This is a genomic window from Pseudaeromonas sharmana (genome assembly GCF_042649925.1).
GTDB classification, from domain to species: domain Bacteria; phylum Pseudomonadota; class Gammaproteobacteria; order Enterobacterales; family Aeromonadaceae; genus Pseudaeromonas; species Pseudaeromonas sharmana.
Window position 1 is genome coordinate 55,949 of sequence record NZ_JBHSAF010000007.1, and the last position, 114,240, is coordinate 170,188.

Annotated in this window: 108 protein-coding genes and 3 riboswitches (2 of these 111 only partly in view); of the genes, 49 read left to right on the top strand and 59 right to left on the bottom strand. The window is 59.8% G+C overall.

Features of this window, described 5'->3' with window-relative positions; all coding sequences use genetic code 11:
* A protein-coding gene (locus tag ACFOSS_RS07965) for a 1,4-dihydroxy-2-naphthoate polyprenyltransferase (RefSeq protein WP_377151710.1) crosses the window boundary here: on the bottom strand, window positions 1-544 show its 5' portion. 365 nt of this gene lie to the left of the window's left edge; only the first 544 of its 909 coding nucleotides appear in the window; the start codon lies at window positions 542-544; the stop codon falls past the left edge of the window.
* A gap of 160 nt (window positions 545-704) precedes the next feature.
* Between ACFOSS_RS07965 and ACFOSS_RS07970 the strand changes: the two genes are divergently transcribed.
* The 8 genes from ACFOSS_RS07970 (at window position 705) to ACFOSS_RS08005 (ending at window position 10,974) form a co-directional block, all read left to right on the top strand.
* Window positions 705-2,039 carry an isochorismate synthase gene (locus ACFOSS_RS07970; RefSeq protein WP_377151998.1) on the top strand — a complete coding sequence of 445 codons (1,335 nt, stop codon included), beginning with the start codon at window positions 705-707 and terminating at the stop codon, window positions 2,037-2,039.
* Entirely contained in the window at window positions 2,036-3,763 is a 1,728-nt protein-coding gene (gene menD, locus ACFOSS_RS07975; RefSeq protein WP_377151712.1) for a 2-succinyl-5-enolpyruvyl-6-hydroxy-3-cyclohexene-1-carboxylic-acid synthase, read from the top strand. Before ACFOSS_RS07970 ends, menD begins: the two co-directional genes overlap by 4 nt.
* Window positions 3,764-3,767: 4 nt before the next feature.
* The gene (gene menH, locus ACFOSS_RS07980) at window positions 3,768-4,613 is read left to right on the top strand and encodes a 2-succinyl-6-hydroxy-2,4-cyclohexadiene-1-carboxylate synthase (protein WP_377151714.1); all 846 of its coding nucleotides are present in this window, start codon (window positions 3,768-3,770) and stop codon (window positions 4,611-4,613) included.
* Window positions 4,610-5,476 (top strand): 1,4-dihydroxy-2-naphthoyl-CoA synthase, encoded by an 867-nt coding sequence (menB, locus tag ACFOSS_RS07985; RefSeq protein WP_377151716.1) that lies wholly within the window; start codon window positions 4,610-4,612, stop codon window positions 5,474-5,476. The genes menH and menB overlap by 4 nt, the downstream gene beginning before the upstream one ends.
* A 13-nt stretch (window positions 5,477-5,489) precedes the next feature.
* Window positions 5,490-6,419, top strand: coding sequence for an o-succinylbenzoate synthase (gene menC, locus ACFOSS_RS07990; RefSeq protein ID WP_377151999.1), 930 nt, complete (start codon window positions 5,490-5,492; stop codon window positions 6,417-6,419).
* A gap of 1 nt (window position 6,420) precedes the next feature.
* On the top strand, window positions 6,421-7,881 hold the full coding sequence (menE, locus tag ACFOSS_RS07995) for an o-succinylbenzoate--CoA ligase (protein WP_377151718.1): 1,461 nt from the start codon (window positions 6,421-6,423) through the stop codon (window positions 7,879-7,881).
* Window positions 7,882-7,955: 74 nt separating this feature from the next.
* Window positions 7,956-10,010: an exoribonuclease II gene (locus ACFOSS_RS08000; protein ID WP_377151720.1), complete on the top strand. Its 2,055-nt coding sequence runs from the start codon at window positions 7,956-7,958 to the stop codon at window positions 10,008-10,010.
* A gap of 385 nt (window positions 10,011-10,395) precedes the next feature.
* Window positions 10,396-10,974 (top strand): sugar O-acetyltransferase, encoded by a 579-nt coding sequence (locus ACFOSS_RS08005; RefSeq protein WP_377151722.1) that lies wholly within the window; start codon window positions 10,396-10,398, stop codon window positions 10,972-10,974.
* A 33-nt stretch (window positions 10,975-11,007) separates the two neighbouring features.
* Here ACFOSS_RS08005 and ACFOSS_RS08010 read toward each other — a convergent pair whose 3' ends face one another.
* The 3 genes from ACFOSS_RS08010 to ACFOSS_RS08020 form a co-directional block, all read right to left on the bottom strand.
* Window positions 11,008-11,526, bottom strand: coding sequence for a methylated-DNA--[protein]-cysteine S-methyltransferase (locus ACFOSS_RS08010; RefSeq protein ID WP_377151724.1), 519 nt, complete (start codon window positions 11,524-11,526; stop codon window positions 11,008-11,010).
* Complete coding sequence (locus ACFOSS_RS08015) at window positions 11,523-12,965, bottom strand: DNA-3-methyladenine glycosylase 2 family protein (RefSeq protein ID WP_377151725.1); 1,443 nt, start codon at window positions 12,963-12,965, stop codon at window positions 11,523-11,525. Before ACFOSS_RS08015 ends, ACFOSS_RS08010 begins: the two co-directional genes overlap by 4 nt.
* Window positions 12,966-13,088: 123 nt before the next feature.
* Window positions 13,089-14,303 carry an MFS transporter gene (locus tag ACFOSS_RS08020; protein ID WP_377151726.1) on the bottom strand — a complete coding sequence of 405 codons (1,215 nt, stop codon included), beginning with the start codon at window positions 14,301-14,303 and terminating at the stop codon, window positions 13,089-13,091.
* Window positions 14,304-14,428: 125 nt separating this feature from the next.
* Between ACFOSS_RS08020 and ACFOSS_RS08025 the strand changes: the two genes are divergently transcribed.
* Complete coding sequence (locus ACFOSS_RS08025; RefSeq protein WP_377151728.1) at window positions 14,429-15,406, top strand: LysR family transcriptional regulator; 978 nt, start codon at window positions 14,429-14,431, stop codon at window positions 15,404-15,406.
* A 12-nt stretch (window positions 15,407-15,418) separates the two neighbouring features.
* On the opposite strand, the gene ACFOSS_RS08030 is transcribed toward ACFOSS_RS08025, so the two are convergent.
* Window positions 15,419-16,342 (bottom strand): LysR family transcriptional regulator, encoded by a 924-nt coding sequence (locus ACFOSS_RS08030; RefSeq protein WP_377151729.1) that lies wholly within the window; start codon window positions 16,340-16,342, stop codon window positions 15,419-15,421.
* Between the two features lie 96 nt (window positions 16,343-16,438).
* On the opposite strand from ACFOSS_RS08030, the gene ACFOSS_RS08035 reads away from it, so the two are divergent.
* Both ACFOSS_RS08035 and ACFOSS_RS08040 read left to right on the top strand, forming a co-directional pair.
* Window positions 16,439-17,362: a carbon-nitrogen hydrolase family protein gene (locus ACFOSS_RS08035; protein ID WP_377151731.1), complete on the top strand. Its 924-nt coding sequence runs from the start codon at window positions 16,439-16,441 to the stop codon at window positions 17,360-17,362.
* A 68-nt stretch (window positions 17,363-17,430) separates the two neighbouring features.
* Window positions 17,431-17,901 carry a cupin domain-containing protein gene (locus tag ACFOSS_RS08040; RefSeq protein ID WP_377151733.1) on the top strand — a complete coding sequence of 157 codons (471 nt, stop codon included), beginning with the start codon at window positions 17,431-17,433 and terminating at the stop codon, window positions 17,899-17,901.
* Between the two features lie 13 nt (window positions 17,902-17,914).
* Here ACFOSS_RS08040 and ACFOSS_RS08045 read toward each other — a convergent pair whose 3' ends face one another.
* The 3 genes from ACFOSS_RS08045 to prlC form a co-directional block, all read right to left on the bottom strand.
* Window positions 17,915-19,147 (bottom strand): threonine ammonia-lyase, encoded by a 1,233-nt coding sequence (locus ACFOSS_RS08045; RefSeq protein WP_377151734.1) that lies wholly within the window; start codon window positions 19,145-19,147, stop codon window positions 17,915-17,917.
* 173 nt (window positions 19,148-19,320) lie between these two features.
* Window positions 19,321-19,968, bottom strand: a complete 648-nt coding sequence (nfsB, locus tag ACFOSS_RS08050) for an oxygen-insensitive NAD(P)H nitroreductase (protein ID WP_377151736.1) — start codon at window positions 19,966-19,968, stop codon at window positions 19,321-19,323.
* 182 nt (window positions 19,969-20,150) lie between these two features.
* Window positions 20,151-22,193: an oligopeptidase A gene (gene prlC / locus ACFOSS_RS08055; protein ID WP_377151737.1), complete on the bottom strand. Its 2,043-nt coding sequence runs from the start codon at window positions 22,191-22,193 to the stop codon at window positions 20,151-20,153.
* Between the two features lie 169 nt (window positions 22,194-22,362).
* On the opposite strand from prlC, the gene ACFOSS_RS08060 reads away from it, so the two are divergent.
* From ACFOSS_RS08060 to ACFOSS_RS08090, 7 genes are all read left to right on the top strand, one after another.
* Window positions 22,363-24,345 carry an ATP-binding protein gene (locus ACFOSS_RS08060; protein ID WP_377151739.1) on the top strand — a complete coding sequence of 661 codons (1,983 nt, stop codon included), beginning with the start codon at window positions 22,363-22,365 and terminating at the stop codon, window positions 24,343-24,345.
* Between the two features lie 69 nt (window positions 24,346-24,414).
* The gene (locus tag ACFOSS_RS08065) at window positions 24,415-25,056 is read left to right on the top strand and encodes a hypothetical protein (protein WP_377151741.1); all 642 of its coding nucleotides are present in this window, start codon (window positions 24,415-24,417) and stop codon (window positions 25,054-25,056) included.
* Complete coding sequence (locus tag ACFOSS_RS08070; protein ID WP_377151743.1) at window positions 25,053-25,949, top strand: DMT family transporter; 897 nt, start codon at window positions 25,053-25,055, stop codon at window positions 25,947-25,949. Before ACFOSS_RS08065 ends, ACFOSS_RS08070 begins: the two co-directional genes overlap by 4 nt.
* Window positions 25,950-26,347: 398 nt before the next feature.
* The gene (locus ACFOSS_RS08075) at window positions 26,348-28,144 is read left to right on the top strand and encodes an aminopeptidase P family protein (protein WP_377151744.1); all 1,797 of its coding nucleotides are present in this window, start codon (window positions 26,348-26,350) and stop codon (window positions 28,142-28,144) included.
* Window positions 28,145-28,328: 184 nt separating this feature from the next.
* Window positions 28,329-29,678 (top strand): CDP-diacylglycerol--serine O-phosphatidyltransferase, encoded by a 1,350-nt coding sequence (gene pssA / locus ACFOSS_RS08080; RefSeq protein WP_377151745.1) that lies wholly within the window; start codon window positions 28,329-28,331, stop codon window positions 29,676-29,678.
* An 86-nt stretch (window positions 29,679-29,764) separates the two neighbouring features.
* Window positions 29,765-31,834: an ATP-dependent DNA helicase RecG gene (gene recG / locus ACFOSS_RS08085; protein ID WP_377151747.1), complete on the top strand. Its 2,070-nt coding sequence runs from the start codon at window positions 29,765-29,767 to the stop codon at window positions 31,832-31,834.
* 68 nt (window positions 31,835-31,902) lie between these two features.
* On the top strand, window positions 31,903-33,930 hold the full coding sequence (locus tag ACFOSS_RS08090; protein WP_377151749.1) for an AsmA family protein: 2,028 nt from the start codon (window positions 31,903-31,905) through the stop codon (window positions 33,928-33,930).
* Between the two features lie 151 nt (window positions 33,931-34,081).
* On the opposite strand, the gene dtd is transcribed toward ACFOSS_RS08090, so the two are convergent.
* The 4 genes from dtd to typA form a co-directional block, all read right to left on the bottom strand.
* Window positions 34,082-34,519 (bottom strand): D-aminoacyl-tRNA deacylase, encoded by a 438-nt coding sequence (gene dtd, locus ACFOSS_RS08095; protein ID WP_377151751.1) that lies wholly within the window; start codon window positions 34,517-34,519, stop codon window positions 34,082-34,084.
* 116 nt (window positions 34,520-34,635) lie between these two features.
* Window positions 34,636-35,634, bottom strand: a complete 999-nt coding sequence (locus ACFOSS_RS08100) for a LacI family DNA-binding transcriptional regulator (RefSeq protein WP_377151753.1) — start codon at window positions 35,632-35,634, stop codon at window positions 34,636-34,638.
* 69 nt (window positions 35,635-35,703) lie between these two features.
* Window positions 35,704-36,561 (bottom strand): virulence factor BrkB family protein, encoded by an 858-nt coding sequence (locus ACFOSS_RS08105; protein ID WP_377151754.1) that lies wholly within the window; start codon window positions 36,559-36,561, stop codon window positions 35,704-35,706.
* Window positions 36,562-36,659: 98 nt separating this feature from the next.
* A complete protein-coding gene (gene typA / locus ACFOSS_RS08110; protein ID WP_377151756.1) occupies window positions 36,660-38,486 on the bottom strand; it encodes a translational GTPase TypA in 1,827 nt (608 codons plus the stop codon).
* A gap of 339 nt (window positions 38,487-38,825) precedes the next feature.
* Here typA and glnA point away from each other — a divergent pair, with 339 nt between their 5' ends.
* From glnA to add, 5 genes are all read left to right on the top strand, one after another.
* Window positions 38,826-40,235, top strand: a complete 1,410-nt coding sequence (glnA, locus tag ACFOSS_RS08115) for a glutamate--ammonia ligase (RefSeq protein ID WP_377151758.1) — start codon at window positions 38,826-38,828, stop codon at window positions 40,233-40,235.
* 93 nt (window positions 40,236-40,328) lie between these two features.
* Window positions 40,329-40,901, top strand: a complete 573-nt coding sequence (locus tag ACFOSS_RS08120) for a DUF4124 domain-containing protein (protein WP_377151759.1) — start codon at window positions 40,329-40,331, stop codon at window positions 40,899-40,901.
* A gap of 75 nt (window positions 40,902-40,976) precedes the next feature.
* On the top strand, window positions 40,977-42,029 hold the full coding sequence (gene glnL / locus ACFOSS_RS08125) for a nitrogen regulation protein NR(II) (RefSeq protein ID WP_377151761.1): 1,053 nt from the start codon (window positions 40,977-40,979) through the stop codon (window positions 42,027-42,029).
* A gap of 9 nt (window positions 42,030-42,038) precedes the next feature.
* The gene (gene glnG / locus ACFOSS_RS08130) at window positions 42,039-43,451 is read left to right on the top strand and encodes a nitrogen regulation protein NR(I) (protein ID WP_377151763.1); all 1,413 of its coding nucleotides are present in this window, start codon (window positions 42,039-42,041) and stop codon (window positions 43,449-43,451) included.
* A 109-nt stretch (window positions 43,452-43,560) separates the two neighbouring features.
* Window positions 43,561-44,565 (top strand): adenosine deaminase, encoded by a 1,005-nt coding sequence (add, locus tag ACFOSS_RS08135; RefSeq protein WP_377151765.1) that lies wholly within the window; start codon window positions 43,561-43,563, stop codon window positions 44,563-44,565.
* Between the two features lie 89 nt (window positions 44,566-44,654).
* Here add and ACFOSS_RS08140 read toward each other — a convergent pair whose 3' ends face one another.
* The 4 genes from ACFOSS_RS08140 to yihI form a co-directional block, all read right to left on the bottom strand.
* Window positions 44,655-45,122: an outer membrane lipoprotein gene (locus ACFOSS_RS08140; RefSeq protein WP_377151767.1), complete on the bottom strand. Its 468-nt coding sequence runs from the start codon at window positions 45,120-45,122 to the stop codon at window positions 44,655-44,657.
* 132 nt (window positions 45,123-45,254) lie between these two features.
* A complete protein-coding gene (gene ald / locus ACFOSS_RS08145) occupies window positions 45,255-46,367 on the bottom strand; it encodes an alanine dehydrogenase (protein ID WP_377151769.1) in 1,113 nt (370 codons plus the stop codon).
* Window positions 46,368-46,711: 344 nt separating this feature from the next.
* A complete protein-coding gene (gene hemN / locus ACFOSS_RS08150) occupies window positions 46,712-48,121 on the bottom strand; it encodes an oxygen-independent coproporphyrinogen III oxidase (RefSeq protein WP_377151770.1) in 1,410 nt (469 codons plus the stop codon).
* Window positions 48,122-48,124: 3 nt separating this feature from the next.
* The gene (gene yihI, locus ACFOSS_RS08155) at window positions 48,125-48,706 is read right to left on the bottom strand and encodes a Der GTPase-activating protein YihI (protein ID WP_377151772.1); all 582 of its coding nucleotides are present in this window, start codon (window positions 48,704-48,706) and stop codon (window positions 48,125-48,127) included.
* A 186-nt stretch (window positions 48,707-48,892) separates the two neighbouring features.
* On the opposite strand from yihI, the gene ACFOSS_RS08160 reads away from it, so the two are divergent.
* Both ACFOSS_RS08160 and ACFOSS_RS08165 read left to right on the top strand, forming a co-directional pair.
* Window positions 48,893-49,114 carry a hypothetical protein gene (locus ACFOSS_RS08160; RefSeq protein WP_377151774.1) on the top strand — a complete coding sequence of 74 codons (222 nt, stop codon included), beginning with the start codon at window positions 48,893-48,895 and terminating at the stop codon, window positions 49,112-49,114.
* 139 nt (window positions 49,115-49,253) lie between these two features.
* Window positions 49,254-49,955, top strand: coding sequence for a DUF3334 family protein (locus ACFOSS_RS08165; protein WP_377151775.1), 702 nt, complete (start codon window positions 49,254-49,256; stop codon window positions 49,953-49,955).
* Between the two features lie 84 nt (window positions 49,956-50,039).
* Here the strand turns inward: ACFOSS_RS08165 and ACFOSS_RS08170 are convergent, their stop codons facing one another.
* On the bottom strand, window positions 50,040-50,648 hold the full coding sequence (locus ACFOSS_RS08170; RefSeq protein WP_377151776.1) for a DNA-J related domain-containing protein: 609 nt from the start codon (window positions 50,646-50,648) through the stop codon (window positions 50,040-50,042).
* Between the two features lie 125 nt (window positions 50,649-50,773).
* Between ACFOSS_RS08170 and yihA the strand changes: the two genes are divergently transcribed.
* On the top strand, window positions 50,774-51,421 hold the full coding sequence (gene yihA, locus ACFOSS_RS08175; protein ID WP_377151777.1) for a ribosome biogenesis GTP-binding protein YihA/YsxC: 648 nt from the start codon (window positions 50,774-50,776) through the stop codon (window positions 51,419-51,421).
* Window positions 51,422-51,936: 515 nt separating this feature from the next.
* On the opposite strand, the gene polA is transcribed toward yihA, so the two are convergent.
* The 3 genes from polA to ACFOSS_RS08190 form a co-directional block, all read right to left on the bottom strand.
* Window positions 51,937-54,660: a DNA polymerase I gene (polA, locus tag ACFOSS_RS08180; RefSeq protein ID WP_377151778.1), complete on the bottom strand. Its 2,724-nt coding sequence runs from the start codon at window positions 54,658-54,660 to the stop codon at window positions 51,937-51,939.
* 397 nt (window positions 54,661-55,057) lie between these two features.
* Entirely contained in the window at window positions 55,058-55,723 is a 666-nt protein-coding gene (locus ACFOSS_RS08185) for a 7-cyano-7-deazaguanine/7-aminomethyl-7-deazaguanine transporter (protein ID WP_377151779.1), read from the bottom strand.
* Between the two features lie 154 nt (window positions 55,724-55,877).
* A complete protein-coding gene (locus tag ACFOSS_RS08190; RefSeq protein WP_377151780.1) occupies window positions 55,878-56,132 on the bottom strand; it encodes a hypothetical protein in 255 nt (84 codons plus the stop codon).
* 179 nt (window positions 56,133-56,311) lie between these two features.
* On the opposite strand from ACFOSS_RS08190, the gene ACFOSS_RS08195 reads away from it, so the two are divergent.
* A complete protein-coding gene (locus ACFOSS_RS08195; protein ID WP_377151781.1) occupies window positions 56,312-57,346 on the top strand; it encodes a transglycosylase SLT domain-containing protein in 1,035 nt (344 codons plus the stop codon).
* Here the strand turns inward: ACFOSS_RS08195 and ACFOSS_RS08200 are convergent.
* The 22 genes from ACFOSS_RS08200 to flgB all read right to left on the bottom strand — a co-directional run bounded on the left by ACFOSS_RS08200 (window position 57,343) and on the right by flgB (window position 75,400).
* Window positions 57,343-57,768 (bottom strand): hypothetical protein, encoded by a 426-nt coding sequence (locus ACFOSS_RS08200; RefSeq protein ID WP_377151782.1) that lies wholly within the window; start codon window positions 57,766-57,768, stop codon window positions 57,343-57,345. The two genes, ACFOSS_RS08195 and ACFOSS_RS08200, sit on opposite strands and share 4 nt — an antisense overlap.
* A gap of 23 nt (window positions 57,769-57,791) precedes the next feature.
* Complete coding sequence (locus ACFOSS_RS08205) at window positions 57,792-58,724, bottom strand: flagellar motor protein MotB (protein ID WP_377151783.1); 933 nt, start codon at window positions 58,722-58,724, stop codon at window positions 57,792-57,794.
* Between the two features lie 3 nt (window positions 58,725-58,727).
* The gene (lafT, locus tag ACFOSS_RS08210) at window positions 58,728-59,585 is read right to left on the bottom strand and encodes a lateral flagellar motor stator protein LafT (protein ID WP_377151784.1); all 858 of its coding nucleotides are present in this window, start codon (window positions 59,583-59,585) and stop codon (window positions 58,728-58,730) included.
* 9 nt (window positions 59,586-59,594) lie between these two features.
* Complete coding sequence (locus ACFOSS_RS08215) at window positions 59,595-60,269, bottom strand: RNA polymerase sigma factor FliA (RefSeq protein ID WP_377152001.1); 675 nt, start codon at window positions 60,267-60,269, stop codon at window positions 59,595-59,597.
* A gap of 59 nt (window positions 60,270-60,328) precedes the next feature.
* On the bottom strand, window positions 60,329-60,793 hold the full coding sequence (locus ACFOSS_RS08220; RefSeq protein ID WP_377151785.1) for a flagellar basal body-associated FliL family protein: 465 nt from the start codon (window positions 60,791-60,793) through the stop codon (window positions 60,329-60,331).
* 20 nt (window positions 60,794-60,813) lie between these two features.
* Entirely contained in the window at window positions 60,814-61,911 is a 1,098-nt protein-coding gene (locus tag ACFOSS_RS08225; RefSeq protein ID WP_377151786.1) for a flagellar hook-length control protein FliK, read from the bottom strand.
* Window positions 61,902-62,228 carry a hypothetical protein gene (locus ACFOSS_RS08230; RefSeq protein WP_377151787.1) on the bottom strand — a complete coding sequence of 109 codons (327 nt, stop codon included), beginning with the start codon at window positions 62,226-62,228 and terminating at the stop codon, window positions 61,902-61,904. Before ACFOSS_RS08230 ends, ACFOSS_RS08225 begins: the two co-directional genes overlap by 10 nt.
* Window positions 62,229-62,467: 239 nt before the next feature.
* Entirely contained in the window at window positions 62,468-62,863 is a 396-nt protein-coding gene (gene fliS, locus ACFOSS_RS08235) for a flagellar export chaperone FliS (RefSeq protein WP_377151788.1), read from the bottom strand.
* A gap of 11 nt (window positions 62,864-62,874) precedes the next feature.
* Window positions 62,875-64,185 (bottom strand): flagellar filament capping protein FliD, encoded by a 1,311-nt coding sequence (fliD, locus tag ACFOSS_RS08240; protein ID WP_377151789.1) that lies wholly within the window; start codon window positions 64,183-64,185, stop codon window positions 62,875-62,877.
* A 110-nt stretch (window positions 64,186-64,295) separates the two neighbouring features.
* Window positions 64,296-65,168 (bottom strand): lateral flagellin LafA, encoded by an 873-nt coding sequence (gene lafA, locus ACFOSS_RS08245; protein ID WP_377151790.1) that lies wholly within the window; start codon window positions 65,166-65,168, stop codon window positions 64,296-64,298.
* Window positions 65,169-65,502: 334 nt separating this feature from the next.
* Entirely contained in the window at window positions 65,503-66,507 is a 1,005-nt protein-coding gene (locus ACFOSS_RS08250; RefSeq protein ID WP_377151791.1) for a hypothetical protein, read from the bottom strand.
* A 10-nt stretch (window positions 66,508-66,517) separates the two neighbouring features.
* On the bottom strand, window positions 66,518-67,414 hold the full coding sequence (flgL, locus tag ACFOSS_RS08255) for a flagellar hook-associated protein FlgL (protein ID WP_377151792.1): 897 nt from the start codon (window positions 67,412-67,414) through the stop codon (window positions 66,518-66,520).
* Between the two features lie 11 nt (window positions 67,415-67,425).
* Entirely contained in the window at window positions 67,426-68,805 is a 1,380-nt protein-coding gene (gene flgK, locus ACFOSS_RS08260; protein ID WP_377151793.1) for a flagellar hook-associated protein FlgK, read from the bottom strand.
* Window positions 68,805-69,209 carry a rod-binding protein gene (locus ACFOSS_RS08265; RefSeq protein ID WP_377151794.1) on the bottom strand — a complete coding sequence of 135 codons (405 nt, stop codon included), beginning with the start codon at window positions 69,207-69,209 and terminating at the stop codon, window positions 68,805-68,807. Before ACFOSS_RS08265 ends, flgK begins: the two co-directional genes overlap by 1 nt.
* Window positions 69,210-69,218: 9 nt before the next feature.
* The gene (gene fgIL / locus ACFOSS_RS08270) at window positions 69,219-70,325 is read right to left on the bottom strand and encodes a lateral flagellar basal body P-ring FlgIL (protein WP_377151795.1); all 1,107 of its coding nucleotides are present in this window, start codon (window positions 70,323-70,325) and stop codon (window positions 69,219-69,221) included.
* 17 nt (window positions 70,326-70,342) lie between these two features.
* The gene (gene flgH / locus ACFOSS_RS08275; RefSeq protein ID WP_377151796.1) at window positions 70,343-71,005 is read right to left on the bottom strand and encodes a flagellar basal body L-ring protein FlgH; all 663 of its coding nucleotides are present in this window, start codon (window positions 71,003-71,005) and stop codon (window positions 70,343-70,345) included.
* Window positions 71,006-71,014: 9 nt separating this feature from the next.
* Complete coding sequence (lfgG, locus tag ACFOSS_RS08280; RefSeq protein WP_377151797.1) at window positions 71,015-71,800, bottom strand: lateral flagellar basal-body rod protein LfgG; 786 nt, start codon at window positions 71,798-71,800, stop codon at window positions 71,015-71,017.
* Between the two features lie 33 nt (window positions 71,801-71,833).
* Entirely contained in the window at window positions 71,834-72,568 is a 735-nt protein-coding gene (flgF, locus tag ACFOSS_RS08285; RefSeq protein ID WP_377151798.1) for a flagellar basal-body rod protein FlgF, read from the bottom strand.
* Window positions 72,569-72,595: 27 nt separating this feature from the next.
* Window positions 72,596-73,810, bottom strand: coding sequence for a flagellar hook protein FlgE (flgE, locus tag ACFOSS_RS08290; RefSeq protein WP_377151799.1), 1,215 nt, complete (start codon window positions 73,808-73,810; stop codon window positions 72,596-72,598).
* A 12-nt stretch (window positions 73,811-73,822) separates the two neighbouring features.
* Entirely contained in the window at window positions 73,823-74,557 is a 735-nt protein-coding gene (locus tag ACFOSS_RS08295) for a flagellar hook assembly protein FlgD (RefSeq protein ID WP_377151800.1), read from the bottom strand.
* A 31-nt stretch (window positions 74,558-74,588) separates the two neighbouring features.
* Window positions 74,589-75,011 (bottom strand): lateral flagellar basal body rod protein FlgCL, encoded by a 423-nt coding sequence (gene flgCL, locus ACFOSS_RS08300; protein ID WP_377151801.1) that lies wholly within the window; start codon window positions 75,009-75,011, stop codon window positions 74,589-74,591.
* Between the two features lie 2 nt (window positions 75,012-75,013).
* Window positions 75,014-75,400, bottom strand: a complete 387-nt coding sequence (gene flgB, locus ACFOSS_RS08305; protein ID WP_377151802.1) for a flagellar basal body rod protein FlgB — start codon at window positions 75,398-75,400, stop codon at window positions 75,014-75,016.
* A 91-nt stretch (window positions 75,401-75,491) separates the two neighbouring features.
* Here flgB and flgA point away from each other — a divergent pair, with 91 nt between their 5' ends.
* From flgA to ACFOSS_RS08320, 3 genes are all read left to right on the top strand, one after another.
* On the top strand, window positions 75,492-76,235 hold the full coding sequence (gene flgA / locus ACFOSS_RS08310; RefSeq protein ID WP_377151804.1) for a flagellar basal body P-ring formation chaperone FlgA: 744 nt from the start codon (window positions 75,492-75,494) through the stop codon (window positions 76,233-76,235).
* An 81-nt stretch (window positions 76,236-76,316) separates the two neighbouring features.
* Complete coding sequence (gene flgM / locus ACFOSS_RS08315) at window positions 76,317-76,592, top strand: flagellar biosynthesis anti-sigma factor FlgM (RefSeq protein WP_377151806.1); 276 nt, start codon at window positions 76,317-76,319, stop codon at window positions 76,590-76,592.
* A 4-nt stretch (window positions 76,593-76,596) separates the two neighbouring features.
* Window positions 76,597-77,037 carry a flagellar protein FlgN gene (locus ACFOSS_RS08320; protein ID WP_377151808.1) on the top strand — a complete coding sequence of 147 codons (441 nt, stop codon included), beginning with the start codon at window positions 76,597-76,599 and terminating at the stop codon, window positions 77,035-77,037.
* Window positions 77,038-77,283: 246 nt separating this feature from the next.
* On the opposite strand, the gene ACFOSS_RS08325 is transcribed toward ACFOSS_RS08320, so the two are convergent.
* From ACFOSS_RS08325 to ACFOSS_RS08395, 15 genes are all read right to left on the bottom strand, one after another.
* Window positions 77,284-77,688, bottom strand: coding sequence for a flagellar FliJ family protein (locus ACFOSS_RS08325; protein WP_377151810.1), 405 nt, complete (start codon window positions 77,686-77,688; stop codon window positions 77,284-77,286).
* A 15-nt stretch (window positions 77,689-77,703) separates the two neighbouring features.
* Window positions 77,704-79,035 carry a FliI/YscN family ATPase gene (locus ACFOSS_RS08330; protein ID WP_377151812.1) on the bottom strand — a complete coding sequence of 444 codons (1,332 nt, stop codon included), beginning with the start codon at window positions 79,033-79,035 and terminating at the stop codon, window positions 77,704-77,706.
* Window positions 79,028-79,711 carry a FliH/SctL family protein gene (locus tag ACFOSS_RS08335; RefSeq protein WP_377151814.1) on the bottom strand — a complete coding sequence of 228 codons (684 nt, stop codon included), beginning with the start codon at window positions 79,709-79,711 and terminating at the stop codon, window positions 79,028-79,030. Before ACFOSS_RS08335 ends, ACFOSS_RS08330 begins: the two co-directional genes overlap by 8 nt.
* Before the next feature lie 29 nt (window positions 79,712-79,740).
* On the bottom strand, window positions 79,741-80,769 hold the full coding sequence (locus ACFOSS_RS08340) for a FliG C-terminal domain-containing protein (RefSeq protein WP_377151816.1): 1,029 nt from the start codon (window positions 80,767-80,769) through the stop codon (window positions 79,741-79,743).
* Window positions 80,756-82,456: a flagellar basal-body MS-ring/collar protein FliF gene (gene fliF / locus ACFOSS_RS08345; RefSeq protein WP_377152002.1), complete on the bottom strand. Its 1,701-nt coding sequence runs from the start codon at window positions 82,454-82,456 to the stop codon at window positions 80,756-80,758. The genes ACFOSS_RS08340 and fliF overlap by 14 nt, the downstream gene beginning before the upstream one ends.
* 75 nt (window positions 82,457-82,531) lie before the next feature.
* Entirely contained in the window at window positions 82,532-82,861 is a 330-nt protein-coding gene (locus tag ACFOSS_RS08350) for a flagellar hook-basal body complex protein FliE (RefSeq protein ID WP_377151818.1), read from the bottom strand.
* Window positions 82,862-82,884: 23 nt separating this feature from the next.
* Window positions 82,885-84,264 (bottom strand): sigma-54-dependent transcriptional regulator, encoded by a 1,380-nt coding sequence (locus tag ACFOSS_RS08355; protein ID WP_377151820.1) that lies wholly within the window; start codon window positions 84,262-84,264, stop codon window positions 82,885-82,887.
* Between the two features lie 163 nt (window positions 84,265-84,427).
* A riboswitch (cyclic di-GMP riboswitch) is annotated at window positions 84,428-84,521 on the bottom strand.
* Window positions 84,522-84,653: 132 nt separating this feature from the next.
* A riboswitch (cyclic di-GMP riboswitch) is annotated at window positions 84,654-84,745 on the bottom strand.
* Between the two features lie 185 nt (window positions 84,746-84,930).
* Complete coding sequence (flhA, locus tag ACFOSS_RS08360) at window positions 84,931-87,003, bottom strand: flagellar biosynthesis protein FlhA (RefSeq protein WP_377151822.1); 2,073 nt, start codon at window positions 87,001-87,003, stop codon at window positions 84,931-84,933.
* A complete protein-coding gene (gene flhB, locus ACFOSS_RS08365; RefSeq protein ID WP_377151824.1) occupies window positions 87,000-88,142 on the bottom strand; it encodes a flagellar biosynthesis protein FlhB in 1,143 nt (380 codons plus the stop codon). Before flhB ends, flhA begins: the two co-directional genes overlap by 4 nt.
* Window positions 88,139-88,921, bottom strand: a complete 783-nt coding sequence (fliR, locus tag ACFOSS_RS08370; RefSeq protein ID WP_377151826.1) for a flagellar biosynthetic protein FliR — start codon at window positions 88,919-88,921, stop codon at window positions 88,139-88,141. Before fliR ends, flhB begins: the two co-directional genes overlap by 4 nt.
* The gene (gene fliQ, locus ACFOSS_RS08375; RefSeq protein ID WP_377151828.1) at window positions 88,918-89,187 is read right to left on the bottom strand and encodes a flagellar biosynthesis protein FliQ; all 270 of its coding nucleotides are present in this window, start codon (window positions 89,185-89,187) and stop codon (window positions 88,918-88,920) included. Before fliQ ends, fliR begins: the two co-directional genes overlap by 4 nt.
* A gap of 3 nt (window positions 89,188-89,190) precedes the next feature.
* On the bottom strand, window positions 89,191-89,931 hold the full coding sequence (gene fliP / locus ACFOSS_RS08380; protein WP_377151830.1) for a flagellar type III secretion system pore protein FliP: 741 nt from the start codon (window positions 89,929-89,931) through the stop codon (window positions 89,191-89,193).
* Window positions 89,932-89,935: 4 nt separating this feature from the next.
* Complete coding sequence (fliN, locus tag ACFOSS_RS08385) at window positions 89,936-90,307, bottom strand: flagellar motor switch protein FliN (protein ID WP_377151832.1); 372 nt, start codon at window positions 90,305-90,307, stop codon at window positions 89,936-89,938.
* Window positions 90,297-91,196 carry a FliM/FliN family flagellar motor switch protein gene (locus ACFOSS_RS08390; RefSeq protein WP_377151834.1) on the bottom strand — a complete coding sequence of 300 codons (900 nt, stop codon included), beginning with the start codon at window positions 91,194-91,196 and terminating at the stop codon, window positions 90,297-90,299. The genes fliN and ACFOSS_RS08390 overlap by 11 nt, the downstream gene beginning before the upstream one ends.
* A 134-nt stretch (window positions 91,197-91,330) precedes the next feature.
* Window positions 91,331-91,418, bottom strand: a riboswitch (cyclic di-GMP riboswitch).
* A 217-nt stretch (window positions 91,419-91,635) separates the two neighbouring features.
* Window positions 91,636-91,980, bottom strand: coding sequence for a hypothetical protein (locus ACFOSS_RS08395; protein ID WP_377151836.1), 345 nt, complete (start codon window positions 91,978-91,980; stop codon window positions 91,636-91,638).
* Between the two features lie 256 nt (window positions 91,981-92,236).
* On the opposite strand from ACFOSS_RS08395, the gene crcB reads away from it, so the two are divergent.
* From crcB to ACFOSS_RS08445, 10 genes are all read left to right on the top strand, one after another.
* Window positions 92,237-92,614: a fluoride efflux transporter CrcB gene (crcB, locus tag ACFOSS_RS08400; protein ID WP_377151838.1), complete on the top strand. Its 378-nt coding sequence runs from the start codon at window positions 92,237-92,239 to the stop codon at window positions 92,612-92,614.
* Between the two features lie 61 nt (window positions 92,615-92,675).
* Window positions 92,676-93,422 carry a bifunctional demethylmenaquinone methyltransferase/2-methoxy-6-polyprenyl-1,4-benzoquinol methylase UbiE gene (gene ubiE / locus ACFOSS_RS08405; protein WP_377151840.1) on the top strand — a complete coding sequence of 249 codons (747 nt, stop codon included), beginning with the start codon at window positions 92,676-92,678 and terminating at the stop codon, window positions 93,420-93,422.
* Between the two features lie 16 nt (window positions 93,423-93,438).
* Window positions 93,439-94,062 (top strand): ubiquinone biosynthesis accessory factor UbiJ, encoded by a 624-nt coding sequence (locus ACFOSS_RS08410; protein ID WP_377151842.1) that lies wholly within the window; start codon window positions 93,439-93,441, stop codon window positions 94,060-94,062.
* Window positions 94,059-95,702 (top strand): ubiquinone biosynthesis regulatory protein kinase UbiB, encoded by a 1,644-nt coding sequence (gene ubiB, locus ACFOSS_RS08415; RefSeq protein ID WP_377151844.1) that lies wholly within the window; start codon window positions 94,059-94,061, stop codon window positions 95,700-95,702. Before ACFOSS_RS08410 ends, ubiB begins: the two co-directional genes overlap by 4 nt.
* Before the next feature lie 21 nt (window positions 95,703-95,723).
* Entirely contained in the window at window positions 95,724-95,909 is a 186-nt protein-coding gene (tatA, locus tag ACFOSS_RS08420) for a twin-arginine translocase TatA/TatE family subunit (protein WP_377151846.1), read from the top strand.
* Window positions 95,910-95,912: 3 nt separating this feature from the next.
* Window positions 95,913-96,380 carry a Sec-independent protein translocase protein TatB gene (gene tatB, locus ACFOSS_RS08425; protein ID WP_377151848.1) on the top strand — a complete coding sequence of 156 codons (468 nt, stop codon included), beginning with the start codon at window positions 95,913-95,915 and terminating at the stop codon, window positions 96,378-96,380.
* A complete protein-coding gene (gene tatC / locus ACFOSS_RS08430; protein ID WP_377151850.1) occupies window positions 96,370-97,110 on the top strand; it encodes a twin-arginine translocase subunit TatC in 741 nt (246 codons plus the stop codon). The genes tatB and tatC overlap by 11 nt, the downstream gene beginning before the upstream one ends.
* A complete protein-coding gene (gene tatD / locus ACFOSS_RS08435; protein WP_377151852.1) occupies window positions 97,103-97,897 on the top strand; it encodes a 3'-5' ssDNA/RNA exonuclease TatD in 795 nt (264 codons plus the stop codon). The genes tatC and tatD overlap by 8 nt, the downstream gene beginning before the upstream one ends.
* On the top strand, window positions 97,894-98,910 hold the full coding sequence (gene hemB / locus ACFOSS_RS08440; RefSeq protein ID WP_377151854.1) for a porphobilinogen synthase: 1,017 nt from the start codon (window positions 97,894-97,896) through the stop codon (window positions 98,908-98,910). Before tatD ends, hemB begins: the two co-directional genes overlap by 4 nt.
* Window positions 98,911-98,922: 12 nt before the next feature.
* On the top strand, window positions 98,923-99,951 hold the full coding sequence (locus ACFOSS_RS08445; RefSeq protein ID WP_377151856.1) for a LacI family DNA-binding transcriptional regulator: 1,029 nt from the start codon (window positions 98,923-98,925) through the stop codon (window positions 99,949-99,951).
* An 81-nt stretch (window positions 99,952-100,032) separates the two neighbouring features.
* Here the strand turns inward: ACFOSS_RS08445 and ACFOSS_RS08450 are convergent, their stop codons facing one another.
* Window positions 100,033-102,891 carry an alpha-amylase family glycosyl hydrolase gene (locus tag ACFOSS_RS08450; RefSeq protein WP_377151858.1) on the bottom strand — a complete coding sequence of 953 codons (2,859 nt, stop codon included), beginning with the start codon at window positions 102,889-102,891 and terminating at the stop codon, window positions 100,033-100,035.
* Between the two features lie 361 nt (window positions 102,892-103,252).
* On the opposite strand from ACFOSS_RS08450, the gene ACFOSS_RS08455 reads away from it, so the two are divergent.
* Window positions 103,253-104,860 (top strand): phosphoethanolamine transferase, encoded by a 1,608-nt coding sequence (locus tag ACFOSS_RS08455; protein WP_377151860.1) that lies wholly within the window; start codon window positions 103,253-103,255, stop codon window positions 104,858-104,860.
* Between the two features lie 74 nt (window positions 104,861-104,934).
* On the opposite strand, the gene pdxR is transcribed toward ACFOSS_RS08455, so the two are convergent.
* Window positions 104,935-106,425 (bottom strand): MocR-like pyridoxine biosynthesis transcription factor PdxR, encoded by a 1,491-nt coding sequence (pdxR, locus tag ACFOSS_RS08460; RefSeq protein WP_377151861.1) that lies wholly within the window; start codon window positions 106,423-106,425, stop codon window positions 104,935-104,937.
* A 289-nt stretch (window positions 106,426-106,714) separates the two neighbouring features.
* Between pdxR and ACFOSS_RS08465 the strand changes: the two genes are divergently transcribed.
* The 8 genes from ACFOSS_RS08465 to ACFOSS_RS08500 form a co-directional block, all read left to right on the top strand.
* Entirely contained in the window at window positions 106,715-107,575 is an 861-nt protein-coding gene (locus tag ACFOSS_RS08465) for a transporter substrate-binding domain-containing protein (protein ID WP_377151862.1), read from the top strand.
* A 105-nt stretch (window positions 107,576-107,680) separates the two neighbouring features.
* On the top strand, window positions 107,681-108,322 hold the full coding sequence (locus tag ACFOSS_RS08470) for an amino acid ABC transporter permease (RefSeq protein WP_377151863.1): 642 nt from the start codon (window positions 107,681-107,683) through the stop codon (window positions 108,320-108,322).
* A 9-nt stretch (window positions 108,323-108,331) separates the two neighbouring features.
* Window positions 108,332-108,997, top strand: a complete 666-nt coding sequence (locus ACFOSS_RS08475; RefSeq protein ID WP_377151864.1) for an amino acid ABC transporter permease — start codon at window positions 108,332-108,334, stop codon at window positions 108,995-108,997.
* Window positions 108,990-109,754, top strand: coding sequence for an amino acid ABC transporter ATP-binding protein (locus ACFOSS_RS08480; RefSeq protein WP_377151865.1), 765 nt, complete (start codon window positions 108,990-108,992; stop codon window positions 109,752-109,754). The genes ACFOSS_RS08475 and ACFOSS_RS08480 overlap by 8 nt, the downstream gene beginning before the upstream one ends.
* Window positions 109,755-111,825: 2,071 nt before the next feature.
* The gene (locus ACFOSS_RS08485) at window positions 111,826-112,458 is read left to right on the top strand and encodes a hypothetical protein (protein ID WP_377151867.1); all 633 of its coding nucleotides are present in this window, start codon (window positions 111,826-111,828) and stop codon (window positions 112,456-112,458) included.
* 21 nt (window positions 112,459-112,479) lie between these two features.
* Window positions 112,480-112,758: a hypothetical protein gene (locus ACFOSS_RS08490; RefSeq protein WP_377151869.1), complete on the top strand. Its 279-nt coding sequence runs from the start codon at window positions 112,480-112,482 to the stop codon at window positions 112,756-112,758.
* Window positions 112,759-112,848: 90 nt separating this feature from the next.
* Window positions 112,849-113,172, top strand: coding sequence for a hypothetical protein (locus ACFOSS_RS08495; protein WP_377151871.1), 324 nt, complete (start codon window positions 112,849-112,851; stop codon window positions 113,170-113,172).
* 133 nt (window positions 113,173-113,305) lie between these two features.
* Window positions 113,306-114,240 carry the 5' portion of an AbiTii domain-containing protein gene (locus ACFOSS_RS08500; protein ID WP_377151873.1) on the top strand. It continues 100 nt past the right edge of the window, so only the first 935 of its 1,035 coding nucleotides appear in the window; it begins with the start codon at window positions 113,306-113,308; the stop codon falls past the right edge of the window.

A 114,240-nucleotide genomic window follows, 5' to 3' on the forward strand; every position in this document is an offset into this window, starting at 1 on the left:
ACAGCAGTGCCGCGCTCAACTGATGGGTGTAGAGGTAATTGGAGCCCATGACGCCGAGCAGCCCAAAGAAGATGAACACCGACAGATCGCCGAGCCCCAGATAACCGTACGGACGCCGGCCGACGGTGTAGGTCACCGCCGCCAGCAGCGCCAGCGCGCCGAAACCGATGAAGGTCAGGATGCCAGCCCAATCGGCGGCAAACGCCTGCCACAACAACATCAGGCCACTGGCAACCGCCGCCAGTGCCGTCACCCCCATTCCCACCAGCATCTGCCGCGCCGAGATCAGGCCGGAGACCACGGCGCGGGTCGGTCCGACGCGGTCGGCGTTATCGGCACCGGAGACGGCATCTCCATAATCGTTGGCCAGATTGGAGAGGATCTGCAGCAGGGTGGCGGTCAACAGACAGAGGCCAAACAGACTCCAGCGGAACAGACCGGCACTGGCAGCCAAGCCGCTGCCGAGCAGCACCGAGGAACAGGCCAGCGGCAGGGTGCGCAGGCGCGCGGCCAGCAACCAGTGGGAGAACGACGAATGCGACATCAGAAGGGCCATCCTTGCGAATCTGTTTACCCCCTGCCGACCTGCCCCTATACTGGGCCGGACCGGCCTGTACGGGGCCTCTTGCATGAGGCGTACTATACCGGAACAGGTCCCGATTTGCAGTTGGCCCCGGATGGCCCTAACGACCGACACGCACGCCATGCTGGCACATTCAAAACTGATAGAACGCCTGACGGCCCTTCCGGCCGCACAACGCCAAGGATTCGTGCGGTTGCGCGAAGCCACGGACGTGACCTCTTTCCTCGGCTGGCTCAAGGCGCAGACGCTGGGTCCCCGCCTCTACTGGCATGCCCGCGAACGCGACCGCGAGTTCGCCACGCTCGGCTGTCTGCGCGAGCTGACCGATGCCGCGGCGCTGGCTGCGCTGCACCGGCAGCCGAAACCAGGCGCTGGCAGCTGGCCGCGTTATTACGGTGGCCTCGCCTTCGACCCCGCCGCAGCGCTGGCTCCCCACTGGCACAGCTTTGGTCACTGTCGTTTCGTGCTGCCGCGCATCGAGCTGATCCGCCTTGGCAACCAGATCGAACTGGTGATCAACCTCTGGTTTGACAACGAGCCGGCACAACAGGAGGCGGAGCTCGCCGCCGCCTGCGCGGCACTGCAGCAGGTGCAGCCCGAGGCACGGCTGCTGCCCCCCGCCGTGCTGCACGGCACGCGTACCGAGACACCAGACGCCAGCCGCTGGCACGCACTGGTGACAACGCTGACCACGCCGGACCACCTGGCGGTACAACCCAAGGTGGTGTTGGCGCGCGAAAGCCGGTTTGCCACCACGGCGGCGCCCAATCCGTTCGATCTGCTGGCCGCACTGCAGCCGGTGACGCCGAACTGTTTTCACTTTGCCTTCGAATTCGAGCCGGGCCACTGCCTGATCGCCTGCTCGCCGGAGCGGTTGTACCGCCGGGCCGAACGCCATCTGGAGAGCGAGGCGCTGGCCGGCACCATAGTGCGCAGCGGCGATGCCGACCGCGACGATCAACTGGCGGCCCAGCTGCTGGCCGACAACAAGAACCGCCTCGAGAACCGCTTGGTGCACGCCGATATCCTGCAGCGCCTGGAAGGGCTGGCCGCACGCGCCGATCTGTCCGCGCCGCGCATCCTGCGCCTGCGCCGGTTGCAACACCTGCGCCGCGATATCGACGCCGATCTGGAGACCGATGTCAGCGATGCCGATCTGCTGGCGGCGCTGCATCCAACGCCGGCGGTCGGCGGCACTCCCCGCCGCAAGGCGCTGGCCTTCCTGCGGGAACATGAATCCTTCAGCCGCGGCTGGTACGCCGGCGCCTGTGGCCTGATCAGCGATGACGTCGCCGAGTTTGCGGTGGCGATCCGCTGCGCGCTGCTGACGCCGGATGCCGTCCGGCTGTATGCCGGCGCCGGTATCGTCGAAGGCTCGGAGCCGGCCGCCGAGTGGCAGGAGCTGGATGACAAGCTGGCAACCCTGCTCGGCGTCTTGCAGCCGGGGGACGCATGATCCGCGCCGGGGATAATCTGGCCCTCGGCTGGGCCCGGCTGATGATCGAAGAGTTGTGGCGCCTCGGTCTGCGCGACCTCTGCTTTGCGCCCGGCTCGCGCAGCGCGCCGCTGACGCTGGCCGCCAGCGAACAGGGGCGCGTGCGCTGCCATGCCCATTTCGACGAGCGTGGCCTCGGCTTTCTGGCGCTGGGATTGGCCCGGCAGAGCCGGCGTCCGGTGGCGGTGGTCACCACCTCGGGCACCGCGGTCGCCAACCTCTATCCGGCGGTGATCGAAGCCCGCCTCAGCGGCATACCGCTGATCGTGCTCAGCGCCGATCGGCCTCCTGAACTGATCGACTGCGGCGCCAACCAGACCATCACCCAGCCTGGAATTTTCGCCGGTTACCCGCTGTTTGCGCAGAATCTGCCCGCACCGAGCGCCACTATCTCGCCGCGTTTCGTGCTCGGCAGCCTGGACCAGATGTGGCACTGCCTGCAGCAAACTCCGGGGCCCGCGCACCTCAACTGTCCGTTTGCCGAACCCTTCTACCCTGGCGAAGGAGTGGCGCTGGCCGCCGATTGGCCGACCGAGCTCGCCAGCTGGCGCGCCAGTGAGCAACCACTGACCCGCATCGTCGCGCCAGCGCTTATGCCCGACGTGCCCGCAACATGGCCGGAGCTGGCACAGCGGCGCGGCGTGATCGTCGCCGGCCAGATCGAGGACATAGCGGACGCCAATGCCGTCGCCGCCCTGGCGCAGCATCTGGGCTGGCCGCTGCTGGCCGATGCCCAGTCGCAACTGCTGCAGCACCCCCAGGCGCTTGCCCATGCCGATCTGGCGCTGCACAACGCCGCGTTCCGCGCGGCACTGGCCAACAGCGAGGTCTTGCTGCAAGTCGGTGGCCGCCTGCTGTCGAAACGGCTGGCAGGCTTTATCGCCGAGCACGCCTGGCAGCAGAACTGGCAACTGGCCGCTCACGATCGGCGTCTGAGCGCCGATTACCGGGTCGATTGCCGACTGGTGGCACCGATCGCCGCCGCCTGTCACGCCCTGCAAGCACGCAGTCTTGCTCAGGTACCGTGGCGGGAACTCGGTACGCTGAGCGCCGGACTGCCGGCCATTCTGGACTCCTTGGTCGAGGAGTGGGGCGAGTTAGGCATCACTCACCGTCTGGCCAGCCTGTGGCAGGGTGCCTTGCTGCTGGGCAACAGCCTGCCGCCTCGCCTGTGGCAGATGCTGGCGCCACCGCGGCCGGCCAACCCGCTGCCCGGCCAGCTGCACAGCCAGCGCGGCGCCTCGGGGATCGATGGCCTGATCGCCACCGCGGCCGGCATCGCCCGGGCCCGTCCCCAGGGTGAGGTGACCACACTGCTGCTCGGCGACACCTCGGCACTGCATGATCTGAACAGCCTGGCGCTGCTGCGCGCACCGGACCATCCGCTGATCGTCGTGCTGTTGAATAATGACGGCGGCGGCATCTTCGCCCTGCTGCCAGGTGCGGCGACCCTGCCGCAACACGATGCCTGCTTCCGCCTGAATCACGGCCTGGACTTTGCGCATGCGGCTGCCCAATTCGCGCTGGAGTATGTCGCCCCTGGCTCGCTGGATGACTTTGAACACGCCTATCGGACGGCCTGTGCCGCCCGACGCAGCACCCTGATCGAATGCCGCGTCCCGGCCGGCCACAGCGCCGGACAGCTCCAGCTGCTGGCACAGCTGTGCCGCGGCAAGGCGGAGTAGGCCGATGCTGGCGCCCGCCCTTCGCCACGCCGCCCCCAGCGGCGAAACAGCCCTGGTGTTTCTGCACGGTTTTCTCGGCACCCCGACCGAGTGGCTGGCGCTGCTCGATCGATTGCCGGCCGCCTGGCGGACGCGCTGCCACTGCCTGACCCTGCCCGGTCACGGTGCCGACGCACCGACGGCGCTGCCCTGGCACCGCCTCGACGACTGGCTGGATGGCGAGCTGAACCGCCGCGCTATTCGCCGTGCCGTGCTGTATGGTTACTCGCTGGGTGGCCGCCTGGCGCTGCACTATGCCGCCAGTGCCCAGGCCAGCGGCAAGCTGGCCGGGCTGATCCTCGAGAGCGCCAATCCCGGGCTGAGCCACCGTGGCGAACGCCAGGCGCGCGCGCGCAATGACGCGCACTGGGTGCGCCGGCTGCGCAGCGAACCGTTGCACCAGGTGCTGCTCGACTGGTATCAGCAGCCGGTGTTTGCCGATTTGAGTGCCGCACGCCGGCATGAGCTGGTCACGCTGCGCAGCTCGCACGCCCCGCGGCCACTGGCGCGGATGCTGGCGGCCAGCTCGCTGGCACGGCAACCGGATCTGACGCCCTGGCTGCAACACACCCCGTTGCCGGTGCTCTATCTGTATGGCGCCGCCGACCACAAATTCGCCGCCCTGGCCGACAGCCTGCTGCAGTGCTGTCCGGCCGTGGAGGGCATCCGTATCCCCGACGCCGGCCACAACCTGCATCTGGCACGCCCGGAGCTTGTGGCGGCGGCATTGCGACGCTGGCTGCGCCCGCACTGCCCCGATTTCACCTGGCCTGATTTGAATTTCCCCGAGAGTGAGGAGCCCGTTTTATGATTCCCCCAACCCCGCAACAGCAGGAACTCTGGTACGCCCCGGTGCAATGGCACGACTGCAGCGGTGAGTTTCAGGATATCCGCTACCACAAGTCTGCGGATGGCATCGCCAAGATCACCATCAACCGCCCGCAGGTACGCAATGCATTTCGGCCATTGACGGTGCAGGAGATGATGCAGGCACTGCAGGATGCCCGCTTCGATGCCGGCATCGGCGTCATCATTCTGACCGGGGCAGGCGATCTGGCCTTCTGCTCCGGCGGTGACCAGAAGGTGCGCGGCGATTACGGCGGCTATCGCGACGACGAAGGCACCCACCACCTGAACGTACTCGACTTCCAGCGCCAGATCCGCACCTGCCCGAAGCCGGTGATCGCCATGGTGGCCGGATATGCCATCGGTGGCGGCCATGTGCTGCACATGATGTGTGATCTGACGATCGCGGCAGAGAATGCCCGTTTCGGCCAGACCGGTCCCAAGGTCGGTTCGTTCGATGGTGGTTGGGGCGCCTCCTACATGGCCCGCATCGTCGGCCAGAAAAAAGCCCGCGAGATCTGGTTCCTCTGCCGTCAGTATGATGCGGCCGAGGCACTGGAAATGGGGCTGGTCAACACGGTAGTGCCGCTGGCCGAGCTGGAGCGCGAGACGGTACGCTGGTGCCGCGAAGTCCTGCAAAACAGCCCGATGGCACTGCGCTGCCTGAAGGCGGCGCTGAATGCCGACTGCGACGGCCAGGCCGGTCTGCAGGAGTTGGCGGGCAATGCGACTATGCTGTTCTATATGACCGATGAGGGTCAGGAGGGACGAAATGCCTTCAACGAAAAACGACAGCCCGACTTCTCGAAATTTACCCGTAATCCCTGATGGCCCGGTGCGCATGAACGTCAAGCTGTACCGTTACGCGCTGCCGCTGAGCCAACCGATCCGCTTTCACGATCAGCAGTTGACCAGCCGCGATGGCCTGTTGCTGAACTGGGAGGGGCACTGGGGCGAGATAGCGCCACTGCCCGGCTTCTCGCAGGAGACGCTGGACGAAGCCCAGGCCGAGGCGCTGTTGTGCCTGAAAAGCATGCAACAGGGGCGACACCTCGAACCGCAGTTGCCCTCGGTGCAGTTTGGCTTCGACTGTGCCCGCCGGCAGTGGCCGGAGAAGCTCAAGTCCGCCCACTCCCCATACATACTGCTGCTCGGAACCCCGGATGAGGTGATCTGGTGCTGGCGTGACTGGCTGTATGACTATCCGGCGAAGGCCAAGCTCAAGGTCGCGCGTTACCCGATGCGTGACGAGGTGGCAATGATCCGCGAGCTGTGCCGGCTTGCTCCCAAGGTAAAGCTGGTGCTGGATGCCAACTGCGGCTGGACACGGGAGGAAGCCTGGACCTTCATGCGCCACCTGACCCCGGGGAATATCGAATACATCGAGGATCCCTGCGCCCGCCTGGAGGATATCCGCGCCGTCGCCAGCCACACCGGCGTGCCGGTGGCACTGGACGAGCTGCTGAGCCGGCAGCCGGAGTGGGAGCCGTTCCCGCAGCTGAAGGCGCTGGTGATCAAGCCGACGCTGATCGGCTCGCTGGCGCGCTGCAAGGCGCTGGTCGACAAGGCCCATGGTCTGGGGCTCAAGGTGATCATCTCCTCCTGCTACGAATCCCAGCTCGGCAATCGGCAACTGGCACAGCTGGCCAGCGAGTGGGCCCCGGAGCAGGCCCCCGGTCTGGATACGCTGCGCTATTTCACCACCAACCTGCTGCAGGGTGACGATCTGCATGTCGACGCAAGCCAGCTCGAGCTGATCTGGCAAAGCTGAAATGACCGAGTCGATCCCCTGCCCCTTGCGTGAACAGGCCCGCCGTCGCCCCGATGCGACGGCGTACTGCTGTGGTGAAGACTCACTCACCTTTGCCGCGCTCGATGCCGCCGTCGAAAGCACCCGCCAGCAACTGCAGGCCCAGGGGCTGCATGCCGGCGATCTGCTGCTGGCTCGAGCCGGCAACGGCCTGCCCCTGCTGCGGCTGATCTGGGCCTGTCTGCGCGCAGGCGTGCTGATCTGCCCGCTGAATCCGCGGTTGCCGCCAGCGCAGTGTGACGCCCTCGCGCGCCGCCTCGGCGCCCGCGCCCTGTGGGATGACAGCGGCACCCTGACACTGACCGAGGTCGCACATCTGACATTCAGCGCTGGCCGGGCGCCACACCCAGCGGCAGCAACCACCTTACCGCCGCTGTGGCTCGACGCCGCGCGGCTGGCGAACCTGACACTGACCTCCGGCAGCCTGGGCGAGCCCAAGGCGGTCGCCCACCGCCTCGGCGCCCACATCGCCAGCGCCCGGGGCAGTGCCCTGCGGCTGCCGCTCGGCGAAGAGGATGGCTGGTTGCTGTCGCTGCCCCTGTTTCATGTCGGCGGCTTTGCAATTGTCGTTCGTTGCCTGCTGGCCGGTGCCCGCCTGGTGCTGCCGGCGGCCGGCGAATCGCTGAGTGAGTGCTTACGGGGGCACGCCGTCAGCCACCTCTCGCTGGTGCCCACCCAGCTGTGGCGGCTGCTGCAGCAACCGGAGTTTGCGCTGGCCGAGACCCGGCTACGCCACCTGCTGCTCGGCGGTGCGCCGATCCCGGCTGCGCTGGTCAGCGCCTGCCGGGCCCAAGGATTGACACCCTGGGTCAGCTACGGCCTCAGCGAGATGGCCTCCCAGGTGTGCACCGCCCCCGCATCGGCCGATGATGCCGGTGTCGGCACTCCGCTGCCGGAGCGTGCGCTGCGCCTGGAACATGGCGAGATCCAGGTGCGCGGCGCGACGCTGTTCGCCGGCTATTACACCGCCGGCGGCACCCTGACGCGGCCCCTCACCGCCGATGGCTGGTTTGCCACCGGCGATCTGGGGCGCTACTTGCCGGATGGCCGTCTTGAGGTATTGGGGCGACGCGATAACCGCTTCATCTGCGGCGGCGAGAATATCCAGCCCGAGCAGATCGAACAGCAGCTGGCTCAACATCCGGCGGTACACCAGGTGATCGTCGTGCCGCGTGACGACGCCGAGTGGGGCCAACAGCCGGTCGCCATCGTCGACAGCCCGCTGACGGAGGCCGAGTTGCCGCAACTGGCCACCTGGCTGCGGCCACGGTTGCCGGGCTACCTGATCCCCCGCCACTGGCTCGTCTGGCCGCCCCAGGAGCCGACCGGGCTGAAACCGGGCCGACACCCTCTGGCAGCCTATGCCGCCAGCCGCCTCGACGCGGCGCAGGCTGAATCGAAGCCGACTCAGCCCACAGATTAACCGGAAATACCCTTGGTTTTAGTGGCCCGAATCCGTATAGTCGGGCCGATTCAACGACAGGACACCTAATCAGTATGTTTCATGACAATCCGCTGCTGGCGCAGCTCAAACAGCAGCTGAGGGAGAACCTCCCGAAGAAAGAGGGGGTCGTCCGCGGCTCCGATCGCGGCTTTGGTTTCCTCGAAACCGACAACCGCGAAAGTTATTTCATTCCGCCACAGCAGATGAAGAAGGTGATGCACGGTGATCGCATCACGGCGATTATCCGCACCGAGAACGAAAAAGAGCAGGCCGAACCGGAGACGCTGATCACGCCGTTCCTCAGTCGTTTCGTCGGTCGCATCAAGCTGATCAAGGATCGCCTGAACGTGGTACCGGATCACCCTGTCCTCAAGGAAGTGATCAAGGCACGCCCGATCAAGGGGCTGGACGAGAAACAGTTTGCCGAAGGTGACTGGGTCATCGCTCATCTCAAGCGCCACGGCCTGACCGATAACGGCCACTTTGCCGAAATCAGCGAACGCATCACCGCCGGTGACGATCCGGAAGCCCCGTGGTGGGTGGTCTTGCGCCGCCACGATCTGCCGCGCAGCGCACCTGCCGATGCCGAGAGCTGGCAGCAGCTCGACGAACCGTTGCCGCGCGAAGATCTGACCGCGTTGCCGTTCGTGACCATTGACGGCGCCTCGACCAAAGACATGGACGATGCGCTGTATGCGGTGACCGAGGCCGATGGCTGGCGCCTGACGGTCGCCATCGCCGACCCCACCGCCTATGTGGCACCGGGCAGTCCGATCGACGCCGAAGCCGCCAAACGCGCCTTCACCGTCTACCTGCCGGGCCGCAACATCCCGATGATTCCACGCACCCTCAGCGACGAGCTCTGTTCACTGAAGGAAGGCGAACCGCGCCAGGCACTGTGCTGCGAGATGAAGATCGGCCACGATGGCGCCATTGCCGACGATTTCCGCTTCTTCGCCGCCACCATCTGTTCCCAGGGCCGCTTGATCTACGATCAGGTCTCGGATCTGCTGGAACACGGCAGCGCCGACGGCTTTGCGCCGAGCGACGCGATCCGCCAGCAGCTGCAAGGCCTGCAGGCGTTGACCGCCGCCCGTCAGCAATGGCGTGGCGAGCATGCATTGCTGTTTAGCGACCGTCCGGACTACGCCTTCGAACTGAACGAGGCCGGCGCCGTCGTCGCCATTCACGTCGAACCGCGCCGCATCGCCAACCGCATGGTGGAAGAGGCGATGATCGCCGCCAACATCTGTGCCGGCCTGTTCCTCGCCCGCACGCCTGGCTATGGCATCTTCAACGTCCACCCGGGCTTCGATGCAGAGAAAATTGCCGGCGCGGCCGAATTGCTGGCGGCCCACCAGGCACCGGTAGCGGCCGAACGCCTCGGCACGCTGGAAGGCTTCTGCGAGCTGCGCCGCTGGCTGGAAACCCTGCCGTCGCCGTTCCTCGATTGCCGCCTGCGCCGCTACCAGACCTACTCGGTGATGGCCAGCCAGCCAGGCCCCCACTTCGGGCTCGGCCTGCCGGCGTATGCCACCTGGACGTCACCGATCCGCAAATACGGCGACATGGTCAACCACCGCATCATCAAGGCACTGCTGCAAGGCGCCGCCTGCCCGGCGGAGCCGGATGCCGCGCTGACCCAGCTGCTGAGCGAAGCACGCCGCCTGAACCGCTTTGCCGAACGCGATATCGCGGACTGGTTGTATGTGCGCTTCCTGTTGCCGGCCGTCGGCAGCGAGCAGACCTTCAGCGCCGAGATCATCGACGTGGTCCGCGGTGGCATCAAGGTGCGTCTGCAGGAGAATGGCGCCGTGGCGTTCGTCCCGGCCGGCCAGATCTTCAGCGACAAGAAGCGCCTCGAGTGCAGCTGGGACGATGGCAAGGTCTACCTCGACAAGGAGGTGCGCTTCGAACTGGGACAACGGATCGATGTCCGGCTCAAGGATGCCATCGAGGCGACCCGTTCTCTGGTTGCCACGCTGGCCACTCCGCTGGATGCCGCCACCCAGAGCGAAAGCGCCGAGGAGCTGGAGCATGAAGTACGCGAAGCGGTGGCCGAAGCGCTGGATCACGGCGACACGCCGGACAGTGGCAGCGACGCCTGATCACCGCCCCTGATGCAACGGGCCTGCCACTGCAGGCCCGTTTTTTTTGCCGCCCGCACCAATATGCCATGCAGGCATAATCACAGAGGCAAACGCCGAACAGATAGGCGCTACACGCTCGCAAGCACTGGCTACCGCCAGGCCATACTGCCATTCACCTGCCAGGCGCTATCCCCGCAGGCCGTACAACGATAAACCGTACGGGCAGCGTCCCTAGCTTCGCCCCCAGCCACCACCGGGCAGGCCATGCCGCTGCGCCGGGTGCCGCATGCCCGCGGAGGGAGTCATATGCAATCGAGATCCGCTTCGCAAAGCCTCGGTGTGCCACTTGGCGAGCTGCGGCACCAGCGGCATGCTGACAAGCTGATTCTGCGGAGGTAACGCTATGAGTGAACGGGAAAAGATGCGCCGCGGCGAGGCGTTTGATGGCCGCGATGCCGAGATCATCGCGTTGCGCGATCGTGGCCAGACATTATTGCGCGCCCTGAACCAGCACCAGGCCGGTGACGCCCGCCACGCCGAACTGGCTGGCCAGCTGTTCGGGCGCTTGGGCGAACAGAGCCTGGTCTCGACGCCCTTTTGCTGCGAGTTTGGTGCCAACATCGAGATTGGTCGCCACAGCTACATCAATTTCAACGTCACCATGCTGGATGTCGGACCGATCCTGATCGGGGACAATGTCATGATAGCGCCGAATGTGCAGATCTATACCGCGACCCACGACGAGGATCCGCTGCTGCGGCGCGACTGGTCGGTGTATGGCAAACCGGTGGTGATCGGCGACGATGTCTGGATCGGTGGCGGCGCCATCATCTGTCCGGGCGTCAGCATCGGCGCCCGCAGCATCATCGGGGCCGGCGCCGTGGTCACCCGCGATATCCCCGCCGACTCGGTGGCGGTCGGCAATCCGGCGCGGGTGGTGCGTTCCGTGCAGCGCACAGCGCCTGCCGCAGCCGACGACTGAGCCCGAGCGCCGCCGCGCCAAGGCAGGGCGCGGCTAGCATCCGCCGTTGGCAGCCGCCCGCACCCGGCCACCGGCGGCGACCTGGCAGCCTTCGAGCGTCAACAATGCCACCTTGAGATCCAGGCCGCCGGCATACCCGGTCAACCGGCCATCATGACCGACCACGCGATGGCATGGGATGATCACCGACAGCGGGTTGCGCCCGACGGCGCCGCCGATGGCACGGCTGGCCCCGGGCTGGCCCAGCTCGCAGGCCAGCTCGCCATAGCTGATCACCTCGCCATAGCCTATCTGCTGCAGCCGCTGCCAGATCCGTTGCTGGAACGGGGTGCCCTGCGGCGCACAAGGCAGGGAGAACTGGCGTAATTGGCCGGCAAAGTAGGCGGCGAACTCCGCCAGATAGGGCGCCAGCGCCTGCGGATCCCAGTGCCACTGCGCGGCGGCCACCAGCGGTCGCTGCCCACTCTGGAAATCGACCTGCACCAGAGCATCGTTCGCCACCACCAACCGCAGCGGGCCCCACGCCGTGGGTAAATCGGCATACCGAATCATGATGTCACCTCGTGATTGAAATCGAACAGACGCCCGCTAGCGGCCGCCTGCCATAGCCAGCTGGCGGCGTAGGCGCGCCACGGGCGCCAGGCTTCGGCGTAGGCGGTCAGTGCCGCCGCACTGAGCCGGGTCTGCGGCAACAGTGCTTTTTGCAGCACCAGATCGCCGGCCGGAAACGCATCCGGATCGTCACCACAGCGCAACCGCCAATAGGCCAACGTCCAGGGCCCGATGCCGGGTAACGCCAGCAGCTGTGCGTCACTGGCCTCAGCCAGCACCAGCCCCTGCTGCAAGGCCGTGGCCAACGCCTGCAAGGTGCGGATGCGCGCACCGGTCAGCCCCAGCCCATCCAGCGGCATGCTCAGCAATTCGGCAGCATCGGGCAGCGCCAGCGAGCCAAAACAGTCGCGACGGCGGGCGACCAGCCGCCCCAGCAGGGTTACCGCGCCCTTGACCGAAATCTGCTGGCCAATGATGGCACGTAACAGCACTTCGTAGTGATCCCAGCCACTGGGGAGCCGCAACCCCGGCGCCGCCAGAATATAAGGTGCCAGCGCGGGCGACGCCGTGAGCTGCGCCTGGATCGGTTGCGGATCGGCATCCAGATCCCACATGCGCCGCACCCGGTAGAGCAGCGCCGGCAACTGGCGCAACGCCACACCGTGCAGCGTCAACTGCAGGCTGGCACCGGTCCCGGCGCGAACCTCCAGCCAGGCGCCCTCACGGCCACTGTTACCATCAAGGTAACGACGATAGGAATCGGTGGTCACCTCCTCCAGTCCGGCGATCGCCCGCAGCCGGAAAAATGCCAGCATTTCGGCAAAGTCATACGGCGGCCGATAGCTCAACGCCAGGCACAGCGAACCGGCCGGGGCGCGCAAAGCCTGCCGGCGCAACCGTGAGGGCGGCGTGCCGTAGGCGGTCAACCAGACATCATTAAAGCGGCGCAGGCTGCCATAACCGGCGGCATAGGCAATCTCGGTGACACTCAGTGCGCTGTCGATCAGCAGCTGCCTGGCCAGCAGCAGGCGCCGGGTCTGCTCCAGCTGCAGGGGCGCCAGCCCGAGGTAGTGCTCGCTCTGCCGGCGCAGGGTGCGCGCCGTGCCACCACAGCGCTGTGCCAGCGCCTCCAGCGAGCTGTCCACCAGTTCACCGCGTTCAATCCCCTGCAGCGCACGCCGCAGCAGCGGTGGCAGAACCTGGCGTTCAGCCGGCGCCAGCTCGGGACGACAGCGCAGGCAGGGGCGCAACCCGGCCTGTTCGGCGGCCGCAGCGGAGAAGAAATAGCGCACATTGTGCTCCAGCGGCGCACGTGCCGGGCAAACCGGGCGGCAGTAGATACCCGTAGTCAGTACGCCGGTAAAGAAGCGGCCATCAAACCGCGCATCCCGCGCCAGACGGGCAACCCGACACTGCTCGGGCGTCATGACCAGGCTCATGTTCCACCTCTGTGCTTCGACTCTATGGCGCCAGCCTAAAGGGGCGTGGCTCGGCTGACTAGCCAAAAACGGACAACAATGGCAAAAAGCGCAGACCAGGGTGGCCACCACCTGACCTTATCGTCAGCGGACACTGCGCACCAGCAGTGCCGCCAATGCGCTCAGCACACACAACAGCATGACGCCGAGCCAGCCGGCGACGTCGAGCAACAAACTGCCGGCCACCGAGCCGCACGCCATGCCGATGAACATGCAGACCATCAGCAGCGCATTGAGACGGCTGCGGGCCGCCGCGTCGAGACGGTAGACCAGGCTCTGATGCGCGATCAGGCTGGCCTGCACCCCGAGGTCGAACAGCAGGGCGCCGAGCGCCAGCACCGGCAGCAAGGTCGCCATGGCGGCACCGCTGCTCAGAGCCAGCAACGTAAACGCCAGTAGCGCCAACCCCGCGCCAAGACGGGCCACCCATTCTGCGCCGTGCCGATCGGCCAGATGCCCGGCCAGGGGGGCAACCAAGGCTCCGGCAGCCCCGGCCAGACCGAAGGCGCCGGCCACCGCGCTGCCCAGACCCAAGCCGTGCAGCATCAACGCCAGCGTCGACCAGAACGCACTGAAGCCGACCGCCAGCAGCCCTTGGGCCATGGCCGCCCGCCGCAACGCGCCGTGTTGCCGCCACAGTGTCAGCAGGGAAGCCAGCAGCGCCGGATAGGCCAAATCGGTCGTCGGGTGGAAGCGCGGCAGGTGGCGCCACATCGCCCAGACCAACCCCAGTAACGACGCGGCCGCGATGAAAAACATGGCCCGCCAGCCCAGGAGGTCAGCCACCAGGCCACTGAGCACCCGCGACAGCAGTATGCCCGCAAGCAGTCCTGTCATCACGGACCCGATCACCTTGCCGCGCTTGGCCGCCGGTGCCAGCGTCGCCGCCGCCGGTACCAGGTCCTGGGCTAACGTCGCCGCCAATCCGGTCAGTAACGCGGCCGGCAGCAGCAGTGTCAGCGAAGGCGCCATGCCGGACAGCAAGAGTGCAGCAACCAGCAACAGTGCCTTGCACAACATGATGCGACGGCGTTCATAGCGATCACCGAGCGGAGACAGCAGCAGGATGCCGAGTGCATAACCGAGCTGGGTCAGGGTGGGGATCAGACCGCTGGTACGCGCCGAGATCCCCATCTCTGCGCCCATCACCCCCAGCATCGGCTGGGAGTAATAGAGGCAGGCGACGGACACGCCGGCACCAGTGGCCAGCAACAGGATCCGCGCCGGGCCGAGCGGAACCGGAATATCGGGCTCGGCGAGCACGGAATGCGTGCCGGGTAACGGGGAAAGGGATGTCATGATGTCACCTCGCGTCAGGATGATAAAGGAGATGCACATCATCGATCCGGAGATAACGTATTTGTAGACGCACGGAATGCACATCTGTTATACGTTTTGCGTATACACAGCCCTGAGCCAAGCGGATGCCAACCCCCTCGGATCCAAAAATCGCCTCGTCGCTACAACCCGGTACCGGAGAACGTATCGAGCTGATGCAGACGCTGGTCCGCATCGTCGAGGCGGGCAGCCTGTCGGCTGCCGCGGCCCAGCTCGGCACCAGCCAGCCGACCATTAGCCGCCGCCTGCAACAGCTGGAACGGGCGCTCGGCCTGCGCCTGCTGCAACGCACCACCCACACCATGCGCCTGACGCAAGATGGCGAACGTTGCTACGAGCGGGCACGGGAGCTGCTAGCTGCATGGGCTCGGTTTGAATCTGAACTCAAGGGCGCACGTGAAGAGCCGGAAGGGGTGCTCAGAGTGATAGTACCGCACGCCTTCGGCCAGGATCGGCTGATCGCGCCGCTGGCGCGCTACCTGCAACAACACGCCGGCATGGCGGTGGAGTGGCTGCTGCACGATGACAGGGCGATCCACGACTACATCGCCGCCGGCGTCGACTGCGCGATCCAGGTCGGTGTCGTCACGGACCCGGGATTGGTGGCGTTGCCGCTGGCCGAGGTCCCCCGTATCGTCGTCGCCGCCCCTTCCCTGCTTGGCGACGGCATGCCTCCCCAGGAGCCGGCCGAGCTGGCTGCATTGCCATGGCTGGCGCTGCGTACCTACTACCGCACCGAGGTCGAGTTGACGCACGGCGTCAGCGGCAAGCAAAAACGTTTCGCCATCCAGCCACGGTTCAGCACCGACAGCCTGTATGCGCTACGCAGCGCGGCCATCCAGGGCGTCGGCGTCGCCATTGGTTCGCGCTGGATGATGGCGCCGGCACTGGCGCGCGGTGAACTGGTGCAGTTGGCGCCGGCGTGGCAGGCCGCGCCGTTACCGGTCAGTCTGGTCTACCCCTACGCCCGCTTCTATCCGGCCCGACTGCGCCGCTTCATCGAGTTGATCCGCAGCGAGGCCAGCACCCTGTTCGGCGAGATGCCTGGCGCGGACGACGTCTAGATCGCCTCGCTCTCAGGGGGTCAAGCCGAGCCTGACTCGGGCTGCATCGACGATCAGCCCCTTGAGCAACTGCAGCGCCGGATCGCGCAGACTATCCTGGCGCCAACCCAGCTCCACCGGATAACTCGGCATCGCCAGCGGACAGGGCAGGCAGACCAGGGCCCCGCTGCGCGCCAGCGACCGGGCGGCATGGCTCGGCAGCGTGGCGATACAGTCGCTGCCCGGCAGCAGGAACGCCAGCGCAGAGAAGTGGGTCGTTGAGGCACGGATGTGCCGGCTAAGCCCCAGCTCGGCCAGTGAGGCATCCACCTGGCCGACATGGCCACCGGAGGAGATCAGCAGATGGTCTCGCCGCAGGAACTCGGCCAGATCCAGCCCCCCGGTCGGCGCCTGCTCGCGGTCGAACAGGCAGGCATAGCCGCCGGTCCCCAGTGCCTGGCGCCCAAATGTGGCCGCCACCACACCGCCGGCGGTCAGGCTGAGATCGATCTGCCGGCTGCCGAGCATGTCACCGGCCAGGTGAGCATTGGTCTGCCGCAGGATCAGCCGCAGCCCTGGCGCTCGCTCGTGCACCCAGCGGATGAGCAGATCGCCGAGCGCCATCTCGTGATCATCGGAGAGGCCGAGCGTCACGGTGCGGCCAGCCAATTCTGCCGTGGTCGGCAGACTCAGCATCAGACTCTGCCGACATTTGTCGAGGGCGGCGGTGATGATCGGGCGCAGCGCCTCGGCGGTGGCCGTCGGCCGCAGACCGCGCCCGGTACGCACGAACAGATGATCGCCATACAGGCTACGCAGCCGGGCCAGGGCGGCACTGACCGCAGACTGGGTCAGCCCCAGTCGCAGCGCGGCACGGCCGGCCCCGCCCTCCTCATACAACGCCTCAAAGACCTTCAACAGGTTTAAATCCAGACGACTGAAATCAATTACATTCATATCTGATAGCCCTGAACCCGTGTTGTTGCATGATCGCGGAGCCGCTATCGTCCTGTAAACCGCTTTTCTCATCCGACAGGCACTCAGGAGCACAACATGACCCAGACCACTCTGGCCGCGCTGCAGATCGGCAGCGATCCGGCAGGCAAAGCGGCCACGCTGGCCAGGATCCTCAGCTATGAACCCCAGATCCGCGATGCCGGCATCGAGCTGCTGGTGTTACCCGAAGCGTTGCTCGGCGGCTATCCGAAGGGCGAGATCTTCGGTACCCGCCTCGGTTACCGCCTCGCCGAAGGACGTGAGGTGTTCGAGCGCTATGTTGCCAACGCGCTGACGGTGCCAGGCGCCGAGACCGACGAGCTGGCCGCGCTGGCACAACGCACCGGCAGCCACCTGGTGGTCGGTGTCATCGAGCGTGACGGCAATACGCTGTATTGCACAGCTCTCTACTTCTCGCCGGAGAGCGGCTTGTGCGGCAAACACCGCAAACTGATGCCGACCGGCACTGAACGCCTGATCTGGGGTCAAGGCGACGGCTCGACGCTAGAGGTGCAGGAGAGTCCGATTGGCCGTTTCGCGGCTGCCATCTGCTGGGAAAACCAAATGCCGCTGCTGCGTATGGCGATGTATGCCAAGGGCATCGACTTCTGGTGCGCCCCCACCGTCGATGAACGCGAGATCTGGCAGGCCACCATACGTCATATCGCCCACGAGGGGCGCCTGTTCGCCATCACCGCCTGTCAGGTGCAGCCATCCCCGGCCGCACTCGGCATCGAGGTGCCGGGCTGGGAAGCAGAACGGCCGCTGATCCGAGGCAACAGCATGATCGTCGGTCCCTACGGAGATGTGCTGGCCGGTCCGCTGCGTGACGCCGAGGGACTGGTGATCGCACGCGTCGATCGGCAGGAGCTGATCCGAGCCCGTTATGATCTGGATGTCTGTGGTCATTATGCCCGTCCAGATGTGTTCTCACTCACCGTCGACGAGCGCCCCAAGGTGACGGTGCGTACGCTGCGCTGAGCGAATTGACGGCGACAGTCACCCCGGTATAGTGGTCGTTCACCCTGGCCTGTTACCGGGAGTTCCCCATGACCACCCCCCCTATCGCGGCACGGCAAATTCCGCCGCACACGGCCCCTAGCCTCTATCCTGCGCCGTTTGCCGAGCGGGTAGCCGGCCGCAGCAAGCACAAGTTGGGGGACTACTTCGGCCTGACCCGTTTCGGGGTCAACCTGACGACGCTGGCGCCGGGTGCCGAATCGGCGCTGCTGCACCATCACAGCCAGCAGGACGAATTCATCTACATCCTCGCCGGGATACCAACACTGCGTTATGGCGCGGCGGAATACCTGCTGCAACCCGGTGACTGCATCGGATTTCGAGCCGGCTGCGGGCTCGGCCATCAACTGCTCAACCGCACAGGGCTAGATGCGACCTATCTCGAAGTCGGCGATCGCAGCCCGGACGATGCGGTCACCTATCCGGAAGACGATCTGGCGTTCATCGCTGCGGCCGATGGCCGCTGGCAGGTGTTGCACAAGGATGGCCGCCCCTACTGAGGCGGCACCATGCCTAGAACTGATCGCGCCGCGCCTTGAAACCGCAAGCTTGCAGACGCTGCATCATCGGTTCCAGATCGGCGGCATCCCGCAGCTCGACGTCAATGGTGACTGCGCTCTCCTTGGCCAGGCTGGCCGCCGCAAAGCGCTCATGACGCAACTCGTAAATGTTGCCGCCGTTGTCGGCAATGATGGCCGTAAGCTGGGCCAGGGAACCGGGGCGATCCGGCAGCTCGGCGCGGATCCGCACCATGCGGCCGGTGCGGGTAAGATGGCGTTGCAGCACGGCCACCAGCACCCGGGTATCGATGTTGCCGCCGGAGAGCACCACCCCCACCCGCCGGCCGGCGAACAGCTCCGGGCGCGCCAGCATGGCGGCAATCCCGGCGGCGCCGGCCCCCTCGCACAAGGTCTTCTCGACCGCGAGCAGCAGGGCGATCGCCTGTTCGATCGCCGCCTCGTCGACGACGACGATCTCGTCAACCAGGTCGCTGACCAGGCGTCGCGTCAGCTGACCAGGTTCCAGCACAGCGATCCCTTCAGCCACCGTCGAGCCAGGTTGTACCGGATAGTGGTAATGGCCCGTTGCCCGCGCCATGCCGGGGTAGAGCGCCGATTGCACACCGATCAGGCGCAAATCGGGACGCTGCGCCCTGGCCGCCAACGCACAGCCGGCGATCAAGCCGCCACCGCCAATCGGCACAACGAGCGTGTCGAGTGCCGGCTCGGCCTCCAGCATTTCCAGCGCCAGCGTTCCCTGCCCGGCAATCACGGCTGCATCATCGAACGGGTGGACTATGGTCAGCCCCTCTTCGGCAGCCAGACGCCGCATCTCGGCCGCCGCCTCGGCGAAGTCGGCTCCGAACAGCACGACGCGTGCGCCGTGTTCCCGTACCCGCTCCACCTTGGTATTCGGCGTCGAGCGTGGCATGACGATCGTCGCCGTGATGCCATTTTGTGTCGCATGGTATGCCACACCCTGGGCATGGTTACCCGCCGACGCGGCAATGACACCGCGCGCCCGCTCCTCCGGCGTCAGCAGCAGCAACTTGTTCAACGCGCCGCGCTCCTTGAATGACGCGGTAAATTGCAGGTTCTCGAACTTCAACCAGACAGGGGCCCCAAGCTTCTGCGATAGCGTCTGCGAAAAGACAAACGGGGTTTTAACAATCCAGGGCGCAATGCGTTGCGCTGCCTGATGGACATCGTCGACGGTGGGCAGAGGCGGGATCGCAGTGTCGGACATGCTACTTCCTTATAAAATTCCGATTCGGACACCAGGTGTGGCGCAATACGCCAGATAGTACGCCAAGCTAGCGCTTAATTGCAGGCAATGAGCGGAATTTCCAGCAGAAGAGAAGAGCACGCAAGGCAGGCGTCAAATGAGATGGAGACCGGCACCAGCCGGCCTCCACAAGATTACAGCTGGGTCAGTACCTGTTGCAGTGGCAGGCGGGACTTTGGCAAGGCGGCATTAAAATCTTCGACGCTGTGATGGCCAACGCTCGCCACCACAACGCTCTTCAGCCCCAGCGCCTCGAGGCCGAGCGCGGCATCCATCTTCTCCGGGAAAAAACCTTCGATCGGCGTGGCATCCAGATCCATAGCCGCCGCCCCCATCAATAAAAAGCCGAGCGCGATATAGGCCTGGCGTGCCATCCACTCCTGCTGCTTCTGCGCCGAGGTGCTGTTCAGGCCGACATAGTAGCGACGCGCCGTATCGGCCCCTTTCTGGGCCTCGGCATTGCCACCGAAGCGCCCATCCAGCGCCTCCTGTGTCAGCAGTGCCTGCAGGTGGCCATCATCCAGTTCGGTACGGGTGGCGATCACCACCGTCAGCGGGGCGCTGCGTACCTTGGCCACATTGTGTTCGGTCAAGGCCGGCAGCAGTCGGGCCTTACCCTCTTCCGAGGTCACAAAAAAGAAGTGCCAAGGTTGTGAATTTACAGATGAGGGACTGCAGCGCAGTATCGCCTGCAGTTGTAGCAGCTCATCCGCAGTGAGTGGGCGTTGTGGATCATAGGCCTTGCAGGTGTAACGACGGGTCACAAGTTCAGCAATGTTCATGGATAACATCCTTGGCAGGTCAACAAAGTCAGTGGGCAAACCGGTCATGGCAGCATATTACCCCCGGCCCAGCGCTGTGATAACGCCTGTTTTGTGCCATGGAGTGCTGCATCTGCGGCAATAATCCCGGCAAACACAGGTAAAAAACCCGGCTTGCGCCGGGTTAGGTGAGATTCGCCGCTTTATCCGGTTATGCCGCTGTGCCGCAGCAACGCATCAATGCTCGGTTCACGGCCCCGGAACGCCCGGAACAGCTCCATCGGGGAGCGGGAGCCGCCCTTTTCCAGGACATGATGCAGGAAGTCGGCCCCGGTCTGGGCATTGAAAATGCCTTCTTCCTCAAACCGCGAGAATGCATCGGCAGACAGAACTTCGGCCCACTTATAGCTGTAGTAACCGGCGGCATAGCCGCCGGCAAAGATGTGGGAGAAGCTGTGCTGGAAGCGGTTAAAAGCGGGCGGCGGGAACACCGAGATCTCGGCACGCACCGCATCCAGCACCTGCTGCACCTGAGCCCCCTGCTTCGGGTCATAACCATGATGCAGGCGGAAGTCGAACAGCGAGAACTCCAGCTGACGCAACATCTGCATCGCCGACTGGAAGTTCTTTGCCGCCAGCAGGCGTTCCAGCTCGGCTTGTGGCAGCGGCTCGCCGGTTTCGACATGCCCCGACAGGAATGCCAGTGCCTCCGGCTCCCAGCACCAGTTCTCCATGAACTGGCTCGGCAGCTCGACGGCATCCCAAGGCACACCGTGGATCCCGGCCACGCCGGCGACGTCGATCTGGGTCAGCATGTGGTGCAGACCGTGACCGAATTCGTGGAACAGCGTGACCACCTCGTCATGGGTAAACAGCGCCGGCTTGTCACCGACCGGGCCGTTGAAGTTGCAGGTCAGATAGGCAACCGGCCGTTGCAGTTCGCCATCCTGCCGGAAGCGACGTCCCAGACAATCATCCATCCAGGCCCCGCCGCGCTTGTGTGGGCGGGCATACAGGTCGAGATAGAAGCTGCCTCGCAACTCACCATCCGCATCATAGATATCGTAGAAACGCACATCCGGATGCCAGATTTCCACGGCCAGCCGTTGCTGGATCCGCAGGCCAAACAGCCGACGCACCGTCTCGAACAGGCCTTGCAGCACGCGCGGCGCCGGGAAGTAGGGGCGCAACGCCTCATCGGAGATCGCATAGCGATGCTGCTTCAACTTTTCGGCATAGTAAGTCAGATCCCAGGCTTGCAGATCCTCGGCAGCAAATTCGCTGCGCGCGAACTCGCGCACTTCGGCCAGATCGCGTTCGGCCTGTGGTCGTGACCGCTTGGCCAGATCCTCGAGGAAGCCGAGCACCTGCTGCGGCGTTTCCGCCATCTTGGTCGCCAGTGAATAGTCGGCATAGCTGGCAAAGCCCAGCAGTTGCGCCAACTCGTGACGCAGCGCCAGCGTCTCTGCCATCAGCGGACCATTGTCCCATTGCCCGGCATTGGGCCCGACTTCCGAGGCGCGTGTCACATAGGCGGTATAGAGCTCTTCGCGCAGCGCCCGGCTGTCGGCATACATCAGGACCGGCAAGTAAGAGGGAATATCCAGCGTAAACAGCCACCCCTCCAGCTCACGGCTCTGTGCCAGCTGACGCGCCGCCGCCTTCGCCGATTCCGGCAATCCGGCCAGCTCGCTTTCGTCGGTGACGAGCTTGTGCCAGGCAAGGGTGGCATCCATCACCTGATTGCTGAAATTGGACGCCAGCTCGGAGAGGCGGGAGACGATCTCGCCGTAACGCTGTTGCTGCTCGGCCGGCAACGCGATCCCGGACAGGCGGAAATCGCGCAAGGTGTTCTCGATCTGCTTGCGCTGGGCGCCACTCAAGCGCGAGAACTCGTCGCTTTCTGCCAGCGAACGGAATGCCTGATAGAGTTCGGCATGCTGACCAACAAACGTCTGGTATTCGGAGAGCAGCGGCAGGCAGCCATCATGGGCCTCGCGCAGTTCGGCCGAATTGAGCACCGAATTCAGGTGCGACACCGGCGACCAGATGCGTGACAGGCGATCGTCCACCTCTTCCAGTGGCGCCACCAGATTATCCCAGGTGTAAGGCTCCTGCAGTTTCAAGACATCGACGATGCGTTGTTTGCAATCGGCGATCGCCTGTTCGATGGCAGGACGGACATGCTCGGGTTGGATCTGACTGAACGGCGGCAGCCCTTCCATCGACAACAGCGGATTTGGCATTGGCAACAACTCCTCGACCTTCGTGGGGTAACTCACGGACAAAAGTGCATAATGCCCTAAGATGTAGGTAGGAAGAGTAATTATCAAGCCCGAAACGCTTGTCGCTCCGAGTCGGGAAGATAAACTCATCACAAGGAACCGTCGATTTCGTCAACCAGACAGGAAGGCCATGTCCCCGATTGCATTGCATAAAGTCTTCAAGGCGAACGTCCGCCACAGCCTGTCGTTCCGGCTGCTCTCCTATATTCTTGCCTGCAGTACCCTGCTGGCGCTACTGATCACGGCAGTGCAACTGTTCTGGGACTACCGACAGGACCGCGGCATGGTGGAAAGCAGTCTGAACCAGATCGAAGCCTCGTTTTTGCAGCCGATCGCCTCCAGCCTGTGGAATCTGGACGAAGAACAGATTCAGGTGCAACTGGAAGGCATCATGAATCTGCCCTCGATGCAGTTCGTCGAAGTCAAGGAGGCGATGGGCGACAGTGAGGTGCGTTTGCAGTCGCTGGGTAAAGAACTGCCTAGCTACGATATCTCGCGTGAGTTTGATCTGACCTATCAGGGAGAGAAAGTCGGCAAGCTGTTCGTCGCGTCCTCGCTGGAGATGATCTATCACCGGCTGATGGAGAAATCGATCATCATACTGGTGTCGCAAACCATCAAGACGCTGGTCGTATCGTTTTGCATCCTGTTGATCATCTACTACAAGGTGATCCGTCATCTGAACCGTATCGCTACCTACACCGAGAATTTCTCGCTCGGGCACCTGGATGATGAACTGCAACTGGAAAACCGCCAGGTCGATGCTGCGGATGAGCTGGATTTGCTCGCCGCCAGCATCAACCGCATGCGCGTCACGCTGGCCGACGAGTTTACCACCCGCCAGCAAATGACCGAGAAATTACAGCAAGAACGCGACTTCTCCACCACATTGATCAATTCGTCGAATCTGGTGATCTGCTGTCTCGATACCGAGCTGAAAATCGTGACGGTCAACCCGGCCGCGGTGCTGCTGACCGGTTACGTGCAGCAGGAGATGATTGGCCACCCTTGGCTGGAACGCTTCGTCTCCCGAGACGAGCGACGCCAGATCGCGAATGAACTTGAGCAGGGCAGTCTACTGGAACAGCGCGAGGTCACCACCCAGGACCAGCAGGGCGAAGAGCTGATCCTGCAGTGGAGCTTTGTGCCGTTCTACGAAGGGCCGGATCTGAAATACCGCATCGCATTCGGGTATGACATTACCCCCCTCAAGCGGGTCGAACGTGAAATTATCCGTCTCAACGAGGAGCTGGAAGCCAAGGTGGATCGACGGACCCGCAGCCTGAAAGAGAGTAACGAGCAGTTGGCCAAGGCCTACGATAATTTGAAGATGGCACAGCAAAACCTGGTTGAATCCGAGAAGATGGCCTCCCTCGGTTCACTCGTCGCCGGTGTCGCACACGAAATCAACACACCGGTCGGCATCAGTGTCACGGCGGCCTCGTTCCTGCAAGAGCGCATCCGCGAGTTCAAAACCAAGATTGACGAAAAACAGCTCTCCCGCAGCTATCTGACCGACTTGATTCACACGCTGGATGAATCGGCGCTGTTGTTGCAAAACAATCTGCGCCGGGCATCTGACCTGATCTCCAGTTTCAAGCAGGTCGCGGTTGATCAATCCTCACAGGCGCATTACAAGTTCAATGTTGCCGAAAACCTGCACCAGGTGGTCGTCTCACTCGGCCATAAACTGAAAAAGAGTCAGACCGAGGTTGAAATTCAGTGTGACCCGCAACTGGCGATCTATTCCTACCCCGGCTCATTCGCCCAGATTTATTCCAACCTGATTCTCAACTCGATTCGTCACGGTTTCGAAGGCTGGGACCAGGAGAAAAAGATCAGCATCCACATCGGCATCGCTGAAGACGAGCTGGTCATCGACTATGCCGATAATGGACGCGGCATTGATCCGGCCATCTTGCCGCGCATCTTCGACCCCTTTGTGACCTCCAAGCGCGGTCAGGGGGGCAGCGGCCTGGGTACCCATATTGTCTACAATCTGGTGGTCCAATTGATGAAAGGACGCATCAGCTGTGATAGCGAGCCAGGCCAGGGCGCACATTTCCAAATCCGCTTGCCTCTGGAAAATGAGCCGGTCGCTCAGCAGGCATGATCCATCACGCCTTCTGGCGTATCATAAGGCCCGCCCGCGGGCCTTTTTTATTGTCACATCGAGGTTGTCATGCTGCAGATCCGCCGTTACTTCACCACTGGCCTCATTGCGCTGCTGACACTGGTCGCGGCACTGGCCATTTATGTACTGGTCACAGGCGAGCTGGGGTGGGCAGAAGTCAAGGCGTTGCTGACCGCCTTAATCGGATTTGCGGTTGGACTCAATGCGGTGACCTGTCTGACCTGCCGTCATGAGCTGCCCCGCCCCTGGATGGCCTGGGCTGGGGTCGCATTTGGTATGGTCAGTGGAGTCATGTTGTTGACGCTGCTGTGGTGGAATATCCAGAGCAGCTACTACTGGCAGATCACCAGTGTAACGATCATCTGGACGCTGGTTTACACCCATTGTCTGCTACCGTCGCTGATTCGGCTGGAGGGCTGGAAGCAGCGTTATCTGGTCCCGCTGACCCGGGCAAGCAGCCTGCTGCTCGGTGCCCTGCTCAGCTATGGCGTAGTCGGTAGTTTTTACAGCGGCTGGCTGCTGCGCACCATCTCGGTGATGACGATACTGGTTGGCTTCTTCACGCTGCTGCTGGTGATCCTGCATCGTCGGAATCAGCAAGTGACCCCCCGGCTGATCCTGACCGAAAGCAGTGACGGCCTCTATATGGATGCCAGCGGACGTTACTATCGCGTCACGCCTGTCGAATGAGCGGGCATGACGAACGCAAGGCGTGGGGATACGCCCTGCTGACAGTGTTGTTCTGGTCTACCGTGGCGACCGCGTTCAAACTGTCGCTGCGTTTCTTTGCTCCCGCCCAGTTGTTGCTGGTTGCCGTCATCACCTCGGTGTTGTTGCTCGGAGGGATATTGGCCTCGCAGCGACGACTTGCTGTCGCCTGGCGCACACTGAGTGCCAGGCCCGGCCACTTTCTGCTGCTTGGCACCTTGAATCCGGCGCTGTACTACTTGCTGCTGTTCGAGGCCTATGCCCGTTTGCCGGCGCAGCAGGCGCAAGCCATCAACTACACCTGGGCCATCGCATTATCGCTGCTGGCGGTGCCATTCCTAGGCCAGGCCTTGCGCCGCCGCGACCTGGTCGCCATAGTACTGGCTTATCTTGGCGCCCTGATCATCGCCACGCGGGGAGACGTACTGGCGCTACATTTTGACTCGGTGACCGGCGTGGTTTTGGCACTGATGTCGACGCTGATCTGGGCCGGCTACTGGTTACTGAATGCTCGCCAGCAAGAGGAGCCGGTGCTTAGCTTGTTCCTGACGTTTTGCTGCAGCCTGCCGCTAATTCTTTTGGCGTGCGGCATCCTGGCCGATTTCCGCCTGATCGCCTGGCAAGGTTGGGTGGGGGCGCTGTACATCGGTCTGTTCGAGATGGGTATCGCCTTTGTCTGCTGGTTGCAGGCACTGCGTTTGACTCGGCATGCGGCCCGCATCAGCAACCTGATTTTTTTATCGCCCTTTCTTTCTTTGTTGCTGCTGCGCTGGTTCGCCAACGAACCGATTGCCAGTGCGACACCGCTGGGATTGGCCTTTATTGTGTTGGCCTTGCTGATCCAGCAATGGCGGCGCAAAACAGCAGCCGACTAAATCCGGATCACGATGAAATAGGCCAATCCTGTCACCTTGGCTTTATTTTCACCGTCTTAACCTTGCGAAATAATTCAAATTAAATCATTAAGTTAAATTGAATTACGTGTGCAAGCCCAGCCCTTATCACGCACCAGAGCCGAGCCAATAAAATATCAAGTCTATTACTGTTAACGATATTAATAGCCAGGGCTGCTCGGCAGGGCGGGATAATCAGACGGCCATGTCAGTAAATAGGCAAACAACAAAGCCTCCGCTGAGTCCTTATTAACGAGGAGGCGACGTTTTTTCCGCAAAAGCCGCTGCGTCGGTGACGACTATGTTATTCGCTTTATGTTATTCTCGCCCACCTGCCGCTCTGTGCAGAGCATTTATCAAGCAAAAACCGGGTTTTCTTTATGACGAACCACGAACTCATTGCGAACCGAATCCAGGCCCTGCGTGGCTGGATGGCCGAGCAAAATCTGGATGCCCTGATCATTCCCCACGACGACGATCACCTCGGCGAGTATTTGCCTGCCGAAGCAGAGCGTCTGGCCTGGGCGACCGGGTTTACCGGCTCGGCCGGTGTCGCCGTCCTGTTGGCGGACACCGCCGCCCTGTTCGTTGACGGCCGCTATACATTGCAAGCCCGTCAGCAGGCGCCGGAGGCTTTATTCCAGCATCTTCACCTGATCGAGCAACCGCATGTCGAATGGTTGGCCGAGCAACTGGACCGCCATCAACGTGTCGCCATTGATCCGCGTCTGCATAGTTACAGTGGCTATCAGAAGATGAAAGCCTTGCTGGCGCAAAAAGAGATTGAACTTGCCTGCCTCGAAGAAAACCCTATCGATGCCATGTGGCAGGACAGACCTGCGCCGAGCAAAGCAGACGTCATGATGTATGACATCGCCTACACCGGACAAAGCAGCGAGGCCAAGCGCGAAGCGATTGCCGGCCGTCTGCGCCAACAAGGTCTGGATGCGGCACTGTTGACGCAATCTGAATCGATCAACTGGTTGTTGAACGTGCGTGGTCGGGACATTCCCTGCTTCCCGGTGGTGTTATGTTATGCCGTCATCTACAGCAACGTCAGTGTCGATTTCTTCGTTGATACCGACAAACTCGACTGCAATGCGTTCAGCCAGCACGTCGGCAACGACGTCTCTGTCTATCCGCTGGAGAAACTCGGCGATGTGTTGCATCGCATCGGCGAAGACAAACTGAAGATTCTGGTCGATGGCGACACCAGCAACGCCTGGTCGCTGCGACTGCTGAAATCCAGTGGCGCCACCCTGGTTCAGGGTCAGGATCCATGCACGCTGCCTAAAGCCTGCAAAAACGCCGTCGAACTCGAAGGCATGCGCCTCGCGCATCAAAAAGATGCCGTCGCCATGTGCCGTTTCCTCGCTTGGCTGGATCGCCAGGTCGAGAAACACACTGAAGGCGATGAGGGCACCCTCGCCGACCAGTTACAACGCTTCCGTGAAGAACAAGAGCATTTTGTTGAACCGAGTTTTGACTCCATTTCTGCTCTCGGTCCGAACGCTGCCATGTGTCACTACCACCATACCAATGGCACTCCGCGTGCACTGGGACAGGATGGCATCTATCTGATTGACTCGGGTGGCCAGTATCTCGAAGGCACCACGGACATCACCCGCACCGTCAAGGTTGGCGAGGTCGATGACGACGTGAAACGCCAGTTTACCCGCGTGCTGAAGGGGCACATCGCCATCGATCGTGTGCGTTTTCCGAAGGGCACCTCCGGCATTCAGCTGGATGTACTGGCGCGTCTGCCGTTGTGGCAAGCCGGTTACAACTATGACCACGGGACCGGACACGGTGTCGGCCACTTCCTCAGTGTGCATGAAGGGCCACAACGGATCGCCAGCAAGGGATCCCTTGTCCCGTTAGAACCTGGTATGGTCTTGTCAAACGAACCTGGGTATTACCGGGAAGGCGCCTTTGGTATTCGCTGCGAAAACCTGGTGGTCGTAGAGCCCAGCGAAGAGCCGAGCGAAATCACGATGTACCGTTTCCGCCGTTTGACGCTGGTCCCCTTTGATGTCCGACTGATTGATAAATCGCTGTTGTCGGAAGATGAAATCGTCTGGATTAACAGCTACCACGCCGAAGTCCGCGAAGCGGTCAAAGCTCACCTCAGCGATCATGAGATTGGCTGGCTGCTGCAAGCTACAGCGCCAATCTAACCCCGGAGCGATAAAGGATGAGTGAAGCGGGCCGCAGTATAGCGGCCCGTTTTTTGTCACCCTATGGCGTCAAACTGGACTGATAACGGCACAGAAGTGGCACTCCGCCGGTAAATTGGTAGAATGCGCGGTCCGACTTTACCGGTCATGTTGCGTCAAATGACGCCTCACTGAGAGATTGGGTATGTTTACTCCGGCACATTATCGACATCAACTCGAGAAAATGCCCCAACTGGCCGTGGCAGCCGATCGGCTGCGCATTCTGCATTCAGCCAGTGAATTCAAGCAGCGCATTCTGCAGCTGATCGCCAGTGCCCAGCGCCGCATCTATCTGGTGGCCCTCTATTTACAGGACGATGAGGCCGGCCGGGAAATCCTGCAGGCGCTGTATGCGGCCAAAGCCGCGCGGCCAGCGCTGGATATCAAAGTCTTTGTCGATTACCACCGCGCCCAGCGTGGTCTGATCGGTAAAGGCAAACAGTCCGGCAACCACCTGTTGTACCAGGCTCTGGCCGCTGAATGCCCCGATGCCGTCGAAATCTATGGTGTTCCCGTCAAGCGGCGGGAGTGGCTCGGCGTGCTGCACCTGAAGGGATTCCTGTTTGACGATACCCTGCTTTACTCCGGTGCCAGTCTGAACAACATCTATCTGCACCAGCAGGCCCGTTATCGTTTCGACCGCTATCACGAGCTTGAGGATGCAGAACTGGCTCGCAGTTGGGCGCAGTTCATCGTGCATTACTTCGGCCGCGCCGAAGCCGTACAGCGGCTGGACAGAGCTCCGATCACCCCGATCAAGGCGTTACGTCCCGAGTTACGACGCCTGAAACTCTCGCTCGAACAAGCCAGTTACGATGTGCCGAATGCACATCCGCGCGATGGTGAAATCGGCGTGACGCCATTAGTCGGGCTTGGCAAGCGACGTAACCGCCTGAACCGAACGATTCGAGATCTGTTGCGCGCTGCGGAGCGGGAAGTCTTTATCTGTACCCCCTACTTCAACCCGCCGAAAGATGTGGCCCGCGACCTGGCCAAATTGTTACGGCGCGGAGTCCGCCTGACGCTGGTCATCGGCGACAAAACCGCCAATGACTTCTACATTCCGCCAGGAGAACCGTTCAATACGGTCGGTGGTCTGCCTTATCTGTATGAAGTCAATCTGCGTCGTTTCGCCCAGAAGTACCAGCGTTATATCGACAGCGGTCAACTGAATCTGATGTTGTGGCGGCATGAGCAGAACTCCTACCACCTCAAGGGCATTTTCGTCGATGAGACCCTGGCCATGATCACCGGCAGTAACCTGAATCCACGAGCCTGGGCTCTGGATTTGGAGAACGGTCTGTTGATCCGTGACCACCAACGGTTGTTACAACACAAGTTCGCTGACGAGCGCGCCAACATCCTGGTGCACTGTCACCGCCTGCACCACTTTAGCCAATTGGAACAGATCGCAGACTATCCGGACGAAGTGCGCCGTCTGCTGCTCAGGCTACAGCGTTTCAAGGCACACCTGCTGCTTCGGCAACTTATCTGACCTGTCGAGAACTACAGACCGGCTGCCGTTTGGCGGCCGGTTCTGTTATGGTATGATCATATTTACAGTACTTTGTGGTAGAGCACATGGAGCTGGCATCGATTCCGGTCACCGGCCTCAAGGGGGTCGGCAGTAAACTTGCAGAGAAACTTGGCCATCTCGGCATCGAGACGGTTCAGGATCTGTTGTTTCATCTGCCGCTGCGTTATGAAGACCGCACCCACCTCTGCCCGATTGCCGACCTGTTGCCCGGCATGCACTGCAATGTCGAGGGTGTGATTCAGGATTGCCAGATTGTCCCTGCCCGGCGGCGCATGCTGGTCTGTCGCATCAGTGATGGCAACGGCACCCTGACTCTGCGTTTTTTCAATTTCACGGCGGGTCAGAAAGCGGCGATGACCAGTGGTCGCCGCATGCGCTGTTACGGCGAGATCCGCAGCGGCAACTATGGCCCCGAGATCATCCACCCTGAATACAAGATGCTGGATGCCGCAGGCGAGGTTGTTCTCGATGAGGCATTGACCCCCGTTTACCCCGCCACCGAGGGGTTACGTCAACAAAGCCTGCGCAGTCTGACCGACCAGGCTCTGCAGTTGCTGGCAGAGCATGGCCTGCGCGAATGGTTGCCTGAGGCGGCTTATCCCAGACAATTATCCCTGGCCACCGCCCTGCAACTGTTACATCGGCCGCCGCCGGAACTGGCGCTCAGCCAGCTGGAGTTCGGCCAGCACCCGGCGCAACAACGGTTAATCATTGAAGAACTGCTGGCACATAATCTGTCGGTGCTGCAGTTGCGGCAACAGAGTCAACGCCATCCCGCCTGCCCCTTGCCCCCTCATCCGTCGCTGGTGGAACGACTGCTTGCGTCTTTGCCATTCCAGCCGACCGCGGCGCAGCGGCGGGTGGTCGAAGAAATCAGTGACGACCTTGCCAAACCCCACCCCATGATGCGTCTGGTACAGGGAGATGTCGGGTCGGGCAAGACGCTGGTCGCCGCCCTCGCAGCTTTGCAGGCCATAGGTCACGGCGGACAAGTGGCGCTTATGGCGCCGACCGAGCTGCTGGCAGAGCAACACGCCGCCAATTTTGCCCACTGGCTGGAGCCACTGGCCATTCGCGTCGGCTGGCTGGCCGGGAAACAGAAAGGTAAGGCTCGCGAGCAGCAGATGCACGCCGTCGCCAGTGGCGAAGTGCAGATGGTGGTAGGGACCCATGCGATGTTTCAGGAGCAGGTGCAATTCCAGCATCTGGTGCTGGTCATCATCGATGAGCAACATCGTTTCGGTGTGCACCAGCGGCTGGCTCTGCGCGAGAAAGGGGCGCGTGCCGGGCTCTATCCTCATCAGCTGATCATGACCGCCACACCGATACCGCGGACGCTGGCCATGACCGCCTATGCCGACCTGGACACGTCAGTCATCGACGAGCTGCCACCAGGACGCAGCCCGGTCACCACCGTCGCCCTGCCTGATAGTCGACGCCACGAGGTGATCGAGCGGGTAAGGTTGGCCTGTCAGCAAGGTAAGCAGGCCTACTGGGTCTGCACCCTGATCGAGGAATCTGAGCTGCTGGAGTGCCAGGCAGCGGAAAAGACCGCCCTGGCGTTGCAAGAGGCGCTACCCGGGCTGCACATCGGTCTGGTCCATGGTCGGATGAAACCACTGGAAAAGCAGCGCGTGATGGCCGAATTCAAGGCCGGCATACTGCAGCTGCTCGTTGCCACGACCGTCATCGAGGTCGGTGTCGATGTGCCGAATGCCAGCCTGATGATCATCGAAAATCCCGAGCGGTTGGGGCTGGCCCAGCTCCACCAGTTGCGCGGCCGTGTTGGTCGAGGTGCCGTCGCTTCGCATTGTGTTCTGCTCTATCACGCGCCCTTATCTCGCACCGCTCAGCAACGGCTCGGAGTCCTGCGTGACAGCCATGATGGTTTTGTGATTGCACAAAAGGATCTGGAGCTCAGGGGGCCAGGAGAGTTACTCGGTACGCGTCAGACTGGACTCGCCAGCCTGCGCATCGCCGATCTGGTGCGGGATCAGGCCATGATTCCCAGGGTGCAGGAGCTGGCGCGCTGGATCTATCAGCATCACCCTGAATGTGTCGCGCCCTTGATTCGGCGCTGGATGACCTTACAACAAGAGTTTGCACAGGCGTGAGGCACACTTCGCTTCGGCGTAACAAACGCCTATGATGGCATACAGATTTCCCGGGGGATTTCATCAGCATGCGTCTTGCGTTTCGACTCTTCTTCTACTCTCTGCTGGCATTGGTCATTGCCATCTGGATAGCGCTCGGCCTCTTTAAGGCAGAGTACCTGAAGGCGCCGCTCAGCAGCTGGGTCGAACAGCAGACAGGCCTGCCGCTGCAGATTGGCCGCATCGAATTTAACCCCTTTTACCCCAATGTGATGCTGCTGGAGCAGGTCAAATTGGGGGATGTGTTCAATGCCGACAAAATTTACATCGAAGTTGCAGAAGGCGCCTGGTGGCACAGGCGCATCGAACTGGCCCACCTCGACCTCATCGGCAGCCGTCTGCAACTGGCTCCCGGTCAGCGCTGGCCCGCCTTGCCACTATTGCAATTGACGGTTCGAGATCTGAACGCAGAACGGCTGACGCTCCTCGGCCCGGACTGGGTGCTGGGAGACGCCAGCCTGCAAGTGGCTAACTGGCAACCGCTCGTCGAGGGGCGATGGCAGCCTGATAGCAGATTAACCCTGACGGGACGTGCCAAGCGCCTGCAATGGCATGGCCTTGAGCTAGCCAATCTGGAGCTGGAGGGTAAGCGACAGACTCAGGGCTGGCAGTTCGAACACCTGCAAGCACAGCTCTTTGACGGCCGGTTGTCCACGGCACTCGAATGGCAATCGACTACTCAAAGCCTGCAACTGAAGCACCCGGTGATCCAGCAGATGCGTCTCACCACAACAGACCTGCCCTCGCTACCTTGGCAACGTGTCGAAATCCTCGATGGCGACATCCGGGAGCTGAGTGTTAGCCAACCTGACAAGAAGCTGATATTTAATCAGCTTAACGTGACAGTCCCCCGGCTCCTCTGGCAGGCCGATGGTCAGATAGAGGGTAACCTGCAGGGTAACCTGGGTGAACTCGCGCTTGAGGATCTCTCCATCAACAACATTCAGGGTGAGCTGACTCTGCACCCGACACGCTGGCAGGGGCAATTACAGGCGCAGTTGTGGGAAGGAAGTCTGACACTGGATGGTGCATACCTGCCGCAACAACAGCTGCTGGACCTGGATACCGTGACCCTGGCCGATTGGCAAGCCGAATTGCCAGCGGACTGGCGCAGCCGCAGCCTGCCATGGCCGATCACGCAGCTGCGACTACATCGTCTGGATGGCAAGCGGCTGGCATTGCTCTCATACGATGACCAGATCCCGCTGTCTCTCAAAGGGCTGGATCTGTTTGCCACGGACCTCGAGCTGACAGACAGCGGTTTCACCCCTCTAAACGACAAATCCCGATGGGAGATCACCTGGGGCGAACTGGTTTATGGCAGCCTGGTCAGCCGCCGCGGCGAGCTCCAGGCAGAGCTGACGGCTGAGCAATGGCGCCTGAAAAATCTGTCGCTGCCTCTCGATGGTGGCGATATCAAAGCCGAGGGCAGCTGGCCTCGCGATAGCCAGGCGGCCTACCAGCTGACGCTCAGAGCCAGGAAACTGCCCCTGGAGACCCTCTCTCGCTTCTGGCAACCGACCTATGATGTTGGCGGACGCCTGGATTTGAACGCCGAGCTACAAACCAAGGGGCAGGACACCCCGGCCTGGTTGGCCAATTTGCAGGGCACAATCGCATTACAGGGGCAGGATCTGTTCCTCGATCAATTGCAGTTTGACCGATATTTAGATGACTTGAGTGACCGGCTACCACCGGTCACCTCCTGGTCGCAACTCACGCCCGCCTTGCTCGGCACCGGTACGGGAGTCAACCAGATGACACTGGCCCTGCGCATCAATCAAGGGGTGGTGCAGTTCGATGGCGGAATTGCCACTATTAGCCATCTCATTGCGCCATCCGGCGCTGTGGCGCTCGCCACCGCCCATTGGCAAGCGGATGTCGATGTGCTCAACAAACGCGGTTGCAGTGACATCCGGATTGCGGTCAACGGCGAGTTGGCTAATCCGCAGCTCAGCGCATCCATTCCTGATGGTTGCGATAAAAAATCCGCGGCTGGCGTCACCTATCCGCCACAAGGGCGTCTGGGCTCGTTGCGACCGAGTCAGCCCGACTGACGGCCGCAGGCTCGGCGCTTCTGACACAGAGCGATGGGGAGCAGAAGAAACTGAAGGCATATGGCAGCAAAGCAGCTCATTAGGCACTTTACCTGCCTGACTGAGCCACCTTCGCTGATCCTGAACCACCGCTGCACCGGAACGGTATTGGCTACACTTCCAGCCAAAATGTCACCGGACCATCATTGGTCAGGCTGACTTGCATATCCGCAGCAAAACGGCCAGTTTCAGTTGTCAGACCCGCGAGGCGACTTTGCTCGACGAAGTAATCATACAGACGTTCGGCCAACTGAGGATTGGCACCATTGGAGAACCCTGGACGCAATCCCTTTTCCGTTTCTGCCGCCAATGTAAATTGCGAAACCACCAGCAGACTGCCGCCGGCCTCTTGTACATTGAGGTTCATCTTCCCCTGACTATCGGAAAAGATACGGTAATGGCTGACCTTATGTAACAGCTTGTCGGCCTTGCCATTATCGTCATCGCGCTGTACACCCAGCAGTACCAGTAGGCCAGGACCTATTTGTCCAACCGTGTCACCGGCCACGGTCACGCTGGCGTGGCTAACGCGTTGAATCAGGGCGATCAAGGGAAACTCCTTTTGTTTCTGAACATGCACAGCAGGCCAAAAGACACGCAATAGCCTCTGTGTTGTGAATGGCAACCTCGCCCCGGTCATAACGACCAGGGCGAGATGACTCACGGCTAAGCGTTGGCAGGCTTGGCCGTGGACTGGCGGATAATCAGCTCGGGTAATAATTGCGGCTGCTCGCCGACCTCCTCGCCGGCAATCAACTGCTGAGCCAGCATCAAGGCCTGTTCACCCAACGCTTCGAGCGGCTGTGCAACCGTAGTCAACCCTGGCTCAGAGTAGGCAGCCAGCTCATTGTCATCAAACCCGACCACAGACAGCTGCCCTGGTACCACCAGATTAGCCTGACGAGCATGGTGCAAGGCACCAATCGCCATGTGATCGTTGAAGCAAAACAACGCCGTCAATTCTGGGGACGCCGACAGCAGCTGTGCCGCCGCCAGAATGCCTGAAGCGCAGGAGAAGTCACCTTCGGCCAATACGGGATCGCCCAGTCCTTGCTTGGCAAACCACTCGCGGCAGGCCGCCAGGCGTAATTGACTTTCACTGTTCGCCAACGGGCCGATTACCAAACCGATATGCCGGTGACCCAACTGGTACAAATGATCCAAAGCCAAATGCACACCATAGCGGTTGTCGACGGCTAACGAGCGTTGGCGATATAACGACGAAATACAATTCAACAACACGGCATTCGGCTGCATCGCCAGGAAACGCGCCAACACTTCATCATCCATGAAAGGAACACTGGCAATGATGGCATCACACTGCCGGCTAGCCAGACGCAGTGCTGCCTGCATCACATCGTCGCTGTCATGGTTGCCACAGTTGATCAACGTAAAGACATTGCGACGACGAGCTTCCGCCTCGATGCTATCGACAATTCGGGCGTAATAACCGCCGGAGACATTATTAACCAGAATGCCGATAACTCCGGAGCGGCTGGTCGCCAGACTGCGGGCATTGAGATTCGGGATAAAATTCAGCTCGGTCATGACTTCCCGAACACGTGCTTGTGTCTTGGGTGCGACTTTGTCTGGCTCGTTCAATACGCGCGAGACAGTGGCGACAGACACCCCGGCAAGCCGGGCAACATCTCGAATGGTATTCAAACTGTGCATCTCTTTTAATTATTTGTAGGGCCATGGGACTATAGCACAACGGAATAAAAATCCTGTTTCTCAATCCCATACAGGAGCTCGGCGCGCTCTGTAGTCACCGAGGCTGGCGGTAAACTCTGCCCCCAGCAACACGATCCACCAACTCATATAGATCCATACCAATAAAATCGGAATGGCTGCCAACGCCCCGTAGATAGTCTGGTAGGACGCAAACTGAGTGATGTACAAAGCGAACACTTTCTTCGCCCCCTCCAACAGCAACGCGGCCACAGCAGCGCCAAACATCGCCTCACGCCAGCGGATTTTGACATTCGGAACCGCCACAAACAGCAGCATCAGACTGCAAAACGAGAGCAGAAACGGCAAGATACCCAGCATCAATTTGGCAGCGGAACTCAACAGCTGCATATGGTGAAAAACCCGCAACGACACCACGTAGGACGTCGCCAGAATGCTGGCTCCGGCCAGCAAGGGGCCTAGCGTCAGCACCATCCAGTAGACCGCAAACGTGGTCATCTTCGGTCGTTGCCCACGACTACGCCAGATATGGTTTAAGTTCTGATCTATCGCTGAAATCAGCAACAAGGCCACCAGTACCAGGGCAACGACGCCAATGGATGTCATTTTGGAGGCGTTCGCAACAAAGCGAGTGAAGTGATGATGAATCTGATCGCTGGCAGCCGGCAAAAAGTTGCTGAAGACAAACTCTTCAATCTGCAACCGAACCGAACCAAAAATCGGAAAGAAGGAAAAAATAGAGAAAACCACCGTCACCAGCGGCACTAAAGATAACAGCGTGACGTAAGCCAGGTGTCCCGCCAGAACGGATAAGCGGTCCTCATGCACACGCCGTCGGCATATCTGTAATACGCTGAGCAGCGAACGGCCACTCCGAAGAAAAAAAGCTAACACCGGCATGAACAGACTCCATTCGTCTCATGTCGGACCAGCATGCCAGTTCGGCCGCCGTTACGCCATACAACAAGCCCCGCATGAGGCGGGGCTTGTTGCGAGGATCACTCCTCTTTGCCTGCGGCGCGATTGGCGCGCTTGCGATCCACTTCCGTCAGCAACTTCTTACGGATGCGGATACTCTGCGGGGTCACTTCCACCAACTCGTCATCATCGATGAACTCCAGCGCCTGCTCGAGTGTCATCTTGATTGGCGTCGTCAATACGATGGCCTCGTCGGTCCCGGAGGCCCGCATGTTGGTCAGCTGCTTGCCCTTCAGACAGTTTACAGTCAGGTCATTGGAGCGAGAGTGGATGCCGATTACCTGGCCTTCATACACCTCGGTCGCATGTTCAATGAACAAACGGCCGCGCTCTTGCAGGTTGAACAACGCGAAGCCCAGCGCCTTGCCAGTCGCATTGGCGATCAGAACGCCATTTTGACGTTGGCCAATGCTACCACCCTTATACTCGCCATAGGACTCAAAGGTGTGATACAGCAGGCCGGTACCAGACGTCATGGTCATGAACTCCGTCTGGAAACCGATCAGGCCCCGCGCCGGAATTACATAGTCAAGACGCACACGGCCCTTTCCATCTGGAACCATATTGCGCAAATCAGCCTTTCGCTCGCCCAGCTTCTCCATTACGGAGCCCTGGTGCTGATCTTCAATGTCGACGGTCAGGTTTTCCATCGGTTCCAGCTTGATGCCATTCTCTTCGCGAATAATGACTTCAGGACGAGACACCGCCAGCTCAAAACCTTCACGACGCATGTTTTCGATCAGGATACCGAGATGCAATTCACCACGGCCAGAAACGCGGAACTTGTCCGGGTCTTCTGTCGGTTCAACACGCAGGGCGACGTTATGCACCAGTTCATTCTGCAAACGGTCAAGAATGTTGCGCGACGTGACGTACTTGCCTTCCTTGCCGGCAAACGGTGAGGTGTTGACCTGGAAAGTCATGGTCACAGTCGGCTCGTCGACAGACAGCGGAGGCAAAGCCTCAACGGCCGTGTTAGAGCAGATGGTATCGGAAATCTTCAGTTCGCCCAGACCGGTAATCGCAATGATGTCACCGGCTTGCGCCTCGCTGGTTTCGGTGCGTTGCAGGCCAAGATAGCCCATGACCTGACCGATTTTCCCGGTCCGGGTCTTGCCATCGGCACCCACTACAGTCACCTGCATGTTCGGTTTGACCTTGCCACGCGTGATGCGTCCAATCCCGATAACCCCAACATAGGAGGAGTAATCGAGCTGGGAGATTTGCATCTGGAACTCACCTTCCGGATCTGCCTTCGGCGGCTCAACGAAGTCGATGATAGCTTGGAACAGCGGATCCATGTTGTCAGACGGGTTAGCCAGATCCAGAGTGGCATAGCCTTGCAGCGCAGAGGCATACACAATCGGGAAATCCAGTTGTTCATCGGTGGCACCCAGATTGTCGAACAGGTCGAACACCTGATCGATAACCCAATCCGGACGGGCACCGGGACGGTCAACCTTGTTGACGACCACGATCGGACGCAACCCCTGGGCAAATGCCTTTTGGGTCACAAAACGAGTCTGTGGCATAGGACCATCAACGGCATCCACCAGCAACAGTACGCAGTCCACCATCGACATGACGCGTTCGACTTCACCACCGAAGTCGGCGTGGCCGGGGGTATCCACGATATTGATACGGTAGTCATTCCAACGGATGGCGGTATTTTTAGCGAGGATGGTGATGCCGCGCTCCCGTTCCAAATCGTTGGAGTCCATGATCCGTTCCTGACCTTCACTGGTACGGTCCAGGGTGCCTGACTGCTGCAGCAGCTTATCTACCAGTGTGGTCTTGCCATGGTCAACGTGCGCAATAATGGCAATATTGCGGAGCTTTTCTAACATCCTCGCCTCTAAACAAGTGGGGAAAAATCGGGCAATCATTTTACTCGTGCGCTTGTGATCTTCCTAGCAGAATTGAAGCAATTTTAATAAGGCAAGGCAGGCCAGATCACAGTATGATTCTCTCCTAGTAGTAACAGCACCACCGCCACGCATCATTTTGGAGCTCCATTTTGGTGCGCTTATATTCCATTTTGGTGCACCCTCTTGGCGTGGCTGCTCCATAACGGCAATTACTACTTGTTAGTTAAGGGATTTTATTTGTTGGCACAGATCTGGCTTAAGTGTCAGCAAGGTTTCTGCCGATAGTTCAGTTTTCCACGACACCGGAGGTTATTTAGCATGTCAGCAGCAAATGTTCTGGCTCTGATCAAAGAACAGGAAGTGAAGTTTGTCGATCTGCGCTTCACTGATACCAAGGGCAAAGAACAGCACGTTTCAGTGCCGTCTCACCAAATCGGCGAAGATTTCTTCGAAGATGGCAAGATGTTCGATGGTTCCTCCATCGCCGGCTGGAAGGGTATCAACGAATCAGACATGGTTCTGATGCCGGATGCCTCTACTGCTCTGATGGATCCGTTCACCGAAGAAGCAACTCTGATCATCCGTTGCGACATCCTGGAACCGGCAACCATGACTGGCTACGATCGCGACCCGCGTTCTATTGCCAAGCGTGCCGAAGACTTCCTGAAGTCCAGTGGCATTGCCGACACTGTCCTGTTCGGACCGGAACCAGAATTCTTCATTTTTGATGATGTCCGTTTCGGCAACACCATGGGCGGTTCTTTCTTCAAGGTTGACGCAGAAGAAGCGGCCTGGAACTCTGCTACCGAATACGAAGGTGGTAACAAGGGTCACCGTCCTGGCGTTAAGGGTGGTTACTTCCCGGTTGCTCCGGTTGACTCCTCTCAAGACCTGCGTTCAGCCATGTGTCTGATCCTGGAAGAGATGGGCCAAGTTGTTGAAGCTCACCACCACGAAGTAGCGACTGCCGGTCAGAACGAAATCGCTACCCGTTTCAACACCATGACCAAGAAGGCTGACGAAGTTCAAGTTCAGAAGTACGTCATCCACAACGTCGCTCACGCTTATGGCAAGACGGTAACCTTCATGCCGAAGCCGATGTTCGGTGACAACGGTTCTGGCATGCACTGCCACCAGTCTCTGGCCAAGAACGGCGTCAACCTGTTTGCTGGCGACCTGTACGGTGGTCTGTCTGAAACTGCCCTGTTCTACATCGGTGGTATCATCAAACACGCCAAGGCCATCAACGCCTTCTCCAACCCGACTACCAACTCTTACAAGCGTCTGGTTCCGGGTTACGAAGCGCCGGTAATGCTGGCTTACTCTGCCCGTAACCGTTCTGCTTCCATCCGTATCCCGGTAGTACCGAGCCCGAAGGCGCGTCGTATCGAAGTTCGCTTCCCGGATCCGGCTGCCAACCCGTATCTGGCTTTCGCTGCTCAGCTGATGGCCGGTCTGGACGGTATCATCAACAAGATCCATCCAGGCGATGCCATGGATAAGAACCTGTATGATCTGCCGCCAGAAGAAGAAGCTCTGATCCCGACAGTTGCAGGTTCTCTGGACGAAGCACTGTCTGCGTTGAATGCTGACCGTGAGTTCCTGACTCGTGGCGGCGTCTTCACCGACGACTTCATCGAATCTTACCTGGAACTGAAGCAAATCGATGTGGATCGTGTTCGCATGACTCCGCACCCGGTTGAATACGAACTGTACTACTCTGTCTAATCACAGAGTTGATAAAAACCCGCCATATGGCGGGTTTTTTTTTCGAATTTCGTTAAGATGAATTTCCACCACCGGATTCAGAAGGGTATTGTTATGCGCTTGTTCTGGTTACTCATTTTATCGTGCTCACTCCAGCCCGCACTATCGACTCAGACGGTGCATCGTTGGGTTGACAGTAATGGCGTCGTGCATTTTTCTGATCAAATTGCCGCCGGCTCAGCATCAGAAACGATTGAAGTCAATCCACCCGCGCCCAGCAGTACGCCGGTAACGACAATCACAAGCAGCGACAGCGACATGGCTACCGCTGCACAGGAACCCCAGGCACAACCACCATACGACATCACGCTGCAAACACCGCTGGAAAGTGAAACGCTCCGCGAGAACAGTGGCAAGGTACACTTCTCGGTCGCGATTAGTCCGCCAATGACGCAACCGTTCCAATTACAGGTGCTGCTCGATGGTGCAGCTGTGCTGCGCGTCCCGAATCAGCTAGCTGGAGATCTGGAAAACGTCGACAGAGGAATGCACCAGATTGTTATCAAGCTACTTGATGAAAACGGCAAGATCCTTGCATCAACCAAAGAAACCACCTTCTACCTGTTCCGGGTATCGGTATTAACGCAACCTAATCATCAGGCTAAGCCCAAAGCAGGGATGAATTAGCCAGATTGGATTGCACCGGTTCGGGGAAAATGATGCACAATATAGGTGCAAGGCACCAATATAGGGAGAGTCGTCGTGAACACCCGACCGGAACTGCAGGGAACATTGCTCGACAATCTGCTGACCGCGGTCATCCTGCTGGATAGCACGTTGACAGTTCGCTACGTCAATCCGGCAGCCGAACAGCTTCTTGGGATCAGTGCTCGCCGTTTGCTACAACAATCACTCGACCAGGTCGTTGAGTACACATCGCTGGATCTGGACCGACTGCGCACTGAACCTCGTCAGGGACAGGGTTTCACCGACAGCGAAGTCACTCTAGTCGTCGATGGGGATCCCAAACTGGTGGATGTCAGTGTGGTTACCATCAATGAAGAAGCCCCGCATCTGATTCTGATGGAGCTGCGTAAAATTGATCAACAAAAGCGCATCAGCCAAGAACTGCAACAACATGCCCAACAGCTGGCAGCCCGGGATCTGGTCCGCGGGTTAGCACACGAAATCAAGAACCCATTGGGTGGTTTGCGTGGCGCGGCTCAGCTACTGGAAAAGGCTCTGCCGGATGCACAGCTGAAAGAGTACACCGGCATCATCATCGCTCAGGCCGATCGGCTGAGGAATCTGGTCGATAGGCTGCTTGGACCACAGCGGCCAGGACGCCACCAGGTTCACAACGTTCATTCTGTGATGGAACAGGTCCGCCGCCTCGTAGAACTCGAACTCCCTCCCGGCATTCGAATCGAGCGGGATTACGATCCCAGCATCCCCGACTTCGAAATGGAGCCGGATCAATTACAGCAGGCGTTTTTGAACATTGTCCGCAATGCAGTCGAAGCCATGGGCGGTGAAGGGGTCATCAGATTAAAAACCCGTACCGTGTTTCAAATTACCATTCATGGAAAACGTTACCGTCTGGCGGCCGAGATCAAGATTATCGATAACGGCCCGGGCATTCCGGAAAACATTCGGGACACCCTTTTCTATCCCATGGTCACCGGGAAAGAAGGAGGGACAGGACTTGGCCTGTCGATTGCACAGAACCTGATCGATCAACATAAGGGACGCATTGAGTGCGTCAGCTGGCCGGGACATACCGAGTTCAGTATCTATTTACCGCTTCGTAAGTAAGGGATAAACATGGCTGCCAAAGTCTGGATTGTCGATGACGACAGCTCAATTCGCTGGGTTCTGGAAAAGGCACTCAGCTCGGAAGGCTTCGAATGCCAGAGCTTCGAAGATGGGGAAAGTCTGCTAGATCAGCTCGATTTGGATGTTCCGGATGTCATCGTATCGGATATCCGCATGCCCGGTATCGACGGCTTGTCCCTGCTGCAGCTGATTCAGGAAAAACAACCGGATATGCCGGTCATCATCATGACTGCTCACTCCGACCTCGATAGTGCCGTCAATGCCTATCAAAGTGGTGCCTTCGAATACCTGCCCAAACCCTTTGATATCGATGAGGCAGTTGCATTAGTGCGTCGTGCAGATAGCCATCTGCGCGAACAACGAAATAAGCGGCGCAATAAGCTCCAAGCGATTGCCAATGCTCCTGAGATCATTGGCGAAGCGCCGGCCATGCAAGAGGTCTTCCGTGCCATTGGCCGCCTGTCTCGTTCCTCCATTTCAGTACTGATCAATGGTCAATCCGGTACCGGTAAGGAACTGGTCGCACATGCGTTGCACAAGCACAGCCCACGTGCCGCGAAACCGTTTATCGCCTTGAACATGGCGGCCATTCCGAAAGAATTGATCGAATCGGAGTTGTTCGGACATGAAAAGGGCGCCTTTACCGGTGCCAACAATGTCCGTCACGGCCGCTTTGAACAGGCCAATGGTGGAACCCTGTTTCTCGATGAAATCGGAGACATGCCACTGGATGTCCAAACCCGTCTGCTGCGGGTACTGGCCGATGGTCAGTTTTACCGTGTCGGTGGACATCAACCGGTTCAGGTGGATGTCCGGATTATTGCCGCAACACACCAGGATCTTGAACGACGAGTAGCAGATGGTGATTTCCGCGAAGATTTATTTCATCGCTTGAATGTCATCCGTATTCATATACCGTCATTGCGTGAACGGCGCGAGGATATCCCCCGCTTGGCCAGTCACTTCCTGGTGCGCGCAGCCAAAGAGCTGAACGTTGAAGCCAAGATGTTGCATCAGGATACCGAATCCTACATCAGTCGACTGCCCTGGCCGGGTAACGTGCGCCAACTGGAAAACGTCTGCCGCTGGCTAACCGTCATGGCATCAAGTCAGGAGGTGCTGGTTTCCGACTTGCCTCCGGAGTTGTTACATCCTGCGGAGGAGCGCCCCGTCACGCGCGAGCAAGTCTCGATGCGCTGGCAGGATCAGCTGCAACACTGGGTCGCGCAGAAGCTCGCCAGAGGTGAAGTGGATATTCTGGGTGAAGCGCTACCGGAGTTTGAACGCATCATGCTCAACACCGCGTTGCAACATACCCATGGCCACAAGCAGGAAGCCGCCAGACTGCTCGGCTGGGGACGTAACACGCTGACGAGAAAGCTCAAGGAACTCGACATGTGAAAAACGCTTGCTGTCGCCGTTATGTAAAATAACGCTGCGGCAGCGGGCGACGTCCGCTTATCCTGACGTTAAAATCGATACCATATCGATAGCCACAGGATAGACCGATATGTTCGATGCCCGTTTTCCCCTGATAGATCTGCACCGCCATCTTGATGGCAACATCCGTCCGCAAACCATTCTCGATTTGGGGCGGCAGCACAACCTGGTGTTACCCGCCTCGTCACTGGCAGAGCTGATTCCACACGTCAGAATCGTGGAAAATGAACCCAGCCTGGTGGCCTTCCTGAACAAGCTCGATTGGGGCGTCAAGGTGCTGGCCGATTATGACGCCTGCCGGCGTGTCGCCTACGAGAACATCGAAGACCTGCAACTGGCCGGCATCGATTATGCTGAATTGCGTTTCAGCCCCGGCTATATGGCCATGACCCATGGTCTGGATCCTTCTGCCGTCGTGGAAGCGGTCATTGATGGTGTGCAGGCGGGTTGCCGGGACTTCAACCGTCAGGCCAATCTCATTGGCATTATGAGCCGGACCTTTGGACAAGAGGCATGCCACCGGGAGCTTGATGCCTGCCTCGCTCATGCCGACCAGTTCGTTGCCCTCGATTTGGCGGGTGATGAACTGGGGTTCCCCGGACCACTGTTTGAAGCACATTTCAGCCGAGTCCGCGATGCCGGCTTGCGCATTACAGTCCATGCCGGAGAGGCCGCAGGAGCAAACAGCATCTGGCACGCGATCCGCCGCTTGGGCGCCGAGCGCATTGGACATGGCGTCAAGGCCATCGAAGACCCGGTGTTGATGAACTACCTGGCAGAACAAGGGATAGGCATTGAGACCTGTCTGACGTCAAATATTCAGACCAGTACTGTACCCAGTTACCGTCAGCATCCGGTACGACACTTTCTCGAGCATGGCATCCTGGCATGCCTCAATACCGATGATCCTGCAGTTGAAGGCATTGAACTTGCCCACGAATATCATGTCGCCGCCCCTGCCGCAGGCCTCACCACGGCACAGATACAGCAGCTGCAGCAGAATGCACTAACACTGGCGTTTCTGGACGACGCAAGTAAACGCGCCTTGTGTGATAAGGTCGGTCAATCGAGCTGAACCGCAGAGAACAACAAGCCGACCACAGAAGGCAACAAGGGCGCCGCAATGGGCGCCCTTGTTCTTCACACCGTTTGCGCGCCGGATGATCAGTCCACCAGCCCGACATTGGTCTTGCCTTGAGACTGGACAATGCGCACCCGCTTGCCCGCAACCAACTTGGGATCGGCTTTTTGCACAACAACAATGCTGTCGCCGTTTTCTTTTCTGATTTCCAGCTCGACACCATCAACCTGGTTCAGCTTGTCTCCGGCCGCTTTACCCGCAGCAGCACCACCGATTGCGCCTGCGACGGTAGCAATATCCTGGCCTTTTCCTCCGCCCACGGCACTGCCTAACACGCCACCCAACACACCACCCGCCAACGTCCCCAGAACGGAGTCTTCACCGTCCTGAATCTTCACCGGCCGCGTCGAGGTGATAGTGCCGTAGGAAACGGTCTGCACCGTTTTAGCTTGTTGCGCCGTGTAAACGTCTCCGGAGAAATTATCGCTGTTAGCACAACCAGCCAGCGCGACCAAGGTACCCAGAGCCAGTACGCCAATATGCTTTTTCATCTGAAACGCTCCTCATCTTCCAAACCGGACTGACTCCAGCAAAAGCAGTCCGGTCCATATTACTACTGAGTTTAGCCCAGACAAGTCGCAAGGCAGTCACTGGCTCAACGGCAGCTCAACCAGACTATAAACTCATCCCAGTAACGTCATCGGCTCAACAAATGGGACCGCCAGTGAACCGGCAACACCTGCATGCGTGATATGACCACGACACACATTCAGTCCATTTCGCAGATGGGGATCATGACGCAAGGCCGCTTCGCCCTGATCAGCCAAAGCCAGCACGAAAGGCAGAGTGGCATTATTCAATGCAAAGGTTGAGGTTCGCGGTACCGCGCCAGGCATGTTGGCAACACAATAGTGAATGACCCCTTCCACTTCATAGGTTGGCTCATCGTGTGTGGTGGCCCGCGAAGTTTCAAAACAGCCACCCTGATCAATGGCAACATCAACCACGACAGAACCGCGCTTCATCTTCGGCAGCAGATCACGGCTCAGCAGCTTAGGAGCGGACGCTCCGGGGACCAGAACCCCACCGATGACCAAATCCGCATCCAGCGCATGCTGCTCTATGGCATCCTGAGTTGCATATTGGGTATTGATAGCAGTTCCATACTGCTTCCACAGATTACGCAGGACATCGACATTGCGATCCAGCACCCACACTTCCGCGCCCATACCAGAAGCGATCATGGCCGCGTGAGAACCAACTACGCCACCACCGAGGATCACCACTTTCGCCGGTGGCACTCCCGGTACCCCACCTAGCAACACGCCAAAACCGCCATGGGGCTTCTCCAGAAAATAGGCACCCGCCTGGATCGCCATACGACCCGCGACCTCGGACATCGGCGCCAGTAACGGGAGTCCTCCTGTAGCAGACGTTACGGTCTCATACGCCACACAAGTCGCACCACTGGCCATCAACGCCTTTGCCTGCTCGGGATCCGGAGCCAGATGCAGATACGTAAACAACAGCTGACCAGGTCTCAGTAGAGCACACTCTTGCAGTTGAGGCTCTTTGACCTTCACGATCAGCTCGCTACGTGCAAATACCTCCTCGGCAGAGGAAACCACTTCTGCTCCGGCTTGCATGTAATCGGCATCGCTGACCCCGATGCCAACACCCGCAGAGGCTTCCACCAGCACACTGTGTCCACGCGCCGTCAATTCGCGCACGCTGGCCGGGGCAAGCCCCACACGATACTCTCTGACCTTGATCTCCTTTGGTACTCCGACAATCATATTTCCTCCTGCCGACAGCGGCGTCACATCATTAATATTGGCATAACAACCAAAATCAGCCCTTTCACCTGAGATAAAACTTAATACCCAGTTGATAGAGCTACCCTCTGTCTTAAATTCAGCAATAGATATGCCAACAAGGTAACTAAATGTTTTATAAGGATTTTTATTTTTGGCGGAGAGAATAGATCGGATTCTCGCACTTAATAAGCCAGCGAATCACCAAAATAGAACACCAATATGTCGCGCACACAAAAACAAAAGCCACTGCCAAAATCGATAATGGCAGTGACTTTTACTAAGAATTGCAATTTAAATGGGATTTTATTCCGCAAACCTAGACATCAAATCACTCGAGAAAACTGCTGTTGTCGAGCACGCTCCCGCAGGTAAACGTCGAAGCACATGCAGATATTACGGATCAACAAGCGGCCAGTAGAGCTGACGCGGATCCCGGACGCATCCACACTGACCAGACCGTCATGGACAAACGGCGCCAATAGCGCCAGATCCGTGGCAAAATACTCCGCAAAACAGATGCCAAAACGCGCCTCAATCGCGGCGTAATCCAAATGGAAATTGCAGATCAGTTGCTTGATCACTTCACGGCGCAGCAAGTCATCCGCAGAAAGCGCGCACCCCTTCCACTGCGCCTGGCCCTGAGCCTCGATCGCCGCATAATAAGTCTTGAGATCTTTCTGATTCTGCGAATACGCATCACCCAACATGCTGATTGATGACACCCCCAGGCCCAGCAGATCACACTCCCCCTGAGTGGTATACCCCTGGAAGTTGCGATGTAACTTCCCTTCCCGTTGCGCTACGGCGAGCTCATCATCCGGCAACGCGAAATGATCCATCCCTATATACTGGTAGCCCTGCTCCGTGAGATAGGAGATGGTGTCCTGCAACATGGCCAATTTCTCAGCGGCGGGCGGTAACTGTTCTTCACGAATCTTGTGTTGACCGGCAAAGCGTGACGGCAGGTGGGCATAGTTGAAAATCGACAGCCGTGCGGGCCGAAGTGCAACCACCTGTTCCAGCGTATGTTGAAAGCTGGCTCGGGTCTGCAACGGTAACCCGTAGATTAAATCGAGGTTCGTGGAACGGAATCCCAGTTCACGCGCACGAACCAGGAGTGCACGAATAAAATCGTTATCCTGCACCCGGTTAACCGCTTGCTGTACCTCAAGGTTGAAATCCTGCACTCCAAAGCTCAAGCGGTTAAAACCCACCTCGCGCAGCACATCCAGCAAGGAGATATCGATCTCGCGCGGGTCCACCTCGATGCTGAATTCGCCTTCACTAGCCAGATTGAAGTGATGTCGCAACATCGTCATCAATTGCCGGATCTCATCCGCATTGAGATAGGTTGGCGTTCCGCCACCCCAGTGCAACTGCGTCACGCTACGTTGCGCAAACAAACGGGCCATCTGCGCCATTTCCTTGTCCAGATAGGTCAAGTACTCAGCCGCTTTCTGGGTCTGGCGCGTCACGATTTTGTTGCATGCACAGTAATAGCAAAGCATGTGACAAAACGGGATATGCACATACAGCGACAGCGGCCGCTGTGGATATTGGCTGGCCGCCCGCAAGAATTGCGGGTAATCAAACGCCTCGCTGAATTCAAGCGCGGTCGGATAGGAGGTATAACGTGGACCGCTGTAATTGTATTTTTGAATCAGCGCCTCATCCCACACAACTTTGTCATACTGCACTGCATCGCCTCCCCCGCCAACACGACGGGACAACATGGATTACTTCTTATAGTCAGGATCCAGCTCGCTCGGATCAAAGTCGTCGTCAATAAAGCGCTGCAGCAGATCCTCCGGAGTGGATGGTTCATCCTCGTCGTCGTCTTCAATGCCCAATGCATTGGCCAACTGCTGGTGACGCTCCAGTTGCGCATCCAGCCATACCTGGTCAGCTGCAACCAAGGTTTCCCCGCCATCGAGCTTGTCGAGTAACAAATTCAGACGCTCATCGTTCTCGATGGCTTCCATCTCCTGCTCCAATGCCCGCAACCGCTTCTTCTCTTGTTCAGCGGCGAGTTTGAGCGGATCCTGGGCCGGTTTGGTCTGGGGTTTCGCCACGTTCGCCGGCTTCTCGACAACCAGCGCCACCGGCTTGCGGGAGCCTACCCGGGGATCTTTTGCCTGCCCAGAGGTTCCCTTCTTCTGATTGGCATTTTCCGCAGCCTGCCGGTTACCCGGCTTGAGCCCTTTTCGCTTGGCTTCCCGCTTGCGCTCGCGCCCCGCCAGGGCACTCTCCTGAGACTCTTTCTTCTTGAACGATTTGCCCTTTGTGGTCGCTGGTTGGGCTTTCTGCGTGACAGCCATGCTGCTCTCCGGAAGTGTTGTTGCTCATTCCGCCTCACGGCGGCCTATAGGTTCAATATTGTGACATGAAAGCGACCCGCGCCCAACTTCCGAGCCGATTACGTGATTCCTGACCCGGATCGATACATGACAGCGGCGATTCAGGTATGCTGCCGGCCTGCCTTCTTATTTAGTGATGGAGCGGCCATGAGCCAACTGCGTGCCCCCAAGCCTTTGCTGTTTCTCGATATTCTTGGATCCATTCTGCTGCTATGGGGACTGATTGAACATTTTGGCTGGGCGCAGTTGATGCCCGAAGCCTGGCGTTTTCCGTATTATCAGCCTGTGCTGCTGGTGACCGGGTTATTGTTGATCGCCCCGTATCAGTTTTTCATCGTCGTCGACGCGCTGCGTCAGCGTCGTCGCTAATGGAATCGGCAAGAAAATGGGCAGGATCCCACTCTTGCCACTACCATTTTGTCATAATCACCTGACGTTCACCTGTGCCTGCCCAGTCTGACGTGAGAGACTTGGCCGCACTATCCTCGCAGTCGCCGGAAACCCTGTCATGATGAAATCCAATAAAAAGAGCGCTCCTATCAGTACTGAAGACATCCTGCTCAAGCTGTGTCATTCCGTCACCAGCGTGCTTTCCGAAGCCACGCACCACGAAATCAACTATTCGCCGATGGTTCAGCGCATCAGCAAGACCTGTCTGCGCCCGGATATCGGATGTTTTGTTCTGTTCGATGGCGCCTTCTCCGGTCTGGTTGTGATCAATTTCACCGCCGCGGCCGCACTGGAGGTATACCAGAATTATTTGGTCAATATGGGCATCCCGAAAGAAGAGTTGGCGACCCTGCATACCTCAGATGAGGTCGGAAACGTCATGGGTGAATTGATGAACCAGATCCTAGGTGATTTTACCAGCAAGGTTAGTCAGGAGCTGCATACCTCGATCAGTCAAAGTCAGCCAAAGATGCTGACCCTGAACAAACAGGTACTGATTTCGGTGGACACCAATCTTGACCGCCCGCAGGCACGCCGCGTCTCTTTCTATACCGAGAAGAACAACATCTTCTACATGGAGCTGGCCATGGATAAGACCGAATTCATCCAGCTGCACGACTTTGAACGCCACGAAGAGGTGGATCCGGATAGCCTGCTGCAAAGCATTGCCAATGGCGAAAATCCTAATGCCACCTCGACACAGAACATAGAAACCCGCAACGATGACCATGACGATTTGCTGGCCTCTCTGGGTCTCTAATCCTGCATAGACAGCAACATCAAACCGCCGAGGCGGTTTGATGTGTCGTCACCCACTCTCTGTACGCAACTGAATTCATCTGATTCAATAACCTGTTTCCGGCATGACAGGCACGAGCTTATCGTCATCAACTTTCAGCCGAGCCCAAGCCTGACGGATACGCAGAAAGCGGCCGACATCACCACCCCGATCCGGATGGTGACGCAATGCGAGTCGCTTCCAGCTACGCCGAATTTGCGCACTGGTCGCCGACTCGTCGACTTCCAGCAACCGGCACGCTTCAGCCCGCGTCAATTGATAGCAGACAACCCGTTCAGCATAGTGATGCCAGAACGAGTTCAGTAACGTCTGAACTTCATCCAGATCAGCCTGCTCGCAATTCGTCCAATCCAGATAGTAACTCGCCAGCGGATCCGCAGGTGCCGGCAATGTGGGACTGTGGCAGGGACGCAATTGCAGGTCCAGTGGCACAACATCAAGCCAGTATCCTTGGGGCAACAGCAGTCGCTGCAAGTGATAGAGCGCATTCATCAGGAGAAAGTTGGTTCGAAACAGCGCCAGTTCCTCTGGCACAGGCCACTGCGGCAGCAACTGCTGTGTTTTTAACTCCAGCATCAGTTCATGCAGCTTCCAGCGCTGACCTTGCCGTAGCAGAGTCAAGATCGGTTCCAGCAGCGGGTTGTCCTGCTCCATTCCACCTCCTGTGCCGCCGTAATGCACCATGACGACTTCAGTATGCTACTATATGCGCACCGTCATCTGGCCTCGACAGACACACGGCCAACCGTTTTATCTTCTAGCTCAATGGGAATTCTACCTTGGAAACGCCAACTCTGAACTTCCGCAAGGTTCACTTTGTCACCAGTGCCCCTGATATTCGTCATCTGCCAAGCGATGATGGTGTCGAAGTGGCCTTTGCCGGTCGCTCCAATGCTGGCAAGTCTTCCGCGCTGAATGCCCTGACCCAGCAAAAGAACCTGGCCAGAACCAGTAAAACCCCAGGTCGCACCCAGCTCATCAATCTGTTTGAGGTCGAGCCAGGCAAACGTCTCGTCGACTTACCAGGCTATGGGTATGCCCAGGTACCGGAGGAGATGAAGCGCAAATGGCAGGCCTCGCTTTCCGAGTATTTGCAGAAGCGCAGTTCGCTCAAAGGATTAGTCCTGCTGATGGACATCCGCCATCCCCTGAAAGATACCGATCGTCAATTGCTGGGCTGGGCAAGCGGAAACGACTTGCCCGTTTTGGTCCTGCTGACCAAAGCGGACAAGTTCAATGCCGCACCGCGCAAGAACATTGTTCAGCAAGTTCGCCGCGACGTCCTCGAATTCGCTGGTGATATTCGGGTGGAGCCTTTCTCTTCACTAAAAGGCATTGGCATTGATCGCCTGGCCAGCATCCTCACCGACTGGTATTTGAACCCGTCACTTGATGACCTCTCAGCCTCCCTTGACGACACACTCTGATCGTCGGCCATAAAAAAACCGCCAGACGCTATGCTGGCGGTCGTGAGACGAATAGCTCAAATGGGGAGAAGCAAATCCACGTTCAGCCTGGCAGCCAAACACGGATGCTGATCTTCACTATAGCACTGCCCCAAAACTAAATGAAGCAAATGCTCTATCTCTGGCCACGCGCGCAATAAAAAAGCCCCGACGATCACTCATCGGGGCGGCTATCTAGCCTGACTATGTCAAACAAAACAAAAGGTTTGCAAGATAGAACATCTTACCTCTGTACCCTACGCCCTCACTCTACCGCCAGGCCATGTACCAGGAAAAGTGCTTTTTGACAGCGCCAGCCGGGCAAAATGCCAAGGCGTGATTGGTACCCTTTTCATTTTCCAATCGTTGCGCAAAAAAAAACCTCCGCAAAGCGGAGGTCGACAAAGTGGTCCAATTTCAGCTATTAAGTTAGTCCACTGAATTGGAAAAAAGTTCACCAGGATCCGGATCTTTTTTGCGATCCTGCCGGCGGAACATCAATGTGCCTGTTCCCAGTTATCGCCCACACCGATTCCCACCTCTAAAGGTACCGCCAGGCTGGCCGCCTCCACCATCTGCTGACGTAGCTCAGGCAGCAAGGCGTCGACGCACTCCTCCCGAACCTCGAACACCAGTTCATCGTGAACCTGCATCAACATACGGATCGCCCCCGGCGGCGTTGTCTCTATCCAGGCGCTGACTTTCAGCATGGCACGCTTGATGATATCGGCCGCGGTACCCTGCATCGGCGCATTGATCGCAGCGCGCTCCGCCGCTTTGCGCACCGCCTGGTTGCGCGCCTTGATATCCGGTAGATAAAGTCGGCGGCCAAACAGGGTTTCGACATATCCTTGTTCTTCGGCCTGCTGCCGGGTTCGCTCCATGTAGGTCAACACCCCCGGGTAACGGGCAAAATAGCGATCCATATACAGCTGGGCCTCTGCGCGGCTCATCCCCAGTTGCTTGGCCAGACCGAATGCGCTCATGCCGTATATCAGACCAAAGTTGATCGCCTTGGCGTTACGACGCTGAGCGGTGGTCACCGCCGCCAGGGGCAGACCGAGGATCTCGGCGGCCGTGGCGCTATGAATATCCTGTCCGCTGGCAAACGCCTGCAGCAGCCCCTCATCTGCGGATAGATGTGCCATGATGCGCAGCTCAATCTGCGAATAATCCGCTGCGACCAGCTTGTAACCTGGCGCGGCAACGAATGCCTGGCGAATACGGCGTCCCTCCTCGCTGCGAATTGGGATGTTCTGCAAATTCGGGTCGCTCGATGACAGCCGCCCGGTGGCGGTGACCGCCTGGTGATAGCTGGTATGCAGCCGGCCGGTACCAGGATTGACCATCAACGGAAGTTTCTCGGTATACGTCGACTTCAACTTGGCCAGCGTTCTGTGCTCCATCAGCAACTTTGGCAACGGATAGGTTTCGGCCAGTTCGGCCAACACCTCTTCCGCCGTTGATGGCGCGCCTTTCGGTGTCTTTTTCAGTACTGGCAGCCCCTGTTTTTCGAACAGAATTTCCCCCAGCTGTTTAGTGGACGACAAGTTAAACGCCTGCCCTGCCAACTGGTGCGCCTCCGTCTCCAGTTCAGACAGCCGCTGTTCGATCTGAGTCGTTTGTTGCTGCAACAACGGAATGGAGATCAGGGCTCCGGCACGTTCCATGTCTGCCAATACCGGCACCAGGGGGGCCTCGATCTCCCGATACACAGTCGACAATGTCGGCTCGGCCTCCAGCCGCGGCCACAAGGTTTGGTGCAGACGCAAGGTAATATCCGCATCCTCGGCGGCGTAAAATGCCGCTTTGTCGAGCTCTATCTGGTTGAAGGTCAGCTGCTTGACACCCTTGCCGGCAATCTCCTCGAACGTCACTGTCTTGTAACCCAGATAGGTGGCGGCCAGGTCATCCATGTTGTGACGGGTGGCCGTCGAGTTCAGCACATAGGATTCGAGCATGGTGTCATACGCGATGCCACGCAGCGTGATACCGTAGTTGCGCAGCACGTTACGATCAAATTTCAGATTCTGACCAATCTTCAGTATGTCGGCCGCCTCCAGCAGCGGCGCCAGACGCGACAAGACCCAGTCGGTAGACAACTGAGGCGGCGCGCCAAGGTAATCATGGGCCAATGGCAGATAGGCGGCTTCCCCGGGAGCAACCGCAAAGGAGATGCCCACCAGCCGTGCCTGCATGTAGTCCAGGCCATCGGTTTCGGTATCGAAGGCAAATGTCCCGGCCTGTTGCAGACGCTGGAGCCATGCATCAAACTGTGCTTCATCCAAAATCGTGTCGTAGTGCACCTCAATGTGCGTTACAGCCTGCGGCTCGGCGGGTGTATCACCCAGCTCTTCGATCAAGCCCTTGAACTCCATCTCGCGATACAGCGTCTGCAGTGCCGCCACATCCGGCGCCGGCCGACCTATGTCAGCCGGACCGACAGCCAGCTCAACATCCGTCTTGATGGTCGCCAACTGGCGCGACAAGCGCACAACCGCCTCCTGCTCACGGAACTTGTCGGCAAAATTCTTGCTGCCGCGAAAACCCAGCGCCGCGACCTCATCCAGGCGATTGGCAATGTCGTCGATGCCACCAATGCCCTGCAACAGCGCCACAGCCGTCTTCGGACCCACGCCAGCCATGCCGGGAATGTTATCGCTGCTGTCTCCCATCAATGCCAGATAGTCGATGATCAGCTCAGGCGGGACGCCAAAACGATCGATCACCCCTTGGCGGTCGGTCATCTCGCCTTTCATGGTGTCAATCAGGGTCACATGCGCAGACACCAACTGGGCCATGTCCTTGTCACCGGTACTGATCAGAATATCGATTTGCTGCTCTGTCGCCTGGCGCGCCAGGGTACCAATCACATCATCGGCTTCCACGCCCGTCACCATCAGCAGCGGTAGCCCCATGGCGCGGACAATGGCATGAATGGGTTCAACCTGTTCTCGCAGGTCATCCGGCATCGCCGCCCGATTGGCCTTGTACTCCGCATACAACTCATGGCGAAAACTCTTGCCTTTGGCATCGAAGACCACGGCAACAGGAGAGTCCGCATACTGTTTGAGCAAGCTACGCAGCATATTGGTCATCAGACGTACCGCACCGGTCGGACGTCCGGCTGCGGTGCGCAAGTCGGCTTGTTGGGAGGCAAAAAAAGCGCGGTAGAGGTAAGAGGAACCATCTACCAGAACGAGAGGAGCAGGGCTGGACATGCAACTTACCTGTCAGATTTTGAAGTGAGGCTAGGATGCCATAGCCATCGGATGGCAGCTATGTTGTCAAACTGTGGATATCGTTATCAAGCTGTGGATATCTCTGTTGAGAAAAAAGCACGATTCGCGGATCTGTGCTTTAACTCGATAAAGCTGAAGAATTTTTAGTATAAAAATCAAATAAATAACAAACAAAGGATCAGGATCTAAACAAGATCCTGATCCATGTCAATGTGGAAAAAATTGGTGGCCGCAGAAAAAAACCGCGTCAGAAACCTGGCCGGATCGAGTATCGAAATGGACAAGGCCGCTATTCTCCGCACTTTTCAGGGTAAAGAAGTGCGGGTGATCACAAAGTAAGCACGACTGAATTCGCAAGACTCATTTCAACGGAATCTCATCGCATCGTGCCTGTCGACAGCACAAATGACTGCGACCCCAGCAACTTGCGCATCAGATACCGCAACAGTACACCGTAGGCTGGAACAAAAAGTCCCAAACTAATCAGCAACTTCACACCATAATCGACACTGGCAATCTCAACCCAGTGTTCGGCCATAAATGCATCCGGGCTACGCCAGAACGCAATGCCAAAAAAGGCGATGGTATCGAGCAAATTCCCCAACAGTGTGGAAGCCGTCGGCGCCACCCACCAGGCCCGGAGTTGGCGCAGCCGGTTGAAGACAGACACATCCAGAATCTGCCCCAGCAGGTAGGCCATAAAACTGGCACAGGCGATCCGCGCAACAAACAGATTGAACTGCCCGAGCTGTTCCCAACCCTGAAACGCGCCGTTGAAAAATAACGCGCCCAATAAATAGGAGATCAGCAGCGATGGCAGCATGACGCAAAAGATAATGCGTCTGGCCAATTCGGCCCCAAAGATCCGCACCGTCAGATCGGTCGCCAGAAAGATAAATGGAAAGGTGAACGCACCCCAGGTGGTGTGCAATCCGAACAGCGTCATCGGCAACTGAACCAGATAATTGCTGGCAGCGATGATGACGACGTGAAACAACGACAGACGCCATAGCGCCTGACGGTACTGATGCGAAGTAACCATGATGTGTCCTTTTTAATGGGTCATTGAATCACGGGGTGAGGGAACCCGTATCGCCTGCCGGATCGTTTCAGGATCCCGTCCTGCGGACAGGAGGATCCGGCAGCGAGGGGGCGCATTATACGCACTGACGCCCCAGTCTCAAGCATAATCTGGACTAACCACGAATGATAAACACGTAGAGCATCAGGCTGCAGAACAGCACGGCGCCAATTAATACCGGATAGACGATATAACCGTCCGTCTGCCGCCGGGCACGCCGCACCGTCAGACGACACAGCAGCAGGTTATAGGCAATGCACAGCAGCGACACCAAAACCGCCAGACCTGCCGGCAAAAGAGAAATATGGGCGGCATAGAGATATAGCAGCCAATAATTCAGCAGAATCAAATACAGAAGCAACTTCTGCACTCCATCTGCGCGCACGGGGACTGTCTTGCTATTCGGCGGCATGCTTCTTGTGGGATGAGGGTGTTACAGAGTAATAGCGACAAAACCTGGAAAAAACTGTGCCGCCGCTTTGGCTTTTTACCAAGCGGCCGTGATCGGCACGCTGGTACGTCACCAGAGCCTCTGGCACACTGCTGGCCATGACCTGGCGCATACTGTTTTTCATCCTGTTGCTGGCATGTCCATTCCGTCATGCCGTAGCGGCTTACCCGCAACGCGACTGGCTGTCGATTTATCCCCCGCTGTTAACGGCCGATGCCAGAGCGCGCATCGATCGTGAGCGTCAGTTTCTGTTACGGCACAAGGGTTATCTGGAAGCTCGACTGCGCACCGCACAACCGCTGATGCGCCACATCGCCGCGGAAGTCGACGCCAGAGGCTTGCCCAGCATAGTCATTCTGCTGCCATTTATAGAGAGTGGTTACCGCCTGGACGTCGTCTCCTCCGCCGGAGCCGCCGGCCTCTGGCAGTTGATGCCAGCAACAGCCCAGCGATTCACGGTACCGATGCAGCCAGGGTTCGACGGCCGTTACTCCTTGCCTCTGGCAACCGACGCGGCGCTGAGTTACCTCAGCTGGCTGAACCAGCAATTCAACGGCGACTGGTTGCTGACGCTGGCGGCCTACAATGCCGGCGAAGGCAGGATCCAGCGCGCCCAACAGGAGCAGGCGCAAATGAGCTATTGGCGACTGCTGCTGGCCGATGAAACACTGCGCTATGTCCCGCGGCTGCTGGCGTTGGCGGAGTTGATTCAGTATCCGGAACAACATGGCCTGAGTCTGCCGGACTGGCAATCCGGGGCAAACCTGATGCTGCGTCGCCTGACGGGGCCCTTGTCACTGGCGCAACTGGCCGCCGAGGAAGGATGGGATGAACGCCAGTTGGCAGCATTGAATCCGGCATTCCGCCAGCCCGCGCTGTCTGCTGGCAGCAGCCAGCTGTTACTGCTGCCCAGCCAACACACGCAGCCACGCCGCGATACACCGGCTACCACGCTAAAACCCGGTCTGGATCTGAGCGCTATCGCACCGCTGCTCCCGCTTGACGGGTTGCAGGATCCGCTGCTGCTGCAAGGCTCCCACGGCCTGGACATGCAGGGACGCCCCGCCCCCACGGCAACCATCAGCCAGGACCCGCTTGGCGTCAGCAAAGCAGGTCCGCGGGTCATTCCCTAGTCGGAGACGGCAACGGGGTCGCCCAAGTCCCAACGGCGCATCACAGATTCGATTTGCTGAGGCTTGCACTGAAACCAGCGCACCCCATAGAAACAGAGCAACGGCTCGATCGGCCGCCGATGCAGTACATCGCCCGCCAGCAGGGTCACGTCATCAAATTGAATGAGGATGCGCTTTGGCACGATCAAGCGCACAGGGGCCAGGAACCCCGCCCCTCCCAGGCTGATATCCTTGACGATAATTCGCCCCAACAGATGATCCCGAAAAAAACCGGGGGTCAGCAACTGCGCCGGCAAACCACTGCTTTGGCGGTCAAACGGGGTTTCACCATCGTGAAAATAGAGACGCGGGGTCTCACGACGCCCGGGCCCCAACTCCTCCACCCACTCCACCACTTGCGGTTTCAGGGAACGTCCGCTCACTTGATTCTCTCCCAACGGATACCTTAACGCGCCTGCAGCTGGCGAGCCTGTTGCTGTGCCTGTTCCTGCTGACGGACAAACAGCGCCGCCAAATCCTGGCGCGCGGCATCCGTCAGCACCAGTAACTCGATGCGACGGTTGGCGCTGCCTTTCGGATTCTGGCTGTCTTCGAGCATGGTATCGGCCATGCCGACCACCTGGGCCACACGCTCCGCAGGCATGCCACCTGCCAATAGCACGCGACGCGCCATCATGGCGCGATCCGCAGAAAGCTCCCAGTTGCTGTAGTTTTCGCCGGCAAACGGTGTGCTATCGGTATGGCCGGAGACCATCACCGGATTCTCCACCCGCTGAAAAACCGGCGCCAACGCCATCAACAGATGGTGAAAGAAGGGGGTAATCCGACTGCTGCCACGGGCATACATCTCGCGCTGTTCATCGTCGCGGATCAGGATACGCAACCCCTGGGGCACTATCTGCAACTGCAGGTTGTCACGGGCCTGCATATCCTCGCCCATCTTTTCAATAAACCCTGCCAGCAGCGCCATCTCCTTGGGCGTGTCATAACGTCCCTTCAGTAGACTGTCATACCCTTCTCCGGCCTTTTGCCGGCCATCGTGGCGCGCCTTGGTCAACGGCTTGGGTTGTCCGTCCGGCGTATATTGCGGCGCAATCTCCTCAATCACCGAAGGATTGCCTTCAAAGTCGACGGGATAAGGGCTATTGCGAATATCGAATGGGTTGGCTTCATTGTCGAGAATGCTGTAATCGCGCAACCGGCTGGCCACCACCTGGCGCTCCTCCTGATTCGACACCGCCAGGATCCAGAGCACCAGAAACAACGCCATCATCGCCAACGTGAAGTCGGCAAAGGCCACCTTCCAGGCCCCGCCACCCTTGGGTTGGCTATTGCGCCGTTGCTGGCGCTTGACGATTATCTGCTCGACATTACGCATGGATTACATCGCCCTGTTACTGACCCACTCTTCCATCTGCAAGAAGCTGGGTTTGACATCCGGCTCCAGCACCTTGCGGCCAGCATCGATCGCCAGCAAGGGACTCTTGCCACGCAATTGCGCCAGCAACACCGACTTGATGCACATCAGCAGCGAAATACGGCGCTTCACCAGCTCCTCCATGGCGCTGCTGGCCGGCTCCAGCAGGCAGTAGCAGAGGAAGATGCCGATAAAGGTTCCCACCAGCGCCGCCGCAACGTGTACGCCTATGCCCCCCAAGGGGCCGTCCAGTTGCTGCATCGTGATGATGATCCCCATTACCGCGGCGAGAATGCCAAAGCCAGGACAAGCTTCACCCGTCTTGTGCAGCGCATGAGCCGGCTTGAGCATCTCCTCCTCCATGACCATGATCTCCTGATCCAGCAGGGTTTCGAATTCATGAGGGCTGATCTTGCCCATGCCCATCAGGCGCAAGTTGTCGGTAATGAATCCCAGCAGCAGCGGATTCTCGGCCACTTCCGGATACATCAGGAACACAGAACTCTGTTGTGGATTTTCGATGTGCTCGTCCAGCGCCTTCATCCCTTTCTGGCGTGTCTCCTCCAGCAGGTGATGCATCAGTGTCAGCAGTTCGCGGTACAGCTCGCCCTGCGCTTTTTGCGGACGAATAACCTGCTTGACCTGAGTCCACATCTCGTGGAGTACCTCTTTGGAGTTACCGATGATCAAGGAGCCAGCCGCCGCACCGAGAATGATGATCAGCTCTGCCGGTTGCCACAGTGCGATCAGACGGCCGCCCGCCATCAAAAAACCACCGAGAACGCAGACCAGGACCACACCTATGCCAATTTGTTTTTGCATCACCACTCCTTACAACAGATCAGCCAGTAACTGATTCAGGTGGGCTACACACTGTTTGTGCAGCTGACAAACTCGTGACTCGGTCAATCCCAGCACCAACGCAATTTCTTTCATATTCAGCTCATGCTGGTAGTAGAGGGTCAACAGCAGCTGTTCGCGTTTGTCCAGGCGATCCAGCACCTGGCGCACCGCACGCTGTTGCTCAAAGCGACGGATGGCGCAATGTTCCTGCTGCGGCTGATGAATACCATCTGCCAGCAGCTCATCCAGGCTCTGCATCGCTTCGGCCTGGCTGGCATACAGCAGCTCACGCACCTCATCGAGCGAAACCTGCATCTCATCGGCCAGCTCCTGTTCACTGGCCGCACGCCCCAAACGGTTGTAGAGCGTTCGCGAGACGTGGTTGAAATCGTGGGCCTGCTGGCGTGTCTGGCGCGGGCGCCAGTCCTGTCGCCGTAACTCATCCAGCATGGCGCCGCGGATCCGCTTAAAGGCATAACTTTCAAACTGCCCATCCGGCTCGCCGCCGTAACGGCGCAATGCCTCCAGCAGCCCCATCATGCCGACCTGTTCCATGTCCTCGCGGTCAAAGCTGGCCGATACCTGGCTGCGCAGATGCGCGGCCGCCCGCTTCACCAGCGGGAGATAGCGCTGTATCCAACGCTGCTCCTGCACTGGGTTCATCGGGACAACAGGTCCCAGATCCGGGTTATCCCACTCACTGGCCGTCAACATGGTGTGTCCTACTGCAAGACCACCTTGGTTACCAGCACCTCATCAAGCGCTGGCTGGTAGCCGTAGTTGGAAATCGTCGCCGTCAGCTTGTTGCGCAACGCTTGCTGCAATTGCTCAATCTGCTGCAGATCCTTGCGCACCTGATCTACGTTGCGATGGCTAAAGAACTGCACCATGGCATTGCGAATCACCGGTTTAAGCGTATCGATCACCTCGAGCTGGGCCGGGTCATGGGTGACCAGGGCCAGCTCCAGCATCAGGTAATGGCTGTCTGTCTCGCTCTCCAGGCTGATGACAAACTTGTCCAGCGGCTTGAACAGCGGTTTTTGGCTCAGCTCAACGGGCTTGGGACCCAAGCCCAGCCAGGCCTTGATTTCGGTTTGATGGTCCATCGCCATCCAGGTTCCCACCGCTGTCAGGACGATGGTCAGCACAACAGCCAACAGGATCAACAACAGTCGTCCAATTCTCACTGGGTTACTCCTCTACCCTGCTACACCCGCGTATCCAGCCGCAGCCAATCGCCGCTGGATGCCTGTTCTTCTTCAGCGGAAGCCTGCCGCGAGCGTCGCCCGGTCAGCACCGCCTCTTCCTGCCACGGCAAGGCCTCGCGCCCCTGGCGCTCGCCTTGCCCGACATTGACATCCACACCGCCGCTATGATGCGGCGCCAACGCCATACGCAGGCGTTCCGTGCTCTGTATCAGCGCCTCACGCACCGCAGGATGCGCGGCGTTCAGCTGCACCGTGACCCGCTCCCCCTCGACGCGCACCGTCAGATCCAGCTTGCCTAGCTCTGGGGGATCGAGCCGGATGTGTGCCTGCTTGACCTGCTGATGCACTTGCATCTCGACGCGCTCCTTGAGCGTATCGACCAGTTGCTGCCCCCATTGCGCCGACTGATCCATCGGTAACGCCACCGGACTCCACTCCGCACGGCTGAGTGTCACCCCCTGGGGCGTACCGGCGGTCATAACCGGCACCGCGGCGAGCAGCGCCTCATGCCGGCTACCCTCACTGGCGGTGAGAGGTGCCGGCATCTGTGATTCCAGCGCGGGCAGCGGCGCGACGGCACCCGGCATCTGTGATTCCAGCGTCGCCCTGGTCATCGGCAACGCCGATACCAGAGACGCGGTTTCGGTGTGACGCAACGCGAACAATGCCTGGGTTGCGTCCGCCGTCTTCCCGGCCTGTTGGCCCGTACCCAGTACCGCCAACGAACGGACCTGCGGCAGCAGCACCGGCTGCCATGACAATAACAAGCCAGCCTCTTCGGCCAGCACATCGCCATCATGGTCGCTGGCCGAAGCGGTGGTGGGCTCTGGCAACGCAGCGTCATGCTGGCCCGTGTCGGTGCTCACCTCCGCTTGTGCCGTCACCTCCGGAGAGAGTAAAGACGCCGCGTCGCTCGCAGGTTCTGCCATCACCGCACCAGCCGTCACGTCGACCGGCTCCGCGAGCTGCGACCAGAGCCAATCCGAGCTAACGCTATCCGTGCTGTCAGCGGCCGCCGCAACCCCCTGCAGGCGTTGCTCGCCACCTGCCATGCCGGCATAGGCGGTCGTCGGCACGGACAAGGTATTCACAGCCATTCCCGACTCTCCTCGTATACGCGCAAGCCTTCGCGCTGGGCATTGAACCGGGCCATCTCCTGCTCCAGAACGCGACGAACCTCCCTCATCGACACCATCACGCTGTGATGCTGCGCCTGCAACCGGGCCAGCTCAGTGGCCAGCTGCCCCTTTACCGCCGGGTGCTGCCGCAGCAGTATCAGTCGTTGTGCGAGCAGGCTGTCCAGCTGCTGTACCTGTTGCCAATCAGCAGCGTCGGCACTGTCTCGCAGTCGCTGTGCCAATTGGTTCAACTCACAGCGCCAACGTGCCAGCACATCGTGTTCAGAATGGCCCACAATTCTATCCCTTCCTGACTTTATCCACTGGGTCTAGCAAATGCTGGGCCATAAAATAAATCCTTATAAATCAGGATAATGCACCACAAGGCATCGCAACACGGAAGTGAGCCTTCCCCCTGCGGCAATCACGTCATACCGGGTCTTCCGCTACCGCTCTGCGATAACAAAGCGACCAATCGACAGCAGAACTTGAAATAAAAAACGCCCCGGCAATGCGGGGCGTCGTAATGACGGCGTCAAGCGGCCCTGTGATCGGCCATCGCCTGCCAGCCGGTTCTCAGCTCGTTCAGGGTCTCGCGCACCCGCTGCAAAGCCTCCAGATCCTGCGACACACTGACGGCAAACAGCTGCTGACCACACCAGTCATACAGTCGGCGCAAGTTGGCAGCCAGATCTCCACCCTGCTCCATGTCCAGCGCGCTGTCGAGCCCACCCAGAATCTGCAGGCACTTGGTGATGGAGTGCCCCTTGCGCTCATACTGCCGCGCCATGATATGACCTTCGGCACGGGCCAGCTCATCCAGCAACCCATCCATCAACATCAGCACCAGCTGGTATGGATTGGCCGTTGCCGCACGCACCTCGGTGGCCGTCTGTTGATAGGCGCCATACCCCGGTTCGAATGAATTCATCCTCTACCCCATTATCCAAATAGCGAACTGGTTTGACTCATCTGCGTCATTACCGTATTCAGTTGCGTATATTGTGCCAGATAGCGATTGTACGCATTTTGCATACGCCGTTCATGACTCTCCAGACGAGAGTCCAGGCGCCGCTGGCTAGCATCAAGGCTATCCTTGCGCTGGCTGATGGAGCCACCACGCTTGGTAAACGGCTCCGTGATGGCGGTGAGGCGTTTTACCAGACCGTCATCGCCACTAAAGGCCTTGCTCAGCAATTCCGGATCGGCGGTCAACGCCTTGGTAAAGGCCGTCTCGTCGAGTGACAGCTTGCCATCGCGATCGGTCTTGATGCCGAGACTGGCGAGCGTCATGCCGTTGGGCAGATCGCGAATGCCGCTACGCAGCTGGCTCATCAAGCTGCGCACTGTACTGTCATTGGCCAGCAGTCCGGACTCATCGGTCGAGCTCTTGACCAGTTTGTTCAGCTCGTCAACCAGGGTGTTATAGCCGGTGACGAACTTCTTCAGCGCGTCGGTCATCGCCGTGTTGTCCTGCTCCACCGTCAGCTGTAACGGCGCCTCACCGGCGGCTTGCGCCTTGGTCAGGTTAATGGTCAGGCCATCGATCACATTCTCCAGCTTGTTGCTCGACGAGGTGATCAGCAGCGGGTTGGAGCCGCCCATCTCGACGATGGCGTCCTGTGCCTTGGTAATCTCGGTCGGTGCTGCAAACTTGCCGGCCAGGGTATCCGAGGCTACCGAGCCACCGGAGGTAAAGTTCGCCGTGATCGCCTTGGCGGTGCCGCTGCTGGTACTGGTCAGCACCAGATTGACTTCGCCGTTGCTGCGCACCAGGCTGGCCTTGACGCCGGGATTGTTACTGGCGTTATTGATCTGGCTGACCAGATCCTTGACCGTGGCATTCGCCGGCAAGGTGGAGAAATCGAGCTTCATCTCCTTGCCATCCACCGTCAGCGATAGGAAACCATCGCTCGGCAGCACGTCGGTTTCCGAGCTGAATTTGACACCCAGCTGATGAGACTGCGCCAACTGGCGCACGAACAGGCTGTACTGGCCGGAGATCGCCTTGCCATTGCTGCTCACCGTCATAAAACCATCTTGTGACAGCGTGCTCTTTTGTGCCTGCAACTTGGCCGTGCTGTTCAGATCCTTGAGCAGCGTCTGGAAGGTAGAGAGCTGGGTCTTGAGCGTGTCCAGTCCCTTGATCTGGTTCTTGATCTTGGTGCCCTGACTCTTCAGCAGGCTATCCATATTCGCACGCTCGGCCGCAACCAGCGTCTGGGCCATGGTGACCGGATCGATACTACTCATGCTGTGTTCCTCACGGTAACGGTGGGCTCAGAAGCGAGGAAAGCCGCCGCAACTGCGGCGGCTTTCCTCGACTCCCGCCGGGGTCAACGGACCCCGGCGTCTGCGGCGGATTAACGCAGCAGAGAGGTAACCAGACTGGTCATCTGGTTGGAGTTGGACAGTACGGACATACCGGCCTGCATCAGCATCTGGTTCTTGGTCATGCTGGTGCTTTCCGCAGCGAAGTCGGCATCCATGATGCGGCCCTTGGCTACGTCAGTGTTTTCCTTCATGTTGGACAGGTTGTTGACCGTGTGTTCCAGACGGTTGATGTTGGCACCGAAGGCAGAACGGGTGGCGGTGATGTCGTCCAGCAGGGTATCCAGCTTGCCCATGGCGGCTTGCGCCTTAGTCTGGTCAGCAATACCGTCGGTCTTGATAGCTGTATCGTCAATACCGCTGCCGGCAGTGCTACCAGTGACCTTCTTCAGGTTTTCAGCCAACGAACCCGCGGCAGTGCCCAACGACAGTTTCTCCGCGGAGGTACCACCGATCTGGAAGGTGACCGCACCTTCAAAGGCGCCACCCTTCAGCAGCTTCTTGCCACCGAACGTGGTGTTGTCGACGATGTTGTTCAGTTCAGAGGTCAGTTCCTTGAACTCGGCGTTCATCGCGGTCATGTCGCTGGAGCTGTTGGTACCGTTCGCAGCCTGGGTAGACAGATCCTTCATGCGTTGCACGATGTTGGTCATCTCTTCCATCGCGCCGTCAGCGGTCTGCATCATGGAGACAGCGTTCTGGGCGTTGTCCATACCGACCTTCTGGCCGCTGGATTGGGCTTGCAGACGGGTGGCGATTTGCAGACCGGCCGCATCGTCAGCTGCGCTGTTGATGCGCAGGCCGGTGCCCAGGCGTTGCATCGCGGTGGACAGCAGCTTGTTGGTGGAGTTCAGCTGGCTTTGCGTGACCAGAGAAGAGTAGTTGGTATGAATGGACAGACCCATGTTAGTGCTCCTTGAAGTTGTGGCGTCATCGCCTCATCTGACATGAAAGTAAGAGCGACCCGGGTGCAGAGAAAATTAAACGCCAATGCAAAATTTTTTTCCGCGCTGCGCGCTGCCGCACCAGATGCCGCCACGGGCGACCGTGCCGTGGCGATTACCACAAAAAAGCACTGCCAAATTGCACGGATTATTAAGTGATTTTTAATAATCCCGGCAGGGCATGACCCTGGCGGGACGTGACGGCGATTCAGAAGGACGCTGGGAAAGCAGACCGGGCGGGGCCCCGGTGGCAGTCGCACGACCACGGCATGCCGTGATACTGGCCGTAGCGCGGTTAACTCAGCAGCGCGACCACATCCTGGCGCGAAACATTGGCCTGGGTGACCAGAGCCGAATACCCCTGTTGGAAATCAGCGGCTGACAGCTGGCGCTGCAGCTCCTGCTGCAACTTTTGCAGTTCCTGTTCATTGACCTGGGTGGTGCGCTCCTTGACGCGCTCCAGCTGGGCCAACATCTGGCGACGGTATTTTTTCAGCTCCCGCATCGAACTTTCGATCGTGCCGAGCAACTTTTGCAACCGCTGTTGTTCCTGGTGCGATTCGCCGCGTGACAGGCCGTCGCTGAGCTTGGTCAGCTCGCCCTGTTCGGCGCTCAGCTTGATGGAGACCGGATTGCCTGCTGGCACCCGGATCCCTTCGCCACTGAACAGCACCGGCTCATCCAGCCAGCGGGCATCGCTTGATGGCACACTGAACAGCAGCTGCCCCTGCTCGTTGCGGCTGACCTGCAGCGGCGTCTCAGCCAGGGCTTGCTGCAGCTGTTCGACCACCTGCTCACCGCGGCTGTTGGCAGCGATCTCCACGCTCACCCCCTGCCCGGCAGACGGGAAAAACAGCCGCACCTTCTCGGCACTGGTTTTCGGACTCAGCAGGTCGACCTTGTCCAGACGGTACTGACGGCGAGACGGCTGCTCATCCAGCAGCTTGGGCGTCAGATCGCCGTTCAGCGGCCCCTCATCACCGGCCAGTTCCTGATCCAGCTTGGCCAGCTGTTCGCGGATCTGGCTGCCGGCCTGCTGGCTCTGCGACAGCTGACGTTCCAGCTGCTTGAGCTGGCGGTAGACCTGCAATAACGCCTGCTCGCTGCCCTGGGCGTCGGCAATTTTTTGCTGGGTGGCACCAATCAACGACCAGTTCGACAACCTTTCCAGATGTGGCAAACGACTGGAGCGTACCTTGCTGGTACGCCCCGTGCTGGCCTGCTCTGCACTGCTAATAGCGTCACTGCTGCGCGTGAGAGATTCGGTCACCCATCCTGACTGGGTACGGTTGATTTGCATGTCCGGTGCCTTAGAGGTAATTGAACAGCGACAGATTGTTTACTTTACCATAGGCCTGCTGGGTTACCTGCAAGGAGAGCAGCACATTGCTTAACTCGGTGGCGGCAGCGGAGTAATCCAGTGCCTCGATCTGGTTGCTGACCTCCTGACTGAACAGTTTCTGTTCGTCATGCGACTCATCCAGCTGATCCAGGGTGTTGATGCGAGCACCGACGCCGCTCTGCACCCGGGTCACGCTCTGCTGGGTGGCCGACAGCTGATCGAGCATGGCGCTCGCCAGAGCGGCCCCCTGGCCGGTCGGGTTGTCCAGCTCGCTCAGCAGGGCATCCATCTGGTTGAAGAAGTCGCCGTTGGCGAAGAACATGTCCGCTGCCGTGTCATTTGCGGCGATCGACACGCCTTGCGCCACCATGACATCACGCTGGTAGCCGTCACCTTGGTAGACATAGTTACCCGCCGCATCCTTGGCGATCGGCGCGGTTTTCACCTCGCTGCCGGAAAACAGGTAGGAGCCGTTCTCGTCGCGTGCATTGGCCAGATCCACCAGGCTGTCCTGCAACTGGCGCAGCTCGACGGCCATGGCTTCACGCTCGTCGTCGCCGTAGCTGCCGTTGGCGGCCATCTGTGTCAAATCCTGCATCCGCAGCAGCACATTGGACATGCTCTCCATCTGCACTTCGCCCTGCGACAGCTGGGTCTTGACCATGCTGATGTTGGCCTTGAACTGCGTCAAACTCGCCTGCTCCTTCTGCAAGCCAATCAGCTTCACCGCGCCGATGGGATCATCGGACGGCTGCAGGATCTTCTTGCCACTGGACATCTGCTGCTGCAGACGGCCGAAATCACGATAGTTGTTCTGCAAACTGCCGAGCATGGTTTGCTGGATCTGACCGGTACTGATACGCATCGTCATGCCTCCTAGAACATGCCAAGCACGGTAGTGAATAATTGATCGGCAGTACTGATCACCTTGGCATTCGCCTGATAGGCCTGGGCAAACTGCATGATGTTGACCCCCTCCTCGTCCAGGTTGACGCCGCTGACACTGTTGACCTTGTTCTGCACCTCGGTCTGCAGCTTCTGGCTGGAGTCATACTCGGCCTGGGCCTGACCGCTCTGCACCGCCAGTTTGCCCAGCAGGGTACCGTAGGCATCGTAGTGGTTTTCCTTCAGCGCGATGATCGCCTGCAGGTTGCTGTTATCACCAATGCCCGCTTCCGGCACCGGATGACCCGCGGCATCGAGGAGCGGATTGCCGGAGGCATCCAGCTTGGCAGCACCAAACGCCAGATCCTGCGCCTTGAAATCGGCACTGATCTTCAGCGTCGCCGCCGGATCGCTGGCGTCAAAGGTAAACAGCGGCTTGCCCTGGGTGCGCGGATCATTGATGTCCACCCCCTTGGCCTGCTGCTCATTGATCTGCTGCGCCAGCTTCAATGCCATGTCATTGAGCTCACTGCGAGAGGGTTGCAGCACGTTATCACGCACGTCGATCAGGCCGCCGAGGCTGCCGCGCAACGTCTGCTCGACCGGGAAACTCTGGGTGCCCATCTGCACCGCCAGGCTCTGGTTGGTCAGGGTCAAGCTCCCGGCGCTGTTCCCCAGCACCAGCGGCTGCCCCTGCGACAGGCTGAGGTTCACCGAGCCATCGGCCTGACGATTCACCTGCACATCCACCAGCTCGGACAGGGCCTTGATCGCCTCATCGCGCTGATCCTCCAGCTGGCTGGTATTGCCGCCACCGGCCGCCAGCTCTCCGATCTGCTTGTTCAGCGCCGCCACCTGGCTGCTGTAACGGTTGACCTCGCCAATCGTCGAGGTCATTTCGTCGCCCAGCTGCTTTTCCTGATTGCTGAGGTTCAGCGACAACTGGTTGAAACGATTGGCCAGCGACTGGGCCGAGCTGATGATCTGCTGGCGCGGCGCCAGGCTCTCCGGGCTCTCCAGCGCGGCGCTGAACGCGGCAAACAGGCCATCCAGTCCCTTGGTGATGCTCAGCGCATCGCTGCCAAACATCTTTTCCGTGGTGTTCAGGTATTGGGACTGGGTGCGATAGAAACCGGTGGCCGAACCACTGCTCCACAACTGGGTATTCAGATAATTGTCGGCAATACGCCGCACCCCGGTCACCGCGACGCCAATGCCGTTATCCAGACCACCGTAGGCAAACCGACTGCCGAGCAAAACTTCCTGCCGGCTATAGCCAGGAGTGTTGACGTTGGCAATGTTGTTACTGGCCACATTCAGTGCCACCTGGGCAGCATTGAGACCAGATGTTCCGATGCTCAGCATGGACATCAGTCAGGTTTCCTCTTCACTTGGTGCAGGCTCTGCCGGAATGATTCCGACCCATGCTGAGGCACAGCGACCGAATTGTCGGAATTCTTTAATGTCGGCGCCACCTGGGCGACGATCTGCTCCTTGAGACCGAGCCCACCCTTGTGCACCATGCTCATCGCCAGCTGGCTGTCATACAGATCCCGGTAGAAACCCTGCTGCTGACTGGAGAACAGGCTCTCTTCATCCTGCAGTGCATCGCTGGCGGCGCGCATGTGCTTGAGCACGGTTTGCAGAAACTGCACCTCGAACTGGCTGGCCGCCGCCTCCAGTCCATCCGGCTGGCGCTTGATCGCCTGCAGGCCGGAGAAATCGTCATAAAATGCCGGCTCGCTGGCGCCGATCCCCTCGATTCGCTGACTCATCTTGGCTCCTTAAATCACCACCAGTTCGCCTTCGAGGGCATCAGCCTCATTCAGCGCCTGCAGAATCGCCATGATGTCGTCCGGCGTCGCACCGAGCGAGTTGATGGCGCGCACTATCACCTCGAGCGAGGTTCCTTCCGGCCAGACAAACATGTTATTGCGCTCGCGCTGGACATTGATGCTGCTGTTCGGCGTCACCGTGGTCTGGCCGCCGGCAAAGGCGTTCGGCTGACTGACCGATTTCGACTCGGTGATGGTCACCGTCAGGTTGCCATGGCTGACCGCCGCCTTGCGCACCTTGACATCCTGTCCGAGCACCACGGTGCCGGTACGGCTGTTGAATACCACCTTGGGCCGTTCGCGGCCGAGATCGACATCAATGTCTTCCAGCAAGGCCATGAAGGCGATGCGTTGACTGGCATCCTTCGGCGCCCGCAGCGTCACCCGCCCGGCGCTGACCGCCCTGGCGACCTCCCCCAACTGGCGGTTGATGGCGCGCTCGACATTGCGGGCGGTGCGAAAATTCGGCTGCTTGATATTCAGGATCACCTCATCCTGATTGCTGCTGGCACTGGCGATCTCGCGTTCGACAATCGCGCCATTGGGGATGATGCCGGCGGTCGGCACATTGATGGTCACCGAGGAGCCGGACTGCCCCTCGGCCTTGACGCCACCCACCACCAGGTTGCCCTGAGCCACGGCATACACCTCGCCATCGATACCGCGCAGCGGCGTCAGCAACAGCGAGCCACCGCGCAGGCTCTTGGCATCGCCGATCGAAGTGACGGTGACATCCAGCGTCTGCCCCTTGCCGGCCAGTGCCGGGATCGTCGCCTGGACCGACACCGCCGCCACGTTCTTCAGCTTGGGATCGATATCGTCCGGCAACTGGACACCGAACTGCTTGAGCATGTTGGCCATCGACTGGCCGGTAAACTTCACCTGGCTGCGATCGCCGGTGCCGGAGAGACCGACCACCAGGCCATATCCCACCAGCTGGTTATCCCGCAGCCCTTGCACATCCGCGATGTCCAGCAGGGCACGGCGCTGCGCTGCTTCAGCCGGCACCGCCGTCACGACCAACAGCGCCAGACACAGCCAACAGAACTTTCTCATCTACTCTTCCCCGGAAGTTACAGCGGCGACAGCGCCGAGCTAAAGAAGCGGCTCAGCCAGCCGGACTGGTTGCTGTCGGCGAGCGCCCCTCGCCCGGCGTAGGTGATCCGCGCGTCGGCGATGCGTTGCGACGACAGGCGGTTGGACTGATCGATATCCTCCACCCGCACCATGCCGCCGAGGCGGATGAACTCGTCGCCCTGATTGAGGCGGATCCACTTCTCGCCGCGGATGCGCAGCACGCCATTGGGCATCACTTCGGCCACCGACACCGTAATGGCACCGGTCAGCGCATTCTGCTGGCTGGCGGTGGCGGAACCATCAAAATCGCGATTGGCTGACAGCTCGGCGGACCACTTGGGCCGCGCCACGCCGCCGATGGTCGGTGTCGGTACGCTCATGCTGCTGCTCTTGCCCAGTGTGGTATCGGCCTTCTTGCTCGACTGGGTACGCTCTTCCAGCATCACCGTCAGGATGTCACCGACCCGATAGGCGCGGCGATCCTGAAACAGGGTGAACATATAGTCGCGACGGTACAGGCTGCCATCCTCGGCGGAGGCCGACGCCGGCACCGGCACCGGGGACGAGGGTTTCCACTCGTCCTCCCCGGGTTCCGGCGCCCGCAGTTCATAGGTCGAACAGCCCGTCAGCAGCAGGGTCAGCCACAGGATGCGCAGCATGGTCACTCCTTACAGCGCCTGGCTGACAAACTTCAGCATCTGATCGGCCGCCGAGACGACCTTGGCGTTCATCTCATAGGCACGCTGGGTCGAAATCATCTCGACCATCTCTTCGACCACGTTCACGTTCGAGCCTTCGAGCGTGTACTGTTTCAGCGCACCGAAGGCCTCCTCACCCGGCACCCCTTCCTGGGGTTCACCCGAGGCGGCAGTGGCGCGATAGAGGTTGCCGCCCAACGCCTCGAGCCCGGCCGGGTTGGTGAAGTTGGTCAGCGTGATGCGGCCCAGCTCGACATTGCCCTGCTGGCCGGCGACGGTCGCGGCGACGGTGCCATCACTGCCGATCGCCACCTTGGTGGCATTGGCCGGGATCTCGATCTGCGGCACCAGCGGCAAACCATCGGCATTCACCAGCAAGCCTTCGGCGCTGCGGTGCAGCTGACCGTTGCGGGTATAGGCGGTCTCGCCATCCGGCTTTTCGATGCCAAAAAAACCCTCGCCGACAATCGCGACATCCAGCTCCTGATTGGTGGTCTGGAAGTTGCCAGAGGTAAACACCTTCTGGGTCCCCACCACGCGCACACCGTTACCCAGCTGGATACCGGTGGGGGCCTGATTCTGCTGATCCTGCTGGGCGCCAGGTTGACGCTGTACCTGATAGAACAGGTCCTCGAACGCCACCCGATCGCGTTTGAAACCGACGGTGTTGACGTTGGCCAGGTTGTTGGAAATGGTCGCCATCTTGGCGTCTTGTGCGGTCAGGCCTGTCTTGCTGACCCAAAGTGCAGGATGCATCTGTCACGCTCCTCGAAATAAAGTTATTCAGGCTTAACCCTGACCGGAAACCAGTTTGGCGCCGAGACGAGCCTGCTCGTCGGCACTCTTCATCATGCGGACCTGCAACTCGAAGTTGCGAGTCAGCGCCATGGTATTCACCAGCTCATCCACGGCGTTGACGTTGGAACCTTCCAGATAACCGGACGCCAGCACCACGCTGTCGCTGCTTTCGGCTTCGCCCCCCTGACGCAGGCGGAACAGGCCATCCTCGCCTTTCACCAGATCACGGGTCTCCGGCTGAACCAGCTTGATGCGGCCCGCCTCCAGGCGCGCGCCACCGCCCGGTGGCGTCACGCTGACGGTACCGTCGTTACCAAAACTCAGACTGCGGTACTCTGGCAGTGTCAGCTCGCCACCCTCGCCCAGCAATGGACGGCCATTGACCAGCATGCGCCCGTCAGCATCCACTTCGACGTTGCCAGCCCGGGTGTAGGCCTCCTTGCCGTCGGCGGTCTGTACCGCAAAGAAGCCGTCACCACGGATCGCCAAATCCAGCTTGCGGCCAGTGGCCATCAGCGGCCCGGAGGCAAAATTGCTGCCGGCCGCCTCTTCCCGCGCCAGCACCCGGCTCGGGTAGCCCATTCCGGAGAGCGCCGCCGCCGAGACCTGCTCATAGTCGGCGCGAAAACCGGTGGTATTGACGTTGGCCAGGTTGTTGGCCCGGATCTGTTGGGCCATCAGGGTGTGCTGGGCACCGGACATGGCGGTGTAAATCAGCTTCTCCACGACATGGGTCTCCTGTCAGTCAGCACATCAGAATGAGTTGAACAGCACCTGGGTCATCTTGTCCGCGGCACTGATGCTCTTGGCATTGGCCTGGTAGTTGCGCTGCGCCGTCATCAGGTTGACCAGCTCACCCGTCAAATCGACGTTGGAACCCTCATAGGAGCCCGAGGTCAGCGATCCCAGAGTCCCAGTGCCCGGCACCCCCAGCGTCGGCTGGCCCGAGGAGAAGGTCTGGGTCCAGGTGGTATTGTCACCCTGTTGCAGACCGCTGGCGTTGGCGAAGTTGGCCATCACAATCTGGCCCTGCAGCAAGGATTGGCCATTGCTGAATACCGCCATCAGCGAGCCGTCCTGTTCAATGCGCACCCCGGTCATGTCACCGGCGGTATACCCATCGGACTGGTTGCGGCTGACATTGAAATCGGAGGCGTACTGGCTGAGGCCGCTGACATTCAGCTCGACAGCCATCGGATTGGCGCCGGCCGGGCTCAGGTTCAGCGTGACATTGCCGGTCGGTGACTGCAGCGAACCATCGGCGTTAAAGACCAGATCCTGTACCTGATCAGCCCCACCGCTCTGTACCGGCTTGCCATCCACGTAATAGTGGGTACGCCAGGTGTTGTCACCGGTCTTCACAAAATAGTGGGTCAGGGTGTGTTCAACGCCCAGCGAGTCGAACAGTTTGCCTGACTGCGAGAAGTTGTAGCTGCTGGCATCGTTCGGGTCGAAGGTGTAGCCGGCAGCCGTGGTATCCACCTTGCTGGCATCGGCCTTCAGGTTGGCCACAAAGTCGACCTTGGTACTGGCCTTGGCCGGCACATTGGCCGCCGTGACCTTCAGATCACCGATGACACCGGGCACCAGCTGGCCGTCGGCGTTGACGCCATAGCCCTGCAACGCCATGCCGTTGCTGGCGACGATGCGGTTATCGGCATCCTTCTGGAACATGCCGGCACGGCTATAAGCCACTTGCCCCTTGCTGTCGCTGAGGACGAAGAAGCCACTGCCGGAGATCGCCAGATCCAGCGCCCGGCCACTGCTGACGACATCGCCATTGCGATCGAAATTCTGGCTGACGTTGTTCATCTCCACGCCCCCGGCCTGACCACCACTGTACAGCGCGGCAAACTCGGCACGTCCGGCCTTGAAACCGGCGGTGTTGACGTTGGCGATGTTGTGACTGATGACGTTCAGCTCTTCGCTGACCGCGCGCAGGCCACTGAGGCCGATACTAAATGACATCTGATCTCTCCTTTAGGACTTGGCCTGGCCAAACTCGACAATGCTGAACAACGGAACTGTGCCGACACCGGCGACTTGCAACTGGATATCACCACTGCCGGGCAGCGTGACGCGCTGCACCTCTCCGGCGACGTAATTCTGCGGCGTACTGATGACGCCACCACTCTTGGCTTTGACTTCGAAGCTGTACTCACCTGGCGGCAGGGCGCTGAGATCGTAATCGAGCGTGCCCTGTTTGCTGCCGCCCCACTGCTGGGTGGCGACCTGCTGACCGTGCTGGTCATAGACGTGCAGTGACACCTCATCGGCGGCATTCGCCAGATAGATCTGGCCGCGCACCGGCTGTTCGTGCTCCAGCGTCAGGCTGCTGCTCGGTGCCATCACCTCCTTGCCCACCAGGTTGGTGCTCTGCAGCACCTGCTGGGTATCCTGCATCACCAGCGCCTGCTGTTGCAGCACGCGCAGGTTTTCGACCCCTTCGACCATCGAGAACTGCGCCAGCTGGGTGACATACTGGGTGCCATCCAGCGGGTTGAGCGGATCCTGGTTCTGGATCTGCGCCACCATCATCTGCAAGAACTCGTTACGCAATTCGACACTGCCGGTGCCACTGCCCGTACTGGATGAAGAAGAAGATGACGATGACGCAGCCGTGCCGCTGTTATTGCTAGCGACCTGGGTGGTGGTGTGGCTCTGGAAACTGCTGCCGCGCGCCGTTTCCAGACTGCTGACCTGTGCCAGACTCATGTGCTCTCCTTACGCCGCAGTCACTGCGGGTTTACATCTGTCCCAGACGCAGCAGCCCCTGCTGCATGCTGCCGATACGGTTCATCACTTCGACCGAGGTCTCGAACGAGCGCGAGGCACTCATCATGTCGGCCATCTCCTCCACCGGGTTGACGTTGGCGGTGTAGACATAACCGTCACCATCGGCCAGCGGATTATCCGGCTCCAGTCGCTTCTGCACCGGGCGGTCCGACTGGGTGACACCGGCGATCTGTACCTGGGCCGATGCCATGCCATCGGCCTCCTGTACCCGCTGGTACAGGGTGGCAAACACCGGCTTGATGGCACGAAACGCGGTCTCTTCGCTGCCGGAGACGCTGTCGGCGTTCGCCAGATTCGAGGCGACGGTGTCCAGCCGGACGGTCTGGGCGCGCATCGCGCTGCCGGCGATGTCATAAATACGGTTGAAAGCCATGATCAGCGTCCTTCAATGGCCTTGGCGAGGCCGGAAATTTTCAGGTTGAGAAACGTCAGGCTGGTCTGGAAATCCATGGCGTTATTGCCGAATTTCGCCTGCTCGACCCCCAGTTCAGCCGTGTTGCCATCGGCCGCCGTCTGGTAGGGGACGCGGTACGCCGGCGACGCCAGCGCCTGGTTCAGGCCAGCACCGAGATCGCTGCCGCTTTGTCCCTGCTCGACACGGCGCGCGACATCGGCGAGGATCTGCTGGTAGTCGACATCGCGAGCCAGATAGCCCGGGGTCTCGACGTTGGCCAGGTTACCGGCGATGATCTGGGCGCGCTCGGCACGCAGTTGCAAGGCGTAAGGGTGAACACCCAGGGCCTTGTCAAAATTGAGGGACATAACGGACTCTCCTGTTATCCAACGGGAATGTCAGCTTTATAAACAAGAGTCATGCCAACAATTGAATCCTTATTTATCAGCTAGTTACACTATGTCCCGCCCCCTGCTTCCGCCGGAGCGGGAAATACACCTTCCGCATCGGAAACGGGCTGTCGTCGCACTGCTGCTGATGATGGTGAGCGGCAGCCTGTGGGCCGGAGAGCTGGAAGCCGAACTGACCCGGGTGGCAACGGCCCGACTGGATGAGTACCTGGCCGCCCGGCAGTGGCCGGCGGGCAGTCGTCAGCTGCATGTCTGGCTGCCGGACGGCGCGGCCCACCTGCCGCCCTGCCAGCAACCGGTCACGACGGTGCCGCTGAGCAGCGGCGGACAACCCTGGGGCCGCCAGCTCTACCGCCTGAGCTGCAGCCAACCGGCCTGGGGGCTGCAGGGACGGGTCGATCTGGCGCTGACGCTGCCGGTGCTGTTCACCAAGCGCGACCTGCCACGCGGACACACGCTGGGGCTTGAGGATCTGGACGCCAAGGAGACCGATGTCACCCGCCTGTACCGTGACATCGCCGTGCGCCCGGAAGAGGTGATCGGCCGCCAGACGCTGCGCCGCATCCGTGTTGGCCAGCTGCTCTCCGCCGGCCAGTTGCAGGCGGCACTATGGGTGCGCAAAGGTGATATCGTGGTGATGCGTGCCGGGGAAACCGGCTTTGCCGCCACCATGAAGGGCGAAGCGCTGGAAGCCGGTGGCCCGGGCGACAGCGTCAAGGTACGCAACCTCAGCTCTGGCAAGGTGATCCAGACCTGGGTGGTCGAACGCGGTATCGTCGAGACCCGCTACTGAAAAAAATTGCCGCCTGATTCAAGTTTCTTTTCCGCCCGGTCGCTTGATTGGGGATAGCAGAGCGTTTTGGAGTCGAAAAAGATGAAAATTACCCGCACCGATTTCAGTCCCCTGACCCCGCGTCAGCAGAGTGAGCCGGCCGCCGTCACCCCGCAGAGCCGCCCCGCCGTCAGCCAGAGCCAGACCGTGTTCAGCGGCACTGTGCGTGAGCTGGAAGCGGTGCGCGCCGGGTTGGCACAGACCAGTGAGGTCGACATGGACAAGGTGAGTGCACTGCGTCAGGCGATTGCCGATGGCCAGCTGCCGCTGGATCTGGATGCGCTGAGCGCCGCCATCGTCGATCTGCACCGGTCCTGAGTCGATGACCGCTACCTCGACACGCGATCAGATCAAACTGCTGCTACAAGAGCTCAAGCAGGACGTTCAGGATTACCGCCGTCTGCAGCTGATGCTGCTGGAACAGCGCGACCTGTTGATCAGTCACGACAGTCAGGGACTGCAACAGCTGCAGGAGCGCCAGCACCTGCTGATGGAGACCCTCAGCGAGCGCGCCCGCCAACGCGTCGCCCGGTTGCGCCAGCTGGGATTGAGCGCCGACGATCAGGGCATGCAACGGCTGTTGTCGCGCCTGCCGGAACCCTTGCGCCATCAGGCCAATGCCAGCTGGCACACCCTGCACCAGCTACTGCAACAGTGCCAGACCCAGAACGATATCAATGGCCGACTGTTAGCCAGCCAGGTGGAACTGGTGCGCAAGCTGCTGCAACCGCAAGACAGCTATCCGCAACCGTTGGGTAATTAATGACCTGTCAACGATGACAGGTGGCAAGAAATAAGTTCCCGTCGCAGCCAACCGGTTATTCCACACCATGCCAGCACAGGGCGTAAATAGTATTCCACAGTGCAAGCCATTTCGATAAAAACATTATTTATCAAAAGGTTAATTATTATTAACCCACTTTGCGTGATATTTTGAATAATGCTATTTTCCGGATGGAATAATTTAAAATCACCGCTAACGCCGCGTCAGCGAATTATCGTGGTCGCCTCAACGCCGCCGCGGGCGCTGCGCCAATTCATCCAGCACTTTCTGTTCCGCCTGCAACTGGCGTTGCTGCGCTTCCTGCTCGCGGCGTGACAACAGCTGCTCCAGCCCTTTGACCCGCCCAAACTGACTGCGCAACAAGGCCTCGTGGCGCTGCAGATCGCTGTGCGCCAACGCCAGCTGTTGCTGTTGATGGGCTTGCAGGCGTCGCAGCTGCTGCTGCATGCCGCTGCGATTTTGCCAGGCTAGCGGCGTGGTGACGCCGGCGGGCATCGCCAGCGCCGAACTCAGCTGTTGCAGCCGCTCCAACCGCTGTTGTTCGCGCTGCCACTGCTCACGTAGCTGGCCGCGTTCCTGGCCAAGCTGCTCCAGCGTCTGTTGTTGCAGTTCAAGATAGGGCTTGAGCACCGCGACCTCCGCTTATCACGCCAGCACCCGCGCCAGCTGGTTGGCACTGTCCTCCAGCGAGGCGGCGTCATGCAGTCCTTGCTGCAGATAGTGTTCAATCTGCGGATAACGCTGCACGGCGTCGTCCATACCCGGATCGGCACCCGGCTGATAACCGCCCAGCGGCAGCAATTCGCGCACCTGCTGGTAACGTCCCCACAGCTGACGCAACCGCGTCGCCTGCTGTAACCAGGCCGCTGGCACCACCTGCGGCATCACGCGGCTGACCGAGGCGCCAATATCGATGGCCGGATAATGGCCCTGCTCGGCCAGACGCCGGGTCAACACCACGTGACCGTCGAGGATGGCGCGCGCGGCGTCGGCCACCGGATCCTGCTGGTCATCGCCCTCGGCGAGAACCGTATAGAAGGCCGTCAACGAACCGGAGGCGTGCTGGCCATTGCCAGCCCGCTCTACCAGCTGGGTCAACATGCTGAACACTGACGGCGGATAGCCGCGGGTGGCCGGCGGCTCCCCGACCGCCAGTGCAATTTCGCGCTGGGCCTGGGCATAGCGGGTCAGTGAATCCATCAGCAGCAGCACATCCAGCCCCTGCTCGCGGAAATACTCCGCCAAGCGGTGACACAGCTGGGCGGCTCGCAGCCGCAACAACGGCGACTGATCGGCCGGCGCGGCCACCACTATGGCCCGCTGACGCCCCTCAGGACCCAGCGCATGTTCGATAAACTCGCGCACTTCGCGTCCGCGCTCACCGATCAGGCCGACGATCACCACCTGGGCCCGGGTATTGCGCGTCATCATGCCCAGCAGCATGCTTTTACCGACCCCGGAGCCGGCAAACAGCCCGAGCCGCTGTCCCTTGCCCGGCGTCAGCAGGCCGTTGATGGCGCGCACGCCGACATCCAAGGGGGTGGTCACAGGTTGACGCGTTAACGGATTAGGGGGCGACTGGAACCAGGGCACCCAATCGCCGGCCTCCGGCAGCGGCAAGCCATCCAGCGGTTGCAGCAGGCCGTCGACCACCCGTCCCAGCAGGTGATGGCCGATGCGGATCTGCTCATCGCTGGGCAGGGCTTCGACCCGGGCGCCAGGATACAGGCCACTCATGGGTTGCAGTGGCATCAGGTAACAGAGTTCGCGGTTGAAACCAACCACTTCAGCCGACAGGGTCTGGCCATCGGCGGCATAAACCCGACAACGCTGTCCCAGCGCCAGCGGACAGCCGACCACCTCCAGCGTCAGTCCGGTCACCCGCACCAGGCGCCCGAAACGGCGCGGTGGTGGTACCGGTGTGGCCGCCAGTTGCTGGCGCGCCCGCTGCAGACGCTGCAACAACGCATCACTCATGTTCTGCGTCCGCCGTCATCGTCTGCAGTACCGGTTGTAACAGGCCATCCAGCCGCTCGCCGAGCCGCGACTCGACCACGCCGTGGCACGCCTCGACGCGGCACTCGCCGACTTCCAGCGCCGGATCGACGCGCAGCGGCCAGCCGGCACACTCCGTAATCGACAGCGCCGCCAGCTGGGCGGCATCGCTGGCACTGATAAACAGCGCTATCTCCTCGGCCGCGGCCGGCAACTGGGCAAGCGCCTCCTCGACCAGAGCGGTAATCTGCTGCGGCTGCAGGGCCAGTTCGCGCAACAACACCTGCTGCGCCAGCTCCTGCACCAGCGCCGCCAGTTGTTGTTGCTGTGCCGCCTGCTGCTGGTGCAGCCACGCATCCAACGCCTGCTGTAGCCCCTGCAGGGGCTGCAACGCGCTATCGATACGCTCACGCGCCTGCTGCAGGCCCGCCTGCTGGCCTGCGGTCAACCCTTCGGCATAGCCCTGCTCATAGCCGAGGCGCTGGCCCTGCTCGCGGCCTTGCTGTTCACCCTGCTGGCGGCCTGCCGCCACGCCCTCGGCAAACCCCTGCTCAAACCCTTGCTGCTCATCTCGCGCAGCGAGCGGTTGTCGCGGGCCGCCCAATGTCGGGAAACGGTAGGCATAGACGCGCGCTGGCATCCGGGACGTCTCACTCATGATCCACTCCTGCTGCCTTCAGGCTGCCCTCAGCTCAGTACCGGCTCTTCGAATAACTGGTATTCGATCTCGCCCTGCTCGACCAGCTCGCGTACCAGCTGCATGATTTCGTTGCGGGCATCGGCTACCTTGCGCACCGAGACCGAGCCCTGGCTCTGGATCTGCGCCTCGAGCGCCTGCGCCATCCGTTTCGGCATCGCATTGAGCACCGCCTTGCGCAGGCTGACCTCGGCCCCCTTGAGGGCAATCGCCAGCAGATCCCCCGGGATCTCCTGGGTCAGGGTCTGCAGTGTCTCGTCGCTTTGACGCTTCAGCGTGTCGAAATCGAACATGTTCTTCTCGATCTCCACCGCCATCTGTTTGTCATGCAGACGCAGCAGATCCAGCATCTGGGCCCGATCACCCTGATAACGGTTCAGGATATCTGCGACCTGGCGCACGCCATCGATGCGGGTACCGGCCTGCTCGGCCACATACGACAGGCAGCGATCCAGGGTGCCGCGCAGCTCCTCCAGCACCAGCTCACTGACCTCTCTGAGGTTGGCGACCCGCAACAGCAGTTCATCATGCTGCTCCGCCGGCAGCACATCCAGCACAGCCGAGGCGGTATCCGGGGGCAAGAAGGCGAGCAACACCGCCTGCATCTGCGGGTGTTCATGGCGGAAGAAACGAGCCAGCACCTCTGGCGGAACCCACTGCAGGCGCTCCAGATCCTGGCTCATGACATCGCCATAAATGGAATCCAGCAGACTGCGCGACAGCTTCTCGCCCAGCGCCAGATCCAGGGTTCGCTCGAGGTAATCACGAGAGGCACCGCTGATACCGCTCTGTTGTCGGTACTGGCTGAAGAATTGCTGCAACGTCCATTTCGCTTCCGGCGAGCTGACGCCCGGCAAGCGAGCCATACAGGTGGTCAGCTTCTGCACCTCATCCCGGCTCAATCGCTTGAGCACCCGGGCTGCGGCATCCGGCCCCATGCTCAGCAACAGGATCGCCGCCTTCTCCAGCGGTTCGATCTGGATGTCGACAGCGGACTGATTGAAATTAATGTCGCTCATTGCCACTCACCCATAGCTTGATCACATCGGCCACGCGGGCCGTCTCCTTGTCCGCCAACAGCTGCAGATGTTTGAGCTGGACCTCGAGATCCGAGCCTGGCTCCGGCAGCATCTCCAGTTCAAAGCCATCATAGGCGACACCACCGTCATCACCACGGGCGGCGGTCGCCAGCGGCACCTTGCTGACCTGGGGCTCGCCGAGCAGAGCATCCTCACGCCGGCGCAAGCCAGGTTCAGCGTCGGCCAGGGCCAGCGCGACAGCGGGTTCGTCGTCAGCTGCGGTGTGCGGCGGATGCTGTCGTACCAGTTGCTTGACCAGGGGGCGTACGCCGAGCAGCAGCAAGGCCAATCCCAGCAGTCCGCCCACCAGATAACGCAGCGAATTCTGCCATACCGGCTCACGCCACCATTCGCTCTCCGGTGGTGTCAGCGGTGCCATCACCGCCGGATTGAAATCAAAGCTATTGAGGCTGAACTGATCGCCGCGCGAGGCATCAAAGCCCACGGCGCGCTGCACCATCTGCTGGATCTGATCCAGCTGGGCCTGACTCCAGCCCCCTTTCGGTGCCAGCTGATTGTTCAACAGCACAGCGACACTCAGCTGTTGCAGGCGCCCTTGCTGAAAGCGGGTATGCACCACGGAGCGGCTGTTTTCATACTGACGATTGAACTCGTTACGCTCGGTACGGGTGTCGTTGCTCTTGGCTGCGGTGGTGGCGTTGCCATCGTTAGCCGCCGTAGTGTTCTCGGCCGGTTTCTTGACCGGTGGCTGGTTCGATAGCGAACCGGGAATACCCAGCGCCAGGTTGTCGACTGTCTTGTCCGCCTTGCCGCTCTCGCTGCGCATCACCCCCTTGGGATCGATCTCTTCGCGCGTCTCCTCGACGGTGTTGAAGTCGATGTCAGCAGCCACCTGTACCCGGTAGTTTCCCGCGCCCAGCAGCGGATAGAGCATGTCGCTGGCGCGCTGCTTGATGTACTCCTCCTGCTTGCGCACGTACTCCATCTGCTGCACCGACAACTTGCCGAAGCCGCCTTTATCGCCCAGCTCGCTGCTGAGCAACTGGCCGGCCTGATCGACGATGGAGACCGATTCCGGCTTCATGCCGGTGATGCTGCCGGCTACCAGGTTGGCAATCGCCTCAACCTGTCCGACCTCCAGAGTGCGACCCGGTTGCAGATCCAGTACCACGGAGGCGGTGGGCTTTTCCTCTTCACGACCGACAAACAGGGTCCGTTTCGGGATCGCCAGATGGACACGCGCACTGCGTACCGCATCCAGCGCTATGATGGAGCGAGCCAGTTCGCCCTCCAAGGCATGGCGATAGCGGGCCGTTTCCATGAACTCGCTGGTGCCAAGCCCGGACATCCCGTTCAGCCCCTCGAGCCCAGCCGGCAACGCCGCGCGAACCCCGCGTGCAGCCAGGGCCATGCGCACCTGCGCCAACTGACCTTCCGGCACCAGCACCTGGCCGCTGGAGGAGTCGAGACGGAATGGCACCTGCTCTTTCTCCAGCAACTCGAGAATGTTGGCGGTATCGTACATCTCCTGCTTGCCATACAAGGGCACATAGTTCTGGCTCGCCGTCCACAGGATCACCACTATGATTGTCGCCACCAGGGCGGCCATCAGCGCGATCACCAACAGGGAACGGTTATCCCGGGACATGCGTCGCCAGTTGCGCAACCAATCTGTGGTCCGCTCACGCAGGGAGGGGGACGGCAGAGCTACTGCCGGTGCCACATCACTCATCTCTCATCCTCACAGCGGCAGGCGCATGATATCGTCCAGACCGGACATCAGCTTGTTGCGCACCTGCATCAGGGTGGCAAAACTCAGACCCGCCTTCTGGCTGGCGACCATGGCACCGACCAGATCATCGCTCTGACCACTGTCCACCGCCGCCATCATCTGCGACGCGACGTTCTGTTGCTGATTGATGCTGCGAATCGTGTGCTGCATCGTCGTGGCGAAGGAGTCATCAGCATCGCTGGCCCGCGCAATGGCCGGTGCACCGGACTCAGCCAGCTGCTGCAGCCCCTGCATCCGAGCCAGCATGGCGTTCTGAGTCGTGATGGCATCAATTTTCATATTTGTCTCCGGAGTGCAAGCCGTCAGGCCCGAATCATCTGGTCAATATCCATACCCTGCTCGCGCATCGCGGCCAGCTTGTAACGCAAGGCACGCGTCGTCAGGCCGAGGGCTTCTGCTGTACGGGTGCGATGGCCATCGAAATGGCGCAGTGTCTCCAGCACATACTGGAACTCCGCCTGCCGGCGGCTAGCCGCCAAGCCCTCACCGAAGGCCGGCAAGGCGTCACATTGCGTACCGCGTGAACCCGATGACGGCAACATCAGATCGGCGGGTTGCAGATGCAGTCCGCGGGCGAGAATCAAGGCCCGCTGGATCACGTTCTCCAGTTCGCGCACATTCCCCGGCCAGTCATGCTGCAACAACAGACGTAGCGCTTCGGCCGTCAACTGAAAACCGGGGCGGCAGGCATGTTTGGCGATGAAGTAATTCGCCAGCGGCAGTATGTCGTCACGACGCTCGCGCAGACTCGGCCAGCTCAGCGGCAACACATCCAGCCGGTAAAACAGATCTTCACGGAACACGCCCTGGGCAACACACTCGCGCAGATCGCGGTTGGTCGCGGCAATGATGCGCACATCCAGAAGGATCTTCTGATTGCTGCCCAGCCGCTCCACTTCACGCTCTTGCAACACCCGCAACAGCTTGGACTGTAACAGCAGCGGCAATTCGGAAATCTCGTCCAGCAGCAGGGTGCCGCCCTGCGCCAACTCGAACTTACCCGCTTGCGCCGTTACCGCACCGGTAAAGGCCCCTTTGTTGTAACCAAACAAGATGGCTTCGAGCATGCTTTCGGGGATCGCCGCACAGTTGATGGCCACAAAGGGCCCTTCGGCACGGGGAGAGACATCGTGGATGAAGCGGGCCAACCGCTCCTTGCCAGTCCCGGATTCACCGCCGATGAGAATCGACGCTGAAGTCTGGGCGGCGCGGCGCGCCAGTTGCAGCACCTGGCGACTGGCATGGGAAACGGCCACCAGGTCCGGGACGGCCTCACTGACTCCGAGCGCATGTTGCAGGCAAGCACTCAGTTGCTGGGTATCGAACGGTTTGCGCAGGTAGTCGATGGCCCCCGCCTGCATGGCTTCCGCGGCCTCCCGCCCCTGTGTTGCCGAAACCATGGCGATCACCAGCATATCGGCTCGACGTTGTTGCAGGCGGGTAATAAAGGTCGCCAGCGGCATATCCGGCAGACTGGCATCGACCAACAGCAGTCGTGGCGCATCGCGGCTGACGGCAGCCAAGGCCTGATTGGCACTGGCACACGGCATCACATCGAAACCGTGCATCGCCAGTTCCCGCGTATCAAGATAACGCGCCGGATCCACAATCAATAATGGCAACCGCCCTGCGGCTACCATGGGAATATCTGCCCGCGGGGCAGTAAGTACACTCAACGTCACGACTGACTTCCTTTCGAAAAAACTGCCTGTTCCGATTGAAATCCAGCCAAATGCAGTCCACAGAGTACAAAGACTCCGACATCGCGGTAAAAGCAAGACTCGCCAGGTGGCAACGCTCCCGCCATCTGGGATGCATGGTCCGAACCATGCGTCTCACACCTGCCTTGGCAACCCCGCTGTCATGGTCATCCGCTGAGATGACGTTAGACCGGAAGCTTTGCGTCCTGCCCTTTCGGAACAGTTTGCCGTTTCATGCAGAGATGGACGCCATCTCGTCATGGCCATATCGGGCGACAGCAACATCCAATATGGATAAAACAGATCGGGAGGAAGGGAAATACAACAAATAAAGAATGGAAACACAGTGTGGCATGTCAACAGTCCGTTGCCATGGCAGCCCCGCTATCGTCATCACCCTTGGGTGATCCCAGACCGGAGGCTTTGCGTCCCGCCCTTTCGGTGCAGTTTGCCTTCATCCTGACAATCCCAGAACAACCGCCATTGGCTGCTCATATTTGCTTCCTGGTAACAGGAAGTCGGGATTCCGGACTGATAATATCGCTTCCGAATGAAAAGACAATCACAAAAACAAACAATAACTTATTAATATTCACCGAATTTTACACTTTGCCGCTTTCGCATACTGGTTATTCCTCGCCGGCAGGATCATCCCAAGGTCCCGATGACCTCAATCTGCAACTGCTCCGGGATCTCGTTGTAAGAGACCACTTTCAGGCCACGCGCAAAACTGCGGGCATAACGACTCAGCAGCGGGCGCAACTGCGGCATGACGACCAGCACCGGCGGATGGCCCAGATGCTGCAGCTGATCGCGGACCTGAGGCATCATTTGCTGCAGCTGGCCCAGCAGGTTGGGATCGACCGGGAAGCCATCCAGCTGCACCTTGCCCTGTTGCTGCGCTTGATTCAGCGCGGTCAGCAGCGTCTGTTCCAGACGGTCCTCCAGGGTGAAGGTGGCTAACAAAGTGCGCTCACCAATGATCTGGCGCATCAAAGCGCGCTTCAGCGCGCAGCGTACATCGGAGGCGAGCAAGATCGGATCCTTGGTCAGCTCACTGCTGTCCAGCAAGGTGGTGGCAATCACCCGGATATCCTGCAGGCTGACCTGATCCCGGAGCAGTTGCCGATAAACGCGCAACTGCTGGATCGGTGTCAACGCCGTATTCAGCTCCTCCGCCAGCTTGGCCGAGATCGAGGCCAGATGCCCAGAAAGACGGCCCACCTCCTCATGCCCGAACAGCTCATCCAGATGCTCGCGCATCAGTTTTGAGCTATGGGTGGCAATCACGGTTGCCGCATCGACCACTGAATAGCCGAGATTCAAGGCGCGGGCCTTGTGCTCTGGTGCTATCCAGACCGCATCCAGCCCATAAGCGGGGTCCCGGGTCAGTTCACCGTCGATCTGGCCGTAGGTCTGGCCATTGTCGATCGCCAGCAGTCGCTGACTGTCTACCTGGCCACCGCCGACCGGCACGCCCGCCAGCTTGATCTGGTACTGATCGGGTGCCAGATGCAGGTTGTCACGGATACGCACCTCCGGCAGCAGAAATCCCATCTGCTCGGAGAGCGTCTTGCGCACCCCGCGGACACGCTGTAACAATTCAGCCCCCTTCGCCGCCTCAGCCAGCACCACCAGCCGGTAGCCCAACTCAATCGCCAGCAAATCCAGATGGGGCAGATCCTGCCACTCCAGCTGTGCGGCCGGCTCCTCGCGCTGACGTGCCAACGCCTCGATAGCGACCAGAGGCGCCTCGTCAATGACACGCCGCTGCAGACGCCAGCCGACATACGCCAGGACTGCGGCAAAACTGAGGAAGGCCAGCATCGGCATGCCAGGCACCAGCCCCAGCACCAGCATGACGCCGGCAGCCGTAAAGATGACACGAGGCGAGGCCAGCAGCTGACGCCCCACCTGATCCGACATCTCCCCTTCATCGTTGATGCGGGTCACTATGATGGCGGCCGCAGTCGACATCAGCAGGGAAGGTATCTGGGCTACCAGGCCATCACCGATGGTCAGCAGCGCATACCGCTGGAAGGCCTCGCCGACCGCCATTGCATGCTGAAAAATACCGATGGCCAGGCCACCCACCAGATTGATCACCAGTACCAGCATGCCGGCGATGGCATCGCCGCGAACGAACTTCGACGCTCCGTCCATGGCGCCATAGAAGTCGGCTTCCCGTGCGACCTCCTCACGCCGCAACTTCGCCTGATGCTGGTCAAGGATACCGGCGTTGAGGTCGGCATCGATCGCCATCTGCTTGCCGGGCAAGGCATCCAGCGTGAAGCGGGCCGACACCTCCGAGATCCGCTCGCCCCCCTTGGTAATCACCACAAAGTTGATGATCATCAGGATGATGAACACCACCATGCCGACCACATAGTTGCCGCCAATCACCACCTCACCGAACGCCTGGATCACCTTACCAGCCGCATCCGCCCCCTCGTGGCCGTTGAGCAATACCACCCGCGTCGATGCCACGTTCAGTGACAGACGCATCAAGGTCGCGATCAGCAGTACGGTCGGAAAGACGGAGAAGTCCAGCGGTCGCCGCGCCGAGACCGAAACCAGCAGCACCAGAATCGACAACACGATGTTGAACGTAAACAACGCATCCAGCAGCCAGCCTGGCAGCGGTAATATGACCATCGCCAGCACGGAAAGCAGCAACAATGGAATGCCGGTATAAGAGTGCGTCATGGCTCGCCAGTTCACGGAGTACCTCGAGGTTTATGAAGGTCAGGCGGTATCGGCAGCAAGGGGAGCGGACGCGGTGCCCGTCCCCGGCCGGCGCGATAGGCCTCCAGTTGCAATACATGATTCAGGACATAGGCGACAGCGGTATAAAGAGCCGCCGGCACCTCCTGATCGATACGAGTCGAGTAGTAGATGGCCCGGGTGAGGTCGGGAATGGTCAGCACAGTCCGTTTATGGCGGTTGGCAACGTCCCTGATACGCAACGCCATGCTGTCAACGCCCTTGGCGATGACATACGGCGCCTTGGCACGTTTGGGATCGTAACAGATGGCCACGGCATAATGGGTCGGGTTGACGATGACCACATCGGCTGTCGGCACGCGCTTCTCGATACGGGCGCGGGCAAACATCATCTGAACCTGGCGAATACGCCGTTTGATCTCCGGATTGCCCTCGGTACTCTTGTGTTCGTCCCGCACCTCCTGCTTGGTCATGCGTAACTGACGCAACAGGCTCCAGTGTTGATAAGGCACGTCCAGCAACGCCACCAGCATCAGTACGCAGCCGAAAATCACAAAGGCCAGCGCCAGGATGTGCAGCCCTTGCTGCAGCGCCACCGATGGCGGTTGACGGTTCATCAGCAGCAATTGGGGCCAATAGTGGTGCAACAACGCGGCCAAGGTACCACCCAGCAGGGTGATCTTGAGGAAGGACTTCAGCAACTCCATCAGACTGTGGGACGAGAACATGCGTTTGAGGCCGCTGATCGGGTTCAGCTTGCTGAATTTAGGCAGTAAATTCCCCCAGGCCAACACCATGCCCCCCGGGACCATCGACAGCGCAATCAACAGCCCCCCCAGCAACAGAAACAGCGGCAGCAGCGTCCATAGCATGTCGATCAGCGCCTCGCCGAGCCAGCGGGTCATCATTGCCGGAGAACGGGCACCCTTCCAGTCAAAGGTGGCCGGCCCCTGCATCAAACGCATAAACAGATCGCCAAACCGGGGCACCAGCCAGAACATCGCCAGCCCGCCAAACAGCATCAGCCCTGCCGAAGCAAGCTCCTTGGAACGGGCAACCTGCCCCTGCTCTCGCGCCTGACGCCGCTTGCGCGCCGAGGGTTGCTCCGTCTTGTCCTGACTGCTGGCGTTACTCATGGCGCCATCACTCGATGCAGGGTCGTCAGCGCGTACTCCACCAGCGTCAGATAGCGACCGGGAACACCGCTTACGGATAACCAGACCGCCAGCAAGCCAAACATCAGCGTCATCGGAAAGCCGAGGGAGATGACATTCAACGCTGGCGCCGCGCGGTTCATCACGCCGAAGGTGAGGTTGACCAGCAACATGGCGACCACGGCCGGCAGTGTCAGCGCCAAGGCCGCCGCCATGCTCCAACCCAGCAACCGGATCACGGCATCCAGATCCAGTTGGTAAAGGCTGCTACCAACCGGCCATAACTGAAAGCTGCGCGTCAGCAGCTCCAGCACCAGCAGATGGCCATTTAGGCTCAAAAACAGCAGCGTACAAAACACCAGCATCAGCTGGCTCAGAATCGGGGCACTGTCACCGTTGACAGGATCGTTCATCATCGCCATCCCCAGACCCATCTGCAGTGACAGGATCTGGCCGCTGAGCGTCATGACCATGAACAGCAGTTGCAGGCACAGACCGAAAATCAGCCCAAACATCACCTGCTCGAACGCCAGGACCAGTGCCTGTAACGACAGAGGGTCAAGCACCGGCATCGGCGGTACCAGCGGCGCCACCAGCAGCGCAAGCAACGCGCACAACAGCAAGCGTACCGGCGTGGAGATCCGGCTATCCCCAAACAGTGGCAACATCCAGAATGCGGCACTGATGCGCACGAAAGGCCACCACCAGCGACCGAGCAGTGCCGTCAGATCCGCCACACTCAGCTGCAGCAGCGAACTCACCCTATCAGCCCCGGCGCGCTGGCAAAAATCTGCTGGAACAGCGCGCTGATCTTGCCCAGCAACCAATGGCCGGTAAACAGCAACGTCAGAAGGGTCACAAACAGACGCGGCAAGAAACTCAACGTCTGCTCCTGGATCTGGGTGGCGGCCTGGAACATGCTAACGACCACGCCGACCACCAGACTGGGCACCACCAGCACGCCGACCAGGGCAACGATCAGTTTGACCGCATCGGCCATCAAGGCAACCGTCTGCTCAGGAGACATGGGCTAGCCTCCACTAAAACTGGCGGCCAGGGTACCGACCGTCATGGCCCAGCCGTCGACGAGGACAAAGATCATCAGTTTGAACGGTAATGAGATGATTAATGGCGACAACATCATCATCCCCATCGCCATCAGCACACTGGCCACCACCAGGTCGATCACCAAAAACGGTACAAACAACATGAAGCCAATCTGAAACGCCGTATTGAGTTCACTGAGCACGAACGCCGGCATCAAAATCGTGAACGGCACCTGTTCCGGCGTCAGGGTCGGCGACTCCCCGCCAATGCGCAGCATCTGTTCCAGATCGGTTTCGCGGGTTTGAGCCAGCATAAATTTGCGCAGCGGTTTTTCCGCCTGCTGCAATGCCGACTCCAGGCTGATCTGGCCAGCGTCGTACGGCTGGAATGCATTGTGATAGATATCAGTCCAGACCGGGCGCATGATCAACAGGGTCAGCACCATGGCAATACCCAGCAACACCCGGTTCGGCGGGCTCTGTTGCAGACCGAGCGCCTGACGCAAGATGGCCAGCACTATGATGATGCGGGTAAAACTGGTCATCATCAGCAGCAGGGTCGGCAGCAGACCCAGCAGCGTCATGAACAGCAGGATCTGCAACTTGATGTTGTAGTCCTGGGCGCCCGCATCGCCCGGCGCCACCGAGAAGAGCGTCAAATCAGCCCCATGGGCCAGTGAAGCCATCCCCAATCCCGCCACGAGCAGGCCGACAAGCCATTTCATCGTCTTAAAGATCCAGCTGACCCAGCGCCTGCTGGTCAATGATATCCACCAGCCGCAGGCCATATTTGCCATTCGCTACCACCACCTCGCCGCGTGCCAGCAGTCGGCCATTGACACGCACATCCAGCGGAGCGCCGGCCTGCTTGTCCAGCTCGATGACAGCGCCCTCGCTAATGTGCATCAGCTCACCCAGCGGTAACTCGGTGCTAGCGACCTCCAGCGTCACCTTGACCGGGATATGACGAAAGAAATTCAAATCGCGCGGGGCAGATCGCGATGCGGACTTGTCCGGGTGGGCCGTCTCGCCCTCTTCATCAAACAGGTTATCCAGATCATCGAGCCCCATCAGGTCATCGTGCAGTGAATCAGTCGTCATTTCGTGTCTCTCTCCGTGCAGGGGTCAGGGATGCCACCTGATAGACCAGGGCACCATTGCGTTCAGCCAGACGGCCAGTAAAACAGGATTGATGTCCAACCAGGGCGGGGGCCGGCTCTGCCATTTCCAGCGGCAACAGATCCCCAGCCTGCAACTGCTGCAGCTCACCGAGCGACAAGGTGAACTCGCTGAGGATTACCCGCAGCCGCACCGGAACCGCAGGCAAGGCGGCGCACAGCTGCTCACCGACGCGGACCGGCGCCGGCCCGTCCAGAGCAAGTGGCTCTTTGGCTCCAAACGGCCACCAAATCGAGAATTGGCTATCGTGTTCGCCCAGCAGCAGGGTCCCTTCGCTACACAACCAGGCGGATTGCAACGGCAGGGCCTCGCTGCCCACCAACGTCAGTTGCCAACGATCATCCGGCTCGCCGAGAAAATCGGACAGAATATCGATCTGATGCTGGGCCAGGCGCAACAGCAGACGCTGCTCCGTCTCGGTCGCAGTCCTGGCGGTAACCGCCTGATCCTGCTGCAGCGGACTGCCACCAAAAAACAGTATCGCCAGCCGATAGAGTTGGCCGGCCTGAATCGACAACCACGCCTGATGTCCACGCTGGTTGAGCGCCTGCACCCAGACCAAATGTCGCTGTTCGGCGACCTCGGACAACATCCGGATATGAAAGGGGGCATAGTCCATTTGGCAGCTCAGGCCGTTGAACAGACGAGAAAAGCAACCAGCCACCATCTGCGACCAAAGACGCCGGGACTGGTTCAAGAGATTCAGGGCATCGTGTGCCTGCCGTTCCTGGCCAAGGAGGTCATAAACCGGCAAACCACTGGCCGCTTCGGCAGACCAGACACGCTGGCTCCGACGTTTGCTTTCAGGCATAGGGATAAAACCTCGACCGGCCAGCAGGCATCCGTCTGCTGGCATAACGAAAATGAGATAGTTGTTGTGCCCGCCAGCCACAACGGCTGACGCGAAATACGAAGGAAAGAGCAAAGCACAGGCGGGTCAACACCACGAGCAACCCCGCTATCCTGGACTACATGAGTCGTTAGACCGGAGGCTTTGCGTCCTGACCTTTCGATCAGTTTGCCCTTGTCACTTGGTATGTCGTATCAACCCTGATGAAGGAGATGTGCGGGACATACAGCAGCTACGCCCAGCATCCTAATGGCGCACGGAAGGCAACACAACCCCTTGCGGTCTGATTTGTTCACCCCTAAGTCAATGAAAGCAGATGCGAAAAACCGGTTTCATCACCGCTGTTGTCGTGTAATCCGGAAATGGGGCTGAGTGGCGACGGAGCGCAAAATGGTCAATCTTAGTTGAATAGGGCGCTGACCAGCTGCTGATCCAGCAGGTCTTGCACCTGCAGGCACAGCTGTCCATCCTGCTGAGTCAAGGCAACCTGACCGATCAGGCAATCATTCAGGCTGACCGTCAAGGTATTGTCATTGAGCTCTTCCAGCGGTACCGGTACGCCCGAGGCCAGTCTTGCCAGCTGCTCCGGCTCCCCTTGCAGCTGCAGCGCCAGTCGCGAGGGCATGTGGCGCATCATGCGCAGAATGGCGGTGTTGCTCGGCATATCCGGCAGATCGAGGCGGTAGAGCGCTGGCACCTCATCGCAGAGTTGCTCCAGCATTCGAGTGGAGGGCAGCCTGTTCATTGTTATTCCTTCATGGTTTGTTTGTCGTCTTGCAACCGCGGCCCGGCGCCGGGTCAACATACATCCATGAAGCCGATCTGCCCCGCGAGGGAGACGGGCACGTCCAGAGCGCACGAATTCTAGGCAGTTCCACCCGACGGTCGCAAGAAAAACGCGGCTCAATCGACCCGCTGTTCATCTGCGGTTAAGTTTGCCACTGTTTGACAAGCCGGCGCCGCCAGCCGATCCTGTTGCCTCTTTCGATCGCGGAGGCAGGATGACCACCTATCTGTTTGTTGCCGCCGGCGGGGCGCTGGGCTCCTGTCTGCGCTACTTTTTGACCCAGTTGCTGACCACGCTGCTCGGCAAGGGATTTCCATTCGGCACGCTGTGCGTCAACCTGCTCGGCTCCCTGGCAATCGGCCTGACCCTCGGCGCCCTGCAGCAGGAGGCGCTGGCCAGCCATCCGTGGCGTCCTTTTATCATGGTTGGCCTGCTGGGCGGCTTGACCACCTTCTCCTCGTTTTCACTGGATACCTTGCTGCTGTTGCAACAGGGAGAGTGGCTCAAAGGTGTACTCAACATGCTGCTGAATGTTGGCTGCTGCCTGCTGCTGACCTGGATTGGACTGCAGACGGCACTCAACCGGTTCTGATCCTGGGGTGATTTGCGCTACACTGCGGCCGATTTCGATGATGTAGGACAGGGAACCCCAGATGAGTGAAGGAACAACCCATTTTGGCTACCAGACGGTAGCCGCGGACGACAAGGAGAAGCTGGTCGCCAGCGTCTTCCACTCGGTCGCCGCCAAGTACGACCTGATGAACGACCTGATGTCGTTCGGCATCCACCGTCTGTGGAAACGCTTTGCGATCGACTGCTCCGGTATTCGCCCGGGACACAAGGTCCTCGACCTGGCCGGCGGCACCGGCGATTTGACCGCGCGTTTTTCTCGCATCACTGGGCCGCAAGGGGAAGTGGTGCTGGCGGATATTAACGACTCCATGCTGAAAGTGGGACGCAACAAGCTGCGCAACCTCGGCCTGGTGGATAACATCCGTTATGTACAGGCCAATGCCGAAGCATTGCCATTCCCGGACAACCACTTCGATCTGATCACCATCGGCTTCGGTCTGCGTAACGTCACCGACAAGCAGCAGGCGCTCGATTCGATGTTCCGGGTCTTAAAGCCGGGCGGACGCCTGCTGGTGCTGGAGTTTTCAAAACCCACCAGCGAGCTGATGTCCAAGCTGTATGACCTCTACTCGTTCCGCATCCTGCCGAAGATGGGGGCGCTGGTCGCTCAGGATAGCGAAAGCTATCAGTATCTGGCCGAGTCGATCCGCATGCACCCGGACCAGGAGACGCTCAAGGGGATGATGGAACAGTCCGGCTTTGAAGAGGTCAATTACTACAACCTGACCCAGGGCATCGTCGCTCTGCATCGGGGCTACAAATTCTGATGCCACAGGAGGGCGGATGCTGCCACCTTTCCCGTTGAAAACCCTGTTTGCCGCGGCGATCGAGACCGCACTGAATGCCCTGCTGCAGCGCGATCCCCGGTCCGGGCTGCGCCAGCAGGCATTGAACGGCAAGATCCTCGCCATCGAAATCCGGGGTTGGGATACCTTTTGGCTACATTTCGCCCCTGGGACTATCAGCGTACTGACCGCCTACGAGGCCGCCAGCGATGCCGGCATCACGCTGGATCTGGAGGCGCTGCCCCGTCTGCAGCAACCTGACCAGCTGACGGCGCTGATCCGTGAGGGGCGCGTCGACCTGAGTGGCAATCCGGCCCTGTTCAACAGCCTGAGCAGCGTGCTTGGTGAACTGCGCATCGACTGGGAAGGCGAGCTGGCCCGCTACAGCGGCGACGTGATGGCTCACCTGCTGTTCCGCGAAGGTCGCCGTCTGCATCAGTTTGGCTGCCGCGAGCTGGAGCGCAACCGCCAGGATCTGGCCGAATACCTGATCGAGGAACTACGTCTGGCCCCCGGCCCGCTGGAGGTCGCCGACTTCTGCGACGAGGTCACACTCCTCAAGCGCGATCTGGATGGCAGCGCCTTGCGGCTGGAGCGACTGTTGCACAAGGCGGGCCTATGAGGCTGCGCGAGCTGCGACGTCTGTACCAGATTGGCGCCGTGCTGTTACGCCACGGCCTGGATGATCTGCTCCCTCGCGCCTGGCAACCCTGGCCGGTTCGCGCCTGTCGGCACAGTCTGTTCTGGTTGCGCAACCGTCACCGCGACGCCAGTCATGGTCGCCGCTTGCGACTGGCCTGTGAAGCCCTCGGCCCGGTGTTCATCAAATTTGGCCAGATGTTATCGACCCGGCGCGACCTGTTGCCACCTGCGCTGGCCGACGAGCTGGCCCTGCTGCAGGATCGGGTCCCGCCATTTCCCGGCGCCCTGGCCCGCCAGCAGATCGAACAGAGCCTGCGCCAACCGATCGAAACCCTGTTCGATGCGTTCGACGAAACCCCGCTCGCCTCGGCCTCGGTCGCCCAGGTACACACCGCCCGCCTGAAAAGCAGCGGCGAAGAGATAGTCCTCAAGGTGATACGCCCGGATATCCGGCCGGTGATTGAAGCCGACCTGCAACTGCTCGAGGCACTGGCCCGTCTGGTGGCCTGGCTGGTGCCACACAACCGTCTGCGTCCGGTTGAGGTGGTCAACGAATACCGCAAGACGCTGCTGGACGAGCTCAACCTGATGAGCGAAGCGGCCAATGCCATGCAGTTGCGTCGCAACTTTGAAGGCTCGCCGATGCTGTATGTGCCGCGGGTGTATACCGATCTGTGCCGCGAACAGGTGCTGGTGATGGAACGCATCTACGGTATTCCGGTATCGGATCGGGCGGCGCTGGAAGCCAATGGAACCAACTTCAAACTGCTGGCCGAACGCGGTGTCGAGGTGTTCTTTACCCAGGTGTTCCGCGACAGCTTCTTTCATGCCGACATGCATCCTGGCAACGTCTTCGTCGCCTACGAACACCCGGAAGATCCTCTGTGGATTGGCATCGACTGCGGCATCGTCGGCACGCTCAACCGTGACGACAAGCGCTACCTGGCTGACAATTTCCTCGCCTTCTTCAATCGCGACTACCGCCGGGTCGCCGAATTGCACGTGCAATCAGGCTGGGTGCCGCCAGATACCAAGGTCGAGGAGTTCGAATCGGCACTGCGCACCGTGCTGGAGCCCATCTTTGCCAAGCCGCTGGCCGAGATATCGTTTGGTCAGGTGCTGTTGAACCTGTTCAACACTGCGCGGCGCTTCAACATGCAGGTGCAGCCCCAGTTGGTGTTGTTGCAAAAGACGCTGCTGTATGTCGAAGGGCTGGGACGCCAGCTCTATCCGCAACTGGATCTGTGGCAAACCGCCAAGCCCTATCTCGAACGCTGGTTGCGCCAGCAGGTCGGCCCGCAGGCGGCATGGCAAGGGCTGAAGGCCAATGCGCCATTCTGGCTGGAAAAGCTGCCGCAGTTGCCGGATCTGATCTACGATGCGCTGCAACAATCCCAGCGTCAGCAGCACCAGTTCGAACAACTGGCTCGCCGCTGGCAACAACAACAACGGCAGCAAGGTCAGGCTCGCTATCTGCTGCTGATCGGCGCTACCCTGTTGCTCGGCAGCCTGGGTTGCTGGCAGCTGGGCTTGCCGGCGCTGGCTACCAGCGCTGGTGGTCTGGCGCTGCTGTGCTGGTGGCGCGGTTGGCGACGGCTGACCACCCACAGCCGCGGATAACCCCTTATTGACGAGGACCTCATGCATTTCAGTATCACGGAACTGCTGCTCATCGCCTTCATCGTGCTGATCCTGTTTGGCACCAAGCGGTTGCGCAACGTCGGAGGCGATCTCGGCACCGCGCTGCGCGACTTCAAGAAAGCCCTGCGCGGCGACGATAGCGGCGACAAGCCGGACGACAAGACACCGCCACAGGACAAGCCCTGATCCATGTTTGATATCGGCTTATGGGAGCTGGTGCTCTGCGCCGTGGTGGCGCTGCTGGTACTGGGCCCGCAACGCATGCCGACCGCCGTCAGAACGGTCGCGACCTGGTTGCACGGGGTCAGCACGACGCTACGCGCCCTCCGCCGGGAGTTCGAAAAGGAGCTGGAGCTGGACGAGCTCAAGGCCAGCCTGCAGGGACAGGCCCCTCGTCCCGGGCCGACGCCCCCCCCCAGCGCACCGCCGGCCGAGGTCAGTGCCGCCATTGCGGCACTCAAGGCGGCCAGTCCGCAATCGGACACACCCATCCCACCGACCAACGCGGCGCAACCGGATCTCACGGAGACCCCGCAGCTGTCATTGCCACTGACCACGCCGGCCGACATAGCTGCGGCCATCGAGGCACTGAAAGCCGCCCGTCCAGAGACATGCCCCGATCAGCCAGCGCCCCGGGATCCGCACCATGAGCCGTAGCCCGCAACCGCTGATTCAACATCTGCTCGAGCTCAGACGCCGCGCGCTGAAATCACTGGCCGTGATTGCCATCCTGTTTCTCGGGCTGATCTATTTCGCCAACGATCTTTACTACCTGCTGGCACTCCCCTTGCTGGAGCAGATGCCGCATGGCGGCCAGATGATCGCCACCGACGTCACCACACCGTTCGTCATTCCGATGAAACTGACGCTCTACGTCGCCCTGCTGCTGGCCATTCCCTACCTGTTGTATCAGCTGTGGGCCTACGTGGCACCCGGCCTGTACCAGCATGAACGCCGTCTGGTGCTGCCGCTGGTCATCGGCAGCGCTGTGCTGTTCTATGCCGGCATGGCGTTCGCCTATTTTGTCGTCTGCCCCCTGCTGTTCACCTTCTTCACCGCGATCGCGCCGCAGGGTGTGACCATGGCCACCGACATCGCCAGTTACCTGGGGTTCATCATGGGGATGTTTTTCTCGTTCGGGCTCGCCTTCGAGGTCCCCGTGGCCCTCTGCCTGTTGTGCTGGAGCGGGGTCACCTCGCCGGAAAAGTTGACTCGCCAACGCCCTTACTACATCGTCGCCGCCTTCGTCGTGGCCATGTTTCTGACGCCACCGGATGTCATGTCCCAGACCATGCTGGCCGTGCCGCTGTGTCTGTTGTTCGAAGTCGGCATTCTGCTGGGCCGCTTTTACCGGCGCCAGCCTGCCGAGGAGCATGCCGATGATTGATATCGGTCTGAATCTGACCAACCCCCAGTTCGCCAGTGACCGTGAGGCCGTGCTGCTGCGGGCACAACAGGCCGGTGTCGAGGCGGTGATCCTGACCGGCACCGACCTCGACGACAGCGCGGCCGCCGCCACGCTGGCCGCCGGCTGGCCGCAGTTTGCCTACAGCACCGCCGGCCTGCACCCGCACGATGCCCGCCATTGGGATGCCGGCAGTGCAACGCGGCTGCGATCCCTGGCCGCAGCACCGCAAGTGGTGGCCATCGGCGAGTGCGGCCTCGACTTCAATCGGGATTTTTCACCCCGGCCCCAGCAGGAGGCGGCGTTTGTTGCCCAGCTGGAGCTGGCCGTCGAGCTGAACAAACCGGTGTTTCTGCACTGCCGCGACGCCCATGCCCGTTTCACCAGCCTGCTGGCGCCCTATCTGCGCCACTTGCCGGGAGCCGTACTGCACTGCTTCACCGGCACGGCCGACGAGCTGAGCGAGTGTCTGACGCTGGGGCTGCACATCGGCATCACCGGCTGGGTGTGTGATGAACGGCGTGGCGAGACACTGCGTGCGCTGGTGCCGCAGATCCCGGCCGGGCGCTTGATGATCGAAACCGATGCCCCCTACCTGCTGCCCCGCGACCTGAGCCCGAAGCCGACGTCGCGGCGCAATGAACCGGCTTATCTGCCACACATTGCCGCTACTGTCGCGGCACTGCGTGGCGAATCCTGCAGTGCGTTGCTGGCGCATACCCGGGCGACCAGCCGCGCCTTCTTCCGACTCGATGAGGTGTTGTCATGACACAGTTTGTCTCAGCTCCATTTCCCGCTCGCCGTTTGCGCCGTCTGCGCAAGCACGATTTCAGCCGCCGTCTGGTGCGCGAGCATCAGCTGACGGTCGATGACCTGATCTATCCGGTCTTCGTGCTGGAGGGCGAACAGCGCAGGGAGGCCGTTGCCAGCATGCCCGGCATCGAACGGCTGAGCCTGGATCTGTTGCTGGAAGAGGCCGCCGAGCTGGTGAGCCTCGGCATTCCGGCCATAGCGCTGTTTCCGGTCATCGGTCAGCAGGACAAGAGCCTGGATGCCAGTGCCGCCTGGGATGAGAACGGTCTGGTGCCGCGCACGGTACGCGCGCTGAAGGCGCGTTTCCCCGAGCTGGGCGTTATTACCGATGTGGCGCTCGACCCGTACACCACCCATGGTCAGGACGGCATCATCGATGAGCAGGGTTATGTGCTGAATGAGGTGACCACACGCGCCCTGGTCAAGCAGGCGCTGTGCCACGCCGTGGCCGGCGCCGATGTGGTGGCCCCCTCCGACATGATGGATGGCCGCATCGGCGCCATCCGCGAGGCACTGGAAAGCCACGGCTTCAGTCACACCCAGATCATGGCCTATTCGGCCAAATACGCCTCCCATTACTATGGTCCGTTTCGCGATGCGGTCGGATCGGCGGCCAACCTGGGCAAGAGCAGCAAGGATACCTACCAGATGGATCCGGCCAACGGCAACGAGGCGCTGCAGGAAGTCGGCCTCGATATCGCCGAAGGGGCGGACATGGTGATGGTCAAACCGGGCATGCCTTACCTGGATGTGGTCTGGCGCGTTAAGAGCCAGTACGGCGTACCCACCTTCGCCTATCAGGTCAGCGGAGAATACGCGATGCACATGGCGGCGATCCAGAATGGCTGGCTCAAGGAGCGCGAGTGCATCATGGAGTCGCTGCTGTGTTTCAAGCGGGCCGGCGCCGATGGCATCCTGACCTACTTTGCCAAGCGCGTAGCCCAGTGGCTGCACGCCGAGCGTCACTGATCCGGGAGCATCATGGGCAAGCTGACCATCCGCGATGTAGCACGTGAAGCCGGCGTATCCATCGCCACCGCCTCCTATGTGCTGAACGACAAGCCCGGCAAGGTCTCTGCCGAAACCCGCAGCCGGGTTCAGGCCGTGGCCGAGCGTCTTGGCTATCGCCTGCATCCCGGCGCCCGTCAGCTGCGCGGCATCTCGCGCACCCTGCTGGTACTGCTGCCAGGCCACCACATGGCCCCGGATCTGCGTGGCATCCTGATGGATTATCCGTTCTTCAACGAGCTACTGGCCGGCATAGAACACGCCGCCTTTGATGCCAAGCTGCAGCCGTCGTTACAGCGCATCGAGCGGCCGGACGAAGTCCGCCAGCTGCTCAACGGCCCCACCCCCAGCGGGGTGCTGGTGCTCGGCAAGCATGAGGAGGCCGCGCTGCAGGCACTCGAAGAGTGGGATGCCCCGGTGGCGGTCATCGATGATCGTGACTATTTCAGCCGGCACCCGACCTCGCGTTTCTACGATTACAGCATCGATGACGCCCTGCTCGGCGAGCTGGCGGCCGAACACCTGTTGAGCCTGGGGCACCGCCGCTTGGTGTTGCTGTTCGGCGCGCTGGCGACCTCCTCGGTACACCGCGATCGCCTCGGCGGTGTCCGCCGCGCCCTGAGCCGCTATGGCCTGACGCTCGACAGCGACTGGCTGATCGAGACCGATGTCACGCTGGCCGGGGTGGCCCGTGTCGAAGAGCAGATTCTGCAACAGCTGCAACAGGGCGCCACGGCGATCCTGGCGATGGCCGACATCCTCGCCATCGGCTGCTTCAAGTTGCTGCTGCTGAAGAGCGACTACTGCATTCCGGAACAGGTCTCGCTGCTGGGCATCGATAACCTGCACATCCTCAACTACCTGCCGATGCAACTGACCACGGTCGGGCAGGATGTCTACGGCCGCGGTTATCAGGTGGTGCGCCTGCTACAGGGCCAGAGCCAGTCCCAGTTGCCGGTACAGCTGATGCCAGGAGATACCACCGGGCCCAGCCCGCGCTGACGCGCTCGCCTGTCGAGCATAAAAAAGCCCCGGCAGGCGCCGGGGCAAATCCAGGGTAAACAACAGCGGAACAAACGGTACTTACTGGCTGATCAGCACCATGCCATACAGTGCCGGTACCGACAGCGCGACAGTGCCATCCGCCGCCACGCTATAGTCACTACCACTCAGCACATCCTGATAGCTGCCTGCCACGTCGGCGGGGAGCGTCAGGTTCAGGGTCTTGGCTGCCGTGTCATTGTTCAACACCAGCAACGCCTTCTGGCCATTCAGCTCCCGCAGCAACACCACTACGTTGGCATCGCTATACAGAGGTGCACTCAGACTGCCCTGACGTAGAATCGGGTAGTCCTTGCGCATCTTGATCAGGCGCTTATAGGCTGCCAGCAGATCGGTATCCGGCTTGCCACCGACGTCGGCCCACGGGTAGGTGCCACGGTTGAACGGGTCTTCCCCACCGGTCACCCCCACTTCATCGCCATAGAAGATGGCCGGAGCGCCGGGGTAGCTCATCTGGAACAGAGCCGCCAGCTTGACCCGCTGTTTGGCCTGGGCAATCACAGCCGCATCCGTGGTGTCGGAGGTATAACCGAACTTGTACAAAGCCCGTGCCGCATCGTGGGTCGACAGCAGGTTCATCAGCGCATAGAAGGCTTGGGGCGGATAGTTTTCCCGCATCAGCTCCAGGTTGTGATACAGCTCGGCTGCATTACCTCCGGCCGCATAATCCAGCACGGCATTGCGGAAGATGTAGTTCATGGTCGAATCAAACTCGTCGCCCAGGAAGAACTTGGAAGCATCAAACCAGGTTTCCGCCACGGTCAGCGCCTCGGGATCCTTGCTCTTGACCGCCGTGCGCCATTCACGCCAGAACTCGTCGCTGACCCAAGGCGCGACGTCCATCCGCCAACCGGCAAGACCCTGATCCAGCCAGTACTTGGTCACCGAGTCATCATTGCGGTAGGCAAAGTTCTTCCAGCTCTCCGATTCGACCAGCTCAGGCAGCGTCGAGACGCCGACCCAGCCCTGGTACATGCCTTCCGGCGTGGTCGCGTCGGTGAAGAATTTGTACCAGCTGTAGTAGGGTGATTCCGGATGTGGCTTGCCGCCTTCGAAGGCACCCACGCCCGGGTACTTGCCGTAGCGGTCAAAGTAGGCAGAATCGCTGCCGGTATGGTTCAACGAGGTATCCAGGATCACGCGGATACCGCGCGCCTTGGCCTCGGCTGTCAACTTGGCGAACAGCGCATTGTCACCGAAGTTGTCGTCCACCTGCATATAGTCGGCGGTGTCGTACTTGTGGTTGCTGGGCGCCTCGAAGATCGGGTTGATGTACAGGGTGTTGACCCCGAGATCGACCAGATAGTCGAGTTTCTCGATGATGCCGGCCAGGTCACCGCCGAAGAAGTCGTTGTTGTAGACCGCATCGTCGCTGCTGTTGCCATCGTTCTCACCCGGCACATAGGGCTTGTCATTCCAGTTGCTATGGAACTCGACGGCCTGATCCAGATAGGTATCGGTACCCGGCTTCGGATCGTTGGTCGGATCGCCATTGCGGAAGCGTTCCGGGAAGATGTAGTAGTAGACCGCATCCTTGGCCCACTCCGGCACCGCAAAATCGCTCAGGTAAACGGTCTGGCGATAACGGCGGATCTGGCTGCTGTCCTTGGGCTTGAACGCCACCAGACCCGGTCCGGCAGAGCCCTTTTCAGAGGTCCAGTAGACAGTTTCCTTATTGTTTTGATACACATAGACCTGGTCGCCGATCGTGAACTCGAAGTAGTAACCATACACCCCCTTGGTCGGGAAAGTGTAACTGCCACCCCAGCGTTCGGCACCATCCACCACGGTTTTGCTCAACGGCACCCGAGTCAGCTCGTCGTACTTGAGCACATCCTGATTGCCTTCCAGCGTCCGGTTATCAATCACCAGATTGACACTATCGATGCCAGGCAGTGCGCTAAGGGCGTAGTCGATGGTCTGGCCTTCTGTCACGGCGCCAAAGGGCTGCTTGAAGTTGCTGTTGCGGGAATCGAAGCTCACGCTCAGCGCGATCGGATCCGTCACCTGGGCATTGCCTGAGCCAACAAAAGTCTGATCGCCGATGGTCAGCTTCGGATTGCTGGCATCGGCATCCATCGTCAACTTGGCGGTATGGGCACCGGTGAAATTGAACTTCAGATTGCCGGTGCTGGCCCCCAGGATCGCATCACTGGTGATGGCCAGCGGCGTGCCGTGGGTCAGTGTATTCGCGCTGCCATCGGCTGCGCCGAAGCTGCTGGCCGCACTCCAGCCGGAATCGGCCAGTTTGAATTCATACTCCCCGGTTTCATTGACGTTCAGATAGAAGGCATCGCAACTATAGGTGAACAGATAATCTGAAACCGCCGTCCAGCCATTCATGCCACCGCGCAGGAACAGGGCCGTCTCACCCAGCGGGTTATCCGGGCACTGATAGATAGTCAAGGTCGGCTCGGTAGCTGACTTGGTGAGATCCAGAACCAACTTATTCACCCCGGAGAAGGTGAAGCTGAGGTTGCTGCCCTGCAGGGCCAGCGGCAGCGGGGTATTGGCCACCGCCTGGCTGCTGCTCGCACCACCAAAATCCGAGTTCGCGGACCAGCCGGCATCGGCGATCTTGAATGACTGATCGCCGTCGGTTTCGGTCACCAGCTCGAAATGGTCGCAGACATAGTTGAATTTGTACTCTTCGGCCGCATTCCAGCTGTTCATGCCACCGCGCAAATACAGCGCCGTGTCACCCATGGGGTTGTCAACACAGGTGGTCGGCGTCGGAGTGGGATCCGGTGTCGGGTCCGGTGTCGGGTTGTCATTGTCTGAACTGCCGCCGTTACACGCGGCGAGCGCCACGGCCAGCGAGATCGCCAGCGCCAGTCGGTTGACCGGGCTGACAAAATGCATCTGCAAGCAAGTTGTCATGATTACATCCTGTATCGGTGATTATTAGGTTAAACATTTAACCGCGTGCAGATCTATTACAACGCCACCGTTCCGACAACCAGTGCGTATTTAACTTGCGCCAGCCATCACAAATAGCAAAATTTATGCAGATATCTTTCATTCGAAATGAAAATGGCCTGTTTCGCCCCGTAAAAGACAGTGCGTCAGGTTAAATATTTAATTTAAGGCTCGAGCGAAAATCGGATGGCCTGCGCCGTTCCGCGGCGATGTGTGCACAAGTTACGTGTATTCTTAAGGTTCATTTAAGAAGGCCATGCTCCAATGCAGACCTGGCCCTTAGCGTCACGACGCCCAACACCCGTATAAGAGTCTAACAAGCATGTCATTTCGCCCCGCCATCGGTGCCCTGCGCCTTGTGCTGCTGGTTTCACTGTTTTTCGTGCTCTCCGGTAACCAGTCCTTCTGGCACCAGGTCATGAGCTTTTTCACCTCTGACGGCCAGCGCCACTGGCCGATGCTCGGCTCCATGCTGCTGGTTACCACCACGCTGCTGACGCTGTTGCTGTCACTGTTTGCCTGGCCACGGCTGCTCAAGCCGGTGTTGATCCTGCTGTTGCTGCTGCATGCCGGCGCCGCCTACTTCATGAACAGCTACGGCATCTATATCGATCGCGATATGGTGCAGAACGTGTTCGAGACCAATCCGGCCGAGGCATTCGAGCTGTTCAACCTCAAACTGCTGGCTTATCTGCTGGGGTTGGGGGTGTTGCCGGCGCTGCTAGTGTGGCGAACCGAGATCCGCTATGCCCGCCTGCCGCGCGCCCTGCTGCAGCGATTCGGTGTGCTGCTGCTGTCGCTGGGGGTGATCGGCGCCAATGCCGCCGCCTTCTTCGATGACTATGCCTCCTGGGGACGTGAACAGAAAGAGACGCGCCGCCTGTTCACACCGCTGAATGTGCTGTACGCCACCGGCGATTACATCAACCGCAGCTGGCTGCGCAAACCGACGGTACTGGAACCGGTCGGCCTGGATGCCAAACGCCAGGCGACCAAGGCCGACAAACCCTTGCTGCTGGTGGTGGTGGTCGGTGAAACCGCCCGCGCCGCCAACTTCGGCCTGGATGGCTACAACCGCGATACCACGCCACAACTGCGGCAACTGGACGTGATCAACTTCCCGCAAGCCAGCTCCTGCGGGACCGCCACCGCCACCTCGGTGCCCTGCATGTTCTCGCCGATGTCTCGCGAGGAGTACAAGAGCAGCCAGCACAAAGAGAGCCTGCTCGACGTGGTGCAGCGGGCCGGTGTGCCGGTGCTGTGGCGCGACAACAACTCCGGCTGCAAGGGCGCCTGCGATCGGGTGCCGTACGAAGATCTGAGCAACGCCAAGGATGCGCAACTGTGCCAGGGCAACGAATGCTTCGACGAGATCCTGCTGCAGGGGCTGGCAGCGCGCCTGCAACACCAGCCGGGGAATCTGCTGCTGGTCCTGCACCAGAAGGGCAGCCACGGTCCGGCCTACTACCTGCGTTATCCGCCGGCCTTTGAACAGTTCAAACCGGTCTGTCGCACCAACAAGCTGCAGGAGTGCGATCGCCAGAGCATCATCAACGCCTACGACAACACCCTGCTGTATACCGATCACTTCCTCGCCAGCACGATCCGCCTGTTGCAGCAGCAAAGCGGCTACCGCACCGCCTTGTGGTACATGTCCGATCACGGCGAGTCACTGGGTGAAAACAACCTCTATCTGCACGGCGCCCCCTATGCGTTCGCCCCGCAGACCCAGACCCACATTCCGATGCTGCAGTGGATCTCGCCGCAGTTTGCCGCCAGCACGGGGCTGAATGTCGACTGTCTGCGTCAGCAGGCGCAGCAACCCGTCAGCCATGACAACCTGTTCCACTCGGTACTGGGGATCCTGGATATCCAGACCCAGGCCTACCAACCGAGCCTGGATCTGTTCCGCCGCTGTCGCGGCGGTTGATGACACAGCAGGTCAGGCGAACGCGGCTCACGGTTCGCCTGACCGGTCACTCCTACCCCTGATGTTGCCAGCCCCTAGCCCTGCTCGCAGCGCAGCAGCTCTTTTTCCAGGGCATCGGCCAGCTTGATGATGCCGGGGCGGATCGCCTCCGGACGGATGGCATGGAAACCGAGACGGAAGCAGTGCTGCGGCGCATCGGCCTCGAGGAAATGGCCCTGCCCCGGCTCGATCAGCACACCGGCATGGGCAGCACGCCAGGCCAATTTCTGGCTGTTGATCTGCGGGGGTGCCTCCAGCCAGAAGGCGCTGGCGCGGTTGGCGTTGTGCCGGCACTGCGGCAGGTACTTGTCCAGCGCCTCGCCGAGCAGGCTCCAGCGATAGGTGGAGTGTTCGCGATAGCGGCGCAGGTAACTGTCGTAGTGGCCCTGGGCCAGGAAGTAGGCCATCTGGTACTGGATATTCGCCGGTGGATGGCGGTACAGCAGACGGCGCAACGCCCGCAGCTCGTCGATCAGCTCGGCCGAGGCCACCAGATAGCCGAGGCGCAACCCCGGCGCCAGCGCCTTCGACAGGCTGCCGACATAGATGACGCGACCATGCTGATCATGGGCTTTCAGCGCCGGCTTGGGGTGGGTCTCGATGTTGGTTTCCGAGTCGTAGTCATCCTCGATCAGGATCTGGTTATGACGGTTCGCCTGCTGCAACAGCGCCTGGCGACGGGCATTGCTCATCAGCACCCCGGTTGGCGCCTGGTGGCTCGGTGTCACGTAGAAGAACTGGCAAGCCGTCGACTCCGGCCCCAGCACCAGCCCCTCGTCATCGACCCGGTGCGGTACCAGCTGGCAGCCCTGCAGCGCAAAGGTGTTGATCGCCTCGCGAAAACAGGGGCTCTCGACGCCGATGCGCGTCTGACGGTCCATCAGCAGTTGCGCCAGCATGCTCAGCGCGTTCTGCGAGCCGAGGGTAATCAGGATCTCGTCATCGCGAGCCGTGATGCCACGCTTGGGCAGCACCCGGGTGCGCAGCTGCTCGATCAGCATCGGACAATCCTGATCCACCTGATCCAGCAACCAGTCATGGTCACGCAGTCCGCCCATCACCTTGCGCGATGCCTCGCGCCACTGCTCCATCGGAAACAGCGAGGTGTCCGGCTGCCCGTAGATGAACGGGTGCTCATAGCGCATCCACTGCGCCGGTTTGGTTATCACCACCAGATCCGTTGGGCAAAGCTTGAACATGTCGCCCCAATTTGGGGCGCTGGCATCCGGCGTCGCGCTCAAGGTCACCGGCGCCTCGGGGGCTCCAGGCCGGGGCAGATAGCGCGGGTCAATGTAATAACCGCTGCGCGGCCGGCTGATCAGGTAGCCATCGTCGCGCAGGCTCTCGTAGACCAGCGCCACCGTGTTGCGCGACACGCCAAGCTGTTCCGACAGGCTGCGGCACGATGGCATCGGCTCTTCGGCCAGGAAGCGCCCGGCCAGAATCATGCTCACCAGCCCTTCGCGCAGCTGCTCCTGCAGGCCGCGGTCGGCCGAAAAATCGATCAGGACACACTGTTCAATCACGCTGTTTCCCTCCGGACGCCCTGTGGCGGCCCGTGAATGCACCCGGTTGCAACACTCGGTACAACCTTATGTGCCAAGACACTGCAAGCCCCATGCCGCTGTGTGGTCTTTGCGACAAAAGGCAAGGGCCATCTGTCCCATCGACGAGCAGAATCTGGCTCTATCTGCCAACGGGTCATTGCCGTTAGAAGTGAAAAAGAGGGCGAAAAAACATCGTTTTCATGGCAAGCGGCGCTCCCTGGCACGCCGTTTGCGTTAACCGGTATGAACTTCACAGTGAGGTGAGCAGATGAGACATGCAGCAAAGGCAATGGCCGCGGTTCTGGCCGGACTGGCCCTGACAGTTACCCTGACGGCGCAAGCCGCCGACCTGAAAGAGATCGAGGCACGCGGTGCGCTGAAAGTGGCGACCGAAGACGACTATGCCCCGTTCAACTTCATCACCGACGGCCAGCCCGACGGTTTCCACAAGGACATACTGGCGGAGCTGAAGACCTACGCCACCAAGTTCAAGATCGACCAGAGCATACTGCCGTGGACCGGCCTGCTGGCGTCGGTTTCCGCCGGCCAGTATGACGTCGCCATCACCGGCGCCCTGGTCACCGACGAGCGCCTGAACGTGTTCAACTTCGTCTCGCCGGTAGCCTCGGCCCAGCACTACTACGTCAAGCGCAAGGGGGATGACCGCATCAAGTCGGTGGCCGACCTGAGCGGCAAGGTGGTCGGCGTGCAGGCCGGCAGCGCCCTGCTGGCCCGTCTGCCCGAGCTCAAGGCGATGCTCGAAGCCAAGGGTGGCACCCTCGGCGAAGTGGTGGAATACCAATCCTACCCGGAAGCCTACGCCGACCTGGCCAATGGCCGTCTGGACTACGTGATCAACGCCGTCATCTCGGTCAACGACCTGGTGAAGACCCGTGGCGACGTGTTCGAGAAGGGTGAAGCCGTCTCCGGTGGCGGCTTCGTCGCCTGGCCGGTGCCGAAGAACAGCCCAGAGCTGCTGGCATTCCTCAACGGCTTCGTCAAGCACCTCAAGGAGAGCGGCAAGCTGCGCGAACTGCAGATCAAGTGGTTCGGCGAGCCGTTCGACAACCTGCCGGATGGTGCCATCACCACGGTCGAACAGTTCCACAAGCTGGCCAATCTGAAGTAATACGCCGGGCCGTGCGCGGCCCACATTTCGCCGGCGGCCGGCAGTGCAGGACGCACTCCGCCGCCGGTCTGTTTCCACCCTCTTTTATGTCGCAGGAGGCGTTCCATGGATCTCAAGGCATGGCTGTTATTGCTGGAAGGGGCCTGGACCACCGTCTGGATCTCCGGGATAGCCATCTTGATCGGCGTTTCGGCCGGTCTGCTCATCGCCATCATCCGTCGCCAGGCCATTCCGGTTGTCGACCAGCTGCTGGCGCTCTACATCAGCCTGGCGCGAGCCACCCCGCTGGTGACGCTGGTGCTGTTCCTGTTCCTGTCGCTGCCGTCGATTGGCATCAATCTGAATAAGAACGTCGCCGCCATCCTGGCGCTGACGCTGAACACCGCCGCCTTCAACGCCGAGATCTGGCGCTCGGCACTGAACAACTTCTCTCGCGATCAGCGCGAAGCGGCCCATGCCGTTGGCATGACCGAGTGGGTGTTCTTCCGCCGCATCATGTTGCCGCAGCTGTTTACCGTCAGCCTGCCGGCGCTGGTCAACGAGATGTCGTTCCTGATCAAGGGCAGCCCGGCCATCGCCATCATCGGCCTGGTGGACCTGACCCGCGTCACCAACCGCATCGCCTCGGTGACCTATGAACCCCTGTACCCGATTCTGGGCGCCGGCCTGATCTACATGCTGATGATCGCCGTGCTCGTCAAGGCACAGAGCCTGGCCGAGCGTCAGGCGCGCCGTCTGGCCGTTTAAGGAGAGCCCATGAACGAATGGTCCATCATCTGGCAAGCCCGCGACACCTTCATCGCCGGCTTCCTCAAGACACTGCAGCTGTTCGGCATCGCCGCCGTCCTTGGCCTGCTGCTCGGTATCGTGCTGCTCTACCTGCTGGAAGGGCCGCTCAATCCGCTGCGCAAGGGGCTGCTGCTGTTCATCAACGCCATGCGTACCGTGCCGTTTCTGATCCTCGCCTACCTGCTGTACTACGGCCTGCCGCAGAGCGGGCTGCGTCTGAGCGCCGACAGCGCCGGCCTGCTGGCACTGACGCTGTACCACGGTGCCTACTTCAGTGAAATTCTGCGCGGCCAGCGGCTGGTGATCCCCAAGGGGCTGATCGAGGCGGCGCTGGCGCACGGCTTCCGCCACCATCTGGTGTTCCTGCGCATCCTGCTGCCGAGCGTGATCATGAGCAGCCTGCCGCTGCTGGGTAACCAGCTGATCATCTGCCTCAAGGACACCGCCTTCCTGTGCATCATCACGGTACGGGAAGTGACCGCCGCTGCCAACAGCGTGCAATCCACCTACTTCATCCCGATGAAAGCCTTCCTGGTTGCCATCCTGCTGTACTGGATCATCAGCCTGCTGATCGAATACGGCATCCGGCACCTGGCCCGCTTCGGCAAGCAACGAGGATTCAGCCATGTCTGACGTACCCGCGATTACCGTAAACAAGGTCTCCAAGCAGTTTGATAACATCGAGGTGCTGCGCGACATCAACCTGACCGTCAACAAGGGCGAGGTGGTCAGCATCCTCGGCTCCTCCGGCTCCGGCAAATCGACGCTGCTGCGCTGCATGAACTGGCTCGAACAGCCGGATCGCGGCGCCATCTACATCGGCACAGAGCGCATCGGCATTGACGATCGCAGCCAGCAGCCGATGGGCAACAAGCAGCTGGCGCAGCTGCGGCAGCGCGTCGGCATGGTGTTCCAGAGCTTCAACCTGTGGCCGCACCTGACGGTGCGCCAGAACGTCACCGAGGCGCTGATCCACGTCAAGAAGCTGCACCGTGACGAGGCTAACCAGATCGCCACCCGCCAGCTGGAGAAGGTCGGCATGCTGGAAAAGCAGCACAACTACCCGATTACCCTCTCCGGCGGCCAGAAGCAGCGCGTTGCCATCGCCCGCTCGCTGGCGATGAGCCCGGAGGTGATGCTGTTTGACGAACCAACCTCGGCGCTGGATCCGGAACGGGTCGGCGAGGTGCTGACGGTGATGAAACAGCTGTCCCAGGAGGGCTACACCATGGTGGTGGTGACCCACGAGATGGAGTTCGCCCGCGCCGTCTCCGATCAGGTGGTGTTTCTGGAGAAGGGCAAGCTGATCGAACAGGCGCCGCCGGAGGAGTTCTTCACCCGGCCGAAGTCCGAGCGCGTACAGCAGTTCCTGCAGACCGTGCGCCAGTAATGTCGACCGCCGCGGACAGCGGCGCTTTAACTATTGGTCGTAGGTTCGGCTGGGTTGGGTGCGACAGCGCTGGACGCAGCCCGCCGTTTTCCGCGTGACAACCTTTGCTTTGTCGGCGCCAGCGCAGCTCGCGATAGGCGTGCCACGCACGCCTCGTTCCGCCGTTGTTTGCGGACGCGACCGCCGTGAATGGCCACCTGCCGCTGGGCGGCGAACGGACTATCGCGGGGGCCGTTCCGCCCGTTGTCGGCAACGGCGACTTGCCCACCTGGCGCTCGACGGGGGCGAGTTAAGGGCCGAAGCCGCGGCCCTTAACAATCCCGCGGCCTTGCCGAGTGCCGGGAGAGCCCCTCGCTCCGGGGCACCTTGCACCGGCCGGGCGCTACACGCCGTCCCTGCCGTGGATCGCCCTTGCGCACTCATCCTGACCGCTTACCGGCTGCAGGTTCCCCTCCTCTCGGCCCGGCACACGGCGCCAACGTCAAAAGCCCAAGCCCAAGCCCAAGCCAACAGCAAGAGCTCAAGCCACTCAACCTCTGGCAGCTTACTGCCGAGCGATGAGCGCAGCCCACCGTTTCCCGCGTGACAACCTTTGCTTTGTAGGAGCCAGCGCAGCTCGCGACAGGCGTGCCATGCACGCCTCGTTCCGCCGTTGTTTGCGGACGCGACCGCCGTGTATGGCCACCTGCCGCTGGGCGGCGACGGACTATCGCGGGGGCCGTTCCGCCCGTTGTCGACAACGGCGACTTGCCCACCTGACGCTCGACGGGGGCGTGTTAAGGGCCGAAGCCGCGGCCCTTAACAATCCCGCGGCCTTGCCGAGTGCCGGGAGAGCCCCTCGCTCCGGGGCACCTTGCACCGGCCGGGCGCTACACGCCGTCCCTGCCGTGGATCGCCCTTGCGCGCTCATCCTGACCGCTTACCGGCTGCGCGTGCCCTCCGCTCGGCCCGGCACACGGCGCCAACGTCAAAATCCCAAGCCAACAGCAAGAGCTCAAGCCACTCAACCTCTGGCAGCTTGCTGCCGAGCGCTCAGCGCAGCCCGCCGTTTCCCGCATAACAACCTTTGCTTTGTAGGAGCCAGCGCAGCTCGCGACAGGCGTGCCATGCACGCCTCGTTCCGGTTGTGTACGGGCGGGCCGTGCCGCGCTGGCGCGGGCGCCGTGTATGGCCACCTGTCGCTGGGCGGCGAACGGACTATCGCGGGGGCCGTTCCGCCCGTTGTCGGCAACGGCGACTTGCTCACCTGGCGCTCGACGGGGGCGTGTTAAGGGCCGAAGCCGCGGCCCTTAACAATCCCGCGGCCTTGCCGAGTGCCGGGAGAGCCCCTCGCTCCGGGGCACCTTGCACCGGCCGGGCGCTACACGCCATCCCTGCCGTGGATCGCCCTTGCGCGCTCATCCTGACCGCTTACCGGCTGCAGGTTCCCCTCCTCTCGGCCCGGCACACGGCACCAACGTCAAAAGCCCAAGCCCAAGCCAACAGCAAGAGCTCAAGCCACTCAACCTCTGGCAGCTTGCTGCCGAGCGTTTAGCGCAGCCCGACGTTTCCCGCATAACAACCTTTGATTTGTAGGAGCCAGCGCAGCTCGCGACAGGCGTGCCATCCACGCCTCGGCCGAAGCACTGTTGGTGGCCGGTGGCGGTGACCTGCGCAAACATCCCCTATTGAATAAAAACTTAATAAAACATGATCTTGGCCAAACGAGGCCATTCCATCAGCAAAACGATTGCGCTAGCCTAGAGACTCAAAAAGCGCAAGGTGCCTGTTGGCACTGACAGACAGCGCCGCCATCCCACCCATCGGCGTTGTGACAGCCGCAAGTCAGGGGCGGTAGCCAGCGCGTTTGCCAGGCTTTGCTCGCTAACGGCCCTAGTGAGTCCATATGTGCGCTAGGCGGCGATTATGCCGCCTATCCAGCCACCAGTTTGCTCTGCTGCAAAAACTGAGCAGCGATAACGGGATAGGAGTGCCATCTCGAAGAGCGCTTGCGTGATAGATGGCAAGAATGTTCACGATATATGGCATTTCACCACTTAAAAAAGATTGTTGGGCCTCTTAGGAGCTATGCATGAGCCTCTTTGATTATTACGTAGCCTTGCGTAGTGAAATCCTGGAAATAGTTACCGGCGTAGAAAATTCTGCTCACAGTCTATTCTGGGATAACACGACGCCGAACTATGTTACGAAGAATCGATTGAAGAAGCTGTTTGCGAAGTACCTTGCGGCTGCGAAGGAATTTGGCTTACTTGTCGTTATACGGCACGGCGACTGCTCCAACCGGTCTCATAGTGAGTACCCAACAAGCAATTCGTATGGTTTGCACATCCCTTATCGAAGTGCCGACTACGTTTGGAATGGTGGCCAGTTCTATCAGGGATCACGGCTGTGTGTTTGCCCATGCTCAAGAGGCAACAAGCCGACAGAGCATCACGTCATAGAAGACATCATCTACGATCGGCGCGCCAACCCAGACATCTGCAATCGATTGGAGTTGATTCTTTCCGACGTCTTCGAGTCAATCGACAGCGCTGGAGATAAGAAACCTCGGTCCGCCATTCGCGAGTACCTGTTGAGGGCGGTGCTCCGTATCAATGATGAGCTGTTGCCTGAACCAATGGACAAGTACATCCAAGACCATTCCGCCGAGGCCCAACCCTGCAATGCACCGGACCTCGCGCGAAAAGCCGCGCGAGACCGGTGATTTTGAACGTTAGGCCATCACATGCATCATCAGGTCATGCAATTAATGAATACTTACGGATTAGATATGATTTTTCCGTTTGAATACAAAAATAATAACACCGTGTACACGTTCCAATGTTTGATTCGAGGTTATGGCGAAAAATCAGGGATGGTTATAGATCCTGATTGGAAAAAACTAGATAGTTTAAAACAAGCTCTTTCAGATGATGGCTTTGGTTATTCATGCATGGATATAGAAGGCAGTATAGATATTCCAAGCTTTTCTGACGTCTTGGCCGATTGGGGCAAAAGCGCCTAACCAATAGTTTAAGTCGTTCGCTTCGCTCACTGGGACGCGCATAAAGCCGCGCGCCCCATAACTAAAATGTTAGCTGTACAGGAGTGCTCGATGGATATCCGAAGATGTGAGTTAATGCCGACACGCCCATGTAATTACGGGCTGGCATTGCAAGATGATTCGGTGTTTGCCGATTTTGGACTAAGTGAAAAAGGTTCTCTCTACTTAGTGCGTATATCCTACGACGGTTATGGTTGCTGCGAGCCTAAAGCAGCAATAACTGAAATGGATGACGAAAAATCAAAGCTTCTCATTTCTGCCATCGAAAGAAATGATTTCCAATCGGTGGAGATTCAAGAAATAGTCAGTGGCTATTTTCGTGAGCATAAACATGAATTGTGGGAGGATGCTCTTTTAGAGCACAAGCTTATATAGAGTAATAGGCCATTTAGCATGGACACAGCTAACAAATCAATCAACTTCGCGCCTTCGGCGCCGGACGCGCTAAAGCGCGCCTGTTATTGAGGCGTTATGCCCTAAAAGATAGATAATTCCACGAGACTAAGCCATGACAACCAAATCTGAAATATTAAAAGAAGCTTTACTCATTGCATCAGAAGCACTTCGAGAACTTGAATTATCAGAAGCACCTTTAACGTCAATTGCATTGAAAGCAAGCCGGATTGCTAGAATAACTGGTGATTTTGATATGCAACAGATCATGTTATTTGAAGCTGGCGGTTATCCTTCGGAACCAACTGGTGTTCAACCTGAGATATGGTCATTAGCAGTTAAAGCGAAGAGAATAGTAAAAGAAAAAAAGGAAGAAGAAATAAATGAATATGCTATATTAAAATCTATTGAACAGCTAGAAAGTGAAAACCAAGCAGCTAAAGAACGTCTGCGCTCTGCAGTTGATCCAAATATCTCCATTAGCTCGAGTAATCCAAATCAATTCATATCACCTGTGGTTGGCAATGGTTTCGAACGAACAAAAACAATTAGCTCAATAAGTGAAACGGCTAAAATAATAGGGCAGCGTAGAGCATATATATACCAATACCTGAGTGATGTTTATTATGAATTACGTTATTCATCAGTCACAGAAGATAGCTTTTCAAGAATAAGGTCTGTAGTAGACACCAATATCGCGAATCTAACTCCAAATGCAGTTAAGAAATTTACTGCCATTTATGACAATTTAGACTCTGAAAATACTGAAGATTGGGCTAATGCCGTTCACAGTTGTCGTCGTGTTTTACAAGATTTAGCTGATGTTTTATATCCTTCGAGAGCAGATATAACCAAAAATATTGGTGGTAAAGAGCGAATTATAAAGCTGGGTCCTGATGCATATATAAACCGAATAATTGCTTATGTAGAAGAAAATACCCAATCTGAGCGATTTCAAGAAATCGTTGGATCTCATATGAAATATCTTGGTGAGCGATTAGATGCTATTTTTCAAGCGGCTCAAAAAGGTTCTCATTCTGAAATTGTGTC

What these genes read in the sequence shown, in the direction of transcription:
- ACFOSS_RS07970 (WP_377151998.1), top strand. Translation starts at nt 705, where the DNA reads ATGCTGGCACATTCAAAACTGATAGAACGCCTGACGGCCCTTCCGGCC.
- menD (WP_377151712.1), top strand. Translation starts at nt 2,036, where the DNA reads ATGATCCGCGCCGGGGATAATCTGGCCCTCGGCTGGGCCCGGCTGATG.
- menH (WP_377151714.1), top strand. Translation starts at nt 3,768, where the DNA reads ATGCTGGCGCCCGCCCTTCGCCACGCCGCCCCCAGCGGCGAAACAGCC.
- menB (WP_377151716.1), top strand. Translation starts at nt 4,610, where the DNA reads ATGATTCCCCCAACCCCGCAACAGCAGGAACTCTGGTACGCCCCGGTG.
- menC (WP_377151999.1), top strand. Translation starts at nt 5,490, where the DNA reads ATGAACGTCAAGCTGTACCGTTACGCGCTGCCGCTGAGCCAACCGATC.
- menE (WP_377151718.1), top strand. Translation starts at nt 6,421, where the DNA reads ATGACCGAGTCGATCCCCTGCCCCTTGCGTGAACAGGCCCGCCGTCGC.
- ACFOSS_RS08000 (WP_377151720.1), top strand. Translation starts at nt 7,956, where the DNA reads ATGTTTCATGACAATCCGCTGCTGGCGCAGCTCAAACAGCAGCTGAGG.
- ACFOSS_RS08005 (WP_377151722.1), top strand. Translation starts at nt 10,396, where the DNA reads ATGAGTGAACGGGAAAAGATGCGCCGCGGCGAGGCGTTTGATGGCCGC.
- ACFOSS_RS08010 (WP_377151724.1), bottom strand. Translation starts at nt 11,526, where the DNA reads ATGATTCGGTATGCCGATTTACCCACGGCGTGGGGCCCGCTGCGGTTG.
- ACFOSS_RS08015 (WP_377151725.1), bottom strand. Translation starts at nt 12,965, where the DNA reads ATGAGCCTGGTCATGACGCCCGAGCAGTGTCGGGTTGCCCGTCTGGCG.
- ACFOSS_RS08020 (WP_377151726.1), bottom strand. Translation starts at nt 14,303, where the DNA reads ATGACATCCCTTTCCCCGTTACCCGGCACGCATTCCGTGCTCGCCGAG.
- ACFOSS_RS08025 (WP_377151728.1), top strand. Translation starts at nt 14,429, where the DNA reads ATGCCAACCCCCTCGGATCCAAAAATCGCCTCGTCGCTACAACCCGGT.
- ACFOSS_RS08030 (WP_377151729.1), bottom strand. Translation starts at nt 16,342, where the DNA reads ATGAATGTAATTGATTTCAGTCGTCTGGATTTAAACCTGTTGAAGGTC.
- ACFOSS_RS08035 (WP_377151731.1), top strand. Translation starts at nt 16,439, where the DNA reads ATGACCCAGACCACTCTGGCCGCGCTGCAGATCGGCAGCGATCCGGCA.
- ACFOSS_RS08040 (WP_377151733.1), top strand. Translation starts at nt 17,431, where the DNA reads ATGACCACCCCCCCTATCGCGGCACGGCAAATTCCGCCGCACACGGCC.
- ACFOSS_RS08045 (WP_377151734.1), bottom strand. Translation starts at nt 19,147, where the DNA reads ATGTCCGACACTGCGATCCCGCCTCTGCCCACCGTCGACGATGTCCAT.
- nfsB (WP_377151736.1), bottom strand. Translation starts at nt 19,968, where the DNA reads ATGAACATTGCTGAACTTGTGACCCGTCGTTACACCTGCAAGGCCTAT.
- prlC (WP_377151737.1), bottom strand. Translation starts at nt 22,193, where the DNA reads ATGCCAAATCCGCTGTTGTCGATGGAAGGGCTGCCGCCGTTCAGTCAG.
- ACFOSS_RS08060 (WP_377151739.1), top strand. Translation starts at nt 22,363, where the DNA reads ATGTCCCCGATTGCATTGCATAAAGTCTTCAAGGCGAACGTCCGCCAC.
- ACFOSS_RS08065 (WP_377151741.1), top strand. Translation starts at nt 24,415, where the DNA reads ATGCTGCAGATCCGCCGTTACTTCACCACTGGCCTCATTGCGCTGCTG.
- ACFOSS_RS08070 (WP_377151743.1), top strand. Translation starts at nt 25,053, where the DNA reads ATGAGCGGGCATGACGAACGCAAGGCGTGGGGATACGCCCTGCTGACA.
- ACFOSS_RS08075 (WP_377151744.1), top strand. Translation starts at nt 26,348, where the DNA reads ATGACGAACCACGAACTCATTGCGAACCGAATCCAGGCCCTGCGTGGC.
- pssA (WP_377151745.1), top strand. Translation starts at nt 28,329, where the DNA reads ATGTTTACTCCGGCACATTATCGACATCAACTCGAGAAAATGCCCCAA.
- recG (WP_377151747.1), top strand. Translation starts at nt 29,765, where the DNA reads ATGGAGCTGGCATCGATTCCGGTCACCGGCCTCAAGGGGGTCGGCAGT.
- ACFOSS_RS08090 (WP_377151749.1), top strand. Translation starts at nt 31,903, where the DNA reads ATGCGTCTTGCGTTTCGACTCTTCTTCTACTCTCTGCTGGCATTGGTC.
- ACFOSS_RS08105 (WP_377151754.1), bottom strand. Translation starts at nt 36,561, where the DNA reads ATGCCGGTGTTAGCTTTTTTTCTTCGGAGTGGCCGTTCGCTGCTCAGC.
- typA (WP_377151756.1), bottom strand. Translation starts at nt 38,486, where the DNA reads ATGTTAGAAAAGCTCCGCAATATTGCCATTATTGCGCACGTTGACCAT.
- glnA (WP_377151758.1), top strand. Translation starts at nt 38,826, where the DNA reads ATGTCAGCAGCAAATGTTCTGGCTCTGATCAAAGAACAGGAAGTGAAG.
- ACFOSS_RS08120 (WP_377151759.1), top strand. Translation starts at nt 40,329, where the DNA reads ATGCGCTTGTTCTGGTTACTCATTTTATCGTGCTCACTCCAGCCCGCA.
- glnG (WP_377151763.1), top strand. Translation starts at nt 42,039, where the DNA reads ATGGCTGCCAAAGTCTGGATTGTCGATGACGACAGCTCAATTCGCTGG.
- add (WP_377151765.1), top strand. Translation starts at nt 43,561, where the DNA reads ATGTTCGATGCCCGTTTTCCCCTGATAGATCTGCACCGCCATCTTGAT.
- ACFOSS_RS08140 (WP_377151767.1), bottom strand. Translation starts at nt 45,122, where the DNA reads ATGAAAAAGCATATTGGCGTACTGGCTCTGGGTACCTTGGTCGCGCTG.
- ald (WP_377151769.1), bottom strand. Translation starts at nt 46,367, where the DNA reads ATGATTGTCGGAGTACCAAAGGAGATCAAGGTCAGAGAGTATCGTGTG.
- hemN (WP_377151770.1), bottom strand. Translation starts at nt 48,121, where the DNA reads ATGTTGTCCCGTCGTGTTGGCGGGGGAGGCGATGCAGTGCAGTATGAC.
- yihI (WP_377151772.1), bottom strand. Translation starts at nt 48,706, where the DNA reads ATGGCTGTCACGCAGAAAGCCCAACCAGCGACCACAAAGGGCAAATCG.
- ACFOSS_RS08160 (WP_377151774.1), top strand. Translation starts at nt 48,893, where the DNA reads ATGAGCCAACTGCGTGCCCCCAAGCCTTTGCTGTTTCTCGATATTCTT.
- ACFOSS_RS08165 (WP_377151775.1), top strand. Translation starts at nt 49,254, where the DNA reads ATGATGAAATCCAATAAAAAGAGCGCTCCTATCAGTACTGAAGACATC.
- ACFOSS_RS08170 (WP_377151776.1), bottom strand. Translation starts at nt 50,648, where the DNA reads ATGGAGCAGGACAACCCGCTGCTGGAACCGATCTTGACTCTGCTACGG.
- polA (WP_377151778.1), bottom strand. Translation starts at nt 54,660, where the DNA reads ATGTCCAGCCCTGCTCCTCTCGTTCTGGTAGATGGTTCCTCTTACCTC.
- ACFOSS_RS08185 (WP_377151779.1), bottom strand. Translation starts at nt 55,723, where the DNA reads ATGGTTACTTCGCATCAGTACCGTCAGGCGCTATGGCGTCTGTCGTTG.
- ACFOSS_RS08195 (WP_377151781.1), top strand. Translation starts at nt 56,312, where the DNA reads ATGACCTGGCGCATACTGTTTTTCATCCTGTTGCTGGCATGTCCATTC.
- ACFOSS_RS08205 (WP_377151783.1), bottom strand. Translation starts at nt 58,724, where the DNA reads ATGCGTAATGTCGAGCAGATAATCGTCAAGCGCCAGCAACGGCGCAAT.
- lafT (WP_377151784.1), bottom strand. Translation starts at nt 59,585, where the DNA reads ATGCAAAAACAAATTGGCATAGGTGTGGTCCTGGTCTGCGTTCTCGGT.
- ACFOSS_RS08215 (WP_377152001.1), bottom strand. Translation starts at nt 60,269, where the DNA reads ATGAACCCAGTGCAGGAGCAGCGTTGGATACAGCGCTATCTCCCGCTG.
- ACFOSS_RS08225 (WP_377151786.1), bottom strand. Translation starts at nt 61,911, where the DNA reads ATGGCTGTGAATACCTTGTCCGTGCCGACGACCGCCTATGCCGGCATG.
- fliS (WP_377151788.1), bottom strand. Translation starts at nt 62,863, where the DNA reads ATGAATTCATTCGAACCGGGGTATGGCGCCTATCAACAGACGGCCACC.
- fliD (WP_377151789.1), bottom strand. Translation starts at nt 64,185, where the DNA reads ATGAGTAGTATCGATCCGGTCACCATGGCCCAGACGCTGGTTGCGGCC.
- lafA (WP_377151790.1), bottom strand. Translation starts at nt 65,168, where the DNA reads ATGGGTCTGTCCATTCATACCAACTACTCTTCTCTGGTCACGCAAAGC.
- ACFOSS_RS08250 (WP_377151791.1), bottom strand. Translation starts at nt 66,507, where the DNA reads ATGCAAATCAACCGTACCCAGTCAGGATGGGTGACCGAATCTCTCACG.
- flgL (WP_377151792.1), bottom strand. Translation starts at nt 67,414, where the DNA reads ATGCGTATCAGTACCGGTCAGATCCAGCAAACCATGCTCGGCAGTTTG.
- flgK (WP_377151793.1), bottom strand. Translation starts at nt 68,805, where the DNA reads ATGTCCATGCTGAGCATCGGAACATCTGGTCTCAATGCTGCCCAGGTG.
- ACFOSS_RS08265 (WP_377151794.1), bottom strand. Translation starts at nt 69,209, where the DNA reads ATGAGTCAGCGAATCGAGGGGATCGGCGCCAGCGAGCCGGCATTTTAT.
- fgIL (WP_377151795.1), bottom strand. Translation starts at nt 70,325, where the DNA reads ATGAGAAAGTTCTGTTGGCTGTGTCTGGCGCTGTTGGTCGTGACGGCG.
- flgH (WP_377151796.1), bottom strand. Translation starts at nt 71,005, where the DNA reads ATGCTGCGCATCCTGTGGCTGACCCTGCTGCTGACGGGCTGTTCGACC.
- lfgG (WP_377151797.1), bottom strand. Translation starts at nt 71,800, where the DNA reads ATGCATCCTGCACTTTGGGTCAGCAAGACAGGCCTGACCGCACAAGAC.
- flgE (WP_377151799.1), bottom strand. Translation starts at nt 73,810, where the DNA reads ATGTCATTTAGTATCGGCCTCAGTGGCCTGCGCGCGGTCAGCGAAGAG.
- ACFOSS_RS08295 (WP_377151800.1), bottom strand. Translation starts at nt 74,557, where the DNA reads ATGAGTCTGGCACAGGTCAGCAGTCTGGAAACGGCGCGCGGCAGCAGT.
- flgCL (WP_377151801.1), bottom strand. Translation starts at nt 75,011, where the DNA reads ATGGCTTTCAACCGTATTTATGACATCGCCGGCAGCGCGATGCGCGCC.
- flgB (WP_377151802.1), bottom strand. Translation starts at nt 75,400, where the DNA reads ATGTCCCTCAATTTTGACAAGGCCCTGGGTGTTCACCCTTACGCCTTG.
- flgA (WP_377151804.1), top strand. Translation starts at nt 75,492, where the DNA reads ATGTCCCGCCCCCTGCTTCCGCCGGAGCGGGAAATACACCTTCCGCAT.
- flgM (WP_377151806.1), top strand. Translation starts at nt 76,317, where the DNA reads ATGAAAATTACCCGCACCGATTTCAGTCCCCTGACCCCGCGTCAGCAG.
- ACFOSS_RS08320 (WP_377151808.1), top strand. Translation starts at nt 76,597, where the DNA reads ATGACCGCTACCTCGACACGCGATCAGATCAAACTGCTGCTACAAGAG.
- ACFOSS_RS08330 (WP_377151812.1), bottom strand. Translation starts at nt 79,035, where the DNA reads ATGAGTGATGCGTTGTTGCAGCGTCTGCAGCGGGCGCGCCAGCAACTG.
- ACFOSS_RS08335 (WP_377151814.1), bottom strand. Translation starts at nt 79,711, where the DNA reads ATGAGTGAGACGTCCCGGATGCCAGCGCGCGTCTATGCCTACCGTTTC.
- ACFOSS_RS08340 (WP_377151816.1), bottom strand. Translation starts at nt 80,769, where the DNA reads ATGAGCGACATTAATTTCAATCAGTCCGCTGTCGACATCCAGATCGAA.
- ACFOSS_RS08350 (WP_377151818.1), bottom strand. Translation starts at nt 82,861, where the DNA reads ATGAAAATTGATGCCATCACGACTCAGAACGCCATGCTGGCTCGGATG.
- flhB (WP_377151824.1), bottom strand. Translation starts at nt 88,142, where the DNA reads ATGAGTAACGCCAGCAGTCAGGACAAGACGGAGCAACCCTCGGCGCGC.
- fliQ (WP_377151828.1), bottom strand. Translation starts at nt 89,187, where the DNA reads ATGTCTCCTGAGCAGACGGTTGCCTTGATGGCCGATGCGGTCAAACTG.
- fliP (WP_377151830.1), bottom strand. Translation starts at nt 89,931, where the DNA reads ATGAAATGGCTTGTCGGCCTGCTCGTGGCGGGATTGGGGATGGCTTCA.
- fliN (WP_377151832.1), bottom strand. Translation starts at nt 90,307, where the DNA reads ATGACGACTGATTCACTGCACGATGACCTGATGGGGCTCGATGATCTG.
- ACFOSS_RS08390 (WP_377151834.1), bottom strand. Translation starts at nt 91,196, where the DNA reads ATGCCTGAAAGCAAACGTCGGAGCCAGCGTGTCTGGTCTGCCGAAGCG.
- ACFOSS_RS08395 (WP_377151836.1), bottom strand. Translation starts at nt 91,980, where the DNA reads ATGAACAGGCTGCCCTCCACTCGAATGCTGGAGCAACTCTGCGATGAG.
- crcB (WP_377151838.1), top strand. Translation starts at nt 92,237, where the DNA reads ATGACCACCTATCTGTTTGTTGCCGCCGGCGGGGCGCTGGGCTCCTGT.
- ubiE (WP_377151840.1), top strand. Translation starts at nt 92,676, where the DNA reads ATGAGTGAAGGAACAACCCATTTTGGCTACCAGACGGTAGCCGCGGAC.
- ACFOSS_RS08410 (WP_377151842.1), top strand. Translation starts at nt 93,439, where the DNA reads ATGCTGCCACCTTTCCCGTTGAAAACCCTGTTTGCCGCGGCGATCGAG.
- ubiB (WP_377151844.1), top strand. Translation starts at nt 94,059, where the DNA reads ATGAGGCTGCGCGAGCTGCGACGTCTGTACCAGATTGGCGCCGTGCTG.
- tatA (WP_377151846.1), top strand. Translation starts at nt 95,724, where the DNA reads ATGCATTTCAGTATCACGGAACTGCTGCTCATCGCCTTCATCGTGCTG.
- tatB (WP_377151848.1), top strand. Translation starts at nt 95,913, where the DNA reads ATGTTTGATATCGGCTTATGGGAGCTGGTGCTCTGCGCCGTGGTGGCG.
- tatC (WP_377151850.1), top strand. Translation starts at nt 96,370, where the DNA reads ATGAGCCGTAGCCCGCAACCGCTGATTCAACATCTGCTCGAGCTCAGA.
- tatD (WP_377151852.1), top strand. Translation starts at nt 97,103, where the DNA reads ATGATTGATATCGGTCTGAATCTGACCAACCCCCAGTTCGCCAGTGAC.
- hemB (WP_377151854.1), top strand. Translation starts at nt 97,894, where the DNA reads ATGACACAGTTTGTCTCAGCTCCATTTCCCGCTCGCCGTTTGCGCCGT.
- ACFOSS_RS08445 (WP_377151856.1), top strand. Translation starts at nt 98,923, where the DNA reads ATGGGCAAGCTGACCATCCGCGATGTAGCACGTGAAGCCGGCGTATCC.
- ACFOSS_RS08450 (WP_377151858.1), bottom strand. Translation starts at nt 102,891, where the DNA reads ATGACAACTTGCTTGCAGATGCATTTTGTCAGCCCGGTCAACCGACTG.
- ACFOSS_RS08455 (WP_377151860.1), top strand. Translation starts at nt 103,253, where the DNA reads ATGTCATTTCGCCCCGCCATCGGTGCCCTGCGCCTTGTGCTGCTGGTT.
- ACFOSS_RS08465 (WP_377151862.1), top strand. Translation starts at nt 106,715, where the DNA reads ATGAGACATGCAGCAAAGGCAATGGCCGCGGTTCTGGCCGGACTGGCC.
- ACFOSS_RS08470 (WP_377151863.1), top strand. Translation starts at nt 107,681, where the DNA reads ATGGATCTCAAGGCATGGCTGTTATTGCTGGAAGGGGCCTGGACCACC.
- ACFOSS_RS08475 (WP_377151864.1), top strand. Translation starts at nt 108,332, where the DNA reads ATGAACGAATGGTCCATCATCTGGCAAGCCCGCGACACCTTCATCGCC.
- ACFOSS_RS08480 (WP_377151865.1), top strand. Translation starts at nt 108,990, where the DNA reads ATGTCTGACGTACCCGCGATTACCGTAAACAAGGTCTCCAAGCAGTTT.
- ACFOSS_RS08485 (WP_377151867.1), top strand. Translation starts at nt 111,826, where the DNA reads ATGAGCCTCTTTGATTATTACGTAGCCTTGCGTAGTGAAATCCTGGAA.
- ACFOSS_RS08490 (WP_377151869.1), top strand. Translation starts at nt 112,480, where the DNA reads ATGCATCATCAGGTCATGCAATTAATGAATACTTACGGATTAGATATG.
- ACFOSS_RS08495 (WP_377151871.1), top strand. Translation starts at nt 112,849, where the DNA reads ATGGATATCCGAAGATGTGAGTTAATGCCGACACGCCCATGTAATTAC.